The sequence below is a fragment of the Streptomyces rugosispiralis genome (genome assembly GCF_024505145.1).
In the GTDB taxonomy this organism is placed as follows: domain Bacteria; phylum Actinomycetota; class Actinomycetes; order Streptomycetales; family Streptomycetaceae; genus Streptomyces; species Streptomyces rugosispiralis.
The window spans coordinates 114,988-209,035 of sequence record NZ_JANIAA010000012.1 but is presented as its reverse complement, the minus strand read 5'-3'; the positions used below and the strand labels follow the sequence as shown (position 1 = coordinate 209,035).

Sequence of the window (94,048 nt, the reverse complement as noted above, 5' to 3'; positions counted from 1 at the left end):
CTGCGGCTGCTGCTGACCCGGGTCCGACGGCTGGTCCTGCGGCTGCTGCTGACCCGGGTCCGAGGGCTGATCCTGCGGCTGCTGCTGACCGGGGTCCGAGGGCTGATCCTGCGGCTGCTGCTGATTCGGGTCCGTCGACTCGTCGGAGGGCTGCGACTGCTGCGAGGGGGTCCCGGACGGCCGCTCGGTCTCCAGCGGGGTGAACCGGTCGGACGGCTCCGTGGTGACCTTCGGCGCCTCTCGCAGCCGCGGGGCGTGCTGCTCGCCCGGCATCGCCAGGAACTTGGGGTAGTCGGCGCGGGCCAGCACCGTGTCCCGCGGGTCGCCGCTGCCGTCGCCGTCACCGAACGGGCGCTTCAGCAGCTCGGCCTTGCCGATCCCCACCAGGACGAGATGCTTGGCGCTCTTCGTGGCCGGGTGGATGACGGTCACCGTGCTCCGGGAGAAACCGTTCCACTCGGGCCCGGTGAAGGTCGGTTTGGCGTGGCGCGGCGGGGCCGAGACCCTTACGGGATTGCCGGAGTCGCACTTCACGACGGGCAGACCGCGTCCATCGACGAAAACCGCCGTTCCCGCCTGGAGAACGGCGGACACCGGTTTCACCCCGCCGCGGTAGCCGTAGGTCTTCGCGTAGGTGTCGGAGCGCAGGGTGACGCTCGTGAGCCGGTTGACGAAATCGGGGATGCCGTCGGGCGAGATGTGCTGGACCTTGCTCCAGGCGGCGCCCTTCTTCTTGTCGGCGTCGAGGTCGTGGAGCAGTCCCTGCCGTTCGCAGGGCTGCCGGTTCCGGACGCCGGCGTAGAGACCCGGGGTGTTGCCGCGGAAGGCACGGCCTCCGTTGGACGGCGAGACCACGTGTTTGCGGTCCCGGCCCATGGAGGAGGTGAACGCGGGGACCGATGTCTTTCCGACGGGTTCCCGCCGGTATTCGATCGTCGAGGCGTATCCGGGGGCTTCCCCGGGCGCCTCTTTGGAGGCTTCCCCGGATGCCTTTTCGGAGGAGGAGACCATCCCAAGGACCACCACGACGGCGACCACGACGACGAAACCGACGACGAATGCTGAACGACGCGAGGTGAGGTGCCATGAGATCGAGCGCATTTCCCTCTCCTTCCCTTACCTCGCCCCCATCCTGCGCTCGCTCCGCACACCCCCGCTTCCCCCGAAACCTTGACATCTCACCCCACCTTTGGGGGACTTGGGCCGCGTTTGCCCGTCCTCGCTCGCAGAGCCGCCCCCGATCCGGGGCACACCCGGACCGGGGGCGGTCACTACCCCTCGCGGTCTGTACGCGGCGATCCCTCCGAGCATGTCGGATCTTCGTCGCGTATCTAGACTAAACGGACGTGCCCCAGTTGGCAGCGGAACGGACAGGAGATACGGCCCGGGGTTTCCGGACCGGGGTTTCCGGACCGGGGTGACGGACCGGAGCCGCGGACCGGAGTGACGGACGGCAGCCGAGGAGGACCGGATGAGCGGCCCTGTCGTGGCGGGGGTCGACGGCTCCCGGCGCAGCCTTACGGCGGCCGAGTGGGCCGCGCGGGAGGCGGCGCGGCGCGGGGTCGCGCTGCGCCTGGTGCACGCCTGTCCACCGCTGCCGCGCAGGGTCTCGCCGGTGCCCGGAGTGGACGCCTGGCAGAACGTGGGCGAGCAGATGCTCGGGCAGACGGTGGCCGACTTCCGGGCGCGCCTCCCGGAGCTCGGGATCGACGGGGAGCACACCGCCGCCGAACCGGCCGAGGCCCTGCTCACGGCCGCCGCGAGCGCCGGGCTGCTGGTGGTCGGGGCCCGGGGCTGGGGCGGCTTCGAGGGGCTGGCGGTGGGCTCCGTGGCGCTGCGGGTGGCGGCGATGGCGGACTGCCCCGTCGTCACGGTGCCGGAGGAGCGCCATGCGGGCGCCGGGTGGGACGGTACGGAGGCGGACGAGGTGCAGCTCGGCTTCGACGCCCACGCCCCGGCGGAGGCGCCGGCCGCCTTCGCCTTCCGCGCCGCCCAGGAGCGGGGCGTCCCGCTGCGGGTGGTGCACGCGTGGGCGCTGCCTCCGGCCTCCCCGTCGGCCTGGATGCTCACGGTGCTGGAGGAGGACCGGGCGATGTGGGAAGACCAGGAGAGCCAGGTGGTCGCGGACGCCCTGCGGCCGTGGCGGGAGGGCTGCCCCGAGGTGGCCGTGGTGCCGGATGTCGTGCTGCTCAATCCGGCGGAGGCGCTGGTCAGGGCCTCGGAGCGGGCCGGTCTGCTGGTGATCGGGCGCCGTACGGCCACCCGGCCCACCCAGCTGCGGCTGGGACCGGTGGCCCATGCGGTGCTGCACCACGCCCACTGCCCGGTGACGGTCGTCCCGCACCCCGGATCCTGAGCCACCTCCCGCGCCTGAGCCCCCTCCCACGGCCTCATAGGCCCTGAGCCCGCCTTCCACGCCCTGGGCGCCCCGAGCGTCCCGAACATCCCGAACCCGCGTCCCGCACGCGCTCAGCCGAAGAACACCCCGAATTCCGAGTACAGCGCCGGATCGACGCCCTTGGTGCCCGCCGTGGCCTCCGCGAGCGGTATCCGCACGATGTCCGTGCCGCGCAGCGCCACCATCGTGCCGAAGTCCCGGTCCTTGACCGTGTCGATCGCGCGCAGCCCGAAGCGGGTGGCCAGCCAGCGGTCGAAGGCGCTGGGCGTCCCACCGCGCTGGATATGGCCCAGGACCGTGGTGCGGGCCTCCTTACCGGTGTGATCGGCGATCTCGTGGGACAGCCACTCGCCGATGCCGGACAGCCGGACATGGCCGAACTCGTCCAGGCTGGAGTCCTTGACCACCATCTGGCCCGCCTTCGGCACGGCCCCCTCCGCCACCACCACGATCGGCGCGTATCTGATCGTGAAGCGGTTCTCCACCCAGGCGCAGACCTGGCCGATGTCGAAGGGCTGCTCGGGGATCAGGATGACGTTGGCACCGCCCGCGATGCCCGAGTGCAGGGCGATCCAGCCGGCGTGCCGCCCCATGACCTCGACCACCAGGGTGCGGGTGTGGGATTCGGCGGTGGTGTGCAGCCGGTCGATCGCCTCGGTGGCGATATTGACCGCGGTGTCGAAGCCGAAGGTGTAGTCGGTGCCCGCCACATCGTTGTCGATCGTCTTGGGCACCCCGACCACCTGGATGCCCTCGCCCCCCAGCTCCGCGGCGACCCCGAGCGTGTCCTCGCCGCCGATCGCGATGAGCGCGTCCACCTCGTACTCGGCGAGCGTCTCCCGCACCCGGTCGACTCCGTCCTCACTGGCCAGGGGGTTGGTCCGGGAGGAGCCGAGGATGGTGCCGCCGCGTGGCAGGATGCCGCGCACGGCCGGGACGTCCAGCGGCACGATGGCTCCTTCGAGCGCGCCGCGCCAGCCGTCCCGCACCCCGACGAACTCGAAGCCGTGGACCTCCACGCCCTTCCGGACGATGCCGCGGATCGCGGCGTTGAGCCCGGGGCAGTCACCACCGCCGGTCAGCACACCGACACGCATCTCCGCTCCCTCCGCCGACGGCGCGAGCCGCTGCCGTCGCCGCCGCTTCCGGCACCACTCTTGCCACCCCCGCTTTCTCCAGAATCCACCCATATGTAGCGCGGCGCCCACAGCGGCGTAGGGGTGTCCCCACAACATCGATCTGTTCATCCGACTGATACGACTGATGCGCCAGAGGTGTGGATAGACTCTCGCAACTGCACAAGGGCACGGCGGGGAGAGGCAGCACAGATGGCCCAGGCGAAGAAAATCGCGCTCTATATGCTGATCGTCTTCGTGCTGTACACGATCATCAAGACGCCGGCCCGGGCAGCCGACCTCGTCCAGGTCGGTTTCGAGGGCATATCGGACGCCGCCAAGAGCGTCGGCGAGTTCATGACGGAACTGACCAACTAGCCTCACCCCTCCCGTCCCCGCCCCCGAACCCCCGCCCCCTTCAGTCCCTTATAGGGCGATTTCTCCACCAACACGTGGTAAAGCGGTGCTTGCACACAGTGCACATGTCTTGTGATGCTATGACCGCTTTTGCCGGGTGAGTACATCGTGAAGGGGTGGCGTGACCGTGTCGGCCCGTACCGCGCCCAGAACCCCGCCCCAGGGCGATGGCGGCAGCGAAAGCGGCAGAAGCCGCGGGGCTGACGCCAGAGCGCTCACCCAGGTGCTCTTCGCCGAGCTCTCGGGCCTCACCGCCGGAACCCCCGAGCACGCCCGCGTGCGCGCCGCGCTGATCGAGGCCAATCTGCCGCTGGTCCGCTACGCCGCGGCCCGCTTCCGCAGCCGCAACGAGCCCATGGAGGACGTGATCCAGGTCGGCACCATCGGCCTGATCAACGCGATCGACCGGTTCGACCCGGAACGCGGGGTGCAGTTCCCGACCTTCGCCATGCCGACCGTGGTCGGCGAGATCAAGCGGTACTTCCGCGACAACGTCCGCACCGTCCACGTCCCGCGCCGGTTGCACGAGCTATGGGTGCAGGTCAACGGCGCGACCGAGGATCTGACCGTGCTGCACGGCCGCTCCCCGACGACGGCCGAGATCGCCGAACGGCTCAAGCTCAGCGAGGAGGAGGTGCTGGCCTGCATCGAGGCGGGCCGCTCGTATCACGCCACCTCCCTGGAGGCCGCCCAGGAGGGCGACGGGCTGCCGGGACTGGTCGACCGGCTCGGCTACGAGGATCCCGCACTCGCCGGAGTCGAACACCGCGATCTGGTGCGCCACCTCCTCGTGCAACTGCCCGAGCGCGAGCAGCGTATCCTTTTGCTCCGTTACTACAGCAACTTGACGCAATCTCAGATCAGTGCCGAGCTCGGCGTCTCCCAGATGCATGTGTCCCGGCTGCTGTCCCGGAGCTTCGCCCGGCTGAGATCCGCAAACCGGATCGAGTCCTGATCCTTGCGAGGGACCTCCGCCCGGGAGCTCGAGGCTGTAATGTCGACATGGCGCTACAGCGTGTTGCCGACATGTGACATTCTGCAGGAACCGCGTTTGCCGCGGCCCGACCTCCGGTATTCAGGGGGAGGCTGCGTCGGACGCGAACCGCGCAGCTGGGATCCGTCCGCGACCTCTAGGGGGTGGCATGTCCGTAGAACTGGGCAGCTCGAAGGTGCTCAACACCGACGCACCGCTCATGCCTGACGACTGCGACGCCATCGACACCCGCACCCTCTCCCGCTCCCTCTTCCTGCGGCTCGCCACACTCGACAAGGACAGTGCGGAAGCCGGCTACGTCCGTGACACCCTCATCGAGCTGAACCTCCCGCTCGTCCGCTACGCGGCGGCCCGGTTCCGCAGCCGTAACGAGCCGATGGAGGACATCGTCCAGGTCGGCACCATCGGCCTGATCAAGGCGATCGACCGCTTCGACTGCGAACGGGGCGTGGAGTTCCCGACGTTCGCCATGCCGACCGTGGTCGGCGAGATCAAGCGGTTCTTCCGCGACACCAGCTGGTCGGTGCGGGTCCCGCGGCGACTGCAGGAGCTGCGCCTGGCGCTCACCAAGGCCAGCGACGAGCTGTCACAGAAGCTCGACCGCTCCCCGACCGTCACGGAGCTCGCCACGGCGCTGGGCGTCTCCGAGGAGGACGTGGTCGACGGGCTCGCGGTGGGCAATGCCTACACGGCCAGCTCGCTGGACTCCCCGTCCCCCGAGGACGACGGCGGCGAGGGGTCGCTCGCCGACCGGCTGGGGTACGAGGACAGCGCACTGGAGGGCGTGGAGTACCGCGAGTCGCTCAAGCCCCTGCTGGCCAAACTGCCGCCGCGCGAGCGCCAGATCATCATGCTGCGCTTCTTCGCCAATATGACGCAGTCGCAAATCGGCGAAGAGGTCGGGATCTCCCAGATGCATGTCTCCCGGCTGCTCACCCGGACCCTGGCCCAGCTGCGCGAGGGCCTGATCTCGGACTGAGCCGTCACCGGTGGGTCCCCCTGCCGGATCCCTGTACACCTGACGGACCGTCAGCCACACTGGCTCGATGCGATACGCATGGAGCCGGACAACGGGCCGCCGAGGCACGGCGATCGCCTCCTCGGCGGCCGCGCTGTGCCTGGGGGCACTCCTCAGCGGCTGCGGCGGTGGCGGCGACGGCTACGTGGCCGCCGGGGCGGCCGGGCCCGACGGCGGGCGGACCGCGAACGCCGTGCCGCCCAAGGGCGGCGTCGACCTGGTGCCCCTGGACGAGGACGGCACGGACAACAATCGCGGCGGTAAGGGCGATACGGACGGGCAGCGCGATGGGGGCGCGGCCGGACCCACCGCCACCACGGACGGCAGAGCGGACGGACCGGCCTCGCGGGCACCCTCGGCCTCCGCGAAGGCCCCCGGCCGCACGGACGGCTCGGACGGTCCGGGCGGCGGGAGGAGCGGCTCCGGGGCCCCGGGACGTACGGACGACGACCCCAAGGGCGGCGACGGGCCCAAAGGCGGCGACGGACCCGGCGAGCCCTCGCCCTCCAGCCCGGACCCGGGCTCCTCGGACCCCTCCGGCACCCCCACGCCCACCGGACCGGCCGCCCTGAAGGTCGGCAAGCCGGAGCGCACGGCGGCCGATGAGCGCTGGTGCGAGAAGGTGAAGGTCGAGTTCCGGAACACCGGAGGAGCGCCGGTCGCCTCGGGCACCGTCACCTTCGGGACGCATGTGATCGACGCGCTCGGCATCGACTGGGCCACGCTGGAGTCCAAGGAAGAGCTGCCCGCGCCGATCGGCGCGGGCCAGAAGAAGGACAAGACCTGGACGGTGTGCGTGGACGACTGGCGGGTGCCGCTGGGCATGCATATCGAGACACAGGACGTCTCGGTCAGCTGGAAGCCGTAAGGCCGGTCCGGCAGCCGTAAGGGGCGCGGGAGCTCAGCACCCCCGCGGGAACTCAGGACCCCCGCGGGAGCTCAGCGTCACCGCGGGAGCTCGGACCCCCGCGGTGAGCGTCAGGGCTTAGCGGCTCAGCCCAGCGCCAGCCAGGCCACCGCCGCGACGATCACGACCGCCGCGACCACACCGACGATCAGTCCGACGCGCGAACCGCCGCCCGGTGCGGTGGACGTCTGAGGCTGCCGAGTGCCCTCGTCGACGAAGGCGCGGAACATCTGAGTGGAGCCGGCCGGGTCCTGGTTCCCGTTGGGGCTCTGGGGGTTGTTCGCCATGAGCCCCGACCCTAGCGAACGAGCGGATTCCGGGACACCCCCGGGTCTCAGCAGCCCCGCACACCTCAGCCGCCCCGCTTGACCGACTACAGGACGAGTCTTTAACGGCAATTTACCGCCCAGACCACCCCTTCATTTGCCTGTAGCAACTAACTTCTTCTATGGTTGCCTTAAGCAACTGACCATTCTTGATCAATCCCATTGGGGGTGCCGTGGCCACGCAGCGCCACTATGAGGAGCTGGCCCGACAGCTCAGCGCCATCGGCACCGTCAAGCGCGGGCTCGGGCGCGTCCTGCCGACCGACTGCCCGTCCGGCTCCGCCGTCGTCCTCATGCTCCTCGACCGCTACGGCGAGATGCGCATGAGCAGGCTCGCCGAGCTGCTCGACATCGACATGTCGGTGACCAGCCGGCATGTGGCACACGTCGCGAACCGCGGCTGGGTGGACCGCAAGCCCGACCCGCTCGACCGGCGGTCGCGGCTGCTGAGCATCAACCCCAGCGGTCGAGCGCTGCTCGGTCAGGTCTCCGAGCGCTACACGGAGGCGCTCGCCAGTTGTCTGAGCGACTGGTCGGACGAGGACGTCGACCGCCTCAATGAACTTCTCGCCCGGTTGCGGTCGAGTTTCGGGGACACCCGTTCCCGGGCTCTGCCGCACCAGGCCGAGACCAGCATCACCCGTACACCTTCGCAACGTTAAGGAACTTCATGGCAACGACCACACCGGACGGCGGTGTGCGGGGACCCGCGGGGCACCCCGCCCATGCCAAGCACGGCGGAGGAGGCCACAGAGGCCAGCACGGCCACACCGCGGATTCCTCGGCGCCGATGACCCACCGGCAGATCATGGAGGCGCTCTCCGGGCTGCTGCTGGGGATGTTCGTCGCGATCCTGTCGTCGACGATCGTCTCCGCCGCGCTGCCCAAGATCATCGCCGACCTCAACGGCAGCCAGTCCTCCTACACCTGGGTCGTCACCGCCACCCTGCTGGCCATGACGGCCACCACGCCGCTGTGGGGCAAGCTCGCCGACCTCTTCAGCAAGAAGCTGCTGGTCCAGATAGCCCTGGTGATCTACGTCGCCGGCTCCGTGGTGGCCGGTCTGTCGCAGAGCACCGGCATGCTGATCGCCTGCCGCGTGGTGCAGGGCATCGGCGTCGGCGGTCTCTCCGCCCTCGCTCAGATCGTCATGGCCGCGATGATCTCCCCCCGGGAGCGCGGCCGGTACAGCGGCTACCTCGGCGCGACCTTCGCCGTCGCGACCGTCGGCGGTCCGCTGCTGGGCGGCGTGATCACCGACACGGCCTGGCTGGGCTGGCGCTGGTGCTTCTACGTCGGCGTGCCGTTCGCCGTCGTCGCGCTGATCGTCCTCCAGAAGACCCTGAAGCTCCCGGTGGTGAAGCGGGACGTCAAGGTCGACTGGGGCGGCGCCTTCTTCATCAGCGCCGCGGTCTCGCTGCTGCTGATCTGGGTGACCTTCGCGGGCGACAAGTACGACTGGATCTCGTGGCAGACCTACGCGATGGTCGGCGGTTCGATCGCGCTCGGTCTGCTCTTCCTGCTGATCGAGTCCAAGGCGAGCGAACCGATCATCCCGCTGCGGCTGTTCCGCAACAAGACGATCACCCTCGCGTCGCTGGCGTCGCTCTTCGTCGGTATCGCGATGTTCGCCGGAACCGTCTTCTTCAGCCAGTACTTCCAGCTGGCGCGCGGTAAGTCGCCCACCATGTCCGGCGTCATGACCATCCCGATGATCGGCGGCCTGTTTATCTCGTCGACCATCTCCGGTCAGATCATCACCAAGACCGGTCGTTGGAAGGCATGGCTGGTCAGCGGCGGTGTGCTGGTGACGGCGGGCCTCGGTCTGCTGGGCACCATCCGGTACGACACCCCGTACTGGCACATGGCGATCTACATGGCGCTCATGGGCCTCGGCATCGGCATGATGATGCAGAACCTGGTGCTGGCCACCCAGAACCAGGTGGCCCCGCAGGACCTCGGCGCGGCCAGTTCCGTCGTCACCTTCTTCCGCTCCCTGGGCGGTGCGGTCGGCGTCTCGGCGCTCGGCGCGGTGCTCGCCAACCGGGTCACCCACTACGTCAAGGACGGCCTGGCCGAACTCGGCCCCAAGGGCGCCGCGCTGGGCCACGGCGGCACCGGCGGCGGTGGCATCCCCAACGTGCGTGCGCTGCCCGATCCGCTGCGCACGATCATGGAGAGCGCCTACGGGCATGGTGTCGCGGACGTCTTCCTCTTCGCCGCCCCGGCCGCGTTCCTCGCCTTCCTGCTGACCCTGTTCATCAAGGAGGTCGCTCTGAAGACCAACTCCGGCTCCCAGCAGGCCGCCGCGGCCGGCTCGGATGCCCCCACCACCGACGCGGTCCCGGCCGACGCGATGGCGACCACGGCCGCCACCGGGCAGATCGCCGACCTCGAGCCCGCGCTCGTGGGCGCCCCGGCCACCGAGGTGCACGAGCCGGACGCCGACGGTGCCCTCGCGGCCACCGCCCCGCAGACGGTCGCCGCTCCGCAGCGCCTCACGGCCTTCGCCTCCGCCGGGGGCGACGGTGCGGACCGTCAGCCCCGGCAGGGTGTGCACGGCTTCGTGCGGAACGCGGAGGGCGGCCCCGTCGCCCGCGCCGCGGTGACGCTGATCTCGCTCGCCGGGCGGCAGCTGGGCCGTTCGGTGGCGCACCCCGACGGCTCGTACGCCCTGGACGCGCCGGGCTCCGGCTCGTACGTCCTGATCGCGGCGGCCGACGGCCACCAGCCGCAGGCGTCCACGGTCGTGGTCGGGGACGAGCCGCTCGGCTTCGACATCGTCCTGGCGGCCACCAGCGGTCTGGTGGGCACCGTGCGCGGTGCCGCCGACGGCCGGCCGGTGGACGCGGCGATGGTCGTGGTCACCGATGTCCGCGGTGAGGTGCTGGCCACCGGGAAGACCGGTGAGCAGGGCGACTTCGGCTTCGAGGAGCTGGTCTCCGGGACCTTCACGGTCGCGGTGAACGCGCCGGGCTACCGGCCCGCGGCCCTGCCCGTCGAGGTGGGGGCCCAGGGGCTGACCCGGGTGGAGATAGCACTGCAGGCCGGTGCCCGGGTGCAGGGCATAGTCCGGGCCGGTGCCGACCGGCGGCCGCTGCCCGACGCGCGGGTCACCCTCGTGGACGCGGCCGGGAACGTGGTCGCCACCTCCACCACCGGTGAGGACGGCGCGTACGCCTTCACCGACCTGGACGCGGGCGACTACACGGTCATCGCGAGCGGCTACCCGCCGGTCGCGGGGGCGCTGACGGTCTCCGGGCCCGGCGTCGACGGCCACGACGTGGAGCTCGCCCACCCGGGCGAGTGACGGAACCCCGGGCCCGGGGCGCGCAAGAGCGGAGACGCGCCCCGGGCCCGGCCCGGGCGGCGGATTTCTCGGCCGGACCCGGAACCCGGATCCCGGCGGCGGTGTAGTGAAGGCAGGGGACGGCCTGACGCCGCCGCCCGGATCCGGTGCACAGACCCGACGAGTACCACCAGCACGACAAGTACCACCAGCACGACGAGAACGACCAGCACGGCGAGTACCACCAGCACGACAGCACGGCGCGCACGACCAGCGCGCCGGGCGACATGAGCGGCACGAGCGACACGCCGAGCAAGACGAGCAACACGGCGACACCCGAGCGGGAGCGAAACGCGGCATGACGACCACAGGAGCAGGAGCAGGCGGGGGAGCGGGACTGCGGGCCCGGATCCACACCCGTGACGGCTGGGCGGTCCAGCACGCGGTGCTGACCGTCACCGATATGACGGGCGCCCAGGTGCTGCGTGCGCAGGCCGACACGGACGGCGCCGTACGGACCGACGAGCCGCTGCCACCGGGGGCGTACACGATCATCGCCACCGCGGTCGGCTACGCCCCGGTCGCGTCCACGGCGATCGTCACGGCCTCCGGGCGGGCCGACGTCGGCACGGTGGTGCTGGCGCGCCAGGGCGGGGTGGAGCTTCCGCCGCCCGGGGCGTGGACGATCGACCCGGCGCATTCGACGGTGGCCGCGGTCGCCCAGCATCTGGGGATCTCCAGCGTGCACGGCCGGTTCACGGAGTTCAGCGGGCGGATCGAGGTCGCCGAGGACATCGAGAAGTCGCGCGTCGAGGCCGTCATGCGGGCAGCCAGCATCGACACCGGAAACGCCATGCGGGACGGCCATCTGAAGTCGCCCGACTTCCTCAATGTGGAGGAGTTCCCGGAGCTGACGTACCGCAGCACGCATCTGAGCACGGCCGGGGCCGACCGCTGGACGGTCCATGGCGAGCTGTCGATGCACGGCGTGGTCCGGGACGTGGATCTGGACCTGACGTACCTGGGCACGGGCCCCGACCCCTGGGGCGGGGTGCGGGCGGCCTTCCGGGCCGTCGCCGAGCTGCGTCGCGAGGACTTCGCGATGAACTACAACCAGGTGGTCGCGGCGGGCATCGCGGCGATCGGCACGACCCTGCGGGTGGAGCTGGACATACAGGCGGTGCAGGGCGAGGAGCTCCCCACGGCCTGACGCCTGGCCTGCCGGCCCCGACCGCCGGCCCCGACCTGCCGGGCGCCGCGCGCTATCGCTCTCTCAGGGCTTCGATACCGGCGATCGCGAGGTCCAGGGCGAAGGTGAAGTCACGGTCCTGCATCTCCTGGACCGTGCCGCCGCCGCGAGCCTCCATGATCTTCCGCGCCTCGTCGAACTCCATACGGTCCTCGACCGTGCCCATCATCTCGTGGAACAGCTCGTCCTGGGTGACTCCCGCCGCCCGGCTGCGGGCGGCGAAGCGGCCCTCGATCGTGCCGAAGCCGTAGACGAACTGGTAGACGAGGGCCAGCGCGCTGGTGATCCTGTCGTCCGGCAGTCCGCTGTTGCGCATCACGGCCAGCGAGGCGTGGTTGAAGACCACCGCGTTGGGCCCGATGTTGAGGTACTCCCCCAGCAGCGCGGACAGCCAGGGGTGGCGGACCAGCGCCCCCCGGTACTCGGAGGCGACCTGGCGCAGCTGCTCACGCCAGTCCCGCGGCTCGGCCGGGGTGTGCTCGAGGCCCTCGACGGGGCCGACGGCCTCGATGGGCAGCGCTATCTCGCCCATGGCCGCGTCGAGGGCGAGTTCGAGCAGATGGTCCTTGGTCTCCACGTACCAGTAGACCGACATGGCGGTCACCCCGAGCTCCGCCGCGAGCCGTCGCATCGAGAAACCCGCAAGCCCCTCGGCGTCCAGCAGCCGCATCGTCGCCGCGACGATCTTCAGATGGTCGAGCCCGACGGGCTGCTGATCGCCCTTGCGCTTGGTGGTCTTGCGCTCGGAGAGCCAGATGCTGGACCGCGGGCGGGCGGTGCGGCTGCCGGTTGCCATGGCGGCGCCTCTCTTTCTCCGATGCGCTGGCGCCACATATGTCCCGGGAGCGGGCACGCGGCACCTCACTACCTGAAGATGCTATGCCGCCTGCGCCTCCTGTGAAGATCGTTCGGCCCTGCTGAGCAGCAGCGCGGCCAGCACTCCACCCGCCAGCACGGCCGCCGCGCCGACCAGCTGGCTGGTCTCCACACCCGAGGCGAAGGCGTCCGTGACGGCCTCGCGGTCCTCGGGGGTACGGGCCGCGGCGAGGGCGGCCGGGAGCGAGCCCGCTCCGGTGGCGACCGCGGGCAGCAGCGAGCCGAAACGGGAGTTGAGCACGGCGCCCAGGACGGCGACGCCGAGCCCGTTGCCGCATTCGGTGAGCGTGCCGTTGACCCCCGCGCCCACCCCCGCCTTCTCCGGCGGGATGGCCGACATGATGGCGTTCGCCATCGCGGGCATCGCCAGCGCGATACCGGCCCCCATCACCACCAGCCCGAAGAGCATCCCGCCATAGCCATGCGCGCCGAGCGTCGCGATGGCGGCGAGACCGGCCGCGAGCAGCGCCATCCCGCCGACGATCGTCACCGGGGTCCCGAGCTTCGGCAGCAGCCGCGCCCCGACACCGGTGAGATTGAGCGCGACGATCACCAGCGCGAGCGGCGCGGTGCGCAGCCCCGCGCCCAGCGCGTCATAGCCGAGCACGAACTGCAGATGCTGGGTGAGCAGGAAGAGCGAACCGCCCATCCCGAAGGCCACCAGGATGCCGCCCGCCACCGCGCCCACGAACCGGCGGTCGCGGAAGAAGTGCATGTCCAGCATCGGATACGGAATATGACGCTCCCACAGCGCGAATCCGGTCATCACGGTGATGCCGATGAAGGCCGACAGCAGCACCCGGCCGGAGGTCCAGCCGTGTTCCGGCCCGGAGATGATCGCGAAGACGATGCCGGTCATGCCGACCGTGGACAGCAGCGCGCCGAACAGATCGGGGCGGTCGCTGGTCGGCACCTTCGACTCCGGCACCATCCAGACCACGGCCACCAGCCCCAGCAGCGCCACCGGGATATTGATCAGGAAGATCGAGCCCCACCAGAAGTGCTCCAGCAGCGAGCCGCCGATCAGCGGCCCCGCGGCGAAGCCGAGGGAGCTGACCGCACCCCACAGCCCGATGGCCTTGGCCCGTTCGCCCGCGTCGAAGACCTGCACCACGACGGCGAGCGTCGTGGTCATCAGCAGCGCCCCGCCGATGCCCATGCCCGCGCGGGCGGCGATCAGCTGGCCGGGGTCCTGTGCCATCGACGCGGCGAACGAGCCGATGCCGAACAGGGCGAGCCCGGCGACCAGCAGCTTCTTCCGCCCATAGCGGTCGGCGGCGCTGCCCGCGGTGAGCAGCAGCCCCGACTGGACCAGCGAATAGGCGTTGATCATCCACTGGATGTCGGCCGTGCGGGCATCCATCTCCCTGGCCAGGGAGGGGACCGCCACATTGAGGATCGTGTTGTCCAGCAACACGGTGAGCTGGGCGAGGCAGATCACGGCGAGGATCAGCCAGCGCTGGGGATGACCGCCCGGGGACTGCTCGGGTGGCGCGGAGGCGGCGTCGGCGGTCGAGACCGTCATGGGGACTCCAGGGCAGGGACTTCTACGGTGTATGACGATGTGCTGAGTCTTACACCGTACAAGTGCCGCTCTACGGCGTACAGCGAATTATGTGCGCGCGTCGCATACGCGTACGGGCCGGTGACCGCGGGGCTGAACCCGCGATCACCGGCCCCTGGATACGGGACTACCGGCCCGTGGATACGAGACTCCGGCGTCAGCCGGAGGACTTCGAGGACTTGGCCGCCTTCTGGGTCAGGTCGTAGAGCGTGGCGCTGCCCACGGTGACCTTCTTGTAGGTGGCCTCGATCCAGGAGGTGATCTGGGACGAGGTCCCCTGGCCACCACCCGGCCCGCCGCCCATCCCGGTGCCCGAGGAGATGAAGTAGTGGATCCTGCCCTGCTTCACATACTCCTTGAACTGGGCGAGCGTCGGGGACGGGTCACTGCCGTTGAAGCCGCCGATGGCCATCACGGGCTTCTCGGTGGCGAGTTGGTAGCTCGCGGCGTTCTGGGAGCCGATCGCCGCGGCAGCCCAGGTGTAGTCGCCGGCGTTCTTCTCCAGCTTCGCCTCCACGTCGGCGTCGACCTGCTGACCGTCCAGCAGACCGCCCATACCGCCGCCACGGCGGCCGCCCTCGCCCATGCCGCCGGGCAGCATGCCCGGCCGGCCGTTCTGCCCCTGGCCGCCCTGGGCGTTGCCCGTGCCGTTGCGCGGGGACTGGCCGCCGCCCGGGAAGCCCCCGCCGGGGAAGCCGTTCTGGCCACCACCCGGCTGACCGCCACCGGTGCCGCCACCCGGCATGCCCTGCGTACCGCCCTGTCCCTGCTGACCCTGGCCGCCTTGCTGATTCCCCGGACCCTGACCCTGCCCCTGCTGGCCCGCGCCCTGGCGGCCGTTCTGCATCCCCGGCGGACCGCCCCGGCCACCGCCCGGGAAGCGGCCACCGGGACCGCCCATACCGCCCGCCACCGACGGACCGGCCGTCACGATGGAGCCGTGCTTCGGGGTGTCCACCGTGTTGAGGGTGTACGCGACCGGCCCGGCCAGCCCCGCCGCGAGGCCGAGGCCCGCCGCGGCCAGCGCCGCCCTCCGTCCCAGGCGCGCCGTCAGCAGCAGCCCGGCCGCCGCCGCGAGCCCGCAGGTCAGCACCGCCCAGCGCAGCCAGGGGTGCCAGTCCGGCGACCGCCCCAGCAGGACGTACGACAGGTACGCGGTGACGGCGACCGTGACGGCCAGCACCGCCGAGGCCGCCGCCCCCGCCCGGCCGCCCTCGCTCCGCCGCTCCCACAGCAGGGCCGCGCCCATGCCCACGAGCGCCGCGATATAGGGCGCCAGAGCGATGTTGTAGTACTGGTGGAAGATCCCGGACATGAAGCTGAAGGTGGCGAACGTCATCAGCAGCGACCCGCCCCACACCAGGAAGGCCGCGCGCCGGGTGTCGGTGCGCTTCGCCCGCCAGGTCAGCCAGATCCCCGCCGCCAGCAGGATGAACGCCGCGGGCAGCAGCCAGGCGATCTGACCGCCCATGTCGGAGCCGAAGAGCCGGTCGATCCCGGTCTCGCCCCACCGGCCGCCGCCCCCGCCGCCGCCAGGACCGCCCCCGCCGACGCTGCCGGTCTCATCGCCGTTGATCCGGCCCAGACCGTTGTAGCCGAAGGTCAGCTCCAGGAAGCTGTTGTGCTGCGAACCGCCGATGTACGGGCGCGAGGACGCCGGCCACAGCTCGACGACCGCCACCCACCAGCCGCCGGAGACCACCATCGCGAGCCCCGCGAGCAGCAGCTGCCCGATCCGCCGGCCGAACTTCGCCGGGGCGCACACCGCGTACACCACCGCGAGCGGCGGCAGGATCAGCCACGCCTGAAGCGTCTTGGTGAGGAAGCCGAGGCCGAAGCAGACCCCGGCCAGCACCAGCCACTTGGTGCGCGCGTCCTCCAGGGCGCGCAGCACGCAGTAGACGGCCGAGACCATCAGCAGGCACAGCAGCGCGTCGGGGTTGTTGAAGCGGAACATCAGCGCCGCGACCGGGGTCACCGCGAGCGCCGCGCCCGCGATAAGCCCGGCGGCCGCGCCGAACCTGCGCCGTACGGCCGCGTACAGCACCCCGACCGTCGCGACGCCCATCAGCGCCTCGGGGACGAGCACCGCCCAGGAGGAGAGGCCGAAGAGCCGCACCGACAGGGCCATCGGCCACAGCGCGGCCGGAGGCTTGTCGACGGTGATGGAGTTCGCGGCGTCGGAGGAGCCGAAGAAGAACGCCTTCCAGCTCTCACCGCCCGCCTGCACGGCGGCCGAGTAGAACTGGTTGGCGTAGCCGGACGCGCCCAGGCTCCACAGATAGAGCACGGTGGTGACGGCCAGCAGGGCCCACAGGGCGGGCCGCGCCCAGCGCGGGTCCTCCGGCCGGCCTCTCCAGGCCCGCGCCAGGCGCGAGCCGCCGGGCGCCCGCGGCCCCGGCCGGGGAGCGGCGGCGGGGGTCGGCGGCGGCCCGGCCTCGCGGGTGCCGTAGTCGTAGGTGGTCATCGATCGGTCCTCGGGTCGTGGTCGGTCATGGCCCCGCTGTCCGACGGGAAGACCCAGGCCCGGAAGAGCAGGAAGCGCAGTACGGTCGCGGCGAGGTTCGCCGCGATCAGCACGGCAAGTTCGGTGCCGTGCGAGGCGGTGCCGGGGACGGCGTCCAGGGCGGCGAGGGAGCCGCTGGTCAGCACGAGGCCGATGCCGAAGACGACCAGCCCCTGGGCCTGGTGGCGCATCGCGCGGTCCCGGCCGCGTACGCCGAAGGTGAGCCTCCGGTTGGCCGCGGTGTTGCCGAGCGCCGACAGCAGCAGCGCCAGGGCGTTGGCCACCTGGGGGCCGGTGCCCATCCGGAAGAGGGAGTACAGCAGCAGATAGACCAGCGTGCTCAGCGCGCCGACCACGCAGAACCCGACCAGCTGGCGGGCCAGGCCCCTCGGCACCCCGCTCAGCTCCCGGTCGCGCGGATCGTCGCCGAACGGACGGCGCACCCGGTCCAGCGGCAGCGCACCGGTGGCCAGCGCACGCCCCACCCGCCACACGCCCTTGAGGTCCTCCGTGGCCGTCCGCACGATGTGGACCGTGCTGTTGGGGTCGTCCACCCAGTCCACCGGCACCTCGTGGATGCGCAGCCCGGCCCGCTCGGCCAGCACCAGCATCTCGGTGTCGAAGAACCACCCGGTGTCCTCGACCAGCGGCAGCAGCCGCTCCGCGACGTCCTTACGGATCGCTTTGAATCCGCACTGGGCGTCGGAGAAGCGGGCGGCCAGACTGCCGCGCAGGATCAGGTTGTACGCCCGCGAGATGAACTCCCGCTTGGGCCCGCGCACCACCCGTGAGCTGCGGGACAGCCGCGATCCGATCGCCAGGTCGGAGTGGCCGGAGATCAGCGGGGCCACCAGCGGCAGCAGCGCCTTGAGGTCCGTGGACAGATCGACGTCCATATAGGCGAGCACCGGCGCCTCGGACAGCGACCACACGGTGCGCAGCGCCCGCCCGCGCCCCTTCTGCTCCAGCCGGACCGCCGTCACCTCCTCGATGCTCTCGTCCAGGTGGGCCGCGAGGTCGGGCGTGCGGTCCGTACTGGCGTTGTCGGCGATGGTGATCCGGAAGCCGTACGGGAAGGTGCGGGCCAGATGGTCGTGCAGCCGCCGTACGCACCGCTCGAGGTCCGCTTCCTCGTTGTAGACGGGGATGACGACGTCCAGCACCGGACGGCCGCGCACGACCGTCACCGGCCCGCGTACGGGCAAGGTCTGCAGGGGTGTCTCGGGCGGAGCCCCGAGAGGGGTGTCGGTTCGCATGAGGTCGACAGTCGCGAGCCGCGCTGTCACGGCTGTGTGGTCAGCCTGTGGCCTGCCTGTGAGTCCGTTACGCCCTGGTGAACGGCCCGGTGCACGGGGAGGTGGACGCCGAACACGGTGCGCCCGGGGACGCTGTCCACCGTCACCCGCCCGTCGTGCGCGGCCACGACCGCGTGCACGATGGCCAGGCCGAGCCCCGTGCTGCCCGCGGCGCGGGAGCGCGAGGCGTCGCCGCGCGCGAACCGCTCGAAGACATGCGGCAGCAGCTCAGCCGGAATGCCGGGACCGTCGTCCTCGACCTCCAGCGAGACGTACGAGGGCGGCTGCGGCGGCGAGCCGAAGGCCCCGGCGGCGCGGGCGGCCGCGTACGGGGAGCCGTAGGGCGGGGCGTACGGCCGGGCGTACGGCTGGGCGTACGGCTGGGCGTGCGGCTGGGCGTGCGGTGAACCGCGCCCCTTACCGCGTCCATGGGGTCCATGGGTCCCATGGAGTCCACCGGCCCCGACCGTCCCGGGGGGAGGTCCGTAGGGCATCCGAGGTCCGTAAGGCATCCCGGGGGACGCGCCTGATGACGGCGCCCCGTAGGAGACGCCGTAGGACAGGCCGTACGGCGCCCGATACGGCGAGGGGTACGGCGCCCGCGGCCCGCCCCACAGCACCCGCGCCGTGACCGTGGTGCCGGCCGGGGTGTGCGTCCGCGCGTTGGCGAGGAGGTTGACCAGCACCTGGCGCAGCCGGGCGTCGTCGCCGAAGACGGCCGCCGGTTCATCGGGCAGCTCCAGCCGCCACTCGTGGTCGGAGCCGACCGCCCGCGCGTCGCTGACGGCGTCCACGACCAGTGGGGACAGATCGACCTCCGCGCACTCCAGCGGCCGTCCCGCGTCCAGCCGGGCCAGCAGCAGCAGATCCTCGACCAGCCCGGTCATCCGCCCGGCCTCGGACTCGACCCGGCCGAGGGCATGCCGGGTGTCGGGCCCGATCTCCTCCCGGCCGCGCCGGGTCAGCTCGGCGTAGCCGCGGATGGAGGCGAGTGGCGTACGGAGCTCATGGCTGGCGTCGGCGACGAACTGCCGCACCCGCGTCTCGCTCTCCTGGCGGGCCGCGAGCGCCGACTCCACATGGCCGAGCATGCGGTTGAGCGCCGCGCCCACCTGGCCGACCTCGGTGCGCGGATCGGCCTCCGAGGCCGGGACGCGCTCGCGCAGCGCCACCTCGCCGCTGTGCAGGGGGAGTTCGGAGACCCGGGTCGCGGTCGCGGCCACCCGGCGCAGCGGGCGCAGCGAGATGCCGACCATCGCGGCCCCGGCGATCCCGGCCGCGACCAGCCCGGCCGCGGTCACACAGACCTCCACGAGGATGAGGGTGTTGACCGTCTCCTGGGTCTGGTCGAGCGGGAAGGCGAGGACGATGCCGCCTTCCCGGTGGTCCCACTGGGCCACCGCCCGATAGCCGCCGAGGCCGGGCAGATCGATGGTGTGCACGCCTCCGTCCCGGGGGACGGCGGCGATCGCCTTCTGCTGACCGCTGGTCAGGGAGTCCACCCGGCTCTCGGCGTCGACCTCGTTCGTCATGGGCGAGTCATTGCTCTTGCCGGACATGGAGATCTCGCCGTTCTGGCCGAACCGCGCCCCGACCGTGCCGATGGGCTGACCGGGCGAGGCGACGAAGAGCACATCGTCCCGGGGGAGTCCGCCCGCCGGACCCGGCTTGTTCAGGAACCGCCCCACGGACGCGCGCAGATCACCGTCCACCTGGCCCTGGAGGTACGACTGCAGGGCCAGGGTGGTGACCGTGCCGATCACCGCGCAGACCACCGCGATCAGCGCGACGGCCGAGACGACCAGACGGGTGCGCAGGGACCAGGGGCGGCGCCCGGCCCGCTGAGTGCGCCCGGCTCGTTGTGCGGCCCCGGCCCGCTGAGCAGCCCCGGCCCGCTGAGTGCGCCCCGCCCGCTGGGCGCGCCGGGCGTGCGTGCGTCCCCGCGCCGCTCCCGCGCTCGGCGGCGGCCCGGGAATGCCGGGCTCCCCGGCGGCGCCGGACGGCTCGGAGACGCCAGGCGTCCCGGTGGCCCCAGGCGTCCCGTGGACGCCTGGCATGTCGGGGCCCCGGGACGGCCGGGGCGGGAGGTGCGCCACGGTGTCTACTCCCCGGGCTTGATCAGATACCCGGCGCCCCGCCGGGTGTGGATCATCGGGCTGCGGCCCGCGTCGATCTTGCGCCGCAGATACGAGATGTAGAGCTCGACCACGTTGGCCTGGCCGCCGAAGTCATAGCTCCAGACCCGGTCCAGGATCTGCGCCTTGCTGAGCACCCGGCGCGGATTGCGCATGAGGTAGCGCAGCAGCTCGAACTCGGTCGCGGTGAGATGGATCTCCTGGCCCCCGCGCGACACCTCGTGGCTGTCCTCGTCCAGGACTAGATCGCCGACGGCCAGCATCGACTCACTCCGCGCGGCCGCCGCCCCCGACCTGCGCAGCAGCCCACGCAGCCGGGCGACGACCTCCTCCAGGCTGAACGGCTTGGTGACGTAGTCGTCGCCGCCCGCCGTCAGCCCCGCGATCCGGTCCTCCACCGCGTCCCGCGCGGTCAGGAACAGCACCGGGACGTCGGGCAGTTCGCGGCGCAGCCGCCCCAGCACCGCGAGCCCGTCCATATCGGGCAGCATGATGTCCAGGACCACCGCGTCCGGGCGCAGCTCACGGGTGACCCGGATCGCCTCCGCGCCGTCACCCGCGGTGCGCACCTCCCACCCCTCGTAGCGCAGGGCCATCGACAGCAGGTCGGCGAGCGCCGACTCGTCGTCCACAACCAGCACCCGGACGGGACTCCCGTCGGGGCGCAGCAGCTCGGTACGCCCATGAGGCGAGGTCGGCATCATGACCTCCACCCTCGGAGCGGGCCCTGAGAGGTCCCTTTCGGCCGGCTGTGAATTACCTGAGAATCCTGTGGAGGCCGGGACGGGACCGGCCGGGAGGCGAAACAGCGGGCCCGGGGCGGGGAGCAGCCGTGCGGACCACGGAATATCCGGAAGGACTCTCCGGCTTCCCCCTGTATGACTTCACGTCCCGCACTTGGCAAGATCGGCATCTGGACCGCGGCCCTGAAGACGGACTTCGCCCCATCAGAACAGGTCGGCGAGGCGGCGGCCGAACTGGACGAGCTGGGGTACGGCGCCATCTGGCTCGGTGGCAACCCCAGCCCGGATCAGGCCGGAGTCCTGCTGGACGCGACCTCCCGGATCACCGTCGCGACCGGAATCCTGAGCATCTGGGACCATGAGGCGGCCTACGTCGCCGAGCGGCACACCGCGCTGAACGCCGCCCACGACGGCCGCTTCCTCCTCGGCCTCGGCGTGAGCCACAGCGCGCTCGCCGGTGAGCGCTACCGGCGCCCGTACACGGCGATGAAGGAGTACCTGACCGCGCTGGACTCCGCCCCGGCCCCGGTCCCCGCCGCCCAGCGGGTCCTGGCCGCCCTCGGCCCCAAGATGCTCGAGCTGTCCCGTGACCGCGCGGCCGGCGCGCATCCGTACCTCGTCACCCCGGAGCACACCGCCGAGGCCCGCGACACCCTGGGCAAGGACGCCGTACTCGCGCCGGAGCTGAAGGTCGTCCTCGACACGGACCTGGACCGCGCCCGCGCCACCGCCCGCGACTACCTCGCCCGCTACCTGGCGCTGCCCAACTACACCAACAACTTCCGGCGGCTGGGCTTCGAGGACGCGGACTTCGCGGACGGCGGCAGCGACCGTCTCCTCGCCGCGATGTACGCGCTCGGCGACGCGGAGACGATCCGGGCGCGCGTGGACGAGTTCCTGGCCGCGGGCGCGGACCACCTCGCGATCCAGGTGGTGACCGACGACCCGATGTCCAGCCTCCCCCGTGCGGCGTGGCGCACGCTGGCCGAGGCGCTGCCGCTCGACAAGAGCTGACCGATCCGCTCAGCCCCCTCGCCCGGCGCCGGCGCAGGCAGGCACCGGGCGAGCGCCATTTCCGGACAACCGCACCACGATCCGGAACAGCCACGACCCGGAACAGCCACGACCCGGAACAGTCACGATCCGGAACAGTCACAACCCGTCATATCCCGAACAACCGCGCCGCGTTCCCGTAACACACCCCGCGCAGCCACTCCTCGTCCTGCCCGACCCGCGTCAGCGCGTCCAGCGCATGCCGGTACCCGTACGGGATGTTGGGGAAGTCGCTCCCGAACAGCACCCGGTCTCCCACGGCCGCCAGCCGCCCCCGCTCCGAGCGTGGAAACGGCCACTGGCGCTCGGTGAAGTCGGTGAAGGCCATCGTGGTGTCCAGGTGGACCTCCCCGTACCGCTCCGCCAGCCCCAGGAAGTCCGCGTACTCCGGCAGCCCCATATGCGCGACGATCAGGCGCAGCCGAGGATGGCGGGCCAGCACCCGCCCCACCGGCTCCGGTCCGGTGTACTTGCCCGGGTGGGGCCCCGAGCCGCAGTGGATGACGACGGGCGTCCCGCTCTCGGCGAGCATCCCCCACACCGGGTCGAGCAGCGCGTCACCCGGGTCGTACGCCCCCACCTGCACATGGGCCTTGAACACCCGCGCCCCGCCCTCGAGCGCCGCTCGCACGTACTCCTCCACACCGGGTTCGGGGTAGAAGGTCGCGGTGTGCAGACAGTCCGGCGTACGGGCGGCGAAATCGGCCGCCCAGCCGTTCAGCCACCGCGCCATGTCCGGCTTGTGGGGGTAGAGCATCGAGGTGAAGGCACGTACGCCGAACGCCCGTAGCGTCGCGAGGCGTTCGTCCTCCTCCTCGCGGTAGGTGATGTGCCAGCGCGGCTCCACGGTGTCGAAGAACGCCCAGACCTTGTCCAGTACGCGCTGGGGCATGAAGTGGGTGTGCACATCGATGAGTCCGGGCAGCCCGAGGTCCTGCCAGAACCGCTGCACCGACGCCACGGCGGGATCGTCCATACGGATCACGGTAGTTGCCCCGGGCGTATTGCTACAGCCTCGTCTCAAGCTCTCGCTCCGAGTTGATCACAGCCTCGACCAGTGGTTTTGTCACGCCCATGATGATCTGCGGTAGCAAGATCACCGCACGGGAACCGAGAAGGTGAACTGGCGCTCCGTGACCGGCGTATCCATCTACGGCAGTCACCACTCGCTCGACGTCGTCACCGACCGGCCAAGACCAACCACCGGGGGACCGTCCATGCCCAACCGCCCGCCTCGCGCCGCCGCCCGATCCGGGACCGCCCTCGTCTGCGCCCTCGGCGTCACCCTCCTCGCCCTCGCCACGGCGGGGTGCGAGGACGACACCGCCGCGTCCGGCCGACGGCAGCCCGCGACCCGCGCCGACATGGCGGCCGACCGCGACGGCGGCAAGACCCTCCGGCTCGGTGAGCCCACATCGGTCACCTACAAGCGCGGCTCGGACCATATGCGCGGCGCCCTGCGGGTCACGGCGGTGAGTGTGCGCAAGGGCACCCATGCCGAGCTGAGGAGGGCGGGTGCGGAACCGTCCGACGTACGGACCACCCAGCCGTACTACGTCACCATGACCTTCGAGAACATCGGCGAGAGCTCCCTCCACTACCCCTTCCTCAACACCCCCACCGGGCTAGAGGACACAGGCGGTGTGGACGACCAGCCGCTCATCACCGGCGACACCGAGGTGGCGGCCTGCCCGGGCAAGGACCCGGACGACTTCGCGGTGGGGGCGAGGGTCTCGCTGTGCAAGGTGTTCCTGGTGCCCAACGGCATACGGCCGTCGGTGGTGACGTACAGCACAGGCGATGACACCAAGCGCCCGGTGAGTTGGAAGGTCACGCGCTGACGGCGGCGGGGCCGGGTCCTCGGCACGACCGAACGACCGAGGGCCCGGCACTGAAGAAGTGCCGGGCCCTCGATACCTGAGTAGCGGGGACAGGATTTGAACCTGCGACCTCTGGGTTATGAGCCCAGCGAGCTACCGAGCTGCTCCACCCCGCGTCGGTGAACGTAACTCTACGTCGTTCTCGCCGCTAAGGGAAATCCATATCGCCGCCCCCCGTCGGCCCGGCTCCGCAGATCCACCAGGCCGACGACCGGGACGGCGACGAAGACCACGGCGTTCAACGCCCCCATGACCCCGACTGCCCGCCTCCCCCGCACGCTTCGCGCGCCATAGCGCTCCCGGATCGCCGGCGGATAGTCGTCGACCAGCGCGACCGGGCGTTAGTGGAGCGTTAGCCGTACGGCGGCAGATCATCAGCGGCGGCCGACAGTCTTGTTCTCACGAGCCCGAAACACCACGTCGCGAGAGACCACATCGCGAGAACGGGGAAGACCATGTCGCACCGCACCGCCCTCCGCCACAACCGTCACGCCCGTAAGGCCGCCGCCGCCGTGATCATCGCGGTCGCCGCGCTCGGGCTCACCGCATGCCAGGACGGCGAGACCGACTCCTCGTCCTCACCCTCCGCCTCCGCGAGCGCCCCGCAATCCTCCGCGCCCACGGCGAAGGACCAGGGCCAGGACCAGGGCCAGGACCAGGGCCAGGACCAGGCCAAGGACACCGCCAAGGGCACCCCCATGAAGCCCGGTATGAAGTGCACGAACCAGATCGACTACGCCGGGGACACCAGGGACAACGCCACGATCAACTCCATCGGCAACGACACCGGCTACTGCCCGCCGATCCAGAAGGAAGAAACGTCCAAGGGCACTCTCAGGAAGGGTGACATGAAGTGCACGGACCAGATCAACTACGCGGGCGACCACAGGGACAACGCCACGATCAACTCCATCGGCAACGACACCGGCTACTGCCCGCCGATCGAGAAGTGAGCTCCAGAAGTGAGCTCCTGCCAGGACGCCGGTCGGCGTCCGCGGTCATGGTCATGGTCATGGTCACGGTGTGGGCGGCGCCGCCCGCACGAGGCCCGTCTGGTAGGCGATGACGACCAGTTGGGCACGGTCGCGGGCACCCAGCTTCGTCATGGCGCGGTGGATGTGGGTGCGCACGGTCAGCGGGCTGAGCGTGAGGATCTCGGCGATCTCGGTGTTGGACCGGCCCTCGGCGGCCAGGCCCATCACCTCGCGCTCGCGGACGGTCAGCTCCGACAGGCGCTGCGGGGGCGCGAGGTGGGCGTCGGGGGCGGGGGACATGAGGAAGTTCGTGATGAGGGTGCGGGTAGCGGCGGGTGACAGCAGCGCGTCGCCGGAGGCGACCGTGCGCAGACCGGCCAGCAGGGTGTCGGCGGTGACGTCCTTACCGAGGAAGCCACTGGCACCGGCGCGCAGCGCCTGGGCGACGTAGTCCTCGGTCTCGAACGTCGTCAGGATGAGGACGCGGGTGGCGGCCAGCTCCGGGGCGGCGCAGATCGCGGAGGTGGCGGCGAGACCGTCGGTCCCCGGCATCCGGATGTCCATGAGGACGATGTCGGGGTGGTGGGCGCGGGTCAGCTCCAGCGCCTCCGCACCGTCCGATGCCTCACCGACCACCGTCATGTCCTCGCAGGAGTCGATCAGGATCCGGAAGGTGGCCCGCAGCAAGGTCTGGTCGTCGGCGAGCAGCACCCTGATGGTCATGACTCTTCTCCTCGCGCCGGAGCGTCTGTGGCGCCTGTGGCGCCTGTGGCGCCTACGGCCGCTTCGGGTGCTTCACGTTTTTCGGGCGCTTCACGTGCTTCGGGCGCTTCGGATGCCTGGGATGCCTCGGACGCCGAGGGCTGGAGCGGCAGCGCGGTGGTGACCTCGAAGCCACCCTCCGGACGGGGTCCCGCACAGAGCTCGCCGCCGATGGTGCGGGCGCGTTCACGCATGCCCATGACGCCGAAGCCCCGGCCCGGCATGGCCTTGGCGGCATCGGTGGCGCCTATGGTGCCGTGGGTGTCTGAGGTGCCTGGAGTGCCGTTGGTGTCCGGGCCGTCGTTGCTGACCGTGATCAGCAGGCGAGATCCGGAGTAGGCCAAGCGTACCTGTGCGGAGTCCACCGCGGCGTGCTTGGAGACGTTGGTGAGCGCCTCCTGCACGATCCGGAACGCGGTCAGGTCCACCCCGGGGGAGAGCGGACGGGGCTCCCCCGTCGTGCTGACCGTGACGGCGAGCCCCGCGGACGCACACGCCGAGACCAGTTCCGGCAGCCGGGCGAGACCGGGGGACGGCTCCAGCGACGCGGAGGCCGGGTCGTCGGTCTGGCGCAGCAGTCCCAGCGTGGCCTTCAGCTCGCGCAGCGCGGAGGACGTGGTGCCGGTCAGGTCGGTGAGGATCTTCTTCGTCTGCTGTGGACTGGTGAGCGCGAGGTGGGCGGCCGTACCGGCCTGCGCGTTGGCCAGGGCCATATGGTGCGCCACGACGTCGTGCAGCTCGCGGGCGATCCGCATGCGCTCCTCGGTGACGCGCAGCCGTGCCTCCTCCTCCCGGGTGCGCTCGGCGTGTTCGGCGCGGGCCTGCACCGATGCCAGGTAGGCGCGCCGCAGCCGGGTCATGTTGCCGGCGGCGAGCGGCAGCAGCAGCCAGAAGAAGGGGCCGACCGTCCTGAGCACCAGCGAGAGACTGTCCATGGAGTCGGCGAGCGCTGACGTGGCCATCAGCGCCGCCATGATGGTGCCGCCGAAGACGCGTGTGGTCTTCCGGTCGGTGAGCGTGGCCAGCCAGTAGAGCGCCGCCATGACGGGTCCCAGCAGCAGGGGAGTCAACAGGTACCCCAGCGAGATCGCGATCACCGTGCAGACCGCGGTCACGACGACCGCGGTGCGCGGATGGCTGCGGTACTTCAGCAGGGCGAGGCAGGACACGCCCATGAGGACGGTGGCGGCCCTGTCCTGGTCGGGTGGCTCGGCGCCGGGCAGGGTGAGATTGCTGCCGAGGGTCGCACAGCCCATCAGTGACAGGACCAGCACCACGTCGATGACAAGGGGGTAGCGGTCGGCGTACTGCTCGAAACGGTCCGTGTAACGCTCAAGGCTGGTGCTCATCGGCTGGGCTCTCCGCTCGGTGCTGTGGGCCATCGTGACCGATTCGGCGCTCTGTGGGCCACCGTGAACGGATTCCATGCCCTGTAGGCCACTGTGACGGATTCCGTGCTCTGTGGGCCACCATGGCCTTTTCGGCGCTCCGGGGTCACCGTGCCCGTTCCCCGCGTGCGGACCGCACGGACGGCCGCCGGGGCCGCCCGTGTCGTTCGCCACGGGCGGCCCCGGTGGGGGCGGGTCCGGCGGTCGATCAGGTGCGGGTCACTTCCAGGTCGGTCGTCCCGGCCGGTTCCGGGTCCGATCCCGATCCGGAATCCCGTCCCGATCCCGAATCCCGACCCGATCCCGATCCCGAATCCCGACCCGATCCCGGTCCCGAATCCCGTCCCGATCCCGAATCCCGTCCCGATCCCGGTCCCGAATCCCGTCCCGATCCCGAATCCGGCCCCGAGTCCGCCCGGCGGCCGAGCGCCTCCCCCTCGACGTCGACCTTGGGCAACAGCCGGTCCAGCCACTTCGGCAGCCACCAGGCCCGGTCGCCGAGCAGGGCGAGCACGGCGGGCACGATCGCCATCCGTACGACGAAGGCGTCGAACAGGACGGCGGAGGCGAGCCCGAACCCGATCATCTTGACCATGGAGTCGCTCTCGCCGACGAACCCGGCGAACACCGCGATCATGATCAGCGCGGCGGCCACCACCACGCGTGCGCTGTGCCGGAAGCCGGATGTGATCGCCTGGCCGGGCCGCTCGCCGTGGACGTATGCCTCCCGCATCCGCGAGACGAGGAACACCTCGTAGTCCATGGCCAGGCCGAAGATGATGCCCACCAGGAAGATCGGCATCAGGCTCATGATCGGGCCGGTCTGCTCCACGCCCAGGAGTTCGGCGCCGTGGCCCTGCTGGAAGACGAGGACGACCACGCCGAGGGAGGCCAGCACCGACAGCAGGAAGCCGAGGGCCGCCTTCAGCGGGACGAACAGGGACCGGAAGACCACCAGCAGGAGCACGATCGCGAGGCCCACCACGACGACCAGGTAGGGGATCAGCGCGGACTGCACCTTGTCGGAGACATCGATGTTCAGCGCGGTCGAACCGGTGACCTCGAAGGTCGCCCCGGTCTTGGACTCGACCCCGGGCCGCTCGCCCCGAATGGTCGTGACCAGGTCCTTGGTCCTTTCGTCGGTCGGCGCCGTGGACGGCACGACCTGGAAGACGGCCGTGTCACCGGCCTCGTTGAAGCGGGCCGGGGAGACGGAGACGACTCCCTTGGTGCCGCCGATCTCCTTCGCGACCGTGTCGGCGGCGCCCTTCGGGTCGGTGTCGCCCTTCGCGTCCACGACGACGGTCAGCGGCCCGTTGAAGCCCGGCCCGAAGCCCTCGGCGAGCGCGTCGTAGGCCCGGCGCTCGGTGGTGGAGGTCGACTTGGCCTCGTCCCCCGGCATGCCGAGCTGCAGATCCGTCATCGGCACCGCGAGGGCCCCGAGGCCCACCACGCCGAGCAGCAGCACGGGCAGCGGACGCCGCAGCACGAACCGCGCCCAGCGGCTGCCCCCGTTGTCCCGGGTGCCCTCGTCCTCGATCCGTCCGCTCCTGCGGGCCCGCCGCCGGAGCACGGCGTTCGGCCAGAAGCCGAGGAACGCCGGGACCAGCGTCAGCGCGACCAGTACGGCGACGACGACCGCGCCCGCCGCGGCCAGGCCCATCTTGGTGAGCATCGGGATGCCGACCACCGCGAGCCCGGCCAGCGCGATGACGACGGTAAGGCCGGCGAAAACGACCGCGGAACCGGCCGTGCCGACCGCCAGACCGGCCGCTTCCCGCGGCACCCGGCCCTTGGCGCGCTCCTCGCGGTAGCGGGAGACGACGAACAGGGCGTAGTCGATGCCGACCGCCAGCCCCAGCATCATCGCCAGGGTGCCGGTCGTCGTGGACAGGCCCAGCGCCGCGGACAGGGTCAGGATGGTGGCCATGCTCACGCCGACGCCGATGATGGCGGTCAGCAGCGGCAGCCCCGCGGCGGCCAGCGAACCGAACGTGACCAGCAGCACGACGGCGGCTATCGCGACACCGATCACCTCGGCCGCGCCCCCGGGCCCGCCGCCGCTGTCCATCGCGCTTCCACCGGCCTCGACGGTCAGCCCGGAGCCCTGGGCCGTGTGGATGGCCCGCTCCAGCTGGTTCTTGCTGGCGTCGGTGAGGTCGTTGGCGGCGACCTTGTAGGTGACCGTCGCGTACGCCGTCGTGCCGTCCTTGCTGACGGCCTTCGCCTGGAACGGGTCGACGGCGCTCGCGACCTGCGCCCCGTCACCGAGACTTGCCACGGCCTTCTCGACGGCCTGCCTGTTCTCGGTGGCGGTGACTTTCTCACCGCTCGGCGCGACGAAGACGACCCGGGCGGTCGCGCCGTCGGCGGAGGCCCCGGGGAAGCGCTGCTCCATCAGGTCGAACGCCTTCTGGGACTCGATGCCCGGCATCGAGAACTCCTCGTCGGAAGCCCCCGAAGCGTTGAGCGCGCCCAGCCCGACGGCGGCCAGGACGGCCGCCCAGACGAGGGCGACGTACCAGCGCCGCCGGAAGGCCAGACGGCCCACTTGGTAAAGGAATGTAGCCACGGCAGGAGGTCTCCACATCTGGTGCCGACTGTCCGCATCTGGTGCCGACCGTCCGCCCAGACTCCCCGGGAGCGGGCCGCCCTGTCGTCGTGCGCCTGCCGACATTTCGCGCTACTGAGAACGCAGTACACACCGGCCGATGGGATCAGCCGCTGGTACGACGGTTGTCACCACATGTGCGTGATCGCGCAGGCACGCGCGCCCGGTGGGCGGAGGGCCCACCGGGCGCGCGGAAGTGCGGAAGTGCGGGAGTGCGGGAGTGCGGGAGTACGGGAGTACGGGAGTACGGGAGTACGGGAGTGCGGGTTCCCGTGGCTTACGGGTGGTACTTCTCCTCGACCGACTCGGCGGCGCCGGACTTGGCGTTCATGGTGACGCGGACGGTCACGCTGTTGGTCTTCGCGGCCTTCTCCAGCTGTTCCACGGTGCACTTGGAGGTGCCGTAGCCGTCGTCGCCGATGGACACGGTGCCGCCGTCGTCGGAGCAGATCGCGGCCGCGCCGAGGATCTGTGTGGCGTTGGAGATCAGGAACGCCTGCTCCATGCCGCCGCTCTCGGGCTTGACGGTCAGCTTGCCGGGCGCGAGGTACTTCAGCGTGCCGACGTACATGCGGTGGTTCCCCGCGTTGGCGGCGCCGCCCCCGGGGGAGGCGGACCCTCCACCGTTGCCGCCACCCTCGGCGCCACCGTTGCCGGCGGCGGGCGGCGCCGTGTCGGTCTTGCCGCCGTTCCCGCCCTGCGAACCGGAGTTGTCCGAGGAGGAGCCGCTGGTGGGCTGGGCCGAGGCCGAGGAGCCGGAGGAGTCGGCCCCGGAGTCGTCCGGCCCACAGGCCGTGGCCCCCAGACTCAGCGCCGCGGCGGCGACAAGGGCTGCGGCGATACGGCGGCCGGCGCGACCGCGGAAGCGGTTGCTGGTGGTGTTGTTCATCGTGACCTCGCGTTGCTGTGTTCTGTCGTCTCGCTCCCGGACGACAATCAGCTTCGAAGATCGCGTTGGCGTTCCACTAACGGACAACTAATACCGTGCGGGGGCGGCGCTAGCCGTGGCCGCAAGGTCAGATCCAGCCGAACCGGGGCCTCATGTCGTGGCTGTCTTCGGATCCCCCCACGCCCAGCGGCGCCGGCTCCCGGCGCAGCGAGTCACCGACCGCATCGAGGGCGAACTTCGTGCCCGCGTGGGGGCCGTACGTGGCCACGACGACCGAGGGAGGCCAACGGTCGGGCGAATTGCCTATGCCGGAGGGAAACATGATGAGTGTGAAGCCATCCACCCCATTGTGCGAAACGACATTTTATGGCCTATTCCAGAGGCCGATACCGTCGGATTCATGGAGTGGAATTTTCTGACGGCCGAAAAACTCGCGGCCGCCATACGTGCCGGTGAAGTGAGCTCGACGGAACTGACTGACGAGGCGATCGCCCGTATTGAGCGGGACGACAAGGCGATCAACGCGATCTGTGTGCCGGACTTCGACCGTGCGCGGGCCGCCGCGCACGCTGCCGACCAGGCGCGTGCCCGCGGTGAGGACCGGCCGCTGCTCGGCATCCCGGTGACGGTCAAGGAGTCCTACGACATCGCCGGACTGCCCACGACCTGGGGCATGCCACCACACCGGAACCACATACCGGCCGAGGACGCGGTGCAGGTGTCGCGGCTCAAGGCCGCGGGCGCGGTGGTGCTCGGCAAGACCAACGTGCCCTTGGGGCTGCAAGATATCCAGAGCTTCAACGAGATCTACGGCACCACCAATAACCCGTGGGATCACGGTCGTACGTCGGGTGGCTCCTCCGGCGGATCCGCGGCGGCCCTGGCGTCCGGATTCGGCGCGCTGTCCATCGGCTCCGACATCGCCGGTTCATTGCGCACCCCCGCGCATTTCTGCGGCATCTACGCACACAAGCCGACGCTCGGACTGGCGGCGAGCCGCGGTATGGTCCCGCCGACCGCGCCGGCCTTGCCGACCGAACCTGACCTCGCCGTCGTCGGCCCGATGGCGCGCACCGCCCGCGACCTCACGCTCCTGCTCGACGTCATGGCCGGATCCGACCCACTGACCCTCGGTGTGGCACACGACGTGACCCTGCCGCCCGCGCGCCACGAGCGACTCCACGACTTCCGGGTCCTGGTCCTCGACGACCATCCGCTCATTCCGACCGGGTCCGCCGTGCGGGCGGGCGTGACCCGAGTGGCCGACGCTCTTGCCGACGGCGGCGCCCGCGTCGAACACCACAGTCCGCTGCTACCCGACCTGAGCGAAGCCGCGGTCCTCTACACGCATTTGCTGTTCTCGGGCTTCGGCGGAAGTTTCCCCCTCGAAGCCTACGAGCGGCTACGGACCCAGGCCGCCGGACTGGACGCGGACGACCAGAGCCTCGATGCGGCGCGGCTGCGCGGCATAGCGTTCAGCCACCGCGACTGGATCGAGGCGGACCGCCGCCGCGAACTCCACCGCCACGGCTGGCGTCAGCTCTTCACCGAGTTCGACGCCGTGGTGTGCCCCATCACGCCCACCCCCGCGTTCCCGCACGACCACAACCCCGACCCGAGGGAACGCCGGATCGACATCGACGGCGCCGAGTACCCCTACCTCGACCAACTCGTCTGGGCCGGCCTGGCCACCATGCCCGGCCTACCCGCCACCGCCATCCCAACAGGCCGCTCCCCCGAGGGCCTGCCCGTGGGAGTCCAACTCATCGGCCCGACATTCGAGGACCGCACCCCACTGCGGCTGGCCGAACTACTCGAGCAGAAGATCGGCGGCTTCCAGGCACCGAGGTAGGGCGTACTACCTGAGTGTCCATCGAGAGCGAGCCCGGATCACTAAAAGAGCCCCTTCCGATCACCGGAAGGGGCTCCGGCCTATTGCGCGCTCGGCAGGATTCGACCCTGCAACCTCTTGATCCGCGGGTTCGGGCACAGCACTGGGCTGCGGCTCCGCTCTCTCCGCCGCGACGATCGGCCGGGGTGGCTTTCGGCGGCTTGTGTGTGCCGTCGTTGCCGTCAAGGTTGCCGTCACCTCCGAACCGCAGGCATCGCCCACCTGCAACCGATGGTTGCGCCAGACGAGACCCACGCCTGACCGGTCTCGTTTCCTCGCTCCTCGCACCCGACACCACAGTGAGGGCGGCGGTGAGCTCGAATGCCCGTCATGTAGGCAGCGCCATACGGCTGAACCGCACCCGACACGACACCCGTCACCCCAACGGTGAGCGGACGAGGTGGATAACTAGGTTTCCCAAACAATCACATGAGTCACCCGCCCTCATATTGTGGCCTTGAAACCTGCCCCCGGCGCGCGGGGGTGCGGGGAGGTCGCGACAGCCCCCGCACACGCGTGGGGTTTGTCTCGAATACCGCCGTCACCAGGCGGCCGAACGGGTCGGCTCACCGACTCGTTCGGAGGTTTGATGCACGTATCCCGTGCCTTGCGTTCGATCGTTGCCGTCGCCTCAGTGGGAGCGGCGTTGCTGGCCTCCCCTGAGTGGTCCGCCGTGCCCGCCGCCAGAGCGGCACCCAAGACGGGCGACCACGCGCAGGCTACTCGGTCCCCTGACTCCGGCCCCGCGGTGCACCATGACACCTCGCCACCGTTGCGTGAGCTGTCGCAAAGACCCAGACAGCTCCGGCGCGCTTCCGACCCCATGTCCCCCAGAAAGGGGCCGCACCCGCGCTCCGCCAAGGCCACCGCCGGTCCCGACGGGGTGGTGCAGAACCGCAACGGCAGCCGGGGTCGGATCCGGTTGGGCGTCAATTTCGATGGCATCCGGGAAGGTGGGGGCACCCCTCCCGACCCCAACGCCTCGGTAGGCTCCCGCCAGGTCGTAGAGATCACCAACTTCAAACTCGCGGTGTACTCCAAGTCCGGTACCACCCTGCTGAGGCCGCTGACGACCCAAACCCTGTTCAGCGGGTTCGGCGGACCGTGCGAGAACGCTGAGACCGCCTTCCTTGGCGACCCTGAAGTCCGCTGGGACTCCCTGGCCCACCGCTGGATCATCAACCAGTTCGCCAGTGACCCCGTAACCAACACGAATCGACTGTGCGTGGGCGTCTCCCGCACCGCGGACGCCACCGGCGAGTACTACCGCTACGAATTCGGGTATCAGACCCTCCCCGACCACCCGAAGTTCGCGGTGTGGCCGGACGCCTACTACGTGACCGCCACCGCCGCCGGGTCGCTCTTCGAGGCGTGCGCCTGGGACCGGCACAAGATGCTGCGCGGAGCCGACGCCAACCAGCAGTGCTACACCCTCCCGGCATCGACCATCCCGCTCGGCTCGGACCTCGACGGCAGGACCCCACCCCCGCGGGGCGAGCCCAACCTGCTGATCAACCTCGGCCCCACCGACGGCAGGCTTCAGTACTGGCGGTTCCACGTCGACTGGACAGACCACGCCCGCACCACCCTCACGGGCCCGCAGGAGCTGAAGGTGGCCCCCTACACCCGGGCCTGCGAGAGTACCGATCCCACCCACTGCGTCCCCCAGGCCGGCACCTCCCAGAAGCTGGATTCGCTCTCCTACTCTCCTATGTACCGGTTCGCCTACCGCAACTTCGGCGACCACCAGTCCCTGGTCGTCAACCACGCGGTCGATGCCCGCGGCGGCGTGGGCGTGCGCTGGTACGAACTGCGGCTGCGCCATGGCCGACCGGTCGTCCACCAGCAGAGCACCTACGCTCCGGGCCCCACGTACCGGTGGATGGGCTCCGCAGCCATGGACAAGAACGGCGACATCGCCCTGGGATACTCGCAGTCGTCTTCCCGGACCCATCCCTCGATCCGCGTCACCGGACGCCTGGCGCACGACCCGCCGAACCTGATGACGTTCCACGAAACCACCGTGTGGACCGGCGCAGGCTCCCAGACCGGGAGCAATCGCTGGGGTGACTACACCTCCATGGCGATCGACCCGGTGGACGACTGTACGTTCTGGTACACCAACCAGTACCAACCGGCCGATGGCACCGGAAACTGGAACACCCGTATCGCCTCCTTCCAGCTCTCCGACTGCCACGCCCACCATCACCAGCATGGCCACAGCCGCCAGCACGACCACCACCGTCACGGGTGACGCCCCCGGCGGACGGCGCACCACCGTCCGCCCCCTCAAGTCAACTCATGACAGCGTCGCGCGCTCTTGCTCTCATGACAGGCATCGCAGGGTGCCGCCCACACAGCCGGAGCGGGCATCGTGACCTTTGGCCTGCGGCTCCTCCTGTCGAGGATCTGACACGACGATGCCCGGGTGGTTGATGTCAGAACTGATGTCAACGCATACGCAAGAGGCCCCTTCCGATGATCGGAAGGGGCCTCTGAGCTGGTGCGCGCTCGGCAGGATTCGAACCTGCAACCTCTTGATCCGTAGGTTCGGGCAGGGGCCTGGTGCGGGACTCGGCTGCGGTCCGGCCTAGTGCTCGTGGCAGCCCGTTGGCGGGCGTCGTGTGCAGACGTTGCCGTCAGCGTTGCCGTCAAAGACTCAAGCTCGCACCTTCCGGTCCGCTTGATAGCTGTCCCGTATGGGTTCCGCCACGTCGGTGCTGGGCGCTCAAGCGTTGAAGGGCTGACGTACTGCTTCTGGCTGACGGTGTCCTGACGGACCGGTCTTTGCGATGATCTCTGGGTGAGTGATGACCTACGCATACATCCATCCAAGGTGGCCGACGAGCGTATGTCTTTGACTTCGTTCCTCGAATATCAGCGCGCCACGTTAGCCATGAAGTGCCGAGGTTTGACCGATGAGTTGCTGAAGAGGAGTGCGGTTCCGACCTCGGACCTGACGCTCCTCGGCCTCGTCCGGCATGCGGCTGTGGTCGAGACCATCTGGTTCCGTAGAGTACTTAAAGGGGAACAGATCACGCCCCGGTGGCCCGATGTCGACGGCGTCTACGGCGAATTCCTCGTAGACGATGCCGATGTGGACGAGGCGTTCACGATCTGGCAGGAAGCGTGCCAGGGATCTCGCGCAGTTACGGACGGCTTCGAGTCTCTCGACGACACTGTGGAGTTCCGTGGCGAGATCATCTCGCTGCGCTATGTTCTTACGCACATGATCGAAGAGTATGCGCGTCACAACGGCCATGCTGACCTGCTGCGTGAAGCGATCGACGGAGCTGTCGGGGAGTAGGGCATTCGGCGGGGAGAATCGGCAAGCTCGTCAGCTTGGGCGTCCGATAGTTTCGACGGCATCCCGATGGTGCTTGTGCCACCTCTGTCCCTGCAGCTAGGAGATCACAGCTCTTAGAAGTTGACCCAGGCAGCAACTAATGATCTCTGCTGCCTACTCGCCTGGCCACTAGACGCGTCCGCAGACCGAAAGCCCCAGCGTTCTCCAGCCGAAATCCTTCTGGAAGCAACCCGCTTGCCGACGTTGGCACTGAGGACGGTGGGGTGCTGGGCACATCAATGATTACGCGGTCCACCAGGTCGGCGAGCAAACGAGCCGCTTCGTTTTCGCTCCCCTCGATAAGCACCGAGCGTGCGCCGGACTCGGTTAGGTCGTGCACTGCCTTCGCTGGCTCCTCCCTAATCGGCTCAGCTGGCACACGAAAGGCGTCTTCACCGTGGCCGCCTGGCGCGCCTTCCTCGATTGCCCCATTCCGTCGAATCACCAGATCGTGCGTGCGGCGCAACTCGCTCACGACCTGGTCGCCATCGTCCTCGTCGGCGCCCACGGTGTACGCCCAGGTGATGTGCGGCCTTCCCGTGCGCAGGGAGTGCAGCCACGGGCCGAGGACGAGCAGCGCTTCCTGCTCCAGGACGCCGCGCTCCACCTCGATGCCGGCCTGTTCCAGCACCGCCGCGCCGCCCTCCCCGCGCGAGGTGGGGTCCATGACGGCTATCAGGACGCGGGAGACCTTCGCGTCGATCAGGGCCTGTCGACAAGGTGGGGTCCGGCCGTGGTGGTTGCAGGGCTCCAGCGTCACGACGGCCGTTCCGCCCTCGGCTCGCTCCCCAGCTGCGGTGAGCGCGTTTACCTCGGCGTGGTGGTCTCCTTTGCGGAGGTGGTACCCCTCGCCGACCGGCACGCCATCGCGGTCGAGGATCACGCACCCGACGGGCGGGTTGGGGCTCGTCGTTCCGAGGCCCTGGGCAGAGATGGCGATAGCTCGCCGCATGGCCGTCAGTTCGTTCGGCGTGGCCATCAGAACCCCGCATTCTCCTTGACTGCGTCGAGTAGATCCCGCACAGCGGGAACATTACTCGCCGCCGCGAGGGCGTTGACCGCCGTGACGGCCTCTTGCAGAGTGCGGCCGGAACCGGAACCGCGGGCCGTGTCGAGAACGGCTGCGGCCTCGGCGGCGGCCTGCTCGTACTCCTGGATTCCCACGTAGGCCATGGCGAGTCGCGCCTGGGCGAATCCCCTGTCGCGCTGGTACACGTCCGGCAGTTCGGCCAGTGCGGTCTGGAATGTGGAGACCGCCCGGTCCGGCCGGGAGAGGTTGAGCCAGCAATTCGCGCGCTGGATTTCGATGTAGCTGGGCGTGCAGAAATCCCCGTGCCCGGATCGGGCGTCACCGGAGGATTCAGCGATGGCGGCGAACTCGTGGGCCTCGTCGAGCTTCCGGTGACAGGCGATCTCGTCCCCGTCGAGCGCAAGCCCCTGCGCCTCCTGCTGAATGGCGGCAGCCTTCATCGGCCGGGAGAGCGCTCGTTCGTGGCGCTGCACGGCCTGGGCGAGTCCGATGGCCTGGCCTGCGTTCTTCTTCCCCGCCGCAAGCTGGCTGCGACGGAACAGGGTCCACGAGAGCATGCCTTCGTCTCCGGCCTCCATGGCCCACTCCATGGCCCGGCTCGTCCATGTCTCCGCGCTGGACACGTCCATAGAGTCCTCGTGGAGCCATGCGGCCGACTCGGCGTACTGGGCCGAGAGCTTCAGCAGCTCCTGGCGGTGCTTGCCCCGGCTGTCCTCCAGAAGACCTTGCAACATGTCGAGCTGCTGATGGACTCCCGCGAGGGCGTGACGTGGGCCGAAGAGGTTATCGGCCCTGACCAGGGTGTGCCACATGTCGCGGAAGTGCTCGATGGCTGCTTCGCCGCGTCCGGCGGGGAGCCGGTGTGGTCTGGTGGGCTGGGGACTGACGATCTCGGCGGAAGCGTTGACGGCACGGAGGGGGCCGCTTCCTTGCAGGGCGACACCAATTGCGTGCCCCAGAAGGGCTCGGCGATTTATCGGCACGATCTGCTCTCTTCCATCGACGTACACCGAAACCAGAACGATTTCGGGTAGCGCATCCGCGTCCGCCGAATTCGAGGGGTCCACGTGCACAATCGGCAGACCAGGAATCGCCCCCGTTGTGGATACGGACGGGGGTTCGTTCGGGCCCTCTGGGCTACTGCGAGCGTAAGCCTGGTTCTGGGCAGCGACGGCCGGTGACGGGGTACCCTCCCAGGGCCGTTCGGGCAGGTCGAGCATGTGGCCGGGAATGCCCATACCATCAGCGATGCGTTCCATGACGGCGACGCTGCGAATGCCCCGATCACCTCGGATGACGTCTCCGACACGCGCGCTGGTCATCTTGGTGACGGCGGCGGCGATCGCCGCGTAGCTCGCTGGGGCTCGTCTGTTGACGAGACGGAAGATCTCCCCGAAGTCCCGTCGCCTGCATGCCCGTTTCATGTCCTCGCTGTGGAGCAAGCGGTCCGGGATGGTGAGGGGGTATCCGCTGCGCCTGGCTTCACGTTCACTCATGGGCCGCTCACGAGGTATAGGGACGTGCGTCCAGTCCAGCGTAGATCGCGCCATGGATTGGGGTACCCCATTTCGCCTCCTGGAGTACCCCGTTGGCTGTCCCGATGAGGGCGTCTCACCTGCACGCTTGTGGCCATGAAGCCAGAGCTGACAGGCCCGGATGGACGCGTGGTGGTGAGGCGTTGGACCCGCCACCCCCGTTGTGTCGCCCTGGCCCGAGCCGACTTGCGTAAGGCTCTGGCTGGTTGGGGGCTGATCGCGGTCGAAGAGGTCGCGCTGTTGGTGCTGTCTGAACTGATAACGAACGCCGTGCGACATGCGCGGGTGCCGGGACGCCAGATCGAGACGCGCTATCTGCACCAGGGCGACAAGGTGCGGATCGAGGTTCACGACGCGGCCGACCAGTTGCCCAAACTGAGGGCTCCAACCCCCGAATCAGTACGCGGCCGAGGGCTGGTCCTGGTGGAAACGCTCGCCGATCAGTGGGGCGTCACCCCACGGCCAGCGGTGGGCAAGGCGGTCTGGGCCGTCCTCGCACTTCCTGCCGACGAACGGGCCTCATTGTCCGATGGAGAGCGTAGAGAGGGGCAGTCGTGACGACCTCCGGAGACTCCGTAATACGGCAGGGCGATTGGACCCTGTGGACCCTGAGCGCAGACGTCACCGGGAGTCCGCCGATCTTGGAGACCGAATGCACGACGTGTGACGACTCATCCGGGGCGACTGAAGAGGCCACGCAGCCGGAGGTGTGGTGTCTGCGTCACGCGAACCAGACAGGCCACACGGGATTCCGGATGATCACCACGAGCTTCTTCCGTGCGTCCATGGCGAACGTGGGCTCTTCCGCGACGACTGCGCGAGGCCGAACGGCGGCGCCTGACGCGTAGCCCCTCAAGGCTGGGCGGGGGCCGCAGTCGTGGAGGGACCAGCAGCCCCGCCCTCGCGGCCTACGAAACGCTCGTGCGGATCTACCTCGCTCCGGGCCTGGGGAGGAAGAAGCTGGCGCGGCTCACCGCACGGGACATCCGGGCTTTCCTCGCCGCGACGGCGCGGACGTGCCAGTGCTGCGCTCAGGGGAAGGACAAGGCTCGGCCGGAGCGGAAACGCCGCTGCTGTGCGCTGGGAAAGTGCTGCAAGTCGTACCCGTCCGATCGAACGGTGCGGTTCCTGCTGGTGCTGCTGCGGGCCGCACTGGCGCACGCCGTGCGTGAGGACGAGTTGCCACGCAACGTGGCCAAGAACGTCGAGCTGAGCATGGGCACGAGGCGGGAGATAGAACCGCTGACCGTGGAGGAGGGGCGTCGGCTCCTGGCGGCGGCACGTGGCAATCGGCTGTGGGCGGCATACGAGCTGGCCGTACGGATCGGCCTGTGGCGCGGTGAGGTCCTCGGCCTCCGGTGGAAGGACGTGGACCTGACGGACGGCACGGTCACCATCCGCCAGACACTCCAGCGAGTTGGCGGCGAACTGCTGATCGCGGCCCCGAAGACTCAGCGCTCGGCCCGGCGGGTGGCGCTGCCTGCCGAATGCGTGACGGCGCTCGCCGAGCCCAACAACGGGGAGACCGGCTTGCGGCGGGGAAAAAGTGGAAGGACAACGGCAGCGATCTTGTCTTCACCACGAAGAACGGCACGCCTATCGAGCCGCGCAACCTGAACCGGGCCTTCACCCTCCTGTGCGACAAGGCAGGCGTCCGACGCGTCCGCTTCCACGACCTCCGGCATACCTGCGCGTCCCTGCTCCACGAGCAGGGAGCCGACGCCCGGATGATCATGGAAGTCCTCGGGCACAGCTCGATCCGCGTGACGATGGACATCTACACCTTCGTCCGGCTGGACTCGCAGCGCTCCGCCTTCGACCGCGTCGGCGATGCCCTGCGTGACGGCGACGGCCCGGACGATGACGACGGCGCGGGTGGTGCTCTGGTCGCCGTCTGATCGAGGCGCGCGGCGGTTGCCGTCAACGACCGCCGTCAACGGCCAACACAAGAGGCCCCTTCCATCCCTGGAAGGGGCCTCTGAGCTGCTGCGCGCTCGGCAGGATTCGAACCTGCAACCTCTTGATCCGTAGTCAAGTGCTCTATCCGTTAAGCTACGAGCGCTTGGCTTCCCGGCGGTTTTTCTTGCCGGTCGGCGTTGCGGGGACAACATTACATGACCTGCGCCGTCAGGCGAAATCCGTTTCCCTCACCCCCACTGACCTGCGAAAACTCCATTTTCGGGGGCTCGCGGAGCCGGCGTCGCGAGGCTTCTGGAAGCTCGGCCTCGCGCCGCGCGTTGCCTGAGGAGCGCGGGGGGTCGATACGGAAAGCAACCGAATAATCACCTTGCGTCGCACCCGCCGGTGATGCGGTTGCGTGATCATTCGGGGCGGGTCCGGAAACGACTCAGGGGGCCCGCGCCGTAGGCGCGGGCCCCCTGTCGGAGAGCGGAGGCTGAGGGATTTGAACCCTCGATGGGCTTTAGGGCCCAAACCGCATTAGCAGTGCGGCGCCATAGACCAGACTAGGCGAAGCCTCCAGCACACCGGTTCGCTCGCGCGAGCGCGAGGCGGTGTGTGCAGATGATGTCACAGCCCAGTGGGATGTCACCAATCGCGGACTACGGTACTCGGCGGGCAGGGCCCACCGCAAAGCCCTAATAGGGGGTGGGGGAAGTGCGGCCCGTACGGCGGAGCGCACTCCTTACGGCCGGGCGCGGTCCTTACGGCGGGCACAGCACGGCGGGCACAGCACGGCGGGCACAGCACAGCGGGCACAGCACAGCGGGCACAGCCCCTTACGGCGGAGCAACGCACTCGGCGGCGGCGCGTTAGACGGGGCGGGGGCAGCGCGCCCCCGACTGATCACACCAGGAGTGCCTCATGCCCCTGCTGCACCGCCTCGCCGTCACCGCCGCGCTGGCGACCGCCGCCACCGTGGGCGCGCTCGCCCCCGCCGCGGCCACGCCGCTGCCGCTGCCCCTGCCGTTCGACGGGGAGAGCAACGACCGGCTTGTGATCACCGTGAGTGAGACGGGCGAGGCCGACGACGCCGCGACGTTCGTGCTGAGCTGCCACCCGACCGGCGGTACGCACCCCCGGGCGCGGGCCGCGTGTGCGCAGCTGGACTCGCAGACCGTGTGGGGTCGGGATCCGTTCGCGCCGGTGTCGCCGGACGCGATGTGCACCGGGCAGTACGGCGGGCCGGCCACGGCCCGGGTGACGGGTCACTGGGCGGGGCGTCCCGTCAACGCCTGGTTCAACCGCACCAACGGGTGTGAAATCGCCCGATGGAATCGGTTCTCCGTGGTTTTGCGCACGCCTGGGAGCTGACCTGGGGATTGGGCACGGAGTGAGAGGAGAAGAGCCCGGTGAAGTTTGTCCTGGCGTGCGTCGAGACGCGTACGTCGCGCTGCGACCTCCCTCTCATCCGCCGTCGCGTCCGGCGGCGGTGCCCGTAGACTCCCCTAGAGACACTCCGCAGATGGGACGGCAGAATGACTGCGGTTGTCAGCAAGGTGCGGTAGTCAGGGAGGAAGCGTCGTCGTGAGCAGCAGGCCATCCCGAGGCGCTGCTCGCCTCGCGGCGATACTCGACGCCCTCCCGGACGCGCTGTTGCTGGTCAACTGCAACGGCACGATCGTCAACGCCAACCACCACGCGCTGGAGTCCTTCGAGACTCCGGGCACCGCCCTGGTCGGCCGTGGTCTGCTCGATCTGCTCCCCTCCTTCGATCCCAATCGCATTCCCGGGTCGATGCGGCGCCCCAGCCCGGCACAGGGGGACGGCAGCAAGCCGACCCGGATGATGGCCCGGCGCACCGACGGGACGCAGTTCCCCGTCGAGGTGACCAGCGCGAATCTGGAGGACGGGCGGACTCCGTACGCCGATCAGTACAGCTACACCGGCGATGAGCTGCTGATGCTCATCGTGCGCGACCTGACCGGGACGCTCGACACCGAGGCCGAACTCGCCCGCCAGCAGCGCCAGACCGAGATGATCCTGCGCGCGGCGGCGGAGGGCGTGGTCGGCGTGGACACCGAGGGCAAGGTGGTCCTCGTCAACCCGTCCGCCGCGCAGATCCTCGGCTACCGGGCCAGCGACATGGGCGGTCAGGAGCTTCACTCTCTTGTACACCACTCGCGCCCGGACGGTTCCCCCTTCCCGTACGAGGAATCGCCCCTCGCCGACACCCTGCGCTCCGGCCGCAAGCACCGGGTGCGCGGCCAGGTGCTGTGGGCGAAGGACGGCAGCGAGGTCCCGGTCGATCTGACCACCGCGCCCGTCCGCGACGGCGAACAACTCGTGGGCGCCGTGCTGACCTTCACCGACCGGCGCGCCGAGAAGGCCATGGCGGCCGAGCACGCCGAGGAGGTCGAGAGCCTCACCACCCGGCATACGGAGAGGGTGGAGAGCCTCACCGCCCAGCACGCCGAGGAGCTGGAGGGGCTCACCGCCCAGCACACGAAGGAGCTGGAGGAGCTGCGCACGCAGCTCACCGAGGAGCGTGCGCGGTACGCGGCGCAGCTGGAGTCCGTCACCGCCCGGAACAGCCAGCTGCTCGCCGTGCTGGACCAGTCCCTGCGCGGACCGCTGCTGCAGCTGCGCCGTGAGCTCGGCGTGCTCGCCGACGACCCGGCCGGGCAGCTGTGGCCCGAGGCCAACCAGATCCTGCACCACCTCGCCGCCGGCTACACCCGGATGACCACGCTCGTCGACAACGTCCTGAGCTATCAGCGGCTCGACTCGAACGGCGAGGAACTGGCCCGCCGTACGGTCTCGATGGACGAGGTCGTATCGGCCAGTGTCGAGGGCGCGGTCGAGCTGATCGGGCCGGGGCGCGCACAGTTCGCCGTGCACGCCCCGCCGATCGACGCCGAGGTGGACGCGGATCGGCTGGCCCAGGCGCTCGCCCATCTGATCGCGGACGTGGCCGGGGTCGACTCCACCGGCAACGCCGCCTCGGGTGCCACGGCGAGCGACTCGACGATCGTGGTCGCGGCGGCGCAGCGCGGCGATGTCGTACGGATCGAGGTCCGTGGGCCGTACGCGGGCGGCGACCCGGTGCACGAGCCGATCGTGCGCGGGATCGTGCGCCTGCACGGGGGCGTGCTCCAGACCCACGAGATGCCGGGCATGGGCGGGCACGCGTACGTCCTGGAGGTGCCGATCTCGGCGGCGGCCGCCGCCGAGCAGGAGCGCATGGACGTCGACGCCGCCGGAGCGGGCGACGGTACGCAGGGGCAGGGCACCTCGGGCACGGGTACTGGCGCGGGTACGGGTACCGGTGCGGGCACTGGCGCGGGTACGGGCACTGGTGCGGGCAAGGGTGCCGGTGCGGGTACGGCGGGCGGCAACGCCTCCGGACAGACCCCGACCGGACGCCGCGCCCGGCACGGGGCGGCCCCCGGCGACACGCCGGGCGACACCAGCGGCGGCGGCACGCAGGGCAACGGCACACACGGCAACGGAACTCAGGGCGGCGGCACGCAGGGCGGCGGCACGCAGGGTGGTACGCCCCCGCCCAACCTCCGTAAGGCCGACCCGCAGAAGGCCGACCCCCGTACGGCCGACCCGCGCACCGCCGCTCAGCAGGGCGCCCCGGGCGCGCCCGCGCCCGCCGCGCTGCCCGCGGTCGTCGGCGAGAACGCCGCGGCCCAGCAGCAGAACGCGGCCGAGTCCGCGAACCCGCCACGGCCCACCGGGCGGCGCAGGGCACGCCCCCACCCCGACGAGGCCGCGGCCGCGGCCGCGAACCCCGGCCAGAACGCCGAGGGAGCCGCGACCGGCAGCCATCGCCACGCTCGCGGCGGCGCACCGGAAGCGGCCGGTCCGCAGCCGACGGGCCCCGCCGCCATGGGCGTTGTGCCGCCCCAGGGCATCCCCGCACAACAGCAGCCCCAGGGCCGCCGCGCCCGACGCGGCGCCCCGGCGCAAGAACAGGGCGGCCCTCAGACCGCCGGTGCCCCCGCCCCCGCACAGGGGTCGGGCGGCCGGCCTGCCCTCGCCCTGCCCGCGGCCCCCTCCGACACGCCCCAGCAGCCCGCCCAGCCGGCCGCGTCGGGCATGCCCGCGCTGCCCCCCGCCCGCACCCCCGAGGAACAGCAGCCCAACTGGGGCCAGGACACCGGCGGCGGCCAACCGCAGGAGGTCCCGCCCACCGGACGGCGCCGCGCCCGCCGCGCGCTGGGCGAGGCGCCGGAGCCGCCCACGCCCGACCAGGCACCGGCGCAGCCCCCTGGCCAGCCGCAACCCCAACCTCAGCAGTCCCAGCCGCAGCCCGCGGGGGATCCCGGACTCGTCCGCTCGCCCTTCGCGCTGCCCCCGGCCGCCGCCGACCGGGCGCAGCCCGGCGCGCTGCCGCCCGAGCTCGGCCCGGCCGGGCTCGTCCCCGCGCAGGCGCGGAGCGGCGCACCCCAGCCGCAGCAGGGCGGGGGCCTGGCCGTACGCGGCGAGCCCGTACCGCCCAACGGCGCGGCGCGGCCCGGTGGCTGGCCGTCCGACCCCGCTCAGGGACAGCAGGGCCAGGACCCGCGTCGGCCCCAGCCGCAGCCGCAGGCTCAAGGGCCCCAGCCCGCCGCGTCGGGCATGCCCGAGCTGCCCGCCGCCCGCACCCCCGAGGAACAGCAGCCCAACTGGGGCCAGGGCGCAAACGGCGGCCGGCCACAGGAGGTCCCGCCCACCGGACGGCGCCGCGCCCGGCGGCCGCTGGCCGAGGAGCAGCCGGAGGCGGCCCAGGCCCAGGCTCAGGCCCAGGTCGGCCCGCAGCCGGCGGAGATCAGCGGGCGCCCACCGGCCCAGCAGCCGGCGCAGCCCCCCGCGCAGTGGCCGAACGCGCCCGCGCAGCCCCGTCCGCAGCCGCTGCCGGCCGAGGCCCCGCCGCACGCCGACACCACCCAGGGGCGCGCGTTCAGCGTGCGCACCCTGGGCCAAGGGGTGCCGTTCGCCCAGCAGGTGGGGGAGCAGCCCCAGGGCCAGCCCGCACAAGGCCAGCCGCAGGGACGCCCGCCGCAGGGTCAGCCGCAGACGCCCTCCGGAGGCACCAGCACCGGGGGCGGCAGACGGCGCAAGCTGGCCGCCCGGCCCGAGATGACGGACCAGGGCACCTCGGCCGAACCGCAGCCGCACACCGGACCGCAGCCGCACACCGGTCCGCAGACCGGCGCCCAGCCCCGCCCCCAGGCCGGGCCGGGGGCGCAGCCGCAGCGTGCGGTGGGCACGTCGCAGGGCTCCGGCCGTGCGTTCGCCATCGGTGCGCCGGACGAGGGCGCCGAGGGGCCGGAGCCGCTGGACGGGCCCAACGGCGCCGTCGAGATCGTCGACGACCGCACCCCGCCGCCCGACGACGAACTGCCGCCGGAGCCGCTGGACAACCCGCGCCGCCTCCTGGTGTGGCCCGCGCCGGACATGTCCACCCAGCAGGCGCTGAGCGACCGCGGCTACCGTCCGGTGATCGTGAATTCCCGTGAGGAGGTGGACGCGCAGATCGCCGCGTACCCGGCGGCGCTGTTCGTCGACCCGCTGACCGGGCCGATCACCCGGACCGCGCTGCAGTCGCTGCGTACGGCGGCGGTCGCGGCCGAGGTGCCGGTGCTGGTGACCGCGGGGCTCGGCCAGGCGACGCGCGAGGCGGCGTACGGCGCCGACCCGGCCGTCCTGCTCAAGGCGCTCGCGCCGCGCGACAGCGAGCAGCATCCGTCGCGCGTGCTGCTGATCGAGGAGCACGAGCCGATCGCGATGGCGCTGACGGCGACGCTCGAGCGGCGCGGGATGCAGGTCGCCCGCGCGGCGACGGACGCCGACGCGGTCTCGCTCGCGGCCCAGATGCGGCCGAACCTGGTGGTGATGGACCTGATGCAGGTACGCCGCCGCCGGGCCGGGATCGTCGACTGGCTGCGCGGCAACGGGCTGCTCAACCGCACCCCGCTGGTCGTCTACACCTCCGCGGACATCGACCCGGCGAACCTGTCCCGGCTGGCCTCGGGCGAGACGGTGCTGTTCCTCGCGGAGCGCTCGACGAGCGCGGAGGTGCAGTCGCGGATCGTGGACCTGCTGGCGAAGATCGGCACGAACTGACACCTGGGACCCGTACGGGGTACTCGCCGTCTCAAAGAGACCGCGGCGACCGTAAGGAGACACTCGCCTCCTTACGGTGGCCGCGTTGCCCACAGGGGCCCACCGGGGCTCCCTTACGGTCGCCGCGTTGCCCAGCGACGCGCTCCCGGAACCCAGCGTTCCTCAGCCCAGCGTGGTCACATCCAGATCCCCGTCCGCGTACTGCTTTCGGATGACCTTCTTGTCGAACTTCCCCACGCTCGTCTTCGGCACCGCCGGAATCAGCGCCCAGTGCTCCGGCAGCTGCCAGCGCGCGACCCGTTCGGCGAGGAAGGCCCGCAGACCCGCGTAGTCGATCGTGGCGCCGTCCGTCAGGACCACCGTGGCCAGCGGCCGCTCGCCCCACTTCTCGTCCGGCACGGCCACCACCGCCGCCTCCGCGACCTCGGGATGGCCCATCAGCTGGTTCTCCAGCTCGACCGAGGAGATCCACTCGCCGCCCGACTTGATGACGTCCTTGGCCCGGTCCGTCAGCGTCAGATAGCAGTCGGGGCTGATGGTGCCGACGTCGCCGGTCTTCAGCCAGCCGTCCTCGGTGAACTTGTCCTCGGGGCGGAACGACTCGCCGTCCGCCCCTCCGTAATACGCGCCCGCGATCCACGGACCGCGTACCTCCAGCTCACCCGGCGTCTTCCCGTCCCACGGCACGAGTTCGCCGTCCGCGGAGATCAACCGGCACTCGACGGACGCCGGGAAGCGGCCCTGCGTCAGCCGGTACGGCCAGGCGTCCTCCTCCGGGAGACCGCCCGGCGGATGGGCCACGGAGCCGAGCGGAGAGGTCTCGGTCATGCCCCAGGCGTGGACGACGTGGATGCCGTGGCGCTCCTCGTACGCCTTCATCAGGGAAGGCGGGCAGGCCGCGCCGCCGATGAAGACGTTCCGCAGACAGCTCACCTCGCGCGGCCTCGCGTCGAGTTCGGCGAGCAGCCCCTGCCAGACGGTGGGCACGGCGGCGGCGATGGTGGGACGCTCGCGTTCGATCATCTCGGCGAGCGGCTCGGGCTGGAGGAAGCGGTCGGGCATGAGTATCGAGGCGCCCGCCATGAAGGCGGCGTGCGGGGTCCCCCACGCGTTGGCGTGGAACATGGGCACCACCGGCAGCAGGACGTCGCCCCCGGACATCCCGAACGACTCGGCGGTGTTGACCTGCATCGAGTGCAGATAGATGGAGCGGTGGCTGTAGGCCACGCCCTTGGGGTGCCCGGTCGTCCCCGAGGTGTAGCAGAGGGCCGCGGCCTGGCGCTCGTCGATCTCCGGCCAGGCGTAGCGCTGCGGCCGCCCCTCGATCAGCTCCTCGTACTCATGGACCCGGGCGGCGCAGCCGTCCAGGGCGGAACGGTCGCCGGGGCCCGCCACCACGATGTGCTTCACGGTGGTCAGGGCGGGGAGGAGCAGGGCGAGCAGCGGCAGTACGGAGCCGTTGACGATGATCACCCGGTCGGCGGCGTGGTTCACGATCCAGCCGAGCTGATCGGCGGGCAGCCGGAGGTTGAGGGTGTGCAGTACGGCGCCCATGGACGGCACCGCGAGATACGCCTCCAGATGCTCGCAGTTGTTCCACATCAAGGTGGCCACGGCCTGCCCCGGCTCGACCCCGAGCTCATCGCGCAGCGCGTTCGCCAACTGGGTCGACCGCACCCCCACCTCGTGGAAGCTGCGCCGCTGGGGCTCGCCCTCGCCGGTCCAGGTGGTCACATGGGCCGTGCGGCCGTGCACGAGGCTCCCGTGCACGAGGATGCGGGTCACGGTCAGCGGTACGTCCTGCATCGTGCTGAGCACCGGGGCGCCTCCAGGGTTCCGGTTACGCGCGGGTCGGGGTTCCGCCGATTCTGCAGCCGACCACCTGGTATGTCACTACCCCCGGACCCGGTCGGTCCCCTGCTGCTTCCCCCGCGGTTTCCCCCGCGGTTTCCCCTGCTGCTTCCCCCGTGATTTCCCCAGCGGTTTCCCTCGCGGTTTCCCCCGCCGTATCGCCGGTCGGCCCCCGTGCGCCCCATCGCGTCGATCAGGCGATCACCCCGCGTGGCCGAGTTCCGGGTCCTCGCGGAGCTTGCCGAGGGCGCGCGAGACCGCGCTCTTGACGGTGCCCACGGACACCCCGAGCACCTCCGCCGTCTGCGCCTCGCTCAGGTCCTCGTAATACCTGAGAACGACCATCGCCCGCTGGCGGTCCGGCAGTCGCAGTACGGCGCGCCACAGCGAGTCGCGGAGCACCTGCCGTTCGGCGGGGTCCGGGGCGGGCACGGTCTCGGGTTCGGGCAGCTCCTCACAGACGAATTCGTCGATCTTGCGCTTGCGCCACTGCGAGGTCCGGGTGTTGACCAGGGCGCGCCGCACATAGCCGTCCAGCGCGTTGTGGTCCTCGATGCGCTCCCACGCCAGGTACGTCTTGGCCAGCGCGGTCTGCAGCAGATCCTCGGCGTCGCACGCGTTGGAGGTCAGCGAGCGGGCGGTGCGCAGCAGCACGGGCCCCCGCGCCCGTACGTACGAGGTGAACGACGGGAACGCGGCGGCGGAGACGCCTGTGCACACGGTCGTGGTCATGACTCAACGCTAGGAGCGAGCAGGTCGGAGCGGATCGGCCATAAGTGCCGAAGGCCAATCAGTCTCAGGTTGTACGGGTGGTGCTGGCACCACCTCCTGCGGGGGGAGGGGGTGATCAGCCGGTCAGGGTTCTTCCGGGGGCGGCCTACGCCATTCCCAGGGGGCCTACGCCATTCCCGGGGGGCCTACGCCATTCCCGGGGACGGCCTACGCCATTCCCGGGGACGGCCTACGTCCCTCCCGAGGGCGCCCATGGGTGCTCACTCGCTTCCCGAGGGCGCCCCACGGGTGCTCACTTGATGATCGCGACCGGTGCGTCCACCTTGTTGCGGTCGATGCGCAGCGTCCGCCCGCCGTGCGTCACATCGATGTTGCCCCGGTACTGGTGGATGCGGCGGTGCGGGTTCCACGCGCTCTTGGCCAGCGTCGACTCCCCGTACAGCGACGGCTTCCCGTTCCAGCGCGCGAACCACATCACGGAGGGCAGGTCATGCACCCCGGCCCGGCGGGCCTGCTCCACATGGCGCACCCCGGACTCGGCGCTGCTGTAGAAGCCGGGGAAGAAGCCGCGCGAGCGGACCTCGCGGTTCCAGCCGCGAATGAAGGAGAGCGTCTTGGCGGCGCAGCTCGTCCGCTTGAGGTCGTACGCCTCCATGTCGAGGTAGAGCGCGCTGCGCTTCTTCAGGGAGAGCGCCTTGGCACGCGACACCGCGTCCTTGCCCTCCGCCTGCCCCTGGGAGAACGGCTTGCTGCCGATGGGCACGTGCTTCTTGTTGGTGTTGCGGACACAAGGCGACTGGGATCCGACAAAGATGGGCAGCACCTGCCACTTCATGCTCTTGACGCCGCGCATCCAGGAGACGGTGAGATTGGGCTGGCTGGCGCAGGCCCGGCCGCGGCCCGCGTAGTAGACGCCGACGGCGCGGTAGCGGGAGCTGTTCCACGCGCGCAGGGTGGCGAGGGACGGCGCATGGCAGGTGTCGAACGCCCAGCCCTGGAAGACCTTGGCGCCCAGCGGGCGGGGGTCGGGCAGGATCTCCACCGAGGCGGCGGGAGTGGCGCCGGCGATCGCGGTGGCCAGGGCCGCGGCCAGACCGGTGGCCCGGCCCATGACCTGCCATCTGCTCTGCTTACTTCGGGTCATATGACGAGTGAAGGTGGACCTCGGCGGCCCGCTACCGCCGACACGCGCGCGAGTCAGCCGTCTGCGCCGAGGAGAAGCCCGGATGTCGGTACCCCGGTGCCCGCGGTGACCAGGGCGCGGGCGGCCCCCGGCACCTGGTTGACGGAGCTGCCGCGGATCTGGCGGACGGCCTCGGCGATCCCGTTCATCCCGTGCAGATACGCCTCACCGAGCTGACCGCCGTGGGTGTTGAGCGGCAGCGCGTCCTCGGCGACGAATCCGGCCGCCTCGCCGGGCCCGCAGAAGCCGAACTCCTCGAGCTGCATCAGCACGAACGGCGTGAAGTGGTCGTAGAGGATGGCCACGTCGATGTCGGCCGGGGTCAGCCCGCTGCCGCGCCACAGCTGACCGGCGACCACCCCCATCTCGGGGAGACCGGTCAGATCGTCACGGTAGAAGCTCGTCATCTGCTCCTGCCCGCGGCCCGCGCCCTGCGCCGCGGCCGTGATCACGCCGGGCGGACGCGGCAGGTCACGCGCCCGCTCCACGCTGGTCACCACGATCGCCTGGCCGCCGTCCGTCTCCTGACAGCAGTCGAGCAGCCGCAGCGGCTCGACGATCCAGCGGGAGGCGGCGTGCTCGGCGAGGGTGATCGGCTTGCCGTGGAAGTACGCGGCCGGGTTGATGGCCGCGTGGCGGCGGTCGGTGACGGCCACATGGCCGAAAACCTCGGGTGTCAGCCCATAGGCGTACAGATAGCGCTGGGCGGCCATGGCGACCCACGAAGCCGGGGTCAACAGCCCGAACGGCAGCGACCAGCCGAGCGCGGCGCCCTCGGCGGACGGCTCGCGGTGCTGGACGCCGGAGCCGAAGCGGCGCCCGGAGCGCTCGTTGAACGCGCGGTAGCAGACGACGACCTCGGCGACGCCGGTCGCGACGGCGAGCGCGGCCTGCTGCACGGTGGCGCAGGCCGCGCCGCCGCCGTAGTGGACGCGCGAGAAGAAGGTGAGATCACCGACGCCACATGCCTGCGCCACGGTGATCTCGGGGCTGGTGTCCATGGTGAAGGTGACCAGCCCGTCCACGTCGGCCGGGGTGAGCCCGGCGTCGTCCAGGGCCGCCTGGACGGCCTCGACGGCCAACTTCAGCTCGCTGCGGCCCGAGTCCTTGGAGAACTCGGTGGCGCCGATGCCGACGATGGCGGCCCGGCCGCCCAGGGTGTCGGGCTTGCGGGCGCTCATCGGAGGGTGTCCGGGGTGGTGGGGGGCGCCGTGGTGGGGGGCGCCGTGGTGCGGGGCGCTGTGGTGGAGGGCGCTGTGGTGGAGGCGGTGGTGGTCCTCGGGGCGTCGCCGGTGAGCTGAACCGTGACCGTGCCGGTCACATGGTGGCCGATGCCGTTCTTACCGATGACAGCGACCTCCGCCGTGCCCTCCGCGACCGCGGTGACCTGGCCGGTCAGCACCATCTCATCGCCCGGGTAGTTGGGCGCTCCGAGCCGGATCGCGACCTTACGGAGCCGGGCCCGCGGCCCGAAGTGATCGGTGATGTAGCGGCCGACCAGCCCATTGGTGGTGAGGATGTTCATGAAGATGTCCGGGGAGCCCTTCTCCTTGGCCGCCTCGGCGTCGTGGTGCACATCCTGGTAGTCCCGGGACGCGAGGGCGCCGGCGACGATCAGGGTCCGGGTGATCGGGATGCGCAGCGGGGGCAGCTCATCGCCCGTACGCACCGTCATACGACCGCCTCCTCGCGTCATCCGTTATGCCTCCGTACCCCGGAACACCGGCAGCTCCAGCTCCTCGTCCACGCGCAGGAACTCCAGCTCGACGGGCATGCCGATGCGCACCTTGTCGTACGGCACCCCGGTGATGTCGCTGACCATCCGCACCCCCTCCGCCAGCTCGACCAGGGCGACCGCGTAGGGCGGGTCGAAGGCGGGGAAGGGCGGGTGGTGCATGACCACATAGCTGAACACCGTGCCGACGCCGGACGCCGCGAACGCCTCCCACCGCTGGGAGCCGCACGCCCCGCACCCCGGCAGCCAGGGGAAGCGCGGCGTGGCGCAGTCCAGGCAGCGCTGAATGAGCAGCTGTTGCCGGGCGACACCCGCCCAGAAACCGGCGTTGTCGCGGTTGATGACGGGGCGGGGGCGGCGGGGGCGGTCGGCCGTCGACTCCGGCTTCCGCTTCGGTTCCGGCTTTCGCTCCGGCTTCCGCTCCGGCTCCGGCTTCGCCGCGTTCTTGGGCGGCTTCTCGGGCCGCGCGGGTGCGTACTTGAGGATGCGGAAGCGGTGGGTGCCGACCAGCTCTCCTTCCCCGGCGCGGACGTTCATCCGGGTGGTGACGAAGTACCCGGTGCCCAGCTTGGTGGTCTTGCGCGGCGAGACCGACTCGATGACCGCGTCGAAGGTGACCCGGTCGCCGGGGCGCAGCGACCGCAGGTACTCCTGCTCGCAGTCGGTGGCGACCACCGAGGTGCAGCCCGCGTCGTCGAGCAGCGCCAGCAGCTCGTCGTACGCCTCGGAGCGGGCCGAACCGCCGGGGTGCCCGGCCAGCCCGCCCATCGTCCACGCCTGGAGCATCGTGGGCGGGGCGACAGCCGGGTAGGCGGGGTTGGTGTCCCCCATCGCCTCGCACCAGTGCCTGATCATGGGCTCGTTGACGGGGTCCCGGCCCGCGCCGCCGCTCGCGGCCGTCCGCCCTTCGTACGTCTTCAGCCGTCCGTACAGCTCTTCCGGGTCAACGTCCAGGTCATCACGCGTCATCGCTTCCCCTGCCGCATGTCTGCCGTAGAAAGCAATCTGACTATCCGTCAGATAAATCGACGCTGTCAAGAACGAACGAACACTGAAGCACGGCTTCATGCACGATCGCGCGGTGGCGTTGACACGCCACCGCGCGACCGCACGACCTCACCCGTCCCGTTTCGCTCAATGAATCACCACGGCTCACTCAGATCGTTCGGACATCGCGCTGCTTCTGCGCTCCCTGCGTTCCCTGCGCTTCCCGCGCATCCCGCGCTTCCCTTACGGGCGCTCGCGGGCCCCCACGATGGCGGCGACCTGCCCCCGTGCGAGCGGGTCAGCTCCCAGGAACCGCGCCCCACTCCGACCGCGGAGAACGGTGACGCGGCGTAGGTGCGGCCGGGGCCCGTCCGGGTATCCGCCATCTCGATTCCTCCGATCCGACTTCCGACTCCCGCGCCCCCCGAGGCTCAAAAGGGTCGCGGAAGCAGGGTTGCCCACCGATTCCCGGACGATGCGCGCGGGCCGCTGGAATTACCACGCAAGCATGATGAACCTGTTTTAAACACCCCATGCACCCCCACTCCCCACGTCGCACCGGTACGCCCGGCACGACGCGGCATCCGGCCACGGGGCGGGCCTTACGAGAGACTCCGTTCCGCATAATTTCGGCCATCCTCGGCGACTTGCCAGCCCCTCTTCCCATTACCGAACACTTGTCCGAAGATGGGTGCCATGGCGAATCCCGCACTCGCCCATGCTCTTGCCCACGCCCTGACCGCCGCGGCCCACGGTTTCCGCGTGATCCCGCTGACCCGCGCGAAGCTGCCCGCCGTGCGCTCCCCTCACCACCACGACCCCGCGCCGCTGCCGTGCCATGGCGAATGCGGGCGGCTGGGCCACGGAGTCCATGACGCATCGGCGGAGCCGGACGCGATCCGCGCCCTGTTCGCCGCCGCCCCCTGGGCCACCGGCTACGGCATCGCCTGCGGATGCGCGCCGTACCACCTCATCGGCATCGACCTCGATGTCAGGGGCGTGCGGCCCGGTAGTCCGGGAGCGCCCGGCGGGCCCCAGGGATCCGGGGGAGCGGGCGATACGGACGCTCGGGCCGGAGGGACGGGGAAGACCGAGCGGGCCGAGCGGGCCGAGCGGGCCGGGGCGACCAAGAGGGCAGGGGCGGAGTCCGGAACGGCCGAGCGAGCCGAGAGGTCCGAGGCGGAGTCCGGAACGGCCGAGCGGGCCGGGGCGACCGAAAGGCCCGGGACGGCCGAGCGGGCCGGGGCGGCCGAGAGTCCCGATGCAAGCCGTAAGGAGCGCACGGACGGTCTGGCCGCCCTCGCCCGGCTGGCCCGCGAGCACGCGTTCGCCATCCCCCGTACGGTCACCGTGCTCACCCCGAGCGGCGGCCGCCATCTGTGGCTGTGCGGCCCACCCGGCCTCGCCGTCCCGAACTCCGCCGGCCGTCTGGCCCCCGGCATCGACATCCGTGGACTGGGCGGCTACCTGGTCGGCCCCGGCTCCTACGCCTCACACGGCGGCTATCGCCTCGCGCCCGGCTCCCCCGCGTGGGCCCCGGCCCCCGTACCGACCGCCCTGTTGCGCCTGCTCGCGCCGCCGCGCCCGGCCCCGCCCCGCTCGTACCGCCCCGGCCCGCTGTTCCCGGAGCCGCATCCGGCGGCCCTGGAGGGGCTCGTACGGTTCGTCCGCGCCTCACGGGAGGGGCAGCGCAACGACCGGCTGTTCTGGGCCGCCTGCCGCGCCTACGAGACGGGCGCGGGGCCGGAGTTGGCCCCCGCCCTGATCGAGGCCGCGCTCGACACCGGCCTGCCCGCGCGTGAGGCCCGCGCCACCGTCGCCTCCGCGGCCCGCAGCGCCGCCCGCCACCTCCAGCCCCCGGACGCGTGCGCCTGACACCTGACCTGATGCCCGGTATGCCCCCTGGGCGGGATGGACGGAGCGGCGGCGGCAGACGTACCGCAGGTCGCAGGAGGCGGCGCGATCCAGCGGTACACGGACGGTGAGCCGTGCGCTACAGGAACGATGAGCACTATCGTGACCACGCGACGAGGCGCTCCGTACAGGAACCGGAAAGCGCAGCAACCGGAAGGCGCAGGGACCGAAACGCGTAGGAACCAGGCGGCGCGGGGACCGAACGGCGCAGGAACCACGCCCACTCGCCGGTGCTTCCGCCCCCCCGGGGCGGACAGTGAAGGGATTCCCGCTCTCCCTGTGATCGGTGCCCCGTGATCGGTGCCCCGTGACCGGTGCCCCGTGACCGGTGCTTCGGCACCGTCCTCCGTGACCGGTTGCTCCGTGACCCGCGCCCGGTGACCGGCCGACCGCCTCCGGCGCACCGGCACCGAGGCGCGACCAGGGGGGAGCATTGCACGAGTTCTACGCACAGGGGTGGTTCGCGGACGCGGCGTTACCCATAGGCGTCTGCGCGCTGGTCACCTGGATCTCGTTGGTCCATCGTTTCGCCGACAAGGGACGCCTGCTGGGGACCGTAAGGTCCGCGTCGCTGTGCTGCGGAATCATCGCCTGCACCTGCGCGGCGGCGCTGCTCACCATCGTCCTGCTACTGCCGCACGCGGCCGATGTGCCACCCGCCGTGGCCGCTGCCGCCGCGGGCGGGGCCCTGGCGCCTCGCGTCCGCCAGCAGCAGAACCAGCAGTCGACGCCGCCCTTCGTGGCCGTGATCACGCTGGGCATCGCGGTGCTGCTGAGCGAACTGGAGCGGCGGCTGGTCCACGACATGTACCTCCACTGCCACCGCCTGGTCAGGGACTTCGAGAACGTGGCCCAGCTCCGCCTGTTCGCCTTCGAGGCCCGCCTCCACCTGCGCGGCTGCACTCCTGCGACGAAGGACAGGACGACGATCAACACCTTGTACGAGGAGGTGGACCAGCTCCTGGACGACGCGGCCAAGGTCGAGGCCGACATCGAGGCGAAGTGCCGCCAGCGCGAGGTCCAGGAGTTCCCGCCGGAGCTGCACGCCCCGACCCGGGAGGAGGCGGAGGACCGCCGTCAGACCCTGGCGATGGCCATGGACGCGTGCGTACGCATGCTGGAGTTCGGCTACCGGACCGGGAAGCGGAGCGGCGACCGCGAGCTCATGCGGCTGCGGGACGAGGCCCTGGCGGTCCGCCCCCTCGCCACGACGGGCGCCTCGCACCCCTGACGTGGCTCGCATCCCCGACGCAGCGCCGTCGCACACCGCACACCGCGACGACGCCCGTCAGGGGCACGCCCCGCGCACACCACACGCCCCGCGCACCCCACGCACCCCGATGCCTTCAGGGCGCGTAGACAAAGGCGGCATCGGACCCATCGCCCAGCCCACGCGGCCGCCGAGCCCCGTCCTCCTTGGGCTCCACAAAGCTGATCTTGATGTCCAGCTCCAGCGCATCGGCCACGGCAGCGAGGCTGCGCAGCGTCAGATTCTCGTCGCCGGAGAGGATTTGGCTGACTCGTCCCGGGCTGACGTCCATGAGCCGGGCGAGGTCGGTGCGGCTCATGCCACGCTTCCCCAGCAACCCGGCGACCTCCACAGTGGCCTGACGTGCCAACCGCGCCCCCGCCTGGTCGGCAGCCTCCGCCTTCGCGCCTTTGCTCTTCCACGGCACGCTTCATCAACCTCCTAGCGCATGATGCCGACCTCGGGCTTCGAACGCCCTCAGTCCAAGCTTCCCACCTTTAGCTACAACTAAAAGCCCACTTCCCGCCTTCCCGCCCACCACAGACCCCCCAAACAGCCGATCCCACGGCCCTGACCTGCACCAACACCCCACCCGCAGCTTTTCGGCCAGATCTGCCCACCGACCAGCCCCGCCGAACGGACGACGGCCCCCGTCCCCCGTCCCCCGCCTCTAACATCCGCACCGTGCAGATCGACGAAGCAAGGGAACTCGTTGACGAAGCCTCTTACGTACGCTTCCAGAGCCCGGTCCGGAACGAGCGCGGCTCATTCTCCGGGGTGTTCGGCCTGGTCAACGGCCTGGCGCGAAGCGGAAAGCTGAGCCCTGAGCAGGAACGCTTCCGACGGGCCAACAATGACTGGTACAACGCGGCCTATCCGGACCCCTCGACCGTGGATCCGAACGTCTACGACCACCAGCTCCACCCCGGCGCGGCGGCCTGGTTCAAATCCACGTCCCAGGACCTGATCAAGCGGGTGGACGGCTACCTGGAGATCCTTGCCGCCCATGGCATCGAGTGCCGGATGATCCGGTCGTCGGATCCGGGGAGGATCGTCTACGAGGACGCGTACCAGATCGTCGTCGTGCCACACGAGAGCAGCAGGACCGACGAAAACGAGCTTCAACCGGCGACTTGAGGACTACCGGCGCCCCGGCGCCGGCCCGGCGCCCGTCCGGCACCCGTCCGGCACCCGTCCGGCGCCCGTCCGGCGCCCGTCCGGCGGCCAGAGACGGTGTCACGAACGCCTCGCGCCCGCGACGCTGATCGTGCCGCACCACTGGCCACGGCCCGCCGCACCAGCCCACAGACGGTCCCGGCTCACCCGAGCCGTGAGTGCGCGTCAAGCGACACCCGCTAGCAAGGGGTGAGGAGGGGCGGTCGGCGTCTCCTCCGGATCGTGTCTGAGCAGGAGGCAACGATGCGTCGTATCGGGCTTATGGCGGCGGCGTCGGTGATGGGTGCGGTGTCCCTCGCCCTGTCGCCGGCGGGATCGGCCGCGGCCGCCGAGGGCACCCTGACCGTCGGTCTGGCCATCCACACCAACCCCAGCGGCTGCTACACGACGAACGTCTGGCCCATGTTCGTGACCAACAACACCAACCAGGTCGCCACGGTCTTTGGCCTCCCGAACTGCCAAGGGCTCGCGATCGGCCGGGTCAGTCCGAACCAGTCCAACCTCTTCGAGTTCGGCACCAGCGTCGCCATCTCCTGACGTCCGGAGCACGACCCGCGAAAGGGGTGCCCCGCGAACCAGGGGCACCCCTTCTGAACAGCTAGTTCGCTGACCTGCGCGGAGGCTGAGGGATTTGAACCCTCGGTGACATCGCTGCCACGACGGTTTTCAAGAGGGCTGTAGCCGCAATGGCGAAGACCGCCCTGACCTGCGGGATCGATCCCCTTCAGTGCCTGCTTAGGACTTCGTGGCCCACCAGGGGTCCACAGCGTCATCCGGACGCATCCGTTGGACGCAACGGTCAGGTCGGGCCCGTCACCCGCACAGGGACTCGTGCGCACAGCACGCGTCGGCGGTGTCGAGTGCCGCGCTCTTGCCCATCTGGTCGGCGTCACCCTTGACGACGTAGACCTCCCAGGGCTCCTTGCCGGGGCCGTGGACCCAGACCTTGTCCTGGAGGGCGTAGCAGCAGGAGGTGTCGTTCTCCTCGAAGGTGGCGAGTCCGGCGTCCTTGAGGCGGTCGGTGGCGGCGGTTACCTGGTCGGTGGAGGTGACCTCGACGCCGAGGTGGTCCAGCCGGGTCTCCTGGCCTGCCTCGCCTTCGATCAGGACGAGCTTCAGCGGCGGCTCGGTGATCGCGAAGTTGGCGTATCCGGGCCGGCGCTTGGCGGGCTCGACGCCAAAAAGCTTGGAGTAGAACGTCACCGAGGCTTCGAGGTCGGGCACATTCAGGGCGAGCTGCACGCGGGACATGACGAGGGCTCCCATCGGTTTGCATCGATGTTTTTCGATGCAAGCTTGCATGTTGAATCGAAGAACGTCAACATAGAAGAATGTCGAAACAAGAGCTTGCGGTGCTCGGCCAAGACGGCGTCGATGGCTGCTGCCCAGGGCTGCTGACCGCTCCCCTGGATGAGGCACAGTCCATCGAGCTGGCGAAGGTGTTCAAAGCGCTGGGCGATCCGATCCGGCTGCGGCTGCTGTCGATGATCGCCTCCCGGGACGGGGGCGAGGTATGCGTCTGCGACCTGACCCCTGCCTTCGATCTGTCGCAGCCGACGATCTCCCATCACCTGAAGCTGCTGCGGCAGGCGGGGCTGATCGACTGCGAGCGTCGGGGGACGTGGGTCTACTACTGGCTGCTGCCGGAGATGACCGACCGGCTTGCCGGAATCCTCACCCGTCCCGCCGGGCAGCCTCTGCCCGAGCCTGCCGGGACGGTGGAGAACGCCTGATGGCTGCCCACCCCATGACGGCGTCCCCGGCCGCTCCGGTTGCCGCGCGCCTCTCGTTCGTGGATCGCTTCCTTGCGGTGTGGATCCTGCTGGCCATGGCGGCCGGCCTCGGCCTGGGTCGGATCGTTCCGGGACTCGGTGATGCCCTGGCGAAGGTGACCGTCACCGGCGTCTCGCTGCCCATCGCGCTGGGCCTGCTGGTGATGATGTATCCGGTGCTGGCCAAGGTCCGCTATGACCGCCTGGACACGGTCACCCGGGACCGGCGTCTGCTGGTCCCCTCGCTCGTGCTGAATTGGGTCCTGGGCCCGGCGCTCATGTTCGCGCTCGCCTGGCTGCTCCTGCCGGACCTGCCGGAGTACCGGACAGGCCTGATCATCGTCGGCCTGGCCCGCTGTATCGCCATGGTCATCATCTGGAACGACCTGGCCTGCGGTGACCGCGAAGCGGCCGCCGTCCTCGTCGCCCTGAACTCCGTCTTCCAGGTGATCGCCTTCTCCGCCCTCGGCTGGTTCTACCTCACCGTGCTGCCCGGCTGGCTCGGCCTGGAACAGACCGGTCTCGATATCAGCGTGTGGGAGATCGCCCGCAGTGTGCTGATCTTCCTCGGCATCCCCCTGGCGGCAGGCTTCCTCACCCGGCGCCTCGGCGAGAGGGCCAAGGGCAGGGCCTGGTATGAGACCAAGCTCATCCCGCGCATCGGCCCGTTCGCTCTGTACGGGCTGCTGTTCACGATCGTCGTCCTGTTCGCCCTCCAGGGCGACGCGATCACCTCACAGCCGATGGACGTAGCCCGTATCGCGGTGCCGCTGCTGGTGTACTTCGCCGTGATGTGGGCCGGGTCCATGGCACTGGGCAAGGCCGTGGGCCTGGACTACCCGCGCACAACGACGCTGGCGTTCACCGCTGCGGGCAACAACTTCGAACTCGCCATCGCCGTCGCCATCGCGACCTTCGGCGCCACTTCCGGGCAGGCCCTGGCCGGAGTCGTCGGCCCACTCATCGAGGTCCCCGTATTGATCGGCCTCGTCTACGTGGCCTTGGCCGCCCGCCGCTACTTCCCTCAGCCCGACGCCATGACCGCCGAGCATGCGCCCGCCCAGGAAGGTTCCGACCGTGCCTGACCCCCAGAACCCCGAGAAGCCGTCCGTGCTGTTCGTCTGTGTCCACAACGCGGGCCGCTCCCAGATGGCTGCCGCCTTCCTCACCCACCTCGCGGGCGACCGCATCGAAGTCCGCTCCGCCGGTTCGGCACCGGCCAAGCACGTCAACCCCGCCGTGGTGGAAGCCATGGCGGAAGTCGGCATCGACATCGCCGCGGAGGTCCCGAAAGTGCTGACCGCCGAAGCCGTGCAAGCCTCGGACGTGGTCATCACCATGGGCTGCGGCGACGCCTGCCCATACTTCCCCGGCAAGACCTACCTGGACTGGAAGCTCGATGATCCGGCTGGGCAGGGCGCTGCGGCGATACGGCCAATCCGTGATGAAATCCAGACCCGCGTCCAAAGTCTCATCAGCGAACTCACACCCACCGACAGGACGAGCCGCGTGCTTCGCCTACCGTTCTCGTCATGATCCGAGCTGTGGTGTTCGATGTCGGTGAGTGCCTGGTCAACGAGACACGTGAGTACGGCACGTGGGCGGACTGGCTGGGGGTGCCCCGGCACACGTTCGCGGCGATGTTCGGTGCTGTGATCGCTCAGGGTCGGGACTACCGCGAGACGTTCCAGGTCTTCCGCCCCGGTTTCGATCTGCATGAAGAGCGCGAGAAGCGGGCTCAGGCCGACCAGCCCGAGCACTTCGACGACAGCGATCTGTACGCGGATGTCCGGCCGTCGCTGGCGGCGCTGCGGGATGCCGGTCTGTGGGTGGGTGTCGCGGGTAACCAGACCGTGCGGGCCGGGGGCATACTGCGCTCGCTGGACCTCCCGTCCGACTTCATCGCCACGTCCGATGACTGGGGCGTGTCCAAGCCCGATCCGGCGTTCTTCTCGCATGTGGCGGACGCGGCTCCCTGCCCGGCCGAGGAGATCCTTTACGTGGGTGATCGGCTGGACAACGACATCCGCCCGGCGGACAAGGTGGGCATGAAGACGGCGCTGATCCGGCGCGGGCCGTGGGCCACGATCCAGTGGGATGAGCCGGATGCCGTCGCGGTGCCGACCTTCCGCGTTCACAGCCTCGCCGAGCTGCCGGAGCTGGTCGCCAGCCTCAGCGCTGAAGAGCGCTGACGGTCGTTCCCCAGCCGTACATCCGGTCGTCCAGGCTGCGGACGTACGGTTCGTCGCGCCAGGCGTGCAGCCGCTTGCGGACGTCGCGTATCCGGTCCATGCCGACGGCGTACCAGGTCACGCTGAGCTGATCGAGCGCTTCGTTGGCCCATCGGCAGGCTTCCTCTGGCCTCCCGGCTGCGGCCTCCACCGCGGCCAGGTCGCCGAGGATGATGGTCCGCTGCTTGCCGTCGTCGGCAGGCAGGTTGTCGAGGACTCCCAGCAGCGTGGCCCGAGCCTGGGCCGTGTGTCCGGCGATCAGCTGGGTGTTGCCTTTGAACTTCGGCTGGGCGGGCTTGGCGACCATCACGGTCGCGGCGGACGTGTCGACGGGAATCTGACGCATGATGGGGGTCCCTTCAGGGGCGGGAGCGGCGTACTTGCTTGGCGGTGGGTCGCCGCTCCTGAACGTTGATTGAATGCCGCAGCAAACCTGCGGAGCGTTTGCGCTTCCAACTGGTGCGCACCAGAAGGTTGCATCTGGTGCGCATCAGATGTCAAGCGCCGTCGCTGGCCCGGCATCTCAACTCGCCTGACTGCGACAGTTCCAGGTAAGCGCGTCGAGCAACGATCCAGTAGCCAAAAGGGGTTAACAGCAGACCCGTTAACCCCTGCCGACCTGGGCCGATGTAAGGCATGCTGCTGTTACGGCTCAACACCCCAACGCGGAGCGGCAGTACGCGATGAGTGGACTCAAAGCAGCGAGGACGGCACGGGCATGGTCACAAGAGCGTCTTGTGCGGGAGATCGAACGCCATGCGCGCCAGCACATGCTCACCGTCGCCTCAACCGCGAATTTGCGAGTGTACGTCTCGGAGTGGGAGAACGGCCGACGGACGATCTCCAGCCACTACGCCAAGATCCTCCGCGCGCTGCTCGGGATCACCGACGATGAACTGGCGGGCAGATCACAGTCGCCGCTGGCACTCGCCACGGCCGACGGGTACGACGAGCTGATAGGGCGGATCGACGAGGCCAAGAACGTCAGCCTGACCATGGTCAAGACGTTCATGGACCAGACCGAACTGCTCCGGACCATTGACCGGCAGATGGGCGCCGCAAGCCTGGTCGACCAGATGACCGCCCACCTGACGCGGCTGGAGGACGCCCTCACCTTCGCGGTACTCCCGGAGACCCGACGCCCAGTCGCTCTGGCTCTGGCCGGAGCAGCCACCTTGGCTGCCTGGCAGGCCCTCGACGTCGGAGCCGCGGATCGAGCCTGGCGTCACTACGAGCTGGGGAAACGCGCCGCCCAGGAGGCCGAGGAGCCCATGTACCTCGCCCACGCCACCGCCGAACAGGCATACGTGCTCTGCGACGCCGGACGTCCTGAGATGGCGGTACATCTGGTCCGAGATGCGCAACGGCTCGGCGGAAAGAGCATGTCTCCGCGTCTCAGGGCTTGGCTGTACGCAGCCGAGGCGGAGATCTGCGCCCGAGCTGGGCTTCAGAACGAGTGTCGACAGGCTCTTGAGCTTGCGATGCGACACCTGCCCGCAGGAGAAGACGCCCGCGATCCGGACATGCTGAGCATCTTCCTCAACGAAGGCCACCTCACCAGGTGGCGCGGAAACGCCCTCGCCCTGATTGGCGACGCCGAAGCAGTTGACAGCCTGTACGCCGCGCTGGAAACGACCGACCCCACGTTCATCAGGCCATCGGCGGGGCTCCACTGCGACTTGGCCCAGGCCCACCTGGCCCGCGGCGAGCACGACCAGGCGCAGAAGCACCTGCGGCAAGCCCAACTGGTGGCTAGTCGCACCAGGTCAGTGCGTCACAGGCGCCGGATCGAACAGCTCACGCAGCGCTTGTAGGCGACGCGCCGGCACCCCGCGAAGCGAGCACATGAAGGAGGGCGACTAGGGTGCCGGACCCCATCAGCTCACCACGAGCCATCAGCCCGGGAACGTCGGACAGAGGCACCCAGGCGATGTGCCCGGCCTCTTCCAAATCGGTCGGCTCACCGACCAGCTTCGCCCCATGACCGACGAAGATTTCATGCGGCGAGTCGACCATGCCGACCATGGGCTGGTAGGTGACCACATGCTCCAAGGCATCCGGCCGCCAGCCGGTCTCTTCCTCGACTTCACGCAAGGCCGCCTGAAGGGGTTCCTCCCCCGGATCGACGATGCCGCCCGGCAGCTCCCAGCCGAAGGAGTCAGGGACGAAGCGGTACCGCCACATCATGAGCACCCGGTCCTGGTCATCGATCACGGCGGCGATGGCCACATGGTGGAGCTTGACGACATGGTGCTCGAAGCGTTTCACGCCGGGCGGTTCAACGTCGACGAGGTTCAGCTTCACCCATCGGTTGTCGTACACCGTCCGCTCACCGTGGATCTTCCAGGGCTCGACGTCCGTCGGCGCTTCGGTGGTCACTGACCGATCCGGCACCCGGTAGGAGCTACGGCCGTGGACCTCGACGACGCCCTCAGCAACGAGCTTGGCCAGCACCTGACGCAGGGCCGTACGGCCGATCTCCAGGCCCTCCGACAGGGTGCGCTCGGACGGGAGCTTGGAACCTGGCGAGTACTTGCCCGCAGCGATCCACTCGCGAATCGTGAGATAGACCCGCTCCGACTTCGGTCCCATCCGGTCAGCACGCTCCTGCCGTCGTTGATTTTAGTTGCACGTGTATCTACGAGCAGGGTATCTGCGTGCTACTCACGTGAGTAGGCACCGACCGACCAAGACGACCAACCAGAGCGCGGTAGAACTTTCCCTACTTGATCAAGGCGGCTCGCTCCGCTCGCCGCGCGCGGCCCGGCCCCCGGCCGGGCCTGCGCTCCTGTCTCCGCCCCGCTCCAGCCCGGCCGCCGCCCGTGCCGCGCACACAGCAATCAGCCGCTTGCCCTTAGAGATTGATGCCTCCGGCGGGGGCGCTCAGGCTCCGGGATGGACGGGGCGCCATACGCGAGTGCCAGTCATCGGTGGCGTGCGCGGGGAGCTCCCCTCCCGTCTGCCGTCGACCCAGGCAGAGCCGAGCGGGCGCGGCCCCTGGCGTCCAGGTCGTTCGTACAGTGGCGCGCTCCACCTGGACGCCAGGAACCACGCCCGCTCCACGGTGTGCGGGTCGACGGCAGACGGGATGGGAGCCGGGGTGGAGTGTGGTTAGGGGGCGGTGAAGGCGGAGGCGGGGGCAGGAGCAAGCGTGCCAGATCCAGCGGGGAACCACGGGGAACAGCGGACCACTACGGGCAGTCGAACCGCTCCCCACCCAAGTGGCGAACACGCAAGTGAGTCCCCAGTTCGGCCTACCTCGCTCCTAAAGCGGGTGTCGCAGGTTCAGAGGCTGCCCGAGTCGCGGGAAGCTTACGGTCCCCGATCTCTCGCACCATGGCAGCTCCCGCTCAAGGCCGCTCTGCCAACCTACGCCGCGGCTTGCCGGACCGCACTCGCTGGTCGACTGGGCTCCGCAGGCCCCATAGCATGGTCTGCTCGTGGCAGTTACGGCGCGTGGAGACCAGCTAGGCGACCACAAACAGCCGTGTGACCACGAACGCGAGCGCACCAACCCAAGTGACAGAGAGAAGGACAGTGGACGTCCCCGGCCGGAGCCCTATCCTCAGCGCCCTTCAGGAAGCCCTACCCCTTCCTGTGCACGACGGAGGAAATGGCAACGGGGCCCGACGCGTCCTTTCCCCTAAACGGCCGGCGGTCGAGACGGCAGGGCTAGCCGACGCTTTCCCATATTACGCTGGGTTCTCGTTCGATTGGGCTACAAGCTGCATCAGCAATACGCAACTTAAAGGCGTCCTGACGGTGTTGGATCCGTGGAACGGCAGCGGAACGACAACACTCGCGGCGAACACCCTAGGGCACAGCGTTGTCGGCCTGGACCGCAATCCCGTTGCAAGCGTCGTCGCACAGCTTCGATGCAAGGTTCCAATGAATGTTGAACCTATTAGATTTTCATCTCTGCGTATCCGTGCCTCAGCTCGTACTCAGAACGATCCATTGAACTACTGGTTCGACGATATCACCACAGCGCGCATTCGGGCGTGGACTTCTCACCTAGAGCATGCTAGCCCCTCGAACCGCACAATGGGCCTCGTAGCTGCATTCCGGGCTGTCCGCTCACTAACGAAACACTTCGAAGGCAGCAACCCGACGTGGGTAAAGCGAGCTAGCGAGAATGAAGAGCGACTTTGCTTCACCCATTCGGAAATTGACGAGGCATTTTTTTCCGAGCAGGTTTTCCTCGCTAGTCGATTGAGCTCTGTTCCCAGGACGTCCGCTTCGGTTTCTCTCCTTACAGCTGACTCTGCGGCGCTTCCTCTGGCCACCAATTCGATTGACATCATAGTCACTTCACCTCCCTATCTGACCCGAATCGACTATGCCGTAGCTTATGCGCGAGAATTGGCAGTGCTGGGTATTGATGTCTTCTCCGAGAAGACGTTGAGAAAAGCACTGATGGGCACCACCTTGACTCGGCAAGCGTCGATGACACCGAGCCTCCTGGGACCCATGGCTGAGGCCCTGCTGAGTGACATCAGTCAACATGCAAGCAAGGCATCGTCGAGCTACTACATGAAGCAAGCTAAACAGTATCTGAACGATCTGAATTCTGGTCTGCGCGAATCTGCGCGAGTCTCCAAACCTGGTGCAGAAATGCATCTCGTTGTCCAGGACTCCTACTACAAGGACGTCCTGGTGCCACTTGCTGAAATCTGCATCGAAGAGGCAAAAAGGTACGGCTGGGAATTGCAGGAGCATGAAATGTTCCCTGTTAAAAGATTGCTCACTACCCTCAACACATCGGCGCGAGCGTACAAGAAGGGCGATGTGTCGGAAAGCGTCATCACCTTCACGAGGCGGAAGCATGACTGACAAAGACTCGTCTTCGCCCGGCGAGATGATCGAGGCGGTGGATGAGAAAATCTCAGCCATCCGCACCCAAAGCTTGGACTTCTCCTTTAATGAGCTCGCAGACATGTATACAGACAATGAGCTCATCATTGACCCAGATTTTCAACGCATGTTCCGGTGGTCTGAAGGCGCTCAGGCACGGTTCATCGAGTCGCTGCTTCTTGAGTTGCCGATCCCGCCGATTTTTCTCATCGAGCGCGACGATCGGATCTACGAGCTAATCGACGGCCTCCAAAGATTCTCGTCCTACCTGCACTTCCGCGGACAGCTGAAGATCGACGGCAAAGTGCTCCCCCCGCTGGTCTTGTCCGACTGCGACATTGTCGAAGAATTGAACGGCCACACTTACCGGGATCTTCCACGTGCGCTAGAAATCAAGCTTAAGCGAAGCTATGTCCGGGCTGAAATTCTCCGCAAAGAGAGCGACCCTCGGCTGCGCTATTACATGTTCAAGCGCCTGAACACGGGAGGCGAGCGACTGACTGAACAAGAGGTACGAAATGCCACCATCCGGCTACTTTCGAACGACTTCAATCAGTTCATTGTCGAACTTAGCGAGAACGAGAACTTCAAGGACTGCATCGAATCCGTAAATGATAATGCAATTCTTCGCAAGTTCGACCAAGAGCTCGTACTTCGCTTCTTCGCCCTGAAAAACAAGGGGGACGAGTACAAGCATGAGGTTGCGGACTTCCTGACAGAGTACATGGAAGCCGTGTCTGACGAGAGAGATCCAACCGAATTTCATTTCACCCGAGAGCGAGAAGTTTTCGAGAAGACATTTTTGGTAATCAAGCGGGTGTCGGATATTCTCGACTACGGATCCAAGATATTCGGAAGCTATGATCCGCGTAAGCACCAAGTGCGGGGGCAGTTTTCTGTTTTCCACTTCGAGGGTATCGCCATTGGCTTGCAAAGCGTGATTGATAGAGTGGATCCCGAAAACCCCGAACAGATGATTGAGCTTGCAGAGGTTGTCCGCACGGGAAAGGCTGACCCTGTATTTTTGCGAGCCACTGGTGGGGGGAAGAACGACCGGATTCCCTACCGAGCTAGGGTCCGTTACTTCGCCGATCGCTTCGCTGGAGCACTGAGTTGAATGTTGCGGAGCTTAGAGCCCAACTCGAGGAAGATCTTGCTTGGCGGCTCGACGAGCTGAGGCATCTGCGTAATAGACTGCTTGGGAGTGACATAGAATCAGAATGGTCTGCTTCGTCAATGCGGGCAATTCTCGTCATGCAGTATGCGCATCTTGAAGGTTTCACCCGTAACGCCTTCTCTCTGTACGTCTCAGTAGTTAATTCACGTAAGGTGAATGCGGTTCAACTGAAACCTCAACTCCTCGCAGCTGCGCTTGGACCCGAGTTTGACGCCCTTAGGAAGAACAAGGGTGAAAATGAGGATGAGGAAGAGGAAGAGGGGAAACTGACCCGGCGTGCTCGCAACCATGTGTCTTTCCTTCAGCGTCTCAACGAGTTGACGGCCGGCCATTTGGAGATCTCCGCCGAGACGGCCATATCAATGGAAATGAATCTTGGGCGCGATGTGCTGCGTCGATGCCTTTACATGCTAGCTATTCCTATGGATGAAGTCTCTCGAGCCCAGTACAGCTCTATCGAGTTCGTCAAGAATGCTCGCAATGATATCGCGCACGGAAGTCGCAAAGATCGGATATCTTCGGGAATGTTCAAGGCGCACACGGTAAAGTGCGAGCAGTTCATGAAGGACTTGACCCGCATCATCACATCTGCAACTTCCAGGCAGATATTTCTCGCTGAATAGCGGGTCTCCAATTCGACCCTCGCAGGCCGGGATGGTAGTTCGATCAAGGAGGCTCAGCGAGGAACTAGGGCCTGTACTGCTGCTGGCGCCGGGGGTGCCGTGCATGTAGCCCCCGCTCGTCGGCCACAGCACTGACATCGACGATGAAGATGCACACGATTTTTTCAGTTGTCAGCGGAGAAGAGCGTGCCAGATCCGTGCCAGATCGGTCGGTAAACCACGGTCAATCACAGACTTCAAGGACACCTGCCAGGCCCTTGCCAAGCCCCCGTTTCCCCAGGTCACAGTCGGTTTTCCGTCTGCCAGGCCCCGTGATTCCCAAGCCCATAGCTCCTGCTGGGCAGGTCCTGCCGTCTTCTGAGCGCTCTGTTCTGTGTCGTCTTGGGGGCGATGGCACCAAAGGGAGCGCCAGCACTGACTTTGCTACGTGCCGCTTGCCCGGAGTGCGAGATGCGCAGCCGGCCGGCATGGACGGCCTACTCGGGCACACCGTTGCCCGAAGTCTGGAGGAAGCCAGCTGCGGGTGAGCAAACGCGGATGGGCCGGGAACGCGGTGATCGCAGCTAGGGCGAAGGCAAGCGACGCCCACGGCGTCTGCACACGAATCGTCGCCTGGGAACCGCGAGTGTTGACGAAGCTCGTCTGGAAAACATCAGCGGCTACAAGATCGATGGAACTCAACGCCCGCCAGTCGAGGTCGAGTTCGGCAGTGTGTGCGAAGTGGAGCCTTTGCAGCGTGAGCGTGACTTCGCCTGCCCCGTCCGCTATCCACCGTGGCTGGGCATCACGCGCTGCCTGACGACGGCGAGCGGAGTTCCCGATCGCAGAGCCCACCAAGGAACCGATCACAAAGCCAGGGCTGCCAACGGCAGCGACGTTGTTGTGTGTGTACCTACCGCTACCGAGGGCTCTCCAAGTCAGACGTTGTCCCAGCCCAACAGCAAGTGCACGATCTCCGTGTTGCAGTCGTGCGGTCGTGGCCGCAACTGGTCGGCGGGCCACTTGCCCTTCGAGAACATCGGCGAGGATGTCGCATGAGTGCCAGAGGTATTCGTCAAACGGCGACCATAAGGGTTGGCCAGGGACCTCTGGCGGCGGTACATCGGGATTGCCCACTGTCGCTCCAGCGTCCTATCAGGCGGCAACGGCACGGTTCGCGATCAAGCCTACTCAGACTGTCTCGATTGTCGACCCGTCGAGTGCCTGCTCAGATACGCAACCGGAAGCGACCAAGCCAGGTCGAGCAACCCCAGTGCCGTCACCGCTCCCGCCCGGTAGCCCCTGACATCGCTCCGTCTCATCCAGGGCCGCTCACGGCGGGTCAACTGGTACTGCCGTCGATGCCGGGGGCAACCACCTAGTTCTGCCGCTGGGATGCCCCAATCGCGCAGGGTCTATCGCAAGACTTGGGCCGTCCCTGGGCCGTCCGAGGCCGCTCGCTCGCCAGTGGCCAACGACGACCAATGACGACCCCTCGGGTGCTCACTAACGTCACCCTGGCCAGCAAAAACCCAGCTCACCAAGATCCCCGGCAAGACCCAGGGCAAGAAGACATGCCCCGACTCATCCATTGAGATACCGCCTGCCACACAATAATCTTGAAGAGAAGAATTTCTCCCCGCTACGGCGCTGCGGCAGAGATTGTTCTGGCGCCGAGAGCTGCATATTCGTGGCTCTCATTCAGGCTGCGGATCACATTGCCTTCATCGCCTCCGCTGGCCACCGAAAGCGACCTCACCTTCCAGAAGGATACCGTTGCCAGTTCTCGACAAGACGCCCACAGCAGTCGTAGTTACCCCACTGTTACGGGCCTCGACCGCCGCATAGTAATCACTTTCACTGACTGGAATTTGCACGTCAAAAATTTCATCGCGGCTTTCCGAGCGAAGGACAAATGAATACCGACTCCCCCAGTCTTCTATCCGTCTGTCATCGATCTGAAGTGCGACGACCTGACCGCTAATTTCTACGGTTTCCGCAGGTGGCAAGGATGGAGCGGGCGCAGGACGATCAGCCATTCTCCTAGTCGCCATCAACTCAAAGCGATTGCTATCACCAAGTCGGCTTTGTAGAAATTCCCTTGCCCTAGTTCCAGACAGAGCGATGCGATCAATAATTTCAGACTCAAGCGTGATCGGCCGATCAGGGATGCCGCGAGTAATTTTACGCCCCGACGCCCACCTGAAAGAAATGTCAACGAGTTGGAATCCTGGAACCTTAGAGAATGCCTGCAGCGAATCGGCTAGCGCAATCACTAGGGGTGCGAATTCATCCGATACCGCAGGATAGGCGGCGTCAGGAAGCGATTGAACTCGATGAAGACCGACGGCGAGATTTTCCATCACTCGACGCGCAAATAGAGCCCCTGGGCCTCTGCCGCTCCGTGGACCAGAAAGGATGGGGAAAATAAAGCTCCCCTTCCGTGTGTGCCCGAGTGATACATGCTTTGCGACGTACTCTCGAGCCTCTGGCCGCATTCGTCCAGTGAACTCTTTACCTGGGCTGGCGGTATAGCGCGCAGACATTGCCAGCATCCGTTGGGCTACACGCAAAACGCCATTGGCTTCGTCAATGCCTACGGAATCACTGTGATCGTCATCGTGAGAAAGGCGAAAAAGAAGTACGTCAGCGCTTTCGACACGAATGCGATGAGACAGTTCGGCGGCATCAATTTCATAGTAATTGGCAACTGCCGCGAGGAACTCGACGAACCTGCGCCTGAAGTCTCGGTATGTTACATTCATGGGCAGTAGGTGAATCTCGGACTCGGATTCCCCTTCCGGCGCCGTCGGCTCAGCCCATTCTTCTAGAAGGCCATCTCGACTATCAAACAGATCCCAGCCTTGGGCGTGCAGGTACTGGGACACCTGATCTGGAGGAATGATTGAAGCGAGGGTGTAGAAATCATCCATCGAATTCTGATTCACCACCCACCTCCATCACCAAGAATTTTGATCTCGCTTTTGATGTACTCGATATCGAATACGTCCTCGCGGCGAAGATGCACTGCCCCGGACTCTTGTCCTGAGGGCAGCGGGCGCCACTCACGAGGGTCAGACCTAAGCATGATGCCATCGAGCATCATGCGATCGCCCTGGGTGACGACCCGAGGGATCTCGGTGCCCCGTGGGAAGATGTGAGCCACGAACTTGATCGGCAGGAATGCTGGCGCCCGCAGGTTCTCGTACTGGTCACGCGGCAGTGAGATCGAGAAGTCTCCACCTGCCCGGGCGCGCGCTGCGCCACCCACGCTGCTCGCCTTGATCTGCACATCGAAGCGAGGACGTCGGCGCTGGTGTGGACCGGAGCCGATGACTGTCACGTCTAGGCAGTCATAGTCCAGCTGAGGATCGCTGAGGAAGCAGCCCGCCCCAGCAGCCAGAAGGCCGAGCGTCATGTAGCTGACGCGTTCCTTCAGCGCGCTTGCCGGTAGACCCCTGCGGCGAAGGTCCTCCTCGCTCACCCTCTGTACCCTCGCCCGGTCACGCCTCTAAGTACCCAATTTTCTGACGGTAGTTAATCCTTCGCCCTACTGTACTCGCCGAGCGCATGACTGGGGTTCAGGAGCCCAGGGCCGGAGGGGGCTGCGATCGCCCGTCTGGGAATCGAACACCGCTGACCGCGATCCGTGGACCGTCCGTACTTCCGGCCTCACGTGCGAGGACCACGGGGGACACCGGGGACCAGGACAGAAGTCGACGTCTGCCCAACCCCACTCCGCTCCAGGTCAGCCACGCGACCAGCCCTGAAGCACCCAAGCTCCCCAAGCTCAGGTCCCCTTCTTGCTCAGAGAGAGGGCGCGACACCAGCAGAGTCGAGGTGGACAGGGGGAGCAAGGCTAGGGCGAAAGCGATCGGCCGACCGTGCATCGCCAAGAGAAAAGCAGGGAGTCTCGGAAGGTATCCGAGACTCCCTGCTGTACTGCCCTGACTGCCAGCCAGTACCCGCCGTGGCAAGTCGACCAGGCGTTCCCTTGAGGGTGCTACTCAGGCGTTACCAAACGGTGCCCGCGGCTGGTCGCCACGCACAGCACGTCCCGCAGTGCGCCTGCCAACTGCGCGGCGACGAGCCTCAGTTTCTCCGCATCTTCGGTCTCATCATCGAGTACCTGAACTGACTGCTCCAGCAGTTCGGCCGCCATCCCGAGTTGCACCGACTCGATATGGTCCGCCAAGCGGGACACGTAGCCTTCCCGGTCATCGGTGTCCAGGTAGCACGGCTTGCCCTCTGGCCCCGCCCACGGGAGAAGCCTCAGTTCGTGATGTGCCGTCATCCCTGCATCTGCCTCTCGGTGGGTCTCGCTACTGGATGTCGGCGCGCCGCCGGGTGCCCTGCCGCTCATTGCTTCGCCTCTGCTGGTCGGGCCTGGTCAGACGCCGAGTGACACGGGCATGCGCACGCCTCGTAGATCAACGGCACGTCCACCGGCGCCGAAGTTGGGGAGGACTCCGTGCAAGGGTCGTGTGTGCCGATCCGGCAGGCAGGCGAGCGGTAGGGGGCGGCCGGACTGTGGGTGTGCCGTCGAGAGCGCATCAGCTGGCCCTCAGGAGAGCCGACCGGGCCGCAGTCGGCAGATGGGGAGCGACGACAACCGTCGGGTGCCGTCGTGGGCGCCTTTCCCAGGCCAGCACGTACGGGCGGACGAGCGCGGTTTCCTCGGCCGTGAGCGAGTAGCGGTGCCCCGCCCGGTCGGAGGCCCGGCTCAGGACGGCCGTCGGTTCGTCTGCGGGCGCAGACGCGGCGGGAGCGACCGGCGGTCGGGAGGGCGTTGAGGGGCGGCGGTGCCTGCCCTTGGAGACGTGCCGCGCCCTGGTGAGGGAAGCAGCGCGGCGGATACGGTTGAGCACGCTGAATCAGCTCCTATCGCTGATGGCTCGGTCCCCCGACATCGCCCGTCGTGGGGACCGGCTTGTTTACGACCGCCCGGAGAGTGCGGCCGTTCCGGCAGGTGGCGAGGAGCCCGAACCGATCGGCCTCGGCCAGCGCCGCCAGGACCTCCTTCCATGACTCGGCGGAGAGTGATTCCGGCACCTCCGCTTCGACCGATGTGAATCGGGCGTGCTCCTCCACGCGCGTGGGGAGCCCGACGGCGGACAGCCGGGCGGCGATGGCCGCCGCGCTTACTCCCGAAGCGGGCACAGGGCAGCCTCCGTCAACCGGAGATCACTTTCAGTGAAGCTAGTTAACTAGATTAGAGCTAGTGGACTAGATTTTCCATATGTCTGAGCAGCCGCCCTATCTCCGCATCGCCGACGAACTCCGGCGGCGGATCGCGGAGCATGTGTGGGAGCCGGGGGACCGTCTGCCGTCCCGCGCCCAGATCGGCCAGGAGTGCGGGGTGGGCGAGAACGTGGTCCGCCGGGCGCAGGAGTTGCTGATCTCCCAGGGTGTGCTGGAGGGCCGAGCCGGATCGGGTACCTACGTCGCCGAGCCCCGAAAGCGGGTGCGGGTTGTCCGGTCGTCAGCGCGCGAGCAGCCTGAAGGGTCGCCGTTCCGCGCGGACATGAGGGCAGTCGGCAAGCACGGCGACTGGGAGAGCCGGACCGATGCCAAGGTTCCCGCCCCGGCGGAGATCGCGGCGCGACTGGGCATCGCCGAGGGCGAGTTGTGCGTCCGGACGTCGTACGAGTTCCTGGCCGACGGCAGGCCCGTGCAGCTCTCGACGAGTTGGGAGCCGTACGACCTCACGGCCGGCACGCTCGTCGTCCTCCCCGAGGGAGGGCCGCACGCCGGGGCGGGCGTCGTGAATCGTATGGCCGTTATCGGAATCACCGTCAGCCATGCCGTGGAGCAGCCGGAGCCGAGGCAGGCGACCGCCGAGGAGGCGTCGCTTCTCGGGATTCAGAAGACCGCGCTCGTCACGCACATCCGGCGGACGTACTACAGCGACCAGGGGCGGCCCGTGGAGACGGCGGACATCGTCGTACCCGCCGCTCACTGCGAGATCGTGTACGAGATTCCGATCAATCGGTAGTCTGCGTGGGGCCTATTCAGCCGATGTTCGGCCGTGCCCCTGCCGTGCCCGATCGGTCGGGGAAACATGGGGAACGGCGGTCTCCGGCGGGTAGTGCGCATGGCGACGGCCCCCGACCGTCTTGCCTGGTCAGGGGCCGTAAACACTGCGGAGGCTGAGGGATTTGAACCCTCGGTGACATCGCTGCCACGACGGTTTTCAAGACCGTTCCCTTAGGCCGCTCGGGCAAGCCTCCCCGCGCCATTCGTGATGGCGCGGGGATCAGCCTAGCGCGTCAGCTGTCACCCTTGCGCTTCCCCAAGGTGACGTCCACCTTGGACACCTTGTCGCCGCGCTTGTAGGTGAGGGTGACCTTGTCGCCCGGCTGGTGGGTCCAGATCTCGCTGATGAGGGTGGGGCCGCTGTCGATGACCGTGTCGTCGAGCTTGGTGATCACGTCGCCGGACTTGAGGCCGGCCTTGTCGGCCGGGCCGCCGGGGACGACGGCGGGGCTGCCGCCGGCGCCGTTGGAGGCGATGGTGGCGCCGCTGGTGGAGTCCTTCATGTTGACCGTGGCCTCGATGACCGGGTAGACGGGCTGGCCCGTCTTGATCAGCTGCTCGGCGACGTTCTTGGCCTGGTTGATCGGGATCGCGAAGCCGAGGCCGATGCTGCCGGACTGCTGGGACTCGCCGAGGCCGCTGCCGTTGCCGGCGGACTGGATGGCGGAGTTGATGCCGATAACGCCGCCGTCCGCATTGAGCAGCGGGCCGCCGGAGTTGCCCGGGTTGATGGAGGCGTCGGTCTGGAGGGCGCTCATGTACGAGGCGTTGCCGCTGCCTCCGTCGCTGGAGGCGACCGGGCGGTTCTTGGCGCTCACGATGCCGGTGGTGACGGTGCCGGAGAGGCCGAAGGGGGCGCCGATGGCGACGGTGGCGTCGCCCACGGCGACCCGGTCGGAGTTGCCGAGCGGAAGCGGGTCGAGCTTGGCGTCCGCGGCGTTCTTGAGCTTGACCACGGCGACGTCGTAGCCCTGGGCACGGCCGACGACCTGGGCGGTGTACCGCTTGCCGTTGGAGAAGGTGGCGGTCAGCTTGCCGTTGTCGGCGGCCGAGGCGACGACGTGGTTGTTGGTGAGGATGTGGCCCTGCTTGTCGTAGACGAAGCCGGTGCCGGTGCCGCTCTCGCCGTTGTTGCCCTGGGCCTCGATGGTGACGACGCTGGGCAGGGTCTTGTTGGCGATGCTCGACACCGAGCCGGGCGCGCGGCTCTCGGTCTTGGGGTTGCCGTAGGCGGAGACGGTGGTGGTGTCGCCGCTGTCGCTCTCCCGGTCGGCGGCCCAGAAGCCGATGCCGCCGCCGATGCCGCCCGCGACCAGGACGGCGGCCAGCACGGCGGCGACCAGCCCGCGGGGCTTGCGCTCGAACGGGCTGGAGGGCGGCGGCACGGGAGCGGTCCCCCACGGTCCGCCGGAGCCGCCCTGCCCGTCGCCCTGGTCGCCGTGCGGCTGTCCGCCCTCGGCCGACCACCACGGGCTGGGCTGCCCGCCGTCCGGGCCGGGGCCCGGGGCGCCGGACGCGCCGCCGCCTGACCCGTCGCCCGCGCCGGCCGACGCCGGGACGGCCGCGGGAGCGGGCGGGGGCGTCGACGGGGGCTGGGCGGGGGGCGCCGACGGCGCGGGGCCGGGGGCTCCCGGCGACCCTGCGGCGTCGGGGGTGCCTATGGGCCCGTCCGGTGCGCCCGGCCGCGTGCCCGCGGTCGGCTCGTAATCCGGCGCGGGCGGCACCGCCGGGTTCGGGTGCGGCGCTGGAGGGGCCGGATGCGGCCCGGGCGCGGGCGGAACGGCAGAGCCCTCGTTCTCGGTGCTCACAGCTCTCTCCTCAGGTGCACGACAGATTTCCTCGACGGCCCACGTGTACGTCTTACCGATACGTCTTACCGTCGTCAGCTTTTCCCACAGCGCGTCAGACCGCCGTAAGGAGCGACAGCCCCGCGGACTACCACCCTTTATCCCGGACAATTCGCCCTACCGCCATTCCGTGCGAACGAACGGAGGGGCCGAGTCCACCGGCCCACACCGGGCGGTGGCACCATAACGCGGTGACCTATGCGCGCCCTGCCCGGGACAGCCGCCCCTGGCCTCACACCGTCTCCGTCGTCGCCCACCGCGGGGCCTCCGAGGACGCCCCGGAGCACACCCTGGCCGCCTACCGTAAGGCAATCGAGGACGGTGCCGACGCCCTGGAGTGCGATGTCCGGCTGACCGCCGACGGGCATCTCGTCTGTGTGCACGACCGCCGCATCGACCGCACCTCCAACGGCCGGGGCGCGGTCTCGGCGCTGGAGCTGTCCGATCTGGCGGCCCTGGACTTCGGCTCCTGGAAGGGCCGGGCCACCGACCGGGAGGAGCCGGACCGCGACAGCCGGGACAGCGTCTCCGTCCTCACCCTGGAACGGCTCCTGGGCCTCGTCGCGGACGCCGGACGCCGGATCGAACTGGCGATCGAAACCAAGCACCCCACCCGGTGGGCGGGCCAGGTGGAGGACCGGCTGCTCGCGCTGCTGCGCCGCTTCGGCCTGGACGTGCCGCCGCCCGGCGAACGTTCACCCATCCGTGTGATGAGCTTCTCAGCGCGCTCCCTGCACCGGATCCACGCCGGAGCCCCCGCCATCCCCACCGTCTACCTGATGCAGTTCATACTGCCGCGCCACCGGGACGGGCAGCTGCCGGTCGGGGTGCGGATCGCGGGGCCGAGCATCCGGATCGTACGGAACCACCCGGGCTATGTGGCACGGCTGCAGCGCGAGGGGCACCGAGTGCACGTCTGGACCGTCGATGAACCGGAGGACGTCGAATTGTGCGTCCGCCTGGGCGTTGACGCGCTGATCACCAATCGCCCCAAACAGGTACTGTCCCAACTCGGACGCTCATAATGGGCATTACAAGGCGTGCACCGGCGCGTTCGGTACGTATTCGATCGTGACGAGTGCGTCACGCGATGCCACTTGGCCGGTTTCCGCTCCAGCACCGCGGGGCATTCATCCCGTGGCGTGGGGCTAAGGAGGTCTCGGGGGTGGCGTTGGTGGTGGCACGGCAGGTGCCGACGTCGTCGACCATGGCCGTACCCCATGGTCCTGCGGGCGTCCGCGCGGCAAGACAGCGGATGCGCATCGATTTGGGCAGGACTGGGGTATCGGATTCGGTCATAGACGACGCTGTATTGATCCTTTCAGAACTGCTCAGCAACGCATGGCGGCATGGCCGCCCCTGGCGTTCCGACCATGGTGGCGGCACGGTCCGGGCTGCATGGACCGTCGACGAGGACGACCGGCTGACGGTCGAAGTGACGGATGGTGGCGGACCCACAAGGCCACTTCCGGCCAATCCGTCGGTGACCGCACGCGGCGGCCGCGGGCTGAACATCATCACGTCGCTGGCCGAGGAATGGGGCGTGCGGGACGGCATCGGCGAAGTCACCGTATGGGCCCTTCTCCCGTCCGACGACGAATTCGCCCACCGCGTCACGATTCCCTCGGATCTCTCCCCGGAGCTGAACCCCCGCCTGGGTGCGGAACTGGCTTCCGGACTGCGTCCGGGCCTCGGCTCGAATATCGAGGCGAACATCGACCCCGATTTCGATCGCGAGCTGGACTTCGCCGATCTGGACGAGCTCGCGTAGCCGACGCGGCTCAGGGAGCCGACGCGGTTCGGCCAAAGGGCTAGGCTCGCGCCCGTACCAGTCGTACGCGCCGTAAGGAGAGCATCGCCGCGGCCGTACGCAGACCGTCACGGGCGTACGAGCAAGCCCTGAGCCGCACGATCGGGAGACAGCCTCACCATGGCCAAGAAGCGCCGCCCCCAGACGAAGGCCACAGGCCCACGGGTCGCCAACGGCGAGATCCCCGTGGTGGGCGCGCGGGAGCCCTGCCCGTGCGGTTCGGGCCGTCGCTACAAAGCCTGTCACGGCAGGGAAGCCGCACACGCCGTCACCGAGCTGGTGCAGCGCCCCTTCGAGGGGCTCCCCGGCGAATGCGACTGGGTGGCCCTGCGCGAGCTGGTGCCCGCCGCCACCGTCGAGCTGACCCTCGCCGAGGGGCTGCCCGAGGGGGTTCCGTCGGTCACCCTGGCGACCGTGCTGCCCATGGCGTGGCCCGCGCTGCGCCGCGACAACGGCACCGTGCTGCTCGGCCTCCAGAACGACACGCCCTCCGGCGACATCAGCCGCGACCTGGCCGACACCCTGCGCCGCGCGCTGACCGCCGAGCCGGGCACCCCGGTGGCCGCCGAGCGGGCTCCGGGCGACGGTCCGCGGCTGCAGGATCTGCTCGACCCGAAGGGCACTTTCTCGCCGACCCTGCACGAGGGGTTCGAGTTCTGGCTCGAGGACGCCGCGAACGCGACCGGAGAGGTCGCCGCGTCCCTGGAACGGGCCAACGCGGCCGCGATCCCCACCGCCCGGCTCACCGGCGTGGAGGCGGCCTACTGGTGCCAGACGCCGGAGAAGAACCACCTGCGCTGGGTGATGTCCCACCCCGAGGAGAAGCTGCTGGACGCGCTCGCCCGGCTGCACGCCGCGGGGGCCTCCTCGCTCGGCGAGAACACCCGGCTGGTGGGCTCCTTCCGGGCCCATGGGCTCACGGTGCCGGTGTGGGATCTGCCACGCGGGATGAGCGCCGAGGACATCGAGAAGCCGGCCGTGGACCTCGCCGAACGCCTCGCTGAGGCGCTCGCCGCCGACGCCCCGCTGACGCCCGAGCAGCGGCGCGCCCGGGGCGGTCTCACCAACCGTCAGGTGACGCTGAGCTGACGTCCCCCGGACGGCCGGAGGGCGCCGCGGAGGCACGTGACGCCGCTCACAACTCACTGTTACGCCCTGCAAATCGACGTCCGGAAATCCGCGATCGAATTTGCTATCGGCCGATCTCTTGTTACGGTTCTAAAAGCCCGGTCGCTGGTGCATCCCCCGTCGCCAGCGACCGGGCGCTTCCATGTCCGCGTCCGGACGGCGGGGCGAGGCGGTGGGGTAGGTATGGACCAACTGCCCGCGGCGGCAAAGGAGTTTCTCCCGGGCCCGGTGCGGGAGTCGCCCCCAGGGCCCGGCAAACGTGGTGAGGGAGTTCTCTCCCGGGCCCGGTGAGCGCGGTGAGGGAGTTGTCCCCAGGGCCGGGTAAGCCCGGTGCGGGAGTCGCCCCCAGGGCCCCGTAAGAGAATTGCTCCAGGGCCCACAGCGCGCGGCACCGGCTCGCTCGCACGGGAAGCCCCTCAGACCCCTGTGCCTGCGCCCTGCGCCCTGCGCCCTGCGCCCTGCGCCCTGCGCCCTGCGCCCTGCGCCCACGGAAACGCCGGGCCCGGAGCCGCCGGAACGGGCTCAGAGCCAGAAACGGGCCCGGAGCCCAGGAAATCGCCTCCCCGGCCTCCGAGCCCGCACTCACACACCCGCGAGCGTCACGCTCAGCGGTCCGCCGCGCTCAGCGGCCCCCGAACCCCCGCACCCGGGGCCCGCCTCAGTAGGCGAGCCGGCTGCCTCCGTCGGGCGCGCTGGTGCTGGCCTCGACCAACGCGTTCACCACCGTGGCCACCTGGGGCAGCCAGGGCCGCCCGGAGCGGCGCAGCGGCGGCCGCTCCCAGCGCACCCGCCCGGAGCCGGTCTGCGACGGCGGCAGCACCACATAGCCGCCCTCGCCGTGGAACCGCAGCGAGCTGGGCACCCAGTCCTGCTGACTCAGCAGCTCGCCGAGGTCTTCGAGGGAGTACGGCTCCACCAGCAGCGACCAGCGAGTGGGCGTGGCGACCACCGGGCCGAGCCGCACACCCGCCCGGTCGAAGAACGCCAGCGCCCGCGCCCCGGCGACCGCGGGCAGGCTCACCGCGCAGGGCGCGTGGCCGCCGGTGGCCAGCAGGAGGGGCGCGGAGGGCCGGTTGCCCCACCACCAGCGCACCATGCGCTCGTCCGTGGTGGCGGCGAGGAGAACAGGGTCGAACGGATGTCCACCCGGAACCGCACATTCCGGGTCGGGGCAGCCGCATACCCGCGACCGGCCGCCGCCGGACCGGAGCCCGACGCCGGGGACCACGGGCCACTGCCACTCGGTGGCGCAGGTGAGCGCCGCACGCAGCAGCGGCGACCGCGCGCCGCGCCGCAGCGAGAACTTGCGTCGCCTTCCGAGGATCTCGCGCATGAGCGCTCGTTCCTTTCCGTTAACGCCGAGGGCTGTCCGTCGCACTACATCGCACTTCAGATGGCACTTCACTTAGCACTACGTGGCGCTGTCCGGCATCGTTCGGCCCGTCACAGCAGGTGGATCACAAGTCACTGCGCGTACAAGGCAGCGCATCACGCCGCAGGCCGAGCGTGGAACGTGGCGAGGGGTGGCGTGCGCATGGCGCTCGCCGTCCGGTTGGTGCCTTCCTCGCCACTCGGGGATGGGCGCGGCCGTTGTGGTCTATGACGCCTGGACCGGCCGCGGGGTTCCGGGGCGATCCGAACTGCCCCTGCCCCTCTCCGATGTGTACCCGCCGCGGTGGAGACGACGCGCTGTCGAACGACGTCAGTCGACCTCGAAGGGATAGCCTAACGACTTTTTTTCGGCCAAGTTCAATTCCCCCCAGACACCAACAAGACCACCGGGACAATGCTGGACATCGCATCTGCGCTCCGTGTACATCTGGAGACAGTAGCGGCACAGTAGCGGCGCAGCACGACAGGGGGTTTGCGATGCTATTGAGCGAGCCGGACCCGGCGGGTGAAGGCAGCGGGCCATGAACGCGCCCCACGCGCCGAAAGTGGCTGGAATCGATCCTTCCCTCCCCTCGCCCACGCAAACTGCCGACCCCGTCACACCACCCCTGACCGCGCCCAGCTCCGGTGTTCAGGACCGGCTCGCGGGCTGGGTCTCGGACCTCACCACCCTTCATGAGCTCACCGAACGGCTGGTCCGGACCGACGCCCTCGACGAGGCGCTGCGCGAACTGCTGCGCGCGGGCGCGTCCCTGGTCGGTGCCCGGCGCGGACTGGTGGCGCTCGAACCGGCCGACGGGCTCGGACCGGTGGTCACCGTGGGGCTCGGTCTCGGCCACGCCGACCTCGGCCAGATCGAGACCATCCCGCGCGGCTCCGCCTCCGCCGGCCATCTCCTGGACGGGCTGCCCGAGCCGGACGGCGAGCGGCGCGCCGATGTGACCCACCCCGATATCGCCGGTGAGGCCGACCTCGACCCGCGCCACCGCGAGGTGGCCGCGCGGCTCGGCTTCGCCGCGAGCTACGCCGTGCCGCTGGACCCGTTCCGCGCCACCCCCTGCGCCACGCCCGGCCTTTCCGCCATCCCCGCGCCCGCCCCCGGCGCCGACGGGGGCGGCACCGGCACCGGCTCCCCGGCGGGCTCGGACGACCACGACCACGACCACCCGGCCCCCGGCGGCCCCGGAACGACGGGCGTCACCGACGCCCCCCGCGCGCCCGGCACCGGCCACGTGGGTGAAGCGGCCGCCGCGCCTGCGTCCGGCCTTACGGCCGCCATGGGCGCCGGCGGCCCCTCCGGGCGGCTCGGCGGAGCCGCCTGGCTCTACGACGAACCCGCCGAGCCCGCCGAGCGCCGGCGCCATCTCGTGGGCCTGTACTGCCAGTACGCCGCCGCCCACATCGCCCGGCTGATCGAGCTCTCCCGCGCCCGTGCCGCCGTCGCGACCGTCCAGGAGGAGCTGCTGCCCACCCGGCTGCCCCGCGTTCCCGGGGTGCGCCTGGCCGTCCGCCACCACCCCGGTCCGCGCGGCGGCGGGGACTGGTACGACGCGCTGCCGCTGCCGGACGGGGCGCTCGGGCTCTCGGTGGGCGGGGTCTCCGGCTCCGGGCCGAGCGCCGTGGTCGCGATGGGGCGGCTGCGGGCCTCGCTGCGGGCGTACGCGGTGATGGAGGGCGAGGACCCGGTCGCCGTGCTGTCCGACCTGGAGCTGCTGCTGCGGCTCACCGAGCCCGCCCGCTCCGCGACCGCCCTCTTCGCCTACTGCGAGCCCGGGACGCGCAAGGTGGTGCTGGCCGGGGCCGGGCACTGCCCGCCGCTGCTCACCGGGGAGCGGCGCACCGAGTTCGTGGAGACCACCCTGTCCGCGCCGCTGGGGATGCTCTCGTGCTGGGAGGCGCCCAGCGTGGAGGTCGCGCCGTCCTCCGGAGAGACCCTCCTCTTCTACAGCGACGGACTGCTCCACCGCACCGGTGAGCCGATGGACCGGGCCTTCACCCGGTTGCACACGGCCGCGGCGAGCGCTCCCAAGGGCGTCCGCGGCGACCCGGACGCCCTCGCCGACCATGTGCTCCGTACGGTCCTTCCCGACGGTCCGGCGTCCTCCGTGGGGCGGCCCTCGGAGGACGGCACCGAGGACCTCGTCCTGCTCGTGGCGCACTTCGACTGACGCGGGGCCCAGGTTGGCTGACGCGTGGCCTCCGTCGGCCGGCGCGTGGCCCACGTCGAGTGACGCGTGGCCTCCTTACGGTGGGGACGGCCCTCTTACGGCGGGGACGGCCTCCTTAACGGCCTGGGCAGCCCTCTTACGGCCGGAGCGGCCCCCTTACGGCCGGAGCGGCCCCCTTAGCCGGGGCGGCCCCCTTACGGCCGGGACTCGAGCGGAACCACGGCCCACGCTGGAGCCGTGGTCGCCCGGCACCTACGGCCCTCCCCGGCCGTCAGGCCCCGCACATACGATGGGAGGGGTCCAGTTCGAGGAGGAAGACGTGACCGAGGAGCCCACTTCCGAAGCCCCGGAGACCCCGGAAGGCGAGGAGCCCATCAAGCAGCGGAAGAACGGCCTGTACCCAGGCGTTTCCGACGAGCTCGCCGAGAGCATGAAGTCCGGCTGGGCGGACACCGAGCAGCACGACCTGGAGCCCCTCGCACAGGCTCCGTACACCGCCCGCCGCCGCGCCGCGCTCTCCGCGCGCTTCCCCGGCGATCGCCTGGTCGTCCCCGCGGGCAATCTCCGCACGCGCTCCAACGACACGGACTACAGCTTCCGCGCCTCGACCGAGTACGCGTACCTCACCGGCGACCAGACCGAGGACGGTGTCCTGGTGCTGGAGCCCGAGGCGGGCGGCGGCCACACCGCGACGCTGTATCTGCTGCCGCGCTCCGACCGGGAGAACGGCGAGTTCTGGCTGGACGGCCAGGGCGAGCTGTGGGTCGGCCGCCGGCTCAGCCTTACGGAGGCCGAGAAGCGGCTGGGCCTGCCCGCCAGGGACGTCCGCAAGCTGGCCGACGAGCTCCGGGACGCCGGCGGCCCGGTCCGTATCGTGCGCGGTCACGACGCCGGTCTGGAGGCCGCGCTGACCGACAAGGTCACCGCTGAGCGCGACGAGGAGCTGCGGGTCTTCCTCAGCGAGCAGCGCCTGGTCAAGGACGAGTTCGAGATCGGGCAGCTGCAGGCGGCGGTCGACTCGACGGCCCGCGGCTTCGAGGACGTCGTCAAGGTTCTGGACAAGGCGCGGGCGACATCGGAGCGCTATATCGAAGGAACGTTCTTCCTTCGGGCCCGGGTCGAGGGCAACGACGTCGGCTACGGCACCATCGCCGCCGCGGGCCCGCACGCCACCACCCTGCACTGGGTGCGCAACGACGGCCCGGTCCGCTCCGGCGATCTGCTCCTGCTGGACGCGGGCGTGGAGACCACCACCCTCTACACCGCCGATGTGACCCGCACCCTGCCGGTGAACGGCACCTACAGCCCGCTGCAGCGCAAGGTCTACGAGGCGGTCTACGAGGCCCAGGAGGCGGGCATCGCCGCGGTCCGGCCGGGTGCGAAGTACCGCGACTTCCATGACGCCGCCCAGCACGTCCTCGCCACCAGGCTCGTCGAATGGGGCCTGGTCGAGGGTCCGGTGGAGCGGGTGCTCGAGCTGGGGCTGCAGCGTCGCTGGACGCTGCACGGCACCGGCCACATGCTCGGCATGGACGTCCACGACTGCGCCGTGGCCCGCACCGAGACCTATGTGGACGGCACCCTGGAGCCCGGTATGTGCCTGACGGTCGAGCCGGGGCTGTACTTCCAGCCCGACGACCTGACCGTGCCGGAGGAGTACCGGGGCATCGGCGTCCGGATCGAGGACGACATCCTGGTCACGGAGGACGGCAACCGCGTGCTGTCGGCCGCGCTGCCGCGGACCGCCGATGACGTCGAGGCGTGGATGGCCCGCCTGACCGGCTGAGGCGGCCCCGAAGCGGCGGCTCATCGCCCGATCGCGTGGGTCCCCCGTGGGGAGCGGCGGCGCCGCTCCCCACGGTGCGTTCTCAGTTCTGCCCCGGCACCTTGCGGGTGGTCACCGCGATCCGGTTCCAGGAGTTGATCGTGAAGATGAGGGCGATGAGCTGGGCCAGCTCCCGCTCCTCGAAGTGCCGGGCGGCCCGCTCGTAGACCTCGTCCGGGACGCCGCCGGGCAGCAGCGTGACCGCCTCGGTGAGCGCCAGGGCGGCCTGCTCCTTCTCGGTGTAGAACCCGGCCTCACCGGCCTCCTCCCAGACCCCCACCAGGGCGATGCGCTCCTTGCTCTCGCCCGCCTCATGGGCGTCGGTGGTGTGCATATGGAGGCAGTACGCGCAGTGGTTGAGCTGGGAGGAGCGGATCTGCACCAGCTCCACCAGGGCCGGGTCCAGGCCCTCGCGGGCGGCCGCGTCCAGGCTGATCAGCGCCTTGAACGCCTTGGGGGCGGCCTTGGCGAAGTTGACCCGCCCGGTCGTCCGCCGCGCCGCCGTCGCGCTCTGTGTCGTCGTCGCGGTCTGTGTCACCGTCTCCGTCGTCGTCGCGCTCTGTGCCGTCGTCCCTGTCGTCGCGGTTGTCGTCGTCCCTGTCGTCGCGGTTGTCGCCGTCCCTGTCGTCGCGGTCTGTGCCGTCGCCGTCCGTGCCGGTGTCGAAGTCGTCATGAGAATGAAATTAGGCCGCTAAGCGACCCTCTGTAGGGTGCATTCCCATGGCGGATTCATGGGTCAATTCGGCGGAGGTCCTCGGCAGTGACCTCCATCTGGAGCTGACCCGCGCGGGCAGCCGCAGGGCCGCCCTGATGGCCGCGCTGCGGGAGGCCATCCGCGACGGGCGGCTCGCCCCGGAGACCCGGCTGCCGCCTTACCGTTCCCTCGCCGCCGACCTGGGCATCGCCCGGAACACGGTCGCCGACGCCTACGCCGAACTGGTCGCCGAGGGCTGGCTCACCGCCCGCCAGGGCTCCGGGACCCGGGTGGCGCCCCGCCCCGCATCGCCCCCGTCCCGGCGGCGCACGCCCGGCCGGGAGCGCGGCGGGCGGCCGTCCGGGGCGACCGGCGGCCGCCGCGGGCCCAGGCCCGCCTCGCACCCGGCGCACAACCTGCTCCAGGGCCAGCCGGACGCCGCCTCCTTCCCCCGCACCGCCTGGCTCGCCTCGGCCCGCCGCGCCCTGACCGCCGCGCCCCACGAGGCGTTCGGCCCCGGTGATCCGCGCGGCCGCCCGGAGCTGCGCCGCGCCCTGGCCGACTACCTCGCCCGCGTCCGGGGCGTACGCACCGACCCCGAGCGGATCGTCGTGTGCGCGGGCTTCGCGCACGCGGTGCGGCTGCTGAGCGACACCCGGCTGCTGCGGCCCCGGATGGCCGTCGAGTCCTACGGCCTGGCCTTCCACCGCTCGCTGCTGAGATCGGCCGGGATCCGTACGGTCCCGCTCCCCCTGGACGCCGATGGCGCCCTTACGGACGGACTGGCCGACCTCGACGGCGTACGGGCTGCCCTGCTCACCCCCGCCCACCAGTTCCCCACCGGCGGTCCGCTGCACCCCGAGCGGCGGGCCGCGGCCGTCGCCTGGGCGCGGGAGAGCGGCGGTCTGGTGCTGGAGGACGACTACGACGGGGAGTTCCGCTACGACCGCCGTCCGGTGGGCGCCGTGCAGGGCCTCGACCCCGACCGGGTGGTCTACGTCGGCTCGGTCAGCAAGAGCCTCTCCCCGGCCCTGCGGCTGGGCTGGATGGTGCTGCCGGACCACCTGGTCGACGGCCTGCTGGCCACCAAGGGGGAGCGCGAGGGCTGGACCGGCGTCCTCGACCAGCTGACCCTCGCGGACTTCATCGAATCGGGCGGCTACGACCGCCATGTGCGGCGCATGCGCCAGCAGTACCGCCGTCGGCGGGATCAGCTCGTCGCCGCCCTCGCCGAACGCGCGCCCCATATCCGCGTATCGGGGATCGCGGCCGGACTGCACGCGGTGCTCGAGCTGCCGCCCGGCACCGAGCGGTCCGCCCTCCGCGCCGCCGCCTGGCAGGGGCTGGCGCTCGACGGGCTCGGCGGCTACCGCCACCCGGACGCCGCCACACCCCATCGCGACGGGCTCGTGGTGGGCTACGCGACCCCGTCCGAGCACTCCTTCGCGGGGGCGCTGGACGCGCTGTGCCGCGCCCTGCCCCCCGAACAGACAACTACCTGACGTGCAGACGGCCGTCTGACGTCGCGGCGGTCATGACGCTCTGAGCAGCGCTCCTTCACGCCACTTGAGAATCTTGTCGAAGCTCACCACCACCCCGCCGCGGCCCGGACGGTCGCGGTAGCGGACATGGTCGGTGAGGGCCTCGATGAGAAAGAGCCCCCGTCCGTGCTCCGCCTGTGGCGGGGCCGGACTGCGCGGCTGCTGTGGTCTCGGCGCGCCCGCCGGACGCCGCTCGTTCCGGGTGCGGGCCTCGCGGCGGACGGTGCCGCGTCCGGCGAAGCCGGGACCGGAGTCGGTGACCTCGATACGGCAGGTGTCGCCGTCGATATAGGCCGTGACTCGATAATCCCCGCCCGTGCCGTCGCGACCCCCGTGCTCCACCGCGTTCGCACACGCCTCGGAGAGGGCGACCGACAGATCGTAGGAGATCTCCGGATCCACTCCGGCTGTCTCCATGGTGCCGAGGAGCAGTCGTCGTGCGAGCGGAACGCTCGCCGCCTCGCGGGGCAAATGGAGTGACCACCAGATGCTCATGCTCCAGCCTCCCGGCCGCGGCTCGACATACCGTTACGTATTGCCTGGGTCCATGGTCCGTAAGCGTGTTATCGACGTGACGCCGCTCATTCAGCGGACGCGCTCGATGCGCGAACCGGTGTATGGGCCTGTCCCGGTGTGCGCCGGTACGCCCCACCCGCCGTAGGGAACGCGTCCACCCAGTGGGATGATGGCGCGGCCATGGCTTCCCCTGTCGCCCGTGCCGGCGCCGATCTGCGAATGCTGCGGGCCGCGGTGTTCACCGCGGTCTGCGTCGTGCTGTCCGCGGCCGGGCATGTGCTGGGCTCCTGCGCCACCGTGCCGCTGTGGACGCTGGGCGTGGGCTGCGCGGCGATGTTCACGGTGGCGTTGACCCTGGCCGGGCGGGAGCGGTCGCTGCCCGGGATCGCGGCCGTGCTGGCCGTCGGGCAGCTGGCGCTGCACGCGCTCTTCGCGCTCGGGCAGGACCGGGCCGCCGCGGCCGAGGAGGCCGCCCATCGGGCCGACACCGCCCAGGGCCATGTGATCGGCCTGGCCGCCAGGCTGCTGTGCGCGTCGGGCCCCGGACGGCTCGACGCGGCGACGGCCCACCGGATCGTCGCCCACTCGGGCATCGACCCGGCCGCCGCGCACGGCGGTCCGCACACCATGCCGGCGCCCACCGCCCCCACGGGACAGGCGGCCGGGATGGAGAGCCTGCTGCCGTCGCTGCCCATGACCCTGGGCCATCTGCTCGCCGCGCTGGCCATCGGCTGGCTGCTGCGCCGGGGCGAGAAGGCCGTATGGCGGGCGGTGCGGCTGTCGGCGGGCTGGGCCCGAGGGGTGGCGGAGATCGCGCTCGTACGGGCGCTGCGCGCCGCCCTGAGACTCGTACGGGTGCTCCTGGCTCCTTCGCGGGCCCCTTACGGCGGGCCGTGCCGTCCGCGCGCGGCCGAGCGGGACGAGGGCGGGACGACGGCCCTCGTCCTCCAGCACAGCGTGATCAGGCGCGGACCGCCGGTCTGGGACCTCGCGGCCTGACCGACGCGACGCTCCTCCAGCGGGACCGGAGGGCGGCCGCGACGTCGCCGCACGCGCGCCCACCCATCTGATCATTCCTGTTCCTGGAGTGTTGACATGAACGCCATGCGTCTCCGCCGTCTGCCGGTCCTCGGATGCCTCACCGCGGGCGGCCTGGTGCTGCTCGCAGCGGGCCCGGCCTTCGCGCACGTGAGCGTGCAGCCCGGTGAGGCCGAGAAGGGCGGCTACAGCACCATCAACTTCAAGGTGCCCAACGAGCGCGACGACTCCTCCACCGTCAAGCTCGAGGTGACCCTCCCCGCGGACCACCCGCTCGCCTCGGTGATGCCCCAGCCGGTGCCCGGCTGGGACGTCAAGGTCACCAAGTCCAAGCTCGCCAAGCCCATGGAGATACACGGCGAGAAGATCAACGAGGCGGTCACCAAGGTCACCTGGACCGGCGGCAAGATCGAGCCGGGGATGTTCCAGCAGTTCCCGCTGTCGGTCGGCCAGCTGCCCGACGACGCCGACCAGCTCGCCTTCAAGGCCCTCCAGACGTACGACAACAAGGAGGTCGTGCGCTGGATCGAGGAGCCCAAGGAGGGTGCCGCCGAGCCCGAGAACCCGGCTCCGGTGCTCAAGCTGGTCGCCCCGGCCGAGAGCTCGGACGGCGCCGCCGCGGCGTCCGGCCAGGACAAGGGCTCCGAGAAGGCCGGAGCGGAGAATTCCGCCGCCAAGGACACCTCGGACGACAAGGACGGCAGCGACACCACCGCCCGGGTGCTGGGCATCGCGGGCATCGTCATCGGTGCCGCCGGTGTCGTCTTCGGCGTGGTCGTCAGCCGCCGCCGCTCCGCCTGACCGCCGACCGCTCGACCGCATGCGCGTAACCGCGGGTGACCACGGGTCCTGAACCGACCGCGTGATCCCGGCGGGGCGGCGGGTCCTCGTGCCCGCCGCCCCGCACGCCACCGATCCACCCCTCTCTTTGGAGAACAGCTCCATGCGCACCAAAATCCTGGCCACCGCGCTCGCCGCCGCCGCCGCGCTCACCCTCAGCGCCTGCGGCGGCTCGGCCGACGGGGGCAAGGGCGACAACGCCGCCGCCGAGGTCAAGGGCGGCCAGAAGTCGGGGCAGGCCATCGTCCTCGACCAGGCGAAGGCCAAGCCCGACATCGTCCTCACCGACACCGACGGCAAGAAGTACGACCTGCTGAAGGAGACCAAGGGCCGGCCCACCCTGCTCTTCTTCGGCTACACCCACTGCCCGGACGTCTGCCCGCTGACCATGAGCAATGTCGGCATCGCCGTGAAGAAGCTCCCCAAGGCCGAGCGGGAGAAGCTGCGGGTCGTCTTCGTCAGCACCGACCCCGCCCGGGACACCCCCAAGCGGATGCGCTCCTGGCTGGACGCCCAGGGCGGCACCGACTTCGTCGGCCTGACCGGCGACTTCAACACCATCGAGGCCGCCGCGCGGCCGCTGGGCATCTACATCGAGAAGCCGAAGAAGGAGAAGGACGGCAGCATCACCGTCAGCCACGGCGCCGAGGTGATCGGCTTCTCGCCCAAGGACGACAAGGGCCACTGGATCTACACGACGGAGGCCTCGGCGGATCGTTACGCCAAGGATCTGCCGAAGATCATCGAGGGGCGGAACCCGTGAGGGCGACCGGTCCCGGCATCCGTAAGGCGGCCGCCGTCGTCCTCACCTTCGGCCTGTCCGCCGCGCTCGCCGCCTGCGGGAGCGACGACGGAGGCGGGGACGGCGGGGACCACAAGGCCGCCCCGAAGCTGTCCGTGAGCGGCGCCTACGTTTCGCAGCCGCCCCTGGACGACATGGCCGCGGGCTACCTGACCGTACGGAACGCCGGCGGCGGCGCCGACAAGCTGACGTCCGTCACCACCCCGCTCGCCTCCGAGGTCACCCTGCACACCACCGAGGGCACCCGGATGAAGCAGGTGAGCTCGCTCGACGTGCCGGCCGACGGCCGGGTCCAGCTGACCAGCGGTGGAGATCATCTGATGCTGACAAATCTCACCCACCGGCCGAAGGTCGGTGAGAAGGTCAGCTTCACCCTTCACTTCGCCACCTCCGACCCCATCGAGATCAAAGTCCCGGTCGAGCCGACGACGTACCGCCCCAAGGACTGACGCCCGATGCCCTCGCTGACCTCCCTGGCCCCCGCCGGGCCCACCGCGACTCCCGCCCGGATCACCGCGACCGCCCGGCGGCTGATGGCGATCTGCGGCGCCCTGCTCGCCGCGCTGCTGTGCGCGCTGAGCGTGGGCGCTAGCTCCGCGTCCGCGCATGCCGCGCTCACCTCGACCGACCCCGCCGACGGCTCGGTGGTGAAGACCGCCCCCAGGGAGGTCACGCTGAACTTCTCGGAGGGCGTGCTGCTCTCCGGCGACTCGGTACGCGTGCTCGACCCCAAGGGCAAGCGCGTGGACACCGGGAAGACCGCCCATGTCGGCGGCAAGTCGTCGACGGCCGGCGCCGGGCTGCACTCCGGGCTGCCGGACGGCACCTACACGGTGGCGTGGAAGGCGGTCTCGGAGGACAGCCACCCGGTGAGCGGAGCGTTCACCTTCTCCATCGGCGCCCCGTCCAAGACCAAGGCGAAGGTGTCCACGGGCGACGCGTCCGACACCACCGTCAGCACGCTCTACGGGATCGGCCGGTACGCCGCCTACGGCGGTTTCGCGGCGCTCGTGGGCGGCTGTGTGTTCGCCGGGCTCTGCCGGTCCTCGCGTCCGGTGCGGAAGATCGCCGTGGGCGGCTGGGTGACGGTCTTCACGGCCAGCCTGCTGCTGTTGCTGCTGCGCGGGCCGTACACCGACGGCGAGGGGATCGGCGGCATCCTCGACCTCGGCAGGCTGGGCGATGTGCTGTCCACCAAGCCGGGCGCGGCGCTGCTGTCCCGGCTGCTGCTGCTCGGCGCGGCGGCGGTCTTCCTGGCCGTCCTCTTCGGCTCGTACACCCGGCGCACCGGCGAGGGGGAGGCGGACGCGCGGCGCCGCCAGGACCTCGCCTTCGGACTCGGCTTCGGCGGCACGGTGATGGCGGTGGGCCTCGCCGCGACCTGGGCGATGGCCGAGCACGCCTCGGTGGGCCTGCAGCGTCAGCTGGCCATGCCGGTGGACGTGATCCATCTGATCGCGGTCGGGGTCTGGCTGGGCGGTCTGGCCTCGCTCGCGGTGACGCTCCGGGCGGGCGAGCCGATCGAGCGGGCGGCCGTGCGCCGCTTCTCCCGGCTGGCCTTCGGCTCGGTGGTCGCCCTGGTGGTCACCGGGCTGTACCAGTCGTGGCGGCAGGTGGGCTCCTGGGGCGCGCTGACCGACACCGAGTACGGGCGATGGCTGCTGGTCAAGGTGGGTCTGATGGCGGTGCTGGTGGGCATCGCCGCCATCTCGCGCCGGTGGACCGGGCGCCTTACGGACGCCACGGAAGCGGCCGGGGCGGAGACGGGCGCGGCGACCAAGGCGAGCGCGGCGACCAAGGCGGACGCGGAGACCAAGGCGGACGCGGACCCCGAGGCGGGCGCGGAGACCAAGGCGGAAAGTGGTGCCGAGGCCGATGTCGAGGCCACGGCCGACGAGACCGAGACCGAGGCCGGGACCAAGGCGGCCAAGGCCGGGACCAAGGCCGCGGTCAAGGCCGCGCGACCGGTCCGTACCGGTACGGCCGACGCGGCGGTCGACACCCCCGCCGACGCCGAACCCGAGTCCGGCGACGGGCCCGGTGACGGCTCCGGTACCGGCGCCGCCGACGACGATCCCGTGCGCGCCGCCCAGCTCGCCCGTCAGCGGGCCGCCGAGGACAAGACCGCCACGCTGCGGGAGCGCGACGCCGACCGCGAGCGCAGCGGGCTGCGCCGGTCGGTGCTCGCCGAGACCATCGTGGCCGTCGTGCTGCTCGCGGTGGCCACCGTGCTCAGCGGCACCCAGCCCGGCCGGGCCGAAACCGAGCAGGCGAGCGCCCCGGCCGCAACCCCCGGCGGGCAGCTGAACGTCGACCCGGTGAGCGTGCTGATCCCCTACGACACGGGCCCCAAGAGCGGCCGCGGCAAGGCCGTGGTGATGATCGAACCCGCACTGCCGGGTGACAACGCGCTGCACGTGTTCACCACCGACCTGGCCGACCGCCCCGTGGACGTGCCCGAGGTCAAGCTGTCGCTGACGCTCAAGGACAAGGGGATCGGGCCGCTGCGCATCCCGCTGGAGCGCCTCTCGACCGGACACTGGAGCGCCAAGACCGTCCAGCTCCCCATGGCCGGCACCTGGCAGCTCTCCCTGACCGTACGAACCTCCGACATCGACCAGGTGACGGAGACCAGGAACGTGAAAGTCGCTCAATGACCACAGAGCAAGCACCCTCGTCCGGCATCTCCCGGCGGCGTCTGCTGGGCTCGGCGGGCGCCGCCGGAGCTGCCGGACTGGTCGCCGGCGGAGCCGCCGGAGCCTACGCGTCCGAGGCGACGCGGGACGCACCCGCGCCCCTCAGCTCGCTGGGCGCGACCGCCGTGCCCTTCCACGGCAGGCGCCAGCCGGGCATCACCACCCCCCTCCAGGCCCACGGCCACCTCCTCGCCTTCGACCTGGCGCCCGGTGCGAACCGTAAGGCGGCCGCCGCACTGCTGCGCCGCTGGTCGCGGACGGCCAAGGAGCTGATGGCGGGCGAGGCCCCACCGGACGACACCGGGATCGCGCTCGACGCCGGTCCCTCGTCCCTTACGGTCACCTTCGGCTTCGGCCGGACCTTCTTCGGCAAGGCGGGGGTCGAGGACCAGCGGCCGGAGGCACTCGCCCCGCTCCCCGACTTCGTCTCGGACGCGCTCGACCCCAAGCGCAGCAACGGCGATCTGTGGATCCAGATCGCCGCCGATGACGCGCTGGTCGCCTTCCACGCGCTGCGCGCCCTGCAGCGCGAGGCCGCGGACACGGCCCGGCTGCGCTGGCAGATGAACGGCTTCAACCGGTCCCCCGGCGCCACCGGCCGCCCCATGACCACCCGCAACCTCATGGGCCAGATCGACGGCACCAACAACCCCAAGCCGGCCGACGACGACTTCGAGCGGCGGATCTTCGTACCGGAGAGGGGCGAACCCGCGTGGATGGCGGGCGGTTCCTACGCGGTCGTCCGGCGCATCCGGATGCTGCTGGACTCCTGGGACCACCTCTCCCTGGAGCGGCAGGAGAAGGTGGTCGGCCGCCGCAAGTCGGACGGCGCCCCGCTGTCCGGCGGCACCGAGACCACCCCGGTTCAGCTCGACAAGGTCGACAAGAACGGTGCGCTGGCCATCGCGGGCGCCGCCCACGTCCGGGTCGCGGCGCCCGCGTCCAACCAGGGCGCCGCGATGCTGCGCAGGCCCTTCTCGTACCACGACGGCTTCCGCGACGACGGGGCGCCGGACGCCGGGCTGCTCTTCATCGCCTGGCAGGCGGATCCGATGAAGGGGTTCGTGCCGGTGCAGCGGAAGCTCGACCTGGGCGACGATCTGTCGCGGTTCCTGCGGCACGAGGCCAGCGCGCTGTTCGCGGTGCCGCCGGGCTGCGCCCCGGGGGAGTACGTGGGTCAGGCACTCTTGGAGGGATAGGAAAGGGGACGAGCCGCCCCGAGGCATCGCGTCCGAGGGGTGTCCATACGGGTGTCCACCATTCGAGTCGGCGGTCCGGGCCGACGCGGGTATCGTGGCGGTCTCGTCTGATCACAGGGAGCGACCGTGATGTCGGCCAGCCGCTATGCCTACCTCGGCCCCGAGGGAACCTTCACCGAGGCCGCGCTGCGGTCCATGCCGGAGGCCGCCACCCGGGAGCTGGTGCCGATGGTTTCCGTGCCGGTGGCGCTCGACGCGGTGCGCTCCGGAGCCGCCGCGGCCGCCCTGGTGCCCATCGAGAACTCGGTCGAGGGCGGGGTCACCGCGACCCTCGACGAACTCGCCACCGGCGAACCGCTGATGATCTACCGCGAGGTGCTGCTGTCGATCAGCTTCGCGCTGCTGGTGCGGCCGGGCACCGCGCTCGCGGACATCAAGACGGTGACCGGGCACCCGGTGGCCCAGCCCCAGGTGCGCAACTGGCTGGCGGCGAACCTCCCGGACGCCGTGTGGGAGTCGGCCGCCTCGAACGCGGACGGTGCGCGGCTGGTGCAGGAGGGGCGGTACGACGCGGCGTTCGCGGGCGAGTTCGCGGCGTCCACGTACGGTCTCGAGCCGCTGGTCACCGACATCCACGACGCGCAGAACGCGATGACCCGCTTTGTGCTGGCCGGCCGCCCGGCCCGGCCCGCCGCCCGGACCGGCGCGGACAAGACCTCCGTGGTGATCTGGCTCGGTGACGACCACCCGGGCGCGCTGCTGGAGCTGCTGCAGGAGTTCTCCGCGCGCGGGGTCAACATGATGCGGATCGAGTCACGCCCGACCGGCGAGGGCATCGGCCGCTAC

Annotated in this window: 82 protein-coding genes, 4 tRNA genes and 1 pseudogene (1 of these 87 cut by a window edge); 48 read left to right on the top strand and 39 right to left on the bottom strand. The window is 69.8% G+C overall.

Features of this window, described 5'->3' with window-relative positions; genetic code table 11:
* Positions 1–1,101: DUF6777 domain-containing protein (locus tag NP777_RS20845; protein WP_256651675.1), on the bottom strand; the 1,101-nt coding region annotated here is incomplete at its 3' end.
* 370 nt (positions 1,102–1,471) lie between these two features.
* Between NP777_RS20845 and NP777_RS20840 the strand changes: the two genes are divergently transcribed.
* On the top strand, positions 1,472–2,356 hold the full coding sequence (locus NP777_RS20840) for a universal stress protein (RefSeq protein WP_256651674.1): 885 nt from the start codon (positions 1,472–1,474) through the stop codon (positions 2,354–2,356).
* Between the two features lie 113 nt (positions 2,357–2,469).
* Here NP777_RS20840 and NP777_RS20835 read toward each other — a convergent pair whose 3' ends face one another.
* A complete protein-coding gene (locus NP777_RS20835; RefSeq protein WP_256651673.1) occupies positions 2,470–3,495 on the bottom strand; it encodes a 6-phosphofructokinase in 1,026 nt (341 codons plus the stop codon).
* A gap of 231 nt (positions 3,496–3,726) precedes the next feature.
* On the opposite strand from NP777_RS20835, the gene NP777_RS20830 reads away from it, so the two are divergent.
* The 4 genes from NP777_RS20830 to NP777_RS20815 all read left to right on the top strand — a co-directional run bounded on the left by NP777_RS20830 (position 3,727) and on the right by NP777_RS20815 (position 6,810).
* The gene (locus tag NP777_RS20830) at positions 3,727–3,891 is read left to right on the top strand and encodes a hypothetical protein (RefSeq protein ID WP_165556256.1); all 165 of its coding nucleotides are present in this window, start codon (positions 3,727–3,729) and stop codon (positions 3,889–3,891) included.
* Positions 3,892–4,051: 160 nt separating this feature from the next.
* Positions 4,052–4,885: an RNA polymerase sigma factor SigF gene (locus tag NP777_RS20825; RefSeq protein ID WP_256651672.1), complete on the top strand. Its 834-nt coding sequence runs from the start codon at positions 4,052–4,054 to the stop codon at positions 4,883–4,885.
* A 187-nt stretch (positions 4,886–5,072) separates the two neighbouring features.
* A complete protein-coding gene (locus tag NP777_RS20820) occupies positions 5,073–5,903 on the top strand; it encodes an RNA polymerase sigma factor SigF (RefSeq protein ID WP_256651671.1) in 831 nt (276 codons plus the stop codon).
* Positions 5,904–5,970: 67 nt separating this feature from the next.
* Positions 5,971–6,810, top strand: coding sequence for a hypothetical protein (locus NP777_RS20815; protein WP_256651670.1), 840 nt, complete (start codon positions 5,971–5,973; stop codon positions 6,808–6,810).
* A 125-nt stretch (positions 6,811–6,935) separates the two neighbouring features.
* On the opposite strand, the gene NP777_RS20810 is transcribed toward NP777_RS20815, so the two are convergent.
* Positions 6,936–7,136, bottom strand: a complete 201-nt coding sequence (locus NP777_RS20810) for a hypothetical protein (RefSeq protein ID WP_256651669.1) — start codon at positions 7,134–7,136, stop codon at positions 6,936–6,938.
* A gap of 212 nt (positions 7,137–7,348) precedes the next feature.
* Between NP777_RS20810 and NP777_RS20805 the strand changes: the two genes are divergently transcribed.
* The 4 genes from NP777_RS20805 (at position 7,349) to NP777_RS20790 (ending at position 11,674) form a co-directional block, all read left to right on the top strand.
* The gene (locus NP777_RS20805; RefSeq protein WP_256651668.1) at positions 7,349–7,837 is read left to right on the top strand and encodes a MarR family winged helix-turn-helix transcriptional regulator; all 489 of its coding nucleotides are present in this window, start codon (positions 7,349–7,351) and stop codon (positions 7,835–7,837) included.
* 8 nt (positions 7,838–7,845) lie between these two features.
* Entirely contained in the window at positions 7,846–10,485 is a 2,640-nt protein-coding gene (locus NP777_RS20800; protein ID WP_256651667.1) for an MFS transporter, read from the top strand.
* Positions 10,486–10,631: 146 nt separating this feature from the next.
* Positions 10,632–10,826, top strand: a complete 195-nt coding sequence (locus NP777_RS20795; protein WP_256651666.1) for a hypothetical protein — start codon at positions 10,632–10,634, stop codon at positions 10,824–10,826.
* Positions 10,823–11,674, top strand: coding sequence for a YceI family protein (locus tag NP777_RS20790; protein WP_256651665.1), 852 nt, complete (start codon positions 10,823–10,825; stop codon positions 11,672–11,674). The genes NP777_RS20795 and NP777_RS20790 overlap by 4 nt, the downstream gene beginning before the upstream one ends.
* A gap of 52 nt (positions 11,675–11,726) precedes the next feature.
* Here the strand turns inward: NP777_RS20790 and NP777_RS20785 are convergent, their stop codons facing one another.
* The 6 genes from NP777_RS20785 to NP777_RS20760 form a co-directional block, all read right to left on the bottom strand.
* Positions 11,727–12,509, bottom strand: a complete 783-nt coding sequence (locus tag NP777_RS20785; protein ID WP_256651664.1) for a TetR/AcrR family transcriptional regulator — start codon at positions 12,507–12,509, stop codon at positions 11,727–11,729.
* A gap of 81 nt (positions 12,510–12,590) precedes the next feature.
* The gene (locus NP777_RS20780; protein ID WP_256651663.1) at positions 12,591–14,114 is read right to left on the bottom strand and encodes an MFS transporter; all 1,524 of its coding nucleotides are present in this window, start codon (positions 14,112–14,114) and stop codon (positions 12,591–12,593) included.
* A gap of 196 nt (positions 14,115–14,310) precedes the next feature.
* Entirely contained in the window at positions 14,311–16,620 is a 2,310-nt protein-coding gene (locus NP777_RS20775) for an ArnT family glycosyltransferase (protein WP_256651662.1), read from the bottom strand.
* On the bottom strand, positions 16,617–17,915 hold the full coding sequence (locus NP777_RS20770) for a bifunctional glycosyltransferase family 2/GtrA family protein (RefSeq protein WP_256651661.1): 1,299 nt from the start codon (positions 17,913–17,915) through the stop codon (positions 16,617–16,619). Before NP777_RS20770 ends, NP777_RS20775 begins: the two co-directional genes overlap by 4 nt.
* A gap of 26 nt (positions 17,916–17,941) precedes the next feature.
* Entirely contained in the window at positions 17,942–20,011 is a 2,070-nt protein-coding gene (locus NP777_RS20765; RefSeq protein ID WP_256651660.1) for a sensor histidine kinase, read from the bottom strand.
* 44 nt (positions 20,012–20,055) lie between these two features.
* Positions 20,056–20,793 carry a response regulator transcription factor gene (locus tag NP777_RS20760; RefSeq protein ID WP_256651659.1) on the bottom strand — a complete coding sequence of 246 codons (738 nt, stop codon included), beginning with the start codon at positions 20,791–20,793 and terminating at the stop codon, positions 20,056–20,058.
* 174 nt (positions 20,794–20,967) lie between these two features.
* On the opposite strand from NP777_RS20760, the gene NP777_RS20755 reads away from it, so the two are divergent.
* Positions 20,968–21,846 carry an LLM class F420-dependent oxidoreductase gene (locus NP777_RS20755; RefSeq protein WP_256651658.1) on the top strand — a complete coding sequence of 293 codons (879 nt, stop codon included), beginning with the start codon at positions 20,968–20,970 and terminating at the stop codon, positions 21,844–21,846.
* Positions 21,847–21,994: 148 nt separating this feature from the next.
* On the opposite strand, the gene NP777_RS20750 is transcribed toward NP777_RS20755, so the two are convergent.
* The gene (locus tag NP777_RS20750) at positions 21,995–22,861 is read right to left on the bottom strand and encodes an amidohydrolase family protein (protein WP_256651657.1); all 867 of its coding nucleotides are present in this window, start codon (positions 22,859–22,861) and stop codon (positions 21,995–21,997) included.
* Between the two features lie 157 nt (positions 22,862–23,018).
* On the opposite strand from NP777_RS20750, the gene NP777_RS20745 reads away from it, so the two are divergent.
* Entirely contained in the window at positions 23,019–23,726 is a 708-nt protein-coding gene (locus NP777_RS20745) for a hypothetical protein (RefSeq protein ID WP_256651656.1), read from the top strand.
* An 81-nt stretch (positions 23,727–23,807) separates the two neighbouring features.
* On the opposite strand, the gene NP777_RS20740 is transcribed toward NP777_RS20745, so the two are convergent.
* Positions 23,808–23,881, bottom strand: a tRNA-Met gene (locus NP777_RS20740).
* A 339-nt stretch (positions 23,882–24,220) separates the two neighbouring features.
* On the opposite strand from NP777_RS20740, the gene NP777_RS20735 reads away from it, so the two are divergent.
* Positions 24,221–24,718 (top strand): hypothetical protein, encoded by a 498-nt coding sequence (locus NP777_RS20735; protein WP_256651655.1) that lies wholly within the window; start codon positions 24,221–24,223, stop codon positions 24,716–24,718.
* Positions 24,719–24,781: 63 nt separating this feature from the next.
* Here NP777_RS20735 and NP777_RS20730 read toward each other — a convergent pair whose 3' ends face one another.
* From NP777_RS20730 to NP777_RS20715, 4 genes are all read right to left on the bottom strand, one after another.
* The gene (locus NP777_RS20730; RefSeq protein ID WP_256651654.1) at positions 24,782–25,462 is read right to left on the bottom strand and encodes a response regulator transcription factor; all 681 of its coding nucleotides are present in this window, start codon (positions 25,460–25,462) and stop codon (positions 24,782–24,784) included.
* Positions 25,459–26,850 carry a sensor histidine kinase gene (locus tag NP777_RS20725; RefSeq protein WP_256651653.1) on the bottom strand — a complete coding sequence of 464 codons (1,392 nt, stop codon included), beginning with the start codon at positions 26,848–26,850 and terminating at the stop codon, positions 25,459–25,461. Before NP777_RS20725 ends, NP777_RS20730 begins: the two co-directional genes overlap by 4 nt.
* Positions 26,851–27,097: 247 nt before the next feature.
* Entirely contained in the window at positions 27,098–29,461 is a 2,364-nt protein-coding gene (locus tag NP777_RS20720; protein WP_256651652.1) for an MMPL family transporter, read from the bottom strand.
* 316 nt (positions 29,462–29,777) lie between these two features.
* Positions 29,778–30,389: a hypothetical protein gene (locus NP777_RS20715; protein ID WP_256651651.1), complete on the bottom strand. Its 612-nt coding sequence runs from the start codon at positions 30,387–30,389 to the stop codon at positions 29,778–29,780.
* 400 nt (positions 30,390–30,789) lie between these two features.
* On the opposite strand from NP777_RS20715, the gene NP777_RS20710 reads away from it, so the two are divergent.
* The 3 genes from NP777_RS20710 to NP777_RS20700 all read left to right on the top strand — a co-directional run bounded on the left by NP777_RS20710 (position 30,790) and on the right by NP777_RS20700 (position 35,587).
* Positions 30,790–32,241, top strand: coding sequence for an amidase (locus tag NP777_RS20710; RefSeq protein ID WP_256651650.1), 1,452 nt, complete (start codon positions 30,790–30,792; stop codon positions 32,239–32,241).
* 862 nt (positions 32,242–33,103) lie between these two features.
* Positions 33,104–34,534 carry a hypothetical protein gene (locus NP777_RS20705; protein WP_256651649.1) on the top strand — a complete coding sequence of 477 codons (1,431 nt, stop codon included), beginning with the start codon at positions 33,104–33,106 and terminating at the stop codon, positions 34,532–34,534.
* A 582-nt stretch (positions 34,535–35,116) separates the two neighbouring features.
* Positions 35,117–35,587 (top strand): DinB family protein, encoded by a 471-nt coding sequence (locus tag NP777_RS20700; protein WP_308405179.1) that lies wholly within the window; start codon positions 35,117–35,119, stop codon positions 35,585–35,587.
* Between the two features lie 136 nt (positions 35,588–35,723).
* On the opposite strand, the gene ribD is transcribed toward NP777_RS20700, so the two are convergent.
* Both ribD and NP777_RS20690 read right to left on the bottom strand, forming a co-directional pair.
* The gene (gene ribD, locus NP777_RS20695) at positions 35,724–36,605 is read right to left on the bottom strand and encodes a bifunctional diaminohydroxyphosphoribosylaminopyrimidine deaminase/5-amino-6-(5-phosphoribosylamino)uracil reductase RibD (RefSeq protein ID WP_256651648.1); all 882 of its coding nucleotides are present in this window, start codon (positions 36,603–36,605) and stop codon (positions 35,724–35,726) included.
* Entirely contained in the window at positions 36,605–38,152 is a 1,548-nt protein-coding gene (locus tag NP777_RS20690) for a hypothetical protein (RefSeq protein WP_256651647.1), read from the bottom strand. The genes ribD and NP777_RS20690 overlap by 1 nt, the downstream gene beginning before the upstream one ends.
* Positions 38,153–38,287: 135 nt before the next feature.
* On the opposite strand from NP777_RS20690, the gene NP777_RS20685 reads away from it, so the two are divergent.
* The 5 genes and pseudogenes from NP777_RS20685 to NP777_RS20670 all read left to right on the top strand — a co-directional run bounded on the left by NP777_RS20685 (position 38,288) and on the right by NP777_RS20670 (position 40,089).
* The gene (locus NP777_RS20685; protein ID WP_256651646.1) at positions 38,288–38,749 is read left to right on the top strand and encodes an ATP-binding protein; all 462 of its coding nucleotides are present in this window, start codon (positions 38,288–38,290) and stop codon (positions 38,747–38,749) included.
* Positions 38,746–39,039, top strand: a complete 294-nt coding sequence (locus NP777_RS48815) for a DUF7848 domain-containing protein (RefSeq protein ID WP_449343548.1) — start codon at positions 38,746–38,748, stop codon at positions 39,037–39,039. Before NP777_RS20685 ends, NP777_RS48815 begins: the two co-directional genes overlap by 4 nt.
* A 271-nt stretch (positions 39,040–39,310) precedes the next feature.
* Positions 39,311–39,808 (top strand): tyrosine-type recombinase/integrase, encoded by a 498-nt coding sequence (locus NP777_RS48110; RefSeq protein ID WP_256651686.1) that lies wholly within the window; start codon positions 39,311–39,313, stop codon positions 39,806–39,808.
* Positions 39,790–39,915: pseudogene (locus NP777_RS48105) on the top strand (tyrosine-type recombinase/integrase); the annotation flags it as partial. The gene NP777_RS48110 and the pseudogene NP777_RS48105, both read left to right, overlap by 19 nt.
* Before the next feature lie 3 nt (positions 39,916–39,918).
* Positions 39,919–40,089, top strand: a complete 171-nt coding sequence (locus tag NP777_RS20670; RefSeq protein ID WP_256651685.1) for a hypothetical protein — start codon at positions 39,919–39,921, stop codon at positions 40,087–40,089.
* Between the two features lie 91 nt (positions 40,090–40,180).
* Here NP777_RS20670 and NP777_RS20665 read toward each other — a convergent pair.
* A tRNA-Arg gene (locus tag NP777_RS20665) sits at positions 40,181–40,253 on the bottom strand.
* A 327-nt stretch (positions 40,254–40,580) separates the two neighbouring features.
* Positions 40,581–40,671 (bottom strand) — tRNA-Ser (locus NP777_RS20660).
* 343 nt (positions 40,672–41,014) lie between these two features.
* Here NP777_RS20660 and NP777_RS20655 point away from each other — a divergent pair.
* Positions 41,015–41,464, top strand: a complete 450-nt coding sequence (locus NP777_RS20655; protein WP_256651645.1) for an SSI family serine proteinase inhibitor — start codon at positions 41,015–41,017, stop codon at positions 41,462–41,464.
* A gap of 213 nt (positions 41,465–41,677) precedes the next feature.
* Positions 41,678–46,207, top strand: a complete 4,530-nt coding sequence (locus NP777_RS20650; protein ID WP_256651644.1) for a hybrid sensor histidine kinase/response regulator — start codon at positions 41,678–41,680, stop codon at positions 46,205–46,207.
* 162 nt (positions 46,208–46,369) lie between these two features.
* On the opposite strand, the gene NP777_RS20645 is transcribed toward NP777_RS20650, so the two are convergent.
* The 6 genes from NP777_RS20645 to NP777_RS20620 form a co-directional block, all read right to left on the bottom strand.
* Positions 46,370–48,025 (bottom strand): long-chain fatty acid--CoA ligase, encoded by a 1,656-nt coding sequence (locus NP777_RS20645; RefSeq protein WP_256651643.1) that lies wholly within the window; start codon positions 48,023–48,025, stop codon positions 46,370–46,372.
* A gap of 234 nt (positions 48,026–48,259) precedes the next feature.
* Complete coding sequence (locus NP777_RS20640; protein WP_256651642.1) at positions 48,260–48,790, bottom strand: SigE family RNA polymerase sigma factor; 531 nt, start codon at positions 48,788–48,790, stop codon at positions 48,260–48,262.
* Between the two features lie 292 nt (positions 48,791–49,082).
* Positions 49,083–49,934 carry a DUF1906 domain-containing protein gene (locus NP777_RS20635; protein ID WP_256651641.1) on the bottom strand — a complete coding sequence of 284 codons (852 nt, stop codon included), beginning with the start codon at positions 49,932–49,934 and terminating at the stop codon, positions 49,083–49,085.
* Between the two features lie 53 nt (positions 49,935–49,987).
* On the bottom strand, positions 49,988–51,154 hold the full coding sequence (locus tag NP777_RS20630; protein WP_256651640.1) for a lipid-transfer protein: 1,167 nt from the start codon (positions 51,152–51,154) through the stop codon (positions 49,988–49,990).
* Entirely contained in the window at positions 51,151–51,648 is a 498-nt protein-coding gene (locus NP777_RS20625; RefSeq protein ID WP_256651639.1) for a MaoC family dehydratase, read from the bottom strand. Before NP777_RS20625 ends, NP777_RS20630 begins: the two co-directional genes overlap by 4 nt.
* Positions 51,649–51,672: 24 nt before the next feature.
* On the bottom strand, positions 51,673–52,677 hold the full coding sequence (locus NP777_RS20620) for a bifunctional MaoC family dehydratase N-terminal/OB-fold nucleic acid binding domain-containing protein (protein WP_256651638.1): 1,005 nt from the start codon (positions 52,675–52,677) through the stop codon (positions 51,673–51,675).
* A 714-nt stretch (positions 52,678–53,391) separates the two neighbouring features.
* On the opposite strand from NP777_RS20620, the gene NP777_RS20615 reads away from it, so the two are divergent.
* Complete coding sequence (locus tag NP777_RS20615) at positions 53,392–54,570, top strand: bifunctional DNA primase/polymerase (RefSeq protein ID WP_256651637.1); 1,179 nt, start codon at positions 53,392–53,394, stop codon at positions 54,568–54,570.
* Positions 54,571–55,042: 472 nt separating this feature from the next.
* Positions 55,043–55,840, top strand: a complete 798-nt coding sequence (locus NP777_RS20610; RefSeq protein ID WP_256651636.1) for a hypothetical protein — start codon at positions 55,043–55,045, stop codon at positions 55,838–55,840.
* Positions 55,841–55,955: 115 nt separating this feature from the next.
* Here NP777_RS20610 and NP777_RS20605 read toward each other — a convergent pair whose 3' ends face one another.
* On the bottom strand, positions 55,956–56,285 hold the full coding sequence (locus tag NP777_RS20605) for a helix-turn-helix domain-containing protein (protein ID WP_256651635.1): 330 nt from the start codon (positions 56,283–56,285) through the stop codon (positions 55,956–55,958).
* Between the two features lie 257 nt (positions 56,286–56,542).
* Between NP777_RS20605 and NP777_RS20600 the strand changes: the two genes are divergently transcribed.
* Together NP777_RS20600 and NP777_RS20595 are read left to right on the top strand one after the other, a co-directional pair.
* Positions 56,543–56,995, top strand: a complete 453-nt coding sequence (locus tag NP777_RS20600; protein ID WP_256651634.1) for a hypothetical protein — start codon at positions 56,543–56,545, stop codon at positions 56,993–56,995.
* A 282-nt stretch (positions 56,996–57,277) separates the two neighbouring features.
* Positions 57,278–57,571 (top strand): hypothetical protein, encoded by a 294-nt coding sequence (locus NP777_RS20595; protein WP_256651633.1) that lies wholly within the window; start codon positions 57,278–57,280, stop codon positions 57,569–57,571.
* Between the two features lie 276 nt (positions 57,572–57,847).
* On the opposite strand, the gene NP777_RS20590 is transcribed toward NP777_RS20595, so the two are convergent.
* Positions 57,848–58,285 carry an ArsI/CadI family heavy metal resistance metalloenzyme gene (locus NP777_RS20590; protein ID WP_256651632.1) on the bottom strand — a complete coding sequence of 146 codons (438 nt, stop codon included), beginning with the start codon at positions 58,283–58,285 and terminating at the stop codon, positions 57,848–57,850.
* Positions 58,286–58,365: 80 nt separating this feature from the next.
* Here NP777_RS20590 and NP777_RS20585 point away from each other — a divergent pair, with 80 nt between their 5' ends.
* The 4 genes from NP777_RS20585 to NP777_RS20570 all read left to right on the top strand — a co-directional run bounded on the left by NP777_RS20585 (position 58,366) and on the right by NP777_RS20570 (position 60,998).
* Positions 58,366–58,767 carry an ArsR/SmtB family transcription factor gene (locus NP777_RS20585; RefSeq protein ID WP_256651631.1) on the top strand — a complete coding sequence of 134 codons (402 nt, stop codon included), beginning with the start codon at positions 58,366–58,368 and terminating at the stop codon, positions 58,765–58,767.
* A 14-nt stretch (positions 58,768–58,781) separates the two neighbouring features.
* Positions 58,782–59,891, top strand: a complete 1,110-nt coding sequence (arsB, locus tag NP777_RS20580) for an ACR3 family arsenite efflux transporter (RefSeq protein WP_256651681.1) — start codon at positions 58,782–58,784, stop codon at positions 59,889–59,891.
* Between the two features lie 64 nt (positions 59,892–59,955).
* Complete coding sequence (locus tag NP777_RS20575; protein WP_391858547.1) at positions 59,956–60,342, top strand: arsenate reductase ArsC; 387 nt, start codon at positions 59,956–59,958, stop codon at positions 60,340–60,342.
* A complete protein-coding gene (locus NP777_RS20570) occupies positions 60,339–60,998 on the top strand; it encodes an HAD family hydrolase (protein WP_256651629.1) in 660 nt (219 codons plus the stop codon). Before NP777_RS20575 ends, NP777_RS20570 begins: the two co-directional genes overlap by 4 nt.
* Here NP777_RS20570 and NP777_RS20565 read toward each other — a convergent pair.
* Positions 60,979–61,383: a hypothetical protein gene (locus NP777_RS20565; protein WP_308405178.1), complete on the bottom strand. Its 405-nt coding sequence runs from the start codon at positions 61,381–61,383 to the stop codon at positions 60,979–60,981. The genes NP777_RS20570 and NP777_RS20565 overlap by 20 nt on opposite strands.
* Before the next feature lie 424 nt (positions 61,384–61,807).
* On the opposite strand from NP777_RS20565, the gene NP777_RS20560 reads away from it, so the two are divergent.
* Positions 61,808–62,851, top strand: a complete 1,044-nt coding sequence (locus tag NP777_RS20560) for an XRE family transcriptional regulator (RefSeq protein WP_256651680.1) — start codon at positions 61,808–61,810, stop codon at positions 62,849–62,851.
* Here NP777_RS20560 and NP777_RS20555 read toward each other — a convergent pair.
* Positions 62,835–63,629: an NUDIX domain-containing protein gene (locus NP777_RS20555; RefSeq protein ID WP_256651628.1), complete on the bottom strand. Its 795-nt coding sequence runs from the start codon at positions 63,627–63,629 to the stop codon at positions 62,835–62,837. The two genes, NP777_RS20560 and NP777_RS20555, sit on opposite strands and share 17 nt — an antisense overlap.
* A gap of 897 nt (positions 63,630–64,526) precedes the next feature.
* Here NP777_RS20555 and NP777_RS20550 point away from each other — a divergent pair.
* The 3 genes from NP777_RS20550 to NP777_RS20540 are packed head-to-tail and all read left to right on the top strand — an operon-like array spanning position 64,527 to position 67,691.
* Complete coding sequence (locus NP777_RS20550) at positions 64,527–65,870, top strand: hypothetical protein (RefSeq protein WP_256651627.1); 1,344 nt, start codon at positions 64,527–64,529, stop codon at positions 65,868–65,870.
* Positions 65,863–67,008, top strand: coding sequence for a DUF262 domain-containing protein (locus NP777_RS20545; protein WP_198279166.1), 1,146 nt, complete (start codon positions 65,863–65,865; stop codon positions 67,006–67,008). Before NP777_RS20550 ends, NP777_RS20545 begins: the two co-directional genes overlap by 8 nt.
* Positions 67,005–67,691 (top strand): MAE_28990/MAE_18760 family HEPN-like nuclease, encoded by a 687-nt coding sequence (locus tag NP777_RS20540; protein ID WP_198279165.1) that lies wholly within the window; start codon positions 67,005–67,007, stop codon positions 67,689–67,691. Before NP777_RS20545 ends, NP777_RS20540 begins: the two co-directional genes overlap by 4 nt.
* Before the next feature lie 917 nt (positions 67,692–68,608).
* Here NP777_RS20540 and NP777_RS20535 read toward each other — a convergent pair.
* The 5 genes from NP777_RS20535 to NP777_RS20515 all read right to left on the bottom strand — a co-directional run bounded on the left by NP777_RS20535 (position 68,609) and on the right by NP777_RS20515 (position 72,830).
* The gene (locus NP777_RS20535) at positions 68,609–68,749 is read right to left on the bottom strand and encodes a hypothetical protein (protein WP_256651626.1); all 141 of its coding nucleotides are present in this window, start codon (positions 68,747–68,749) and stop codon (positions 68,609–68,611) included.
* Between the two features lie 645 nt (positions 68,750–69,394).
* Positions 69,395–70,618 (bottom strand): hypothetical protein, encoded by a 1,224-nt coding sequence (locus NP777_RS20530; RefSeq protein ID WP_256651625.1) that lies wholly within the window; start codon positions 70,616–70,618, stop codon positions 69,395–69,397.
* On the bottom strand, positions 70,615–71,154 hold the full coding sequence (locus NP777_RS20525; RefSeq protein ID WP_256651624.1) for a hypothetical protein: 540 nt from the start codon (positions 71,152–71,154) through the stop codon (positions 70,615–70,617). The genes NP777_RS20530 and NP777_RS20525 overlap by 4 nt, the downstream gene beginning before the upstream one ends.
* Positions 71,155–71,673: 519 nt before the next feature.
* Positions 71,674–71,964: a hypothetical protein gene (locus NP777_RS20520; RefSeq protein ID WP_256651623.1), complete on the bottom strand. Its 291-nt coding sequence runs from the start codon at positions 71,962–71,964 to the stop codon at positions 71,674–71,676.
* 587 nt (positions 71,965–72,551) lie between these two features.
* Complete coding sequence (locus NP777_RS20515; protein ID WP_256651622.1) at positions 72,552–72,830, bottom strand: hypothetical protein; 279 nt, start codon at positions 72,828–72,830, stop codon at positions 72,552–72,554.
* 79 nt (positions 72,831–72,909) lie between these two features.
* On the opposite strand from NP777_RS20515, the gene NP777_RS20510 reads away from it, so the two are divergent.
* Entirely contained in the window at positions 72,910–73,665 is a 756-nt protein-coding gene (locus NP777_RS20510; protein WP_256651621.1) for a GntR family transcriptional regulator, read from the top strand.
* A gap of 148 nt (positions 73,666–73,813) precedes the next feature.
* Here the strand turns inward: NP777_RS20510 and NP777_RS20505 are convergent.
* Both NP777_RS20505 and NP777_RS20500 read right to left on the bottom strand, forming a co-directional pair.
* Positions 73,814–73,900, bottom strand: a tRNA-Ser gene (locus NP777_RS20505).
* A 39-nt stretch (positions 73,901–73,939) separates the two neighbouring features.
* Positions 73,940–75,514, bottom strand: a complete 1,575-nt coding sequence (locus NP777_RS20500) for a S1C family serine protease (RefSeq protein ID WP_256651620.1) — start codon at positions 75,512–75,514, stop codon at positions 73,940–73,942.
* A 230-nt stretch (positions 75,515–75,744) separates the two neighbouring features.
* Here NP777_RS20500 and NP777_RS20495 point away from each other — a divergent pair, with 230 nt between their 5' ends.
* The 3 genes from NP777_RS20495 (at position 75,745) to NP777_RS20485 (ending at position 78,452) form a co-directional block, all read left to right on the top strand.
* Complete coding sequence (locus NP777_RS20495; RefSeq protein ID WP_256651619.1) at positions 75,745–76,578, top strand: glycerophosphodiester phosphodiesterase; 834 nt, start codon at positions 75,745–75,747, stop codon at positions 76,576–76,578.
* A 53-nt stretch (positions 76,579–76,631) separates the two neighbouring features.
* Positions 76,632–77,324 carry an ATP-binding protein gene (locus NP777_RS20490; protein ID WP_391858546.1) on the top strand — a complete coding sequence of 231 codons (693 nt, stop codon included), beginning with the start codon at positions 76,632–76,634 and terminating at the stop codon, positions 77,322–77,324.
* 159 nt (positions 77,325–77,483) lie between these two features.
* Positions 77,484–78,452, top strand: a complete 969-nt coding sequence (locus NP777_RS20485) for a DUF5926 family protein (protein ID WP_256651618.1) — start codon at positions 77,484–77,486, stop codon at positions 78,450–78,452.
* 697 nt (positions 78,453–79,149) lie between these two features.
* Here the strand turns inward: NP777_RS20485 and NP777_RS20480 are convergent.
* Positions 79,150–79,824, bottom strand: a complete 675-nt coding sequence (locus tag NP777_RS20480) for a bifunctional DNA primase/polymerase (protein ID WP_256651617.1) — start codon at positions 79,822–79,824, stop codon at positions 79,150–79,152.
* Between the two features lie 580 nt (positions 79,825–80,404).
* On the opposite strand from NP777_RS20480, the gene NP777_RS20475 reads away from it, so the two are divergent.
* Both NP777_RS20475 and NP777_RS20470 read left to right on the top strand, forming a co-directional pair.
* A complete protein-coding gene (locus NP777_RS20475; RefSeq protein WP_256651616.1) occupies positions 80,405–82,051 on the top strand; it encodes a PP2C family protein-serine/threonine phosphatase in 1,647 nt (548 codons plus the stop codon).
* A 289-nt stretch (positions 82,052–82,340) separates the two neighbouring features.
* Positions 82,341–83,837, top strand: coding sequence for an aminopeptidase P family protein (locus tag NP777_RS20470; protein WP_256651615.1), 1,497 nt, complete (start codon positions 82,341–82,343; stop codon positions 83,835–83,837).
* An 82-nt stretch (positions 83,838–83,919) separates the two neighbouring features.
* Here NP777_RS20470 and NP777_RS20465 read toward each other — a convergent pair whose 3' ends face one another.
* Positions 83,920–84,414, bottom strand: coding sequence for a carboxymuconolactone decarboxylase family protein (locus tag NP777_RS20465; protein ID WP_256651614.1), 495 nt, complete (start codon positions 84,412–84,414; stop codon positions 83,920–83,922).
* Between the two features lie 182 nt (positions 84,415–84,596).
* Here NP777_RS20465 and pdxR point away from each other — a divergent pair, with 182 nt between their 5' ends.
* Positions 84,597–86,072, top strand: coding sequence for a MocR-like pyridoxine biosynthesis transcription factor PdxR (gene pdxR, locus NP777_RS20460; protein WP_256651613.1), 1,476 nt, complete (start codon positions 84,597–84,599; stop codon positions 86,070–86,072).
* Between the two features lie 30 nt (positions 86,073–86,102).
* On the opposite strand, the gene NP777_RS20455 is transcribed toward pdxR, so the two are convergent.
* On the bottom strand, positions 86,103–86,606 hold the full coding sequence (locus NP777_RS20455; protein WP_121824507.1) for an ATP-binding protein: 504 nt from the start codon (positions 86,604–86,606) through the stop codon (positions 86,103–86,105).
* A 201-nt stretch (positions 86,607–86,807) separates the two neighbouring features.
* Between NP777_RS20455 and NP777_RS20450 the strand changes: the two genes are divergently transcribed.
* The 7 genes from NP777_RS20450 to pheA form a co-directional block, all read left to right on the top strand.
* Complete coding sequence (locus NP777_RS20450) at positions 86,808–87,626, top strand: hypothetical protein (RefSeq protein ID WP_256651612.1); 819 nt, start codon at positions 86,808–86,810, stop codon at positions 87,624–87,626.
* A 96-nt stretch (positions 87,627–87,722) separates the two neighbouring features.
* Positions 87,723–88,466, top strand: a complete 744-nt coding sequence (locus NP777_RS20445; protein ID WP_391858545.1) for a YcnI family copper-binding membrane protein — start codon at positions 87,723–87,725, stop codon at positions 88,464–88,466.
* 142 nt (positions 88,467–88,608) lie between these two features.
* Entirely contained in the window at positions 88,609–89,268 is a 660-nt protein-coding gene (locus NP777_RS20440) for an SCO family protein (RefSeq protein ID WP_256651611.1), read from the top strand.
* A complete protein-coding gene (locus NP777_RS20435) occupies positions 89,265–89,756 on the top strand; it encodes a copper chaperone PCu(A)C (RefSeq protein WP_256651610.1) in 492 nt (163 codons plus the stop codon). Before NP777_RS20440 ends, NP777_RS20435 begins: the two co-directional genes overlap by 4 nt.
* Positions 89,757–89,762: 6 nt before the next feature.
* On the top strand, positions 89,763–91,964 hold the full coding sequence (locus NP777_RS20430; RefSeq protein ID WP_256651609.1) for a copper resistance CopC/CopD family protein: 2,202 nt from the start codon (positions 89,763–89,765) through the stop codon (positions 91,962–91,964).
* Complete coding sequence (gene efeB, locus NP777_RS20425; protein ID WP_256651608.1) at positions 91,961–93,202, top strand: iron uptake transporter deferrochelatase/peroxidase subunit; 1,242 nt, start codon at positions 91,961–91,963, stop codon at positions 93,200–93,202. The genes NP777_RS20430 and efeB overlap by 4 nt, the downstream gene beginning before the upstream one ends.
* 129 nt (positions 93,203–93,331) lie before the next feature.
* On the top strand, positions 93,332–94,048 hold the 5' portion of the coding sequence (pheA, locus tag NP777_RS20420; RefSeq protein ID WP_256651607.1) for a prephenate dehydratase. The gene runs 219 nt beyond the window's last position; the window shows 717 of its 936 coding nt (coding positions 1–717); the start codon lies at positions 93,332–93,334; its stop codon lies off the right edge, out of view.

Coding starts and splice junctions, on each gene's coding strand:
- NP777_RS20710 (WP_256651650.1), top strand. CDS start 30,790: ATGGAGTGGAATTTTCTGACGGCCGAAAAACTCGCGGCCGCCATACGT.
- NP777_RS20715 (WP_256651651.1), bottom strand. CDS start 30,389: ATGAACAACACCACCAGCAACCGCTTCCGCGGTCGCGCCGGCCGCCGT.
- NP777_RS20670 (WP_256651685.1), top strand. CDS start 39,919: ATGATCATGGAAGTCCTCGGGCACAGCTCGATCCGCGTGACGATGGAC.
- NP777_RS20470 (WP_256651615.1), top strand. CDS start 82,341: ATGGGAGGGGTCCAGTTCGAGGAGGAAGACGTGACCGAGGAGCCCACT.
- NP777_RS20625 (WP_256651639.1), bottom strand. CDS start 51,648: ATGACGGTGCGTACGGGCGATGAGCTGCCCCCGCTGCGCATCCCGATC.
- NP777_RS20790 (WP_256651665.1), top strand. CDS start 10,823: ATGACGACCACAGGAGCAGGAGCAGGCGGGGGAGCGGGACTGCGGGCC.
- NP777_RS20440 (WP_256651611.1), top strand. CDS start 88,609: ATGCGCACCAAAATCCTGGCCACCGCGCTCGCCGCCGCCGCCGCGCTC.
- NP777_RS20785 (WP_256651664.1), bottom strand. CDS start 12,509: ATGGCAACCGGCAGCCGCACCGCCCGCCCGCGGTCCAGCATCTGGCTC.
- NP777_RS20585 (WP_256651631.1), top strand. CDS start 58,366: ATGTCGAAACAAGAGCTTGCGGTGCTCGGCCAAGACGGCGTCGATGGC.
- NP777_RS20830 (WP_165556256.1), top strand. CDS start 3,727: ATGGCCCAGGCGAAGAAAATCGCGCTCTATATGCTGATCGTCTTCGTG.
- NP777_RS20760 (WP_256651659.1), bottom strand. CDS start 20,793: ATGATGCCGACCTCGCCTCATGGGCGTACCGAGCTGCTGCGCCCCGAC.
- NP777_RS20635 (WP_256651641.1), bottom strand. CDS start 49,934: ATGACCCGAAGTAAGCAGAGCAGATGGCAGGTCATGGGCCGGGCCACC.
- NP777_RS20750 (WP_256651657.1), bottom strand. CDS start 22,861: ATGGACGATCCCGCCGTGGCGTCGGTGCAGCGGTTCTGGCAGGACCTC.
- NP777_RS20775 (WP_256651662.1), bottom strand. CDS start 16,620: ATGACCACCTACGACTACGGCACCCGCGAGGCCGGGCCGCCGCCGACC.
- NP777_RS20810 (WP_256651669.1), bottom strand. CDS start 7,136: ATGGCGAACAACCCCCAGAGCCCCAACGGGAACCAGGACCCGGCCGGC.
- NP777_RS20590 (WP_256651632.1), bottom strand. CDS start 58,285: ATGTCCCGCGTGCAGCTCGCCCTGAATGTGCCCGACCTCGAAGCCTCG.
- NP777_RS20510 (WP_256651621.1), top strand. CDS start 72,910: ATGTCTGAGCAGCCGCCCTATCTCCGCATCGCCGACGAACTCCGGCGG.
- NP777_RS20475 (WP_256651616.1), top strand. CDS start 80,405: ATGAACGCGCCCCACGCGCCGAAAGTGGCTGGAATCGATCCTTCCCTC.
- NP777_RS20730 (WP_256651654.1), bottom strand. CDS start 25,462: ATGACCATCAGGGTGCTGCTCGCCGACGACCAGACCTTGCTGCGGGCC.
- NP777_RS20815 (WP_256651670.1), top strand. CDS start 5,971: ATGCGATACGCATGGAGCCGGACAACGGGCCGCCGAGGCACGGCGATC.
- NP777_RS20575 (WP_391858547.1), top strand. CDS start 59,956: ATGGCTGCCGCCTTCCTCACCCACCTCGCGGGCGACCGCATCGAAGTC.
- NP777_RS20690 (WP_256651647.1), bottom strand. CDS start 38,152: ATGAGTGAACGTGAAGCCAGGCGCAGCGGATACCCCCTCACCATCCCG.
- NP777_RS20630 (WP_256651640.1), bottom strand. CDS start 51,154: ATGAGCGCCCGCAAGCCCGACACCCTGGGCGGCCGGGCCGCCATCGTC.
- NP777_RS20765 (WP_256651660.1), bottom strand. CDS start 20,011: ATGCCAGGCGTCCACGGGACGCCTGGGGCCACCGGGACGCCTGGCGTC.
- NP777_RS20780 (WP_256651663.1), bottom strand. CDS start 14,114: ATGACGGTCTCGACCGCCGACGCCGCCTCCGCGCCACCCGAGCAGTCC.
- NP777_RS20685 (WP_256651646.1), top strand. CDS start 38,288: ATGAAGCCAGAGCTGACAGGCCCGGATGGACGCGTGGTGGTGAGGCGT.
- NP777_RS20640 (WP_256651642.1), bottom strand. CDS start 48,790: ATGACCACGACCGTGTGCACAGGCGTCTCCGCCGCCGCGTTCCCGTCG.
- NP777_RS20655 (WP_256651645.1), top strand. CDS start 41,015: ATGCCCCTGCTGCACCGCCTCGCCGTCACCGCCGCGCTGGCGACCGCC.
- NP777_RS20800 (WP_256651667.1), top strand. CDS start 7,846: ATGGCAACGACCACACCGGACGGCGGTGTGCGGGGACCCGCGGGGCAC.
- NP777_RS20555 (WP_256651628.1), bottom strand. CDS start 63,629: ATGGGACCGAAGTCGGAGCGGGTCTATCTCACGATTCGCGAGTGGATC.
- NP777_RS20450 (WP_256651612.1), top strand. CDS start 86,808: ATGGCTTCCCCTGTCGCCCGTGCCGGCGCCGATCTGCGAATGCTGCGG.
- NP777_RS20620 (WP_256651638.1), bottom strand. CDS start 52,677: ATGACGCGTGATGACCTGGACGTTGACCCGGAAGAGCTGTACGGACGG.
- NP777_RS20485 (WP_256651618.1), top strand. CDS start 77,484: ATGGCCAAGAAGCGCCGCCCCCAGACGAAGGCCACAGGCCCACGGGTC.
- NP777_RS20560 (WP_256651680.1), top strand. CDS start 61,808: ATGCTCACCGTCGCCTCAACCGCGAATTTGCGAGTGTACGTCTCGGAG.
- NP777_RS20820 (WP_256651671.1), top strand. CDS start 5,073: ATGTCCGTAGAACTGGGCAGCTCGAAGGTGCTCAACACCGACGCACCG.
- NP777_RS20480 (WP_256651617.1), bottom strand. CDS start 79,824: ATGCGCGAGATCCTCGGAAGGCGACGCAAGTTCTCGCTGCGGCGCGGC.
- NP777_RS20735 (WP_256651655.1), top strand. CDS start 24,221: ATGTCGCACCGCACCGCCCTCCGCCACAACCGTCACGCCCGTAAGGCC.
- NP777_RS20770 (WP_256651661.1), bottom strand. CDS start 17,915: ATGCGAACCGACACCCCTCTCGGGGCTCCGCCCGAGACACCCCTGCAG.
- NP777_RS20755 (WP_256651658.1), top strand. CDS start 20,968: ATGACTTCACGTCCCGCACTTGGCAAGATCGGCATCTGGACCGCGGCC.
- NP777_RS20570 (WP_256651629.1), top strand. CDS start 60,339: ATGATCCGAGCTGTGGTGTTCGATGTCGGTGAGTGCCTGGTCAACGAG.
- NP777_RS20565 (WP_308405178.1), bottom strand. CDS start 61,383: ATGCGTCAGATTCCCGTCGACACGTCCGCCGCGACCGTGATGGTCGCC.
- NP777_RS20455 (WP_121824507.1), bottom strand. CDS start 86,606: ATGAGCATCTGGTGGTCACTCCATTTGCCCCGCGAGGCGGCGAGCGTT.
- NP777_RS20545 (WP_198279166.1), top strand. CDS start 65,863: ATGACTGACAAAGACTCGTCTTCGCCCGGCGAGATGATCGAGGCGGTG.
- NP777_RS20840 (WP_256651674.1), top strand. CDS start 1,472: ATGAGCGGCCCTGTCGTGGCGGGGGTCGACGGCTCCCGGCGCAGCCTT.
- arsB (WP_256651681.1), top strand. CDS start 58,782: ATGACGGCGTCCCCGGCCGCTCCGGTTGCCGCGCGCCTCTCGTTCGTG.
- NP777_RS20615 (WP_256651637.1), top strand. CDS start 53,392: ATGGCGAATCCCGCACTCGCCCATGCTCTTGCCCACGCCCTGACCGCC.
- pdxR (WP_256651613.1), top strand. CDS start 84,597: ATGGCGGATTCATGGGTCAATTCGGCGGAGGTCCTCGGCAGTGACCTC.
- NP777_RS20445 (WP_391858545.1), top strand. CDS start 87,723: ATGAACGCCATGCGTCTCCGCCGTCTGCCGGTCCTCGGATGCCTCACC.
- NP777_RS20705 (WP_256651649.1), top strand. CDS start 33,104: ATGTCCCCCAGAAAGGGGCCGCACCCGCGCTCCGCCAAGGCCACCGCC.
- NP777_RS20725 (WP_256651653.1), bottom strand. CDS start 26,850: ATGAGCACCAGCCTTGAGCGTTACACGGACCGTTTCGAGCAGTACGCC.
- efeB (WP_256651608.1), top strand. CDS start 91,961: ATGACCACAGAGCAAGCACCCTCGTCCGGCATCTCCCGGCGGCGTCTG.
- NP777_RS20835 (WP_256651673.1), bottom strand. CDS start 3,495: ATGCGTGTCGGTGTGCTGACCGGCGGTGGTGACTGCCCCGGGCTCAAC.
- NP777_RS20595 (WP_256651633.1), top strand. CDS start 57,278: ATGCGTCGTATCGGGCTTATGGCGGCGGCGTCGGTGATGGGTGCGGTG.
- ribD (WP_256651648.1), bottom strand. CDS start 36,605: ATGGCCACGCCGAACGAACTGACGGCCATGCGGCGAGCTATCGCCATC.
- NP777_RS20520 (WP_256651623.1), bottom strand. CDS start 71,964: ATGACGGCACATCACGAACTGAGGCTTCTCCCGTGGGCGGGGCCAGAG.
- NP777_RS20430 (WP_256651609.1), top strand. CDS start 89,763: ATGCCCTCGCTGACCTCCCTGGCCCCCGCCGGGCCCACCGCGACTCCC.